A 114,117-nucleotide genomic window follows, 5' to 3' on the forward strand; every position below is an offset into this window, starting at 1 on the left:
ACCCCCTCACCGGGCTCCCGCCCGGTGCAGATCCACCTCAACGCCTTCCCGCTCGTGCGCGGCGAGACCACCTCGGCCGCCGCGCCCGACGAGACCTCCACGAAGGAGCAGTGATGAACACCGCGACCCTCACCACGCCCGCCTCCGGCGTCCTCGCCGGCCTCGCCGTCCGCGGCGGACTCCGCCTCGCCGGCTGGGGCTACCGACGAGCGAGCCGCCTGTCCGACCGCGAGCGGCAGCTCAGCCGCCTGGAGGCCAGACGACTCGCGCTGGCCGCCCTCGCCGAACGCGACGACCTCTACCGCAGCGCCGGCAGCCTGCCGCGCTGACCCGGGCCGCCCCACTTCGGCCGCGAACCCGCGCAAACGACGGATGCCCCGCCCGAACGGATCGGGCGGGGCATCCTGCGCGTGGTCGACTCAGTCGTCGGCACCCTCGGCCGGAGCCTCCGGGTGCTCGCCGGTCGCGCCACGGCCGTTGGTGTCGGCCTCCTCGGCGACCACCGGGGCGAGCGAGAGCTTGCCGCGGTCGTCGATCTTGGTGATCTCGACGAGGATCTTCTGGCCGACGCCGAGGACGTCCTCGACGTTCTCGACGCGCTTGCCGCCCGCGAGCTTGCGCACCTCGGAGATGTGCAGCAGGCCGTCCTTGCCGGGCAGCAGCGAGACGAACGCACCGAACGTCGCGATCTTCACCACGGTGCCGAGGAACTGCTCGCCGACCTCCGGGTTGGTGGGGTTCGCGATCGCGTTGACCTGGGCGCGGGCGGCCTCCGCCGACGGGCCGTCGGTCGCGCCGATGTAGACGGTGCCGTCCTCCTCGATGGAGATCTCGGCGCCGGTCTCGTCCTGGATGGCGTTGATCGTCTTGCCCTTCGGGCCGATCAGCTCGCCGATCTTGTCGACGGGGATCTGCACCGAGATCACGCGCGGAGCGGTCGGGGCCATCTCGTCGGGGCCGTCGATCGCCGCGTTCAGCACGGCGAGGATCGTCGTGCGGGCGTCCTTCGCCTGCGTCAGCGCGCCGGCGAGCACCGAGGCGGGGATGCCGTCGAGCTTCGTGTCGAGCTGGATCGCGGTGACGAACTCGGACGTGCCGGCGACCTTGAAGTCCATGTCGCCGAGCGCGTCCTCGGCGCCCAGGATGTCGGTGAGCGCCGCGTAGCGGGTCTCGCCGTCGACGGTGTCGGAGATGAGGCCCATCGCGATGCCGGCGACCGGGGCGCGCAGCGGCACACCGGCGTTCAGCAGCGACAGGGTCGACGCGCAGACGGAGCCCATCGAGGTCGACCCGTTGGAGCCGAGCGCCTCGGAGACCTGGCGGATCGCGTAGGGGAACTCCTCACGCGTGGGCAGCACCGGCACGAGGGCCCGCTCGGCGAGCGCGCCGTGGCCGATCTCGCGACGCTTCGGCGACCCCACACGACCGGTCTCACCCGTCGAGTACGGCGGGAAGTTGTAGTTGTGCATGTAGCGCTTCTTCGTCTCGGGCGAGAGCGAATCGATCTGCTGCTCCATCTTGAGCATGTTCAGCGTGGTGACGCCGAGGATCTGCGTCTCGCCGCGCTGGAAGATGGCGGAGCCGTGCACGCGGGGCACGACCTGCACCTCGGCGTCGAGCGGACGGATGTCGGCGAGGCCACGGCCGTCGATGCGGACGCCCTCGTTGAGCACCCGGGTGCGCACGACGTGCTTCGTCACCGACTTGTACGCCGCCGAGACCTCGGCGATCGCCGACTCGGGCAGCTCGCCGTTCGCGACCTTCGCCGCGACGCCCTCCTTGACGCGCGCCTTGAGCGCGTCGTCCGCGTCCTGACGCTCGACCTTGCCGGCGATCTGGTAGACGCCCTTCAGCTCCTCGAGTGCGAGCGCCTCGACGACCTCGTAGGTCGAGGGCTGGTACGGCGGGAAGGTCGGGTAGTCGGCCGTCGGCTTCGCGGCGGTCGCGGCGACCTGCTGCTGCGCCTCGACGAGCTGCTTGATGAACGGCTTCGCGGCCTCGAGGCCCTGCGCGACGATCTCCTCGGTCGGCTTGACGGCGCCGGCCTGGATGAGGTCCCACGAGGTCTCGGTCGCCTCCGCCTCGACCATCATGATCGCGACGTCCTGCGAGCCGTCGGCCTCGGTCACGACGCGGCCGGCGACGACCATGTCGAAGACGGCCTGCTCGAGCTGCGAGTGCTTCGGGAACGCGACCCACTGACCGTCGATGAGCGCGACGCGCACGCCGCCGATCGGGCCGGAGAACGGCAGGCCGGACAGCTGCGTCGACATGGACGCGGCGTTGATCGCGAGCACGTCGTAGAGCTCGTCGGGCTCGATGGCGAGGACGGTCACGACGACCTGGACCTCGTTGCGCAGACCCTCGACGAACGACGGCCGCAGCGGACGGTCGATGAGGCGGCAGGTGAGGATGGCGTCCGTCGAGGGACGGCCTTCGCGGCGGAAGAACGAGCCGGGGATGCGGCCCGCGGCGTACATGCGCTCTTCGACGTCGATGGTGAGCGGGAAGAAGTCGAAGTGCTCCTTCGGCTGCTTCGACACGGACGTCGCGGAGAGCAGCATGGTCTCTTCGTCGATGTACGCGACGGCCGAGCCCTGCGCCTGCTGGGCGAGACGGCCGGTCTCGAAGCGGATGGTGCGGGTGCCGAATCGACCGTTGTCGATGATCGTCTCGGCGAACGTGATCTCAGGACCTTCCAAGAGGTCTTACTCCTTTGTTGAACGTCGCACCCCGTCTGGGCGCGACTCGGTCACAAGGAGCAGGGAAACAGGCAGATATGAGCGGCACAGGATGTTCCGCTTGCGCTGGCCACCAGTAGAAGTCCACCATTCGCGGGCCGCGATTGGTGATCCACCACAGGGGACCAGCTTCCTGCCGGCCTGCTCCGTTGGTGCTCGATATGGGATTCTTCCCTCTTGACGAGGGCGGCAGCCCGAGGGACCGCCGGGACCAGCCTAGCAGTCGCGCCGGATTCCGGCTCGGATCGGTGCCGGCCCGCGCGTCGTCAACCCCTCGCGGCCCGGGTCGGGGGCGAGCAGGATGGGCCGCGTCAACACCACCGGCGCCGGTGCTGCCGGCGCCCGAGACGAGGAGGACCCCATGGGTTCGGTCGCCAGAGTCACCACCATCACCTCCCGGTCGGAGCAGAGCTTCGAGGACGCGATCTCCGCGGGCATCGCCCGGGCCACCGAGACGCTGCGGCACGTCAGCGGCGCGTGGGTGAAGGAGCAGAAGGTCGAGATCACGGAGGGTGCGATCACCGCCTGGGCGGTCACGCTCGAGGTGACGTTCGTGCTGGAGGGCTGATCCGGCCCGGTCACACCAGCGGGCGAGGTCCGTCGCCCGAGACGACGGGCACCAGGGCGGCGTGCTTCGCGTCCAGCCCGTCGCCCGCCGTGCGCCCGCGCAGCCGCCGGAACGCCCATGGCGCGGCGTGCCGGGCCAGCCAGACCGGCGTCGGCACCGAGGTCGGCGCATCGGATGCCTCGTCGGGGGCGTGCAGCGCGACGTCGAGCGCGCCCAGCGCGGTGGCATCCGGCACGCCGAGCACGCGCGCGGCCGCATAGGCGAGGGCGCGGTGGCCGGCGGGGTTCAGGTGGACCCGGTCCTCCGCCCAGTGGCGGCGGGCGACCAGTTCGGGGTCGCCGGCCGCCTCGAGCCACCGGGCGCCAGCCTCCGCGGCGCGTTCGGCGAGTTCCGCGTTGAACCGGTCGAACCTGCCGCGGAGCCGGGCGAGTCGGGGCGCGGGCGGCATGAAGGCCGAGACGACGAGGACGTCGGCACCGGTCGACCGGGTCTCCGCGACCGCCGTGCCGAGGCGTCGCGCGAGCGCGGCCGGATCGGCCCCGGCTCGCACGAGGTCGTTGCCGCCGACCAGCACCGTCACGAGGTCCGCCCCGAGCGCTCGCGCCCTCGGCAGCTGGTCGGCCACGACGTGCTCCACCCGGCGGCTGCGTACCGCCAGGTTCGCGTAGCCGAGCCGCGACGGCCCGGTCGGGTCGGCGAGCGCGACGAGCAGGGCGAGCCGGTCGGCCCAGCCCCGGTACACCCCGGGGGTGCGCGAGTCGTCGCAGAGCCCTTCGGTGATCGAGTCGCCGACGGCCACGAGCCGCCTCCACGGGCGGTGCACGTCGCCCGTCACCGCTGGCTCCACCGGGTGCCGGGATGTCTCGCGCAGCGGAGCCTCGGCACGGGGTCGCGTGCGACCGGGCTGAACCGTCGACGGCGCCGCCGGCCGTGCGACCGCCGACGGCCGTGCGCCCGCCCGGGCCCCGAGGAGGGGCACGGGCGTGCGAGCGATCGCCTGCTCGTAATACCCGACGAGCTCGTCGCCGAGCCGGCGCCAGCTGCGGCCCTCCACCGAAGCGTGGGCCGCTGCGGCGAACGCCCGGCGCTTGGCCTCGTCGCCGACGAGGTCCTGCACCCGCGCACGCAGCTCGGCGAGGTCGCCCGGGCGGTAGAGCCAGCCGGTCCGGCTCGACTGCACGAGATCGAGCGGTCCCCCGCGGCCGGTGGCGACGACCGGGACGCCGCTCGCGAGCGCCTCCTGAATCGTCTGGCAGAACGTCTCGTGCTCCCCCGGGTGCACGAACACGTCGAAGCCGGCGACGGCGCGGGCGAGGTCGGCTCCGCCGAGGAACCCGGTGAAGTGCGCGCCCGGAAGGCGGCGCTCGAGCGACGTGCGTTCGGGCCCGTCGCCGACGACGACGAGCCGGGTGCCCGGCATCCCGGCGAGCGCGGCGAGGTCGCCGACCTGCTTCTCGTGCGCGAGGCGGCCGACGTAGCCGATCACCGCCTCGCCCGACGGGGCGATCCGGCGCCGCCAGGACTCGTCGCGCCGATCGGGGTGGAACCGCTCGGTGTCGACTCCGCGAGCCCACCGGTGCACGCGCTCGACGCCGAGTTCGGCGAGGCGGGCCTCCGCGGCCGAGCTCGGCGCCAGGGTCAACGCCGCCCGGTTGTGCAGCCGCACGAGGTGGCGTTCGAGTGCCGGTGCGGCGATCGGCACGCCGTAGCGCTCGGCGTAGGCCGGGACATCCGTCTGGTAGACCGCCACCGCCGGGACACGAGCCGCTCGCGCCGCCGTGACGCCCTGCCAGCCGAGCACGAACGGGGAGGCGAGGTGGACGACGTCGGCGCCGAACCCGCGGTAGAGCCCGGCGAGCGCCGGCGTCGATGCGAGGGCGACGCGCACCTCGGGGTATCCGGGAAGGGGCACCGACCGCACGAAGCGCGCACTCGCGCCCTGCAGCGCCTCGTGCTCGGGCTCCGCCCGGCCGGTGCGCGGAGCGACGACCAGGACGTCGTCGCCGCGGCTGCGCAGGTGCTCGAGCACCCGGAGCAGCGAGTTGGTGACTCCGTTCATGTGCGGCAGGAACGATTCCGCGAGCAGCACGACCTTCACGCCTCCAGGGTGGGGCCGCGGCCGCCTCGATCGGGCCCGGATCGGGCCGCCGCGGCGAACGTTCACCGAGCATTCCGCCGGCGTTCGCGGGCCGCGGGCCGCGTCACGGCGGCGACGCCCGTCGTTCACCTGCGGCGGGTACCCCTGAGGGCATGGATGACGCCGCGATCGCCGCGCTCGCCGGGTCGCCCTGGCTCGCGCCCGCCCTGTTCGCGCTCGTCGTCGGCGACGCGTTCCTCGTGGTGCTGCCGAGCGAGACCGCGGTGGTCGCGCTCGGCGCGCTGTGGGCGTCGACCGGGGCGCCGGCCGTCTGGCTGATCGTGGCGGTCGCCGCGGCCGGCGCCGTCTGCGGCGACGGCCTGTGCTACCTCATCGGCCGGCGGGTCGGACTCGAACGCTGGCGCTGGCAGCGCGAAGGACGGGCCGGTGCGGCCATCGCACGCGCCCGTGACGCCGTGCACCGGCGCACCGCGGTGCTCGTCTTCACGGCCAGGTACGTACCGTTCGCGCGCATCGCGGTGAACCTCGCCGCGGGCGCCGGGGGCGTGCCCCTCGCCCGCTATCTGCCGCTCTCGCTCGGCGCCGGCATCGCCTGGGCGGGCTTCAACACGGCGGTGGGCGCGATCGTCGGGCGGGCGCTCGGCGACCAGCCCCTCGCCGCCGTCGCCGTGTCGATCCCGGTCGCGATCGGCCTCGGTCTCGCGGTCGACCGGCTCGTCGGCGCGCTCGATGCGCGCCGCCGGACCGGGTGACGGCCGAGTGACGGGCACCGGGCGAGGTGGCGGGCACCGGCCAGGTGGCGGCACCGGGCCGGGTGGCGGGCACCGGCGGAGACGGCCGCCGCAGGACGACGGTGGGCCGGGACATCCGCCCCGACCCGCCGTCGCTCGATTGCTCGCGTGCGCGCGCTCGGCTACTCCCCCGCGAGCCCGCCGACGAGGTGTCCCATCGGCCGGTCGAGCGCGAAGGGGTCGTTCACGAGCTCCGAGCGGTCGGTCCGCTCGACGAGCTCGGCGAACTCCTTCGCCCCGCGGAAGATGCGCTCGGGGAGGGAGCGCACGCCGTCGCCGCCGCCGCCCCAGTCACCCGTCGCCGCGTAGACGCCGGTGGTCACCGGGATCGCATGCAGGTAGGTGAACAGCGGTCGGATCGCGTAGTCGATCGCGAGCGAGTGCCGCGGCGTTCCGCCCGTCGCGCCGATCAGCACCGGCAGGTCGGTGAGCGCCTGCGGGTCGATCACGTCGATGAAGCTCTTGAAGAGCCCCGCGTAACTGGTGGTGAAGATGGGCGTCACGGCGATGAGCCCGTCGGCCGACGCGAGCGCGTCGAGCACGGCCTGCAGCTTCGGCGGGGCGAAGCCCATCAGCAGGTGGTTCGTGACGTCGTGCGCGAGGTCGCGCAGCTCGAACGTCTGCACCTCGACCTCGGCGCCGCGCTCGTGCAGCTGGGCCACCGCGTCGGCGGCGAGCCGGTCGGCGAGCTGGCGCGTCGAGCTCGGGGTCGAGAGCCCGGCCGAGATGACGACGATGTGCTTGGTCATCGTGATGCTCCTATCGGGTCGCGGCGGGGCCGAAGGCGGCGCCGGTCTTGGCGGCGGGCGCCGCGGTGTCCTGGTACGGCGAGCCGAGCGTGAGGTTGTCGCCGCGGTTCGGGTTCGGGGTGGCCTGACGGGGCGCCTCGCCGCCGTAGGCCGCCTCGACGAGGTTCGCGTGCGTGGGCGCGTCGGGCACGTCGGCCGGACGGTCCTTCGCGAACTCGCGGCGGAGCACCGGCACGACCTCCTCGCCGAGCAGGTCGAGCTGCTCGAGCACGGTCTTCAACGGCAGTCCGGCGTGGTCCATGAGGAACAGCTGGCGCTGGTAGTCGCCGACGTAGTCGCGGAACCCGAGCGTCTTGTCGATGACCTCCTGCGGGCTGCCGACCGTGAGGGGCGTCTGCGAGCTGAACTCCTCGAGGCTCGGGCCGTGGCCGTACACGGGGGCGTTGTCGAAGTAGGGCCGGAACTCGTTCACGGCGTCCTGCGAGTTCTTTCGCATGAACACCTGGCCGCCGAGGCCGACGATCGCCTGCGCCGCGGTGCCGTGCCCGTGGTGCTCGTACCGCTGGCGGTAGAGGGCGATCATGCGCTGCGTGTGCGAGGCGGGCCAGAAGATGTGGTTCGCGAAGAACCCGTCGCCGTAGAAGGCGGCCTGCTCGGCGATCTCGGGGCTTCGGATGGAGCCGTGCCACACGAACGGGGGCACGCCGTCGAGGGGCCGCGGGGTCGCGGTGAACCCCTGCAGCGGGGTGCGGAACTTGCCCTCCCAGTCGACGACGTCCTCACGCCAGAGCCGGTGCAGCAGCTCGTAGTTCTCGAGCGTCAGCGGCAGGCCCTGCCGGATGTCCTTGCCGAACCAGGGGTAGACCGGACCGGTGTTGCCGCGGCCGAGCATGAGGTCGATGCGGCCGCCGGAGACGTGCTGCAGCATCGCGTAGTCCTCGGCGATCTTCACCGGGTCGTTGGTGGTGATGAGGGTCGTCGCGGTCGACAGCTGCAGCGTGGAGGTCTGGCCGGCGATGTACGCGAGCGTCGTCGTCGGCGAGCTCGACCAGAACGGCGGGTTGTGGTGCTCTCCGAGGGCGAAGACGTCGAGTCCGACCTCCTCGGCGTGCTTGGCGATCGTGATGGTCGCCTGGATGCGCTCGGCCTCGGTCGGGGTTCGTCCCGTCGTCGGGTCCTGCGTGATGTCGCTGACGGTGAAGATTCCGAACTGCATCTCGCCCTCCTGGGCTCCTCTGTGCTTCTCCATGCGTTTGCATGCAATCGTATCGAACGGATGTCCCGCCCCGACTATTCCCGAGTCGATCGGGCCAGCTGCAGGACCGCCTCCGCCGCCGCCGCGAGCGCCGAGCCGTAGGCGCGGCCGTGGCCGGCGGCATGGACCGCGAGCGGGTGCAGCTGGTGCAGCGGCACCCGCTCCCGCCATCCCGGCCGCAGCGGCGCCGCCTCGTCGTAGGCGGCGAGGATCGCGTCGAGATGCGGCGCGCCGAACAGCGCGAGCATCGCCAGATCGGTCTCCCGATGCCCGCCGTGGGCCGCCGGGTCGATGAGCACGACGCCCTCCGGCGAGAACAGCACGTTGCCGTTCCAGAGATCGCCGTGCAGGCGCGCCGGCGGTTCGTCGTCGTCGAACCGGCCCGCGGCGACGGGCTCCAGTGCCGCGCGGACGAGCGCCGCTTCGCGTTCGTCCACTCCGCCGACCTCCTCGGCGACGGCGAGGTAGGGCAGCACGCGATCCCCCGCGTAGAACGCGCCCCACGTGGCCGAACGGGCAGCGGGCAACGGCCGCCGACCGATGAACAGCGGCCCGTCCCATCCCTCCGGCGGGGCGCCGAACGCCGCCGCCCCCGCGGCGTGCGTGCGAGCCAGGGCCCGGCCGAAGTCCGCGGCGGCGGCCGGCGTCGGCGCGGCGTGGGCGACCTCCTCGAGCTCGATCCGGCCAGGGCCCACCTCGAGCACCCGCACGGTGCGCACGCCGCCTGCGGCGCGCGCGGCGCCCAGCCAGCCGAGCCCGGCCGCCTCCGCCTCGAAGAACCCCGCCGGGGCGCCGGGATCGTGCTTGACGTGTCGTGCCACGGGTCCAGTCTCCACGAGATGGTTAGACTCCGGGGTGATGGGCACCATCTCCGTCATCATCCCCTGCCTCGACGACGCGCAGGTCCTCGCTGCGTGCCTCAGGGCGGTCGCGGCGCAGACCCGGCCGGCCGACGAGGTCATCGTCGTCGACAACGGGTCGACCGACGACTCGGCCGACGTCGCCCGCGCCGCGGGCGCGACCGTCGTCTCGGAGCCCCGGCGGGGAATCTGGCCCGCGACGGCGGCGGGGTTCGACGCCGCGACCGGAGACCTCCTCGCCCGGCTCGACGCGGACTCGGTGCCGCCCGCCGACTGGCTCGAACGCCTCGAGCGCCGCATGGAGGCCGCCGACCGACCGACCGTCGTCACCGGGCCCGGCATGTTCTACGGCGGGAACGCCGCGACCCGCTGGATCGCCCGCAACCTCTACATCGGCGGCTACTTCTGGGCGGTCGGCATCCTCCTCGGCCACCCGCCGATCTTCGGCTCCAACTACGCGCTGCGCCGCCGCGCCTGGCTCGAGCTCCGCGACATCGTGCACCGCGATCGCGCCGACCTGCACGACGACCTCGACCTGGCCTGGTGGATGCAGCCCGGCATGAGCGTGGCGTACGAGCGCACCCTCGTCGTCGGCGTCTCCGCGCGCCCGTTCGAGAGCTGGCGGAGCCTCGGCCGCCGGCTGCGCATGGCGTTCCACACGCTCGCCGTCGAGTGGCGCGCGTGGCCGCCGCTCGACCGGATGGCCGATCGGCGCCGCAGCGCGGCCTCGCCCTGGGCCGCCGAGCCCGACGCCGCGGATCGGCACGCCGAGGTGCGCGCCGAGCCCGACGGGGAGACCCCGGCCCCCGCCTGAGCTCAGGCGGCGGCGAACACCTCGAGCAGGTCCCGCACGAGCTGGTGCGGCGCCGTCTCGCACGGGCTGTGTCCGGTCTCGTACACCGCGAACCTCGCACCGATCTCCTGCGCCGACCGCTGGTGCAGCTCGATGGGCCAGAGGTCGTGGGCGCCCACCGCGACGAGCTTGGGGATCGGCGTCGCGGCGACCTCGGCGCGCAGGTCGGGTGTGGCCATCATGCACGCGATGATGTCGTCGACGCTGTCGCGCCGGGTGAGGGCGAACCGCTCGCGGACGAACGCGAGTCGTCCGGGCGGCACGCGGTTCAGATTGTTGCGGATGCCCCAGAGCATCAGCGCCGCGCCCTGGTGCGGGGTCGTGAACGCCGACAACGGCCCGATGCGCTTGACGCCGCGGAAGGCCTGGCCCGGCTCCGGCGGGCTCGACAGCAGCGTGAGGCTCGCGAACGCCTCGGGGCGTGCGACGAGCGCGCGCTGAGCGAGGGTGCCCGCGAAGCTGTAGCCGAGGACGTGTGCCGGGGTGCGGCCGGAGTCGAGCACCGCGAGGAGATCGTCGAGGAAGAGGTCGGCGTCGTAGTGCTCGCGCGGCGGGTCGAGCCGCCACGGCCCGGCCCGGTACGACTCGTACTGACCCGCGAGGTCGAAGGACTCCACCCGGTACCCGGCTGCCGCGAGGAGCGGCAGCATGAGGACGAAGTCCTCTTTCGATCCGGTCGCACCCGGCACCAGCACGACGCGCTCGCCGTCGGCCGGCCCGAAGGAGATCCGGGCCAGCGGGCCGCTCGGCGCGTCGAAGAGGTCTTGGTCGGTGCCGTCGGGCAGCGCTCGCCAGTCGAGGTCGGGGATCGCCCGGTCGAGCGCGGCCGCCTCGGCCTCCCATCCGGCCGGCGGCGGTGCGAGCACGCCGGCGGGCGTCGACCGGATCGTGGCATCCGTCGCGGGCCGATGCGGGTCGGCGCCTGTCCCCTCCGTCACGTCCCTCACGATAGCGCGCGCCGACGACGGCGCCGGCGCACGGCCCGCTGCCAGCGAACACCGGGCGCGCGCACAGCGGCGCGCCGTATCGTGGAGGCATGCCTACCGTCGACCTGACCCTGGAGACCTTCGAGCAGACGATCCTCGAGGGCGGTACCGTCTTCGTCGACTTCTGGGCCGGCTGGTGCGGTCCGTGCCTCGCTTTCGCCCCGCACTATCAGGCCGCCGCGGAGGACAACCCCGACCTGGTCTTCGCGAAGGTCGACACCGAGGCCCAGCAGCAGCTCGCGGCCGCGATGAACATCACGTCGATCCCGACGATCATGGCGTTCAAGGACGGCATCGGCGTGTTCGCCCAGGCCGGGGCGCTGCCCCGCCCCGTGCTCGACGACCTCGTCTCGCAGGTCCGCGCCCTCGACATGGACCAGGTGCGCGCGCAGCTGGCCGCCGCCGACTCGGACGAGCTCGCCGAGGCGTAAGGCCCGCGGTCAGCGAGCGGATGCCTCGATCCCGTCGACGCCGCTGAGGTCGAGCTCCACCCCGAACGGGCGCTCCGCGCCCGTGATGAACGCCGGGACCCGGACGTACCGGCCCCGCGTGCGCAGCGCGTCGAGCCGGCCGCCCCAGCGCTCCTGCGCGTCGGCCGTCAGGAACCCGGCGTGGCGTGGCCGGCCGCCGGAGTCGGCGGCCCCGACGAGCTGCACGCCGACGCGGTAGCGGGGCGAGAGCCAGCGACTCGCGCGCGGGACGAGTACGGCGGTCTGCGCGACGCCGCCGTGCAGCCGGGCGAGCTCGATGGCGCCCTGATGGCGCTGCGCGTCCTCGACGGGCACCACCGTGCGCACCTGCTGCACCGCGCCCGGGGCATCCACGAGCTCCAGCCCGTCGAGCGTCGAGAGGTCGCCCCACCGGTCGGGGTTCGCCGGACGCCGCTCCGCCGCGAAGCGCACGACGACGAACCCGATGGCCGCGACGAGCAGCACCAGGAACGGCCACAGCAGCCACGCCGGCGCGTCCGGGCGGATGAATCCGGTCGCGAGCAGCAGAACGAGCACGACGAGGTAGGGGAAGGGCTCCCAGAGCAGGAGCGGCTTGAAGCGGGGCACGCTGTCAGGCTACGCGGGCTCCGACCACGCGGCGAATCGCGCGGCCACCTCCTCGAGGACCGCTTCGTCGCCCGCGTAGATGCCGTCGCGTCGCGGCCAGTGCGCCACGACGTCGGTGAACCCGAGGTCGCGCGCCCGGCCGGCGGCGTCCTCGAACGCGCCGACGCTCGCGAGCGAATACCGGCCCTCGGCGTCGAGCGAAAGCGTGCGTGCGAGCCCGGCGGGGTCCCGCCCCTCGGCCGCGCAGGCGTCGTCGAGCCGTCGGGCGAGCTCGCCCACCGCCGCCCACCAGCGCTCCGCGTCGTCCTCCGCGGGGCCGGTGGTAATCCAGCCGTCGGCGACCCGGGCGGTGAACGCGAGTCCCTTCGGTCCGTTCGCCGCCAGGTGGAGGGGCATCCGCGGGCGCTGCGCCGGCTGGCCGACCATGCGGGCGCCGTCGGCCGTGTACCAGGTCCCCTCGAACGAGACGCCGCCGGATCCCGGCTCCTCGAAGCGCAGGAGCGAGTCGAGCGCCTCGGTGAACTCGACGAACCGCTCGTGCCGCTGCCGGGGCGTCAGCTCGGGCTGGCCGAGGACGAACGCGTCGAAGCCCGTGCCACCCGATCCGAGACCGAGGAGCACGCGGCCGCCCGCGATGTCGTCGACGGTCGCGATGTCCTTCGCGAAGGGCACGGGATGCCGGAAGTTCGGCGACGCCACGAACGTGCCGAGCCCGATGCGGGTGGTGACGGTCGCAGCCGCGGTGAGGGTCGGCACGGTCCCGTGCCAGCGCTCGCCTGCGAGGCTCCGCCAGGAGAGGTGGTCGTAGGTCCAGGCGTGGTCGAACCCGAGCCGCTCGGCGTCGCGCCAGTAGCGCGCCGCCTCCGGCCAGTCGTGCTGCGGGAGGATGACGATGCCGAAGCGCATGGCTCGACCCTACGCCGGTCGGCGCGCGGCGGGCACGGGTTCGGCGCCGAGCTCGACGACCGCCTCCGGCTCACGGCGCTCGAGCTTCACGCAGACGATGCCCGCGAGGATCAGCACGCCGCCGAGGATCTGGAGGAGGCCGAGGGACTCGCCGAGCAGCACCCACCCCGCGATCGCGGCGAAGACGACCTCCGAGAGGCCGAGGAACGCCGCGAGGCGAGAGCCCAGCCGGCCGATGGCGGCGATGCCGGCGACGTAGGCGAACGCCGTCGAGACCACGCCGACCGCGAGCAGCGGCACGTACCAGGGCACTTCGGCGCCGAGGAAGCCCACGTCTTCGAACGCGAGCTCCATGGGCAGCAGACCCGTGGCGCCGGCGATTCCGAGGCCGACGGCCCCGACCACGAAGCCCGCGGCGATGAGCGCGATGGGCGGCAGCTGCCTCGCGGCGGACTCGCCGATGGCGTAGTAGACGCACACGCCGATCATGGCGAGCGCGGCGAACGTGAGCCCGAGCACGTCGAGGTCTCCCCCGCCCGGCCCGATGACCAGCACGAGCCCGACGACCGCGAGCACGGAGCCCGCGAGGACGACGCGCTGCGGGAGTCGCCGGGTGCGCACCCACGCGAGCAGCACCAGCGCGATGGGAGCGAGGTACTCGATGAGCAGCGTCATCGAGACGGGGATGCGCTCGAGCGAGGCGTAGAAGAAGAACTGGACGCCCGCGACGGCGACGAGCCCGTAGAGCAGGATGGTCCACTTGGCCCGCCAGAGCGGACGGAGGTCGCCCCTGAGCGCGAGCAGCCCCGGCACCGCCAGCAGCACCGCCGCGATCGAGATGCGCGCGAGCACGGCCGCGCCGGGCGACCACCCGCTCTCGAGGAGCGGCTTCACGAACACGCCGCCCACGCCGAACGCGAGCCCGGCGCCGAGGCCGAGCAGGATGCCGAGGGTGCCGCCCGATCTGTGCATACTGCTCCCGATGTCATGGGTGAAGTCGGTTATGCTTGTGACAGTAGCGGACCGCGATGTCAGGAGTCAAATGATTTTCACCGATGACACGATCGCCTCGCTCGGGTTCGTGGCCGCCCTCGCCGACACCGTGCCCGAGGCATCCGAATCCGAGCTCGACGAACTCGCCTCACCCGAGCAGCTCGCGGGCCTCCTCACCGCGTGGGCGTACTCAGGCCGACGCGACGGCGACGACGCCGAGCTCGCCGAGGTGCGCGCCGCGCGCGACCGGCTCCGCGCGATCTGGGGGCTCTCCCGCAACGACCTCGTCGCCGAGGTGAACCGCATCCTCGCCGAGGCCGGGGCAGTCCCCAGACTCGTGCGACACGACGCCGAGGACTGGCACATCCATGCCACCTCGCCCGACGCCCCGCTCGCCGAGCGCATCCTCGTCGAGGCCGCGCTCGCGTTCGCCGACGTCGTGCGCGCCGACGCCGTCGAGCGGCTGCGGCTCTGCGCCGCCGACGACTGCGAAGGCGCGTTCGTCGACCTCTCCAAGAACGGCTCGCGTCGCTTCTGCACCACCCGCTGCGGCAACCGCATGGCGGTGCGCGCCTACCGGTCGCGCAGCGCGGACGCCTGAGGCCCGACGCGCGGCGCCCGAGCCGTCAGGCCGTCTGGCCCGCGTGCTCCCCTTCGGCGATCTCCTCGATCGTCTTCGCGATGAACGCGGGAAGGTCGTCGGGCCGCCGGCTCGTGACGAGCCCCTGATCGACCACGACCTCCTCGTCCGACCAGTCGGCGCCCGCGTTCCGCAGATCGGTCGCGAGGCTCGGATAGCTGGTCAGGCTCCGGCCCCGAGCGACGCCCGCGTCGATCAGGATCCACGGGGCGTGGCAGATCGCCGCCACCGGCTTGTGGCCCTCGAAGAACTCGCGCACGAAGCGCACCGCGTGCTCGTCCATGCGGAGGTGATCGGCGTTCACGACGCCGCCGGGAAGCACGAGCGCGTCATAGTCGGTCGCGGACGCGTCGGCGACGTCGCGATCGACGTCGAAGGTGTCGGCCTTGTCGACGCCGTGGAAGCCCAGCACCGTGCCCTCGGTCGGCGACACGAGCTCGAGCGCCGCGCCTGCGCGTTCGAGGGCCTCCCACGGCTCGGTGAACTCCACCTGCTCGACGCCGTCCATCAGCAGGAAGGCGATGCGCTTCCCGTCCAGTCGCTCGGCCATGCCCGTCCTCCGTTCCCCCGGCGTCCGCCGGGCTCGATCGATGACCCGGCCACGGTACGGAACCCTCGCAGAGGACGGCAACAGGGTTGACAGACCCGGACGCCCGACCCGTCCGGATATGCGGAACGGGCCGCCACCCGAAGGTGACGGCCCGTCCGAAGAAGTTCGCGGTGTCGTCGAAGACGCTACGACGCGATGCGGAGCGCGATGCTCAGCGGCGCAGACCGAGACGCTCGATGAGCGACCGGTAGCGTGCGATGTCGACGTCGGCGAGGTAGCCGAGCAGACGACGACGCTGACCGACGAGGAGCAGCAGACCACGACGCGAGTGGTGGTCGTGCTTGTGCTCCTTCAGGTGCTCGGTGAGGTCCTTGATGCGCTTGGTGAGGATCGCGATCTGGACCTCGGGGGATCCAGTGTCACCGGGGTGCGTCGCGTACTCTTCGATGATCGCCTTCTTGGTGTCTGCATCCAGAGCCATAGATGGGATCCCCTTCCTTCTCGTTGCGCGCTGCCCGGGGCGGGATTGCCTGGGCTCTCTTCATGCGCGGCCGATTCACGGCAACCTCAAGAGTCTAGCAGAGCGTTGCCCTCCGTCTCCCGCACGGCGAGACTGGCCGCATGGCCTTCGCGATCGCCCGTGTCTACGACCCGCCCGCGCCGTCGGACGGCTACCGGGTGCTCGTCGATCGGTTGTGGCCGCGCGGCCTCGCGAAGGCGCGCGCCGCCGTCGACGAATGGGCGAAGGAGGTCGCGCCGTCCCCCGGGCTCCGGACCGAGTGGCACCATGCGGCCGACCGAGCCGGAACCTTCGACGCGTTCGCCGCGCGGTACACCGCCGAGCTCGACGCGAACCCCGCCGCGCGCGCACTGCTCGAGCTCGGCCGCGAGCACGACCGCGTCACCCTGCTGTACGGCGCGAAGGACGAGCACCTGAACCATGCGCGGGTCCTGCTCGAGTGGCTCGCCGCGCACGGGGCATCCGTCACGCGCTGACGCGCGACTCCGCCAGCGTCAGCCCGGGCTGCGGCTGCTTCCACACCTGCCGCGTCACGATGAGCGCGAGCGAGACGATGGCGAGGATGATCCAGCCCGGCCAGCCGAGCAGGCTCCCCCACACGCCGTCGCCGTCGGCGAGCGAGTCCGCGTCCGCGAAGAGCAGGAACTGCGAGGTCGCGGTGTTGATCGCCGCGTGCGCCACCACCGCGGGCCACACCGACGCCGAGCGCAGGCGCAGCCAGCCCATCACGAACCCGCCGAGCACGCAGAAGACGACCATGCACGCGACGCCCACCAGGTCGGTGCGCTGGTAGTTGTAGCCGAGCAGGATGATCGGCGCGTGCCAGAGTCCCCACACCACTCCGCTGAGGATCAGCGCGGGGATCGTGCCGAGGGGCCGGAGGGCGGGCAGCAGCCAGCCGCGCCAGCCGACCTCCTCGCCGAACGCCGCGATGCTGTTGACGATGGTGAGGAACGGCAGCGACACCAGGGTGAGCAGCACGACGGTGGATGCCTCGAGCGGCACGCCCGTCGCTCCCGGCGTCGCGGCGACGGCGTCGAGCATCGCCTGCACCCCGCTCAGGCCGTCGAAGTCGAGGCGGATGAGGCCCATCGCGTCGCCGAGGAGCATCGCGGCGAACGGCAGGGCGGTGAAGCCGACGAACCCGATCGCGATGAACAGCCACGTGCGTCCCGCCGGCCGCATGGGCGCGAGCCCCAGGAACCGCGGAATGCTCGCCGGGCGGCGCACCCACAGCACCACGACGAGCGTCGCGAGGGCCGGCGTGAACATCATGACCCCGGCGAGGATGCCGAAGAGCGGATGGGCGAGCCCCTCCCCCGACGTCCACAGCGGCAGCGCGACGAGCCAGGCGCCCGCGAAGGCGATCGCCATGAACACCGCGACGGCGACCCAGGGCACGCGTTCCTCGAAGAGCGGCCCGCGTGCCGAGTTCTTCGCCCGCTGCCGATCCGCCGCGCTGGGCGCGCCGAAGACCGCGTGCGCGCGGCCCGGCACGGGCGCAGCGGCATCCGTGGTCGTCGGTTCGTTCGTCATGCCTCCATCCCAGCAGCGCGGCGCATCGGATGCCTCCCCCGCACGACGGATTCCGAGCCGCCGCCCGCGCGGCGCGGACCGGCGCCCTCGTCGGCGCGGACTACGGCGCGAGGAGGAAGATCGCCGGCCAGCCGGTGTGCGCGTACACGATGATGGCGAACACCACCGCGTCGAACAGGAGGTGCACGACGAGCACGTACGTGAGCGACTTCGTCAGTTTGAACGTGTAGCCCTGGATCAGGGCGAACGGGATCGTCAGCAGCGGCCCCCACGACTGGTAGCCGAGCTCCCAGAGGAAGGAGACGAACACGATCGCCTGCAGCAGGTTCGCCTGCCAGGTCGGGAAATGGCGCCGCAGCAGTGCGAACACCGTGCAGACGAAGAACAGCTCGTCCCAGGTGCCCACCGCGTTGACCCCGACGAAGAGCCGGGCGATCTCGTCGGGCTCGGTCACCGTCGGCCAGTTCTGGTAGACGCCCGAGGTGATGAAGTAGAAGGGCAGGATCAGCCAGCCCGCGAGCGTCACGAAGATGAGATAGAGCCACTGCGTGCGGTTCCAGCGACGGCCGGTCCGCCACGGGAACCGGATGACCCGCTCGCGGTAGACCCAGCGCGAGATCGCGTACGGCACGAGCACCGCGAGCCCGAGGACGACGGTGAACCGCACCATCGCCGGGTAGCTGATATCCGCCTCGAGCGACATCGTGGAGATGATCGCCTGACCGATCGCGATCAGGGCGAGGTCGGGCAGGAGCCGGCTCGTGCGGTCGGAGCGGTCGGTGAGCCACGCTGCGGCGAGGCCCGCGACGAGCAGGGCATACCCCGCGAGCGGCACCATGAAGCCGAACAGCAGCACCGCCGCGCCGCACACCAGCAGCGCCGGCACGAGCCCGATGGGATGCGTGCGCACGGCGGGCGGGTCGTCGGCGAGGGCGGTGGCGGGCACCGCACCAGCATCGCACGCGTGGCGGCACGTCGGAGGCGCGGCTGTCGCCGGGTGATGGCACCATCGACGCATGAGCCGACAGCCGCACGCGATCGTCCCGCCCTACCTGCTCGCGCGCCTCGCCGCCGCCGGCGACGAGCGGTACCCCATCGCCGCCGACGCCGCCCGCCGCTCGCTCGTCCGCGACGTGCCCGTCCGCGAGTGGCGGCTCCTCGGCGAGCCTCCCGCGTTCGCCGCCGACCGCCAGCCGGCCGCCCTGCCCGACGCGCCGTCGACCCCCGACCGGCGGATCTCAGACGCCGAGCGCTCGGAGACGCTCCCCGGCCGGCTCGTCCGCCGCGAGGGCCAGGCGGCGACCGGCGACGACGCGGTCGACGACGCCTACGACGGGCTCGGCGACACGCACCGGCTCTTCGACCGCGTGTTCGGGCGCGACTCCATCGACGGCCGCGGCCTGCCGCTGGAGGCGACCGTGCACTACGGCGACCGGTACGACAACGCCTTCTGGGACGGCGAGCGCATGGTCTTCGGCGACGGCGACGGCGAGGTCTTCACCGGGTTCACCGGCTCGCTGAGCGTCATCGGCCACGAGCTCGCGCACGGCGTCACCGAGCGGACCGCTGCACTGAGGTACCAGGGGCAGTCCGGCGCCCTCAACGAGCACGTCTCCGACGTCTTCGGCGCGCTCGTCGAGCAGTACGCCCTCGGCCAGGACGCGGAGGCCGCGACGTGGCTCATCGGCGAGGGCATCTTCACCGACGCGGTGCAGGGCCGGGCGCTCCGGTCGATGCTGGAGCCGGGCACGGCGTACGACGACGACGTCCTCGGTCGCGACCCGCAGCCGGCCCACTACGACGACTACGTGCAGACCACCGACGACAACGGGGGCGTGCACCTGAACTCCGGCATCCCGAACCGCGCCTTCGCGCTCGCGGCCACCGAGCTCGGCGGCTTCGCCTGGGAGCACGTGGGCCGGCTCTGGTACGACACGCTCGTCTCCGGCCGCCTCGCCGCCGACACCGGATTCCATCGCTTCGCGGGCGAGACGGTGCGCGCGGCCGGCGAGCGCTTCGGCGCCGACTCGCGCGAAGCGCAGGCCGTGCGGCGCGGCTGGCAGACGGTCGGCATCGAGCCCGAGGACGTCGGCTGAGCCGCACGGAGTAGCATCGGCCGCATGGACGTCACCGTCGCGCGGTCGGGCGGCCTCGCCGGGCTGCTGCTGGTGTGGGAGGTCGACCTCGACCGCCAGCCCGACCGCGACGCCTGGAAGGGCCTCATCGACGGCCTTCCCTGGGACGAGGTGCGGGCGGTTCCCCCCGAGCCCGACCGGTTCGTCTACCGCATCCGGTGCGAGCCGCACGAGGCGACCCTCGCTGAGCGGCAGCTCACGGGGCCGTGGCGGGAGTTGGTCGACCGGGTGCGGGAGGTATCGGAGCCTCGGCGCGCAGCGCCCGGACGACCCCGAGCGCGATGAGGCCCTGCGCCGCGAGGTAGGTCGTCATCACCACCAGGTCGTGCGCGGCGAACTCGTACCCGGGCAGGAACCGGCCGAGGGCGAGCACCGAGTCGGACACGACGAAGAGCGCGCCGCCGACCGCGACGAGGGCGCCGCGCGTGGACGCGAACGCCGCCATGGTTCCGAGCACGAGTCCGTAGAGGGCCACGGGCGCCAACAGGGCGCCGAGATGTGGGGCGAGGAGGAGCAGGAACCCCGTGTACCAAGCGGCGAAGACCGCGATGACGAGCGGGCGCGGCCACGGCTCTCGCCGCTTCGTCGCACCGATTCCGGCGGCTGCCTCGGTCGGGGTACCCTCGCCGGGCGCGCGACGCGCCAGCCGCACGAAGAGCACGAGATACGCCACGTGCGCCCCGAGGAATCCGAGGAGCCCCGCCACGAACCAGAGTTCGCCCGGGAAGGTCAGCAGGATGTCTCCGGCCCACGACCCCGCGAGGGCGAGGAGGAGGAGCAGCACCGGCGCATCTCGGCGCGGTTGCACGGCGAGCAGCACGGCGACGGCGAGCAGCGGCATCAGGAGCGCCTTCGTCGCGGTGACCGCCCAGGCCGGCCCGGTGACGAGCAGGGCCAGGTGTACGAGCGAAACCAGCACGTACGGCAGGAACAGGCGGAGGAGGCGGTCGGTCACGTCGTCGTGGCCCTTCTGCGAAGGTCGAGGGATGCCCCGCCATGCTAGCCGTCCGTGACCCGGGGCCGGCGGGACGACGAAGGGCCGCCGGTCGCCCGGCGGCCCCTCGCGTGGTTCGACTCGGCTGCGGCTCAGCCGACGCCGAGCAGGTCGATGACGAAGATGAGCGTCTGGCCGCTCAGGCGGTGCCCGCCGCCGGCCGGGCCGTAGGCCTTCTGCGGCGGGACGATGAGCTTGCGCCGGCCGCCGACCTTCATGCCGGGGATGCCCTCCTGCCACCCGGCGATGAGCGCCTGCAGCGGGAAGTTGATGGACTGGCCGCGGCTCCAGGAGGAGTCGAACTCCTCGCCGGAGTCGTACTCGACGCCGAGGTAGTGCACCTCGACCGTCGAGCCCGGCGTCGCCTCGGGGCCGTCGCCGACCACGATGTCCTCGATGACGAGGTCGGCGGGAGCGGGCCCGTCGGGGGCGTCGATCTCGGGCTTGCTGTTGGTGTCGGTCATGCGTTCCATCCAATCGGATGCCCCGCCCGGTGTCCATCCGGTCCGCTGACGGCGGACGGATGTCCACCCGGGCCTTGCGCGCGCCCGGGCGGGCGTTGCACCCTGGAATCCGAGAACCCGTCGCTCCCCGGCGAGATGTCGGCAGTGCCACATCCCCGGGGGCGGCGGGTTTCCTCGTCCGGTCCGCGCACGGGCTTCGGAGGCGGAACGTCGATTCAGCGGGTCATCAGTGCCGCGCGGTCGGCGGTGATCCGCGCCAGCAGCGCCCGCTCGTCGCTCGGCCGACGCACATCGGCACGACCGCTGACGACGACCTGGCGGTCGAACGCGAGGTGCGTGGCATCCGCGATGAGACGTCGCATGGTCGCGGTACGCGGCGGCCTCGCGGCCTTCGCCCATCGGATCGCGCTGCGGCGGCCGGCGGGGGTGGCGAGCATCTCCACCTCGGCGGGGCTGAACCAGCCCGCGACGGCGTACTCCCGGAGCCGGGCCCGGGTGATCGCGATCTCGCGCCGGCGGAGCAGCACCGCGAGCACCACCGCCCCGGCGAACAGGGGCACCTGCACGGTGAGGTAGAGGCCGATCGCGTCGCTCGAGAACGCCAGAGACCCGTTCCAGAGGGCGTGCAGCAGGATCGCTCCCACGAGGCCGAGGAGGAACCATCCGACGATCCCCGCCCCGGCGCCGCGGCGCGCACCCCAGCCGATCGCGAGGCCCGTGCAGGCGGTGAAGAGCACATGCGCGAACGGCGAGAAGATGCCGCGCACGACGAACGTCGCGCCGAGCTCGTCGGCGCCGCCCTCGGCGAGCGCGACGCCGAAGTACAGCACGTTCTCGGTGAAGGCGAAGCCTGCGGCGACCGTGGCGGCGTAGACGAGTCCGTCGACCGGGCCGTCGAAGTGCGACCTGGAGAACGCGTAGACGAGCAGCACGCCGACGCCCTTCGCGAGCTCCTCCACGATCGGGGCCTGGACGACGGCCTGCACCGCCTCGTGCGGCGCGCCGCCCGGCGACGCGTACGCCGCGGCGACCTGCACGCCGAGGTCGACGACGAGGGCGATCGCGACCGAGACGGCCGCACCCCACAGGAACGCGAACCACAGCGCCCAGCGCGGCTCGGGCTCCCACCGGTCGACCCAGCGGATCGCGAGCAGCACAACGGCGAGGGGCAGCAGAGCGAGCAGGGCCCCCACCAGGAACGTCGGTGCGCCGAGGCTGAGCACCAGGTACGCGGCGACGAGCAGGCCGACGACGCCCGCCAGCACGATGCCGACGACGGCGAAGACGAGTCCCCCCGCGCGCGGCTTCGGCGGCGCCGCCCACGGCGCGACGGGACCGGCGGGCTGGGAGGGCGCGGACGGGTGGCTCACACGGCAGACCCTATCGAGGCCCACCCACGGCGGGCGAGACCTCCGGCTCGAAGACGACGCCCGGGTTGAGGATGCCCGCCGGGTCGAAGACGGCCTTGATGGCGCGCTGGAGCTCCCACTGGTCGTCGCCGAGCTCGTCGCGCAGCCATCGGCGCTTGAGGACGCCGACGCCGTGCTCGCCCGTGAGCGTGCCCCCGAGCTCGACGGCTCGCCGGAACAGGTCGTCCGCCGCGGCCCAGACGGCGGCCGGCACCTCCGCCTCGGGCGACGCCGCGCCGTCGGAGTCGACGGGAGCGTCGAACACGAAGTTCGGGTGCAGGTTGCCGTCACCGGCGTGCGCGAGCGTCGGAATCTCCAGCCCGTGACGCCGTCCGATCTCCTCGATCGCGCGGAACATCTCGGGCAGCGCCGATCGGGGCACCGCGATGTCCTCGATGAGCACGCGCCCGTGCGCGGCGAGGGCCGGGTGCATCGAGCGGCGGATGGCGAGCAGGCGCTCCCCGCTCGAGGCATCCGTCGACACGGTCACCCGGCCGCCTGCGCCGCGGAGCACGCCCGCGATCCCGGCCGCCTCGTCGGCCGCGGCGGGGCCGTCGGCCTGCGCGAGCAGGAACGCCTCACCCGGGGCGAGGGACTCGAGGGGCGTCCCGGCGAGCGCGGCGGGTCCCAGGAACTCGGCGACCCGGGCGATGCCCGCCCCGTCGACCAGCTCGAGGATCGCCGGACGCAGCCGCGCGGCCGTGATGCGAGCGGATGCCTCGGCCGCGGCGGTCACATCGGGGAAGGCCGCCGCGACGGTGACGGGCTCGCCGCCGGGGACCGGCCGCAGCCGCACGGTCGCCTCGACGATGACGCCGAGGGTGCCCTCGCTGCCCGTGAGCAGGGCGGTGAGGTCGTAGCCGGTGACGCCCTTGACCGTGCGGTGACCGGTGCGCAGCAGCCGGCCGTCGGCGAGGACCACCGCGAGTCCGAGCACGGCCTCGCGGGTGACCCCGTACTTGGCGCACAGCAGTCCGCCCGCGTTCGTCGCGATGTTGCCCCCGATGGAGGAGATCGCGCGGCTCGCTGGGTCGGGCGCGAACCAGAGACCGAGGGGCGCCACGGCGTCGTTGAGGTCGCCGTTCAGCACCCCCGGCTCGACGACGGCGAGCTCGTCGGCCTCGTCGATCTCGAGGATCCGGTTCATCCGGGACAGGTCGAGCACGATGGCGCCCTCGCTCGCGACGCCGCCGCCGGCGAGCCCCGTGCCCGCACCGCGCGGGACGACCGGCGTGCCGGTGCGGCTGGCGACCCGCATGACCGTCTGCACCTCCCCGACGGAGGTGGCGTGGACGATCGCGAGGGCGGTCGCCGGACTGACCAGGCCCGACCGGTCCTCGCGGACGGCGCGGAGGGCGGCGGGGTCGGTCGATACGGCGGGCCCCAGCTCGTCGATGAGGCGGCTGAGGGTCTCGGTGGGCATACGGCCAGCCTACGGTGCGGCCCATGTCCGATTCCCGCCGGTCGATGTCGGCCGCACATGCGAGGGTTGACGCATGACACCGACCGCAGCGCCCGTGGCCTCCCGCCTCGACGACCCCGTGTTCGCCGAGCGTTACCGGGCGATGCAGGCGCGCGACGCCCGCTTCGACGGGCAGTTCATCACCGGCGTGCACTCCACCGGCATCTACTGCCGGCCGAGCTGCCCGGCGGTGACGCCGAAGCCCGCCAACGTCACGTTCTACCTCACTGCCGCGGCCGCGCACGAGGCGGGGCTCCGCGCGTGCAAGCGCTGCCTGCCCGACGCCGTGCCCGGCTCGCCCGAATGGGACCTCCGCGACGATCTCGCCGCCCGCGCCATGCGGCTCATCGCCGACGGCGTCGTCGAGCGCGAGGGCGTGCCCGGCCTCGCGGCACGGCTCGGGTACACCCCGCGCCACCTCACCCGGGTGCTGTCCGCCGAGCTCGGCGCCGGGCCCCTCGCGCTCGCCCGAGCGCACCGCGCCCAGGTGGCGCGAACGCTCCTGGTCTCGACCGACCTTCCGGCCGCCGACATCGCGTTCGCCTCCGGCTTCGGCAGCATCCGGCAGTTCAACGACACCATCCGCAGCGTCTACGAGCGGAGCCCGCTCGAGCTGCGGGCGACCGCCCGTCGCGCTGGTCGCCCCCGTCAGCGGCCGGTGGTCGCCGCCGCGAGCGCCGCCCGTGCGGCGACGGCCGTCGGGCCGGCCGACCTCGTCTCGGTCGGTGCCGGCCGCAGGGCCGCCGATCCGACGACCACCGGGGCGGCCGGCGCCACGGCATCGGAGGGCGCGGCATCCGAGGCGGCCGCGACCGCCCGCGAGGCGGGCGTCGTGCACCTCCGGCTGCCCGCACGCGAACCCTTCGACGCGGCGGGCGTCTTCGCCTGGCTCTCGGCTCGGGCGCTCGACGGCGTCGAGGTCGCGGGGACGTCCTCGTACGAGCGCACGCTCCGACTGCCCGGCGGACCGGCGCTCGTGACGATCTCGGCCGACGCGGGCGACCCGGCGATCGACGTGTCCGCCCGCCTCGCGACCCTCGCCGACCTCCCGCCCCTCGTCGCGCGCGTGCGACGGTTGTTCGACCTCGACGCCGACGCGGTCGCGATCGACGCCGCCCTCGCGGCCGACCCGCGGCTCGCGCCGTCGGTCGCGGCCGTGCCGGGCCTCCGCCTGCCCGGTTCGCTCGACCCGCACGAGCTCGTGCTGCGCGCCCTCATCGGCCAGCAGATCTCCGTCGCCGCCGCCCGCACCGCGCTCGCGAGACTCGCCGCCGAACTCGGCGATCGGGTCGAGTTCGGCGGTGCCGAGCGCATCCTCTTCCCGACGCCGGGAGCCATCGCGGCCCACGGCGAGCGTGTACTGCGCGGCCCGGCCGCCCGCATCCGCACCATCCTCGACGTCGCCGGCCGCCTCGACGCCGGCGAGCTCGTGGTCTCCCCCGAACGCGGGCGCGCGCAGCTCACCGCCGACCTCCTCGAGATCCCCGGCATCGGTCCGTGGACGGCCGGGTACGTGGCCATGCGGGTCACCCGGGCGCCCGACGTCCTGCTCGTGAGCGACCTCGCGCTCCGGAACGGCGCCGCGGCGCTCGGCCTGCCGTCGAACGCGCGCGAGCTCGCGACGGAGGGCCTGCGGTGGGCGCCGTGGCGCAGCTACGCCTCGATGCATCTCTGGCGTGCGGCTGCGACGGCCGAGCAGGCCGCCCGCGCCACGCCGTCGCGCTCCCGAAAGGTCTGATGTCTCAGCCCCAGCCCGGTACGATGCGACCATGGCCGTCACCGACGAGGCGATCCTCAAGATCAAAGAGATGATCATCACGGGCGAGCTCGCTCCCGGCGACCGGCTCCCGCCCGAAAAGGAACTCAGCGACCGCCTCGGGCTCTCCCGTTCCTCGCTCCGCGAGGCCGTCAAGGCGCTCGAGGTGATCCGCGTGCTCGACGTGCGCCGCGGCGACGGCACGTACGTCACGAGCCTCGAGCCGCGCCTCCTGCTCGAGGCGATGAGCTTCGTGGTCGACCTGCACGACGACCAGTCGGTGCTCGAGATCTTCGCGGTCCGGCGCATCCTCGAGCCCGCGGCATCCGCGCTCGCCGCCAGGCACGTCGACAACGACGCGGTCGCGCGCCTCAGGGACGTCGTCGAGAGCGTGGATCACGCCGCCGACGTCGAGCGTCTCGTCGACCACGACCTCGAGTTCCACCGCGGCATCGCCGAGGCGGCGGGCAACGCCTACCTCGCGAGCCTCATCGACTCCCTCTCGAGCCACACCGTGCGCGCCCGCATCTGGCGGGGCATCACCCAGGAGAACGCGGTCGACCGCACCCTCCAGGAGCACCACGCCATCCTCGACGCGATCGCCTCCGGCGACGCCGACCTCGCGCAGGCGCTCACCGTGGTGCACGTCAGCGGGGTCGAGCAGTGGCTCCGGAGGGCGCTGTAGGCCAGCGGTTCGCGTCTCCGCGGGCGGCGCCGGAGCACGCACCTCGGCGGTCGGCCGGGCGTGCCGCCGGCCTGGCACCGGATGCCGGGCCGCACGTCGTCCGCCGTCACCCAGCGGCCTCGCCTCGCGAGTATGGGGCGACGACCCCCTTCCGGAGCAGCAGGTTGCCGTACGGGCGGAACTCCCCGGTGCGGATGACGAGCCGGGCGCGGGCGGCGCGCTCGTAGAAGGCGAAGCGTTCGAGCGCCGTCACCCGATCCTCGGGCGCCTCGGCCGCGGTGAGCAGCTCCTGCTGCACCGGTGGACGGTCGCCGTCCTCGGCGGCCATGAACAGGACGGAGTGCACCTCGTACGTGTCGAGCGGGAGCACGGTCCGCACTGCTTCCACGACCGAGGGTGACGAGAGGCCGGGGAGGTCGACGACGGCCACGGGCGAGGCGGAGGCGGCGACTCGGTGCGAGGGGAAGTTCGCGTCGGCGACGACGAGCTCGTCGCCGTGACCCAGGCGGTCGAGCTCGGCGAGCAGGTCGCCGGTGAGGATCGGGTGGATGCCGCTGAGCATGGGATCTCTCTTTCGTGATCTCGGGGACGAGGATCTCACCCCGTGGGGCAGCGCTCGATCCGCGTCGTCGGCGCATGCTCCGTGCGCGAGCCGCGGACGGACCGGATCCCGGTCAGCCCGTAGACCCGTTCGGCGCTCCCGGCGAGGATCGCCGCACGCTCGGCGGCGGTGAGTTCGTCGATGAGCCCTCGCATGAGCGCCCAGGTCGGACCGTAACCGCCGTGCGGCAGCGACATCGGCCAGTCGCCGCCGTACATGAGCCGGTCGGCGCCGAACGCCTCCAGTGCCGCGTGCAGCAGCGGACGCAGGGTCGCCGCATCGAACGGCGCGCCGGGCCGGTGCAGCCCGGAGAACTTCGCGACCGTGTTCGGCAGCGCGGCCACGGCGCGGAGCTCGGACTCCCACGCGCCCAGTGCGTCGATTCCGGCCGGCGGCTTGCCGAGATGATCGATCACGACCGTGAGCGCCGGCAACGCCTCCGCCACCCGTCGGGCGCCGGCGAGGTGGCGCGGCCAGGCGTCGGGCACGTCGAACGCGAGGCCGGCGTCGGCCACGGCTCCGAGCGAGGCGCGGACGGCCGGCAGCTCCAGGAAGTCGTCGCGGGGGTCGTCGTGGACGAGGTGGCGGATGCCGCGGAGCAGGGGCTCCTCGGCGAGCTCATCGAGTGCCGCGCGCGCAGCGCCTTCGTCGTCGAGCGGCACCCAGCCGACGACGCCGGCGACCCAGTCGTGCGCGCGGGCGACCTCGAGCAGGTATCGGGTGTCGTCCATGGAGTCGTCGGCCTGGACGAGCACGGCCGCGTCGACGCCCGCGTCGGCGAGCGCGCGTCGGGCCTCGTCGGGCAGGATGTCCCGGTCGAGCTCGCCGAGGTCGGGCGTGATCCACTGGTAGGCGCTGCGGGAGCGGTCCCACACGTGCTGGTGCGCGTCGACGACGCGGCTCACGGGATGAGCCCCTGGTCGGCGAGGCGCTCCCAGAACCCCGACGGCAGCTCCTGATCGAGCCGGGCGAGGTTCTCGCGCACGGCCTCGGCTCGTGCGGTGCCGACCGCGACGGCGCGGACGGCGGGGTGCCGGAGCGGGTACCGGATCGCGGCGACCGGCAGCGGGACACCTTCAGCCCGGCAGGCGGCGGCGAGCGCCCTGGCGTGCTCCAGTACGTCCGACGGGACACGGCCGTAGTTGTACGTCGCCTCCGGGTCGGGCTCGTCGGTCGCGAGCAGGCCCGAGTTGTACGGGGCGGCGGCGACCACGGCGACCTCCCGGCGTTCGCAGAGGGGCAGCAGGTCGACGGCCGCGGGCTGTTCGAGCAGCGTGTACCGCCCCGCCAGCATGACCACGTCGACGTCACCCTCGCGCACCGCCCGGGCCGCGGCATCCTGATCGTTGGTGCCGATGCCGACCGCGGAGACGAGCCCCTCGTCGCGAAGCCGCGCGAGGGCCGGCAGCCCCTCCGCGATGCCGCGGTCGAGGTCGTAGACGTCGGGGTCGTGCAGGTACAGGACGTCGACACGATCGAGTCCCAGCCGTTCGAGCGATTCCTCGAGGCTGCGCCGGACGCCGGCCTCGCTGGGGTCGTAGCGGCGGACGAGCTCGTCGGGCACGGCGAACCCGTCGGCGAGGTCGTCGCCGCCGGTGAACTCCGGATTCGGCTCGAGCAGACGGCCGACCTTCGTGGAGACGATGTACTCGTCGCGCGGCTTGGTCCGCAGGAAGCGTCCCAGGCGACGTTCGGAGAGCCCGAGCCCGTAGTGCGGAGCGGTGTCGAAGGACCGGATGCCTCCCTCCCACGCCGCCTCGAGCGCCGCCCAGGCCTCCTCGTCGGAGACGGGGCGGTACAGGTTGCCGATGGGTGCGCCGCCGAAGGCGAGCGGGCCGAGCCGTTCGGCGACTGCGGCGGCGCCTGCGGATGCTGCCGCCCTGGTCATGCGGAGGCTCCGGCGTGCGCACCCGTCCAGGTGTACGCCTCGATGGAGTCGGGGAGCATCTCGGTGCCGGCGCCGGGCGCCGCGGGGGCGAGGTAGCGGCCGCGCTCGACGACGACGGGCGTGGCGAAGTGCTCGTGGAGGTGGTCGACGTATTCGATCATGCGCCCGTCCATCGTGCCGGACACCGCCACGTAGTCGAACATCGAGAGATGCTGCACGGCCTCGCAGAGGCCGACGCCGCCCGCGTGCGGGCAGACGGGCACGCCGAACTTCGCCGCCAGCAGGAGGTTCGCGATGTTCTCGTTGACGCCGCCGACGCGCGTCGCGTCGATCTGCATGACGTCCATGCCGCCCGCCTGGAGGAGCTGCTTGAAGACGATGCGGTTCTGCACGTGCTCGCCGGTCGCGACGCGGACAGGCGCGACGCCGCGTGCGATCGCCGCGTGGCCGAGGATGTCGTCGGGGCTCGTCGGCTCCTCGATCCACGCGGGGTCGAACTCGGCGAGGGCGCTCACCCAGGCGACGGCGTCCGCGACATCCCACCGCTGGTTCGCGTCGATGGCGATCGGGAAGTCCGGTCCGACCGCGGCCCTGGCGATGGCGAGCCGGCGTCGGTCGTCGTCGAGGTCGGCGCCGACCTTGAGCTTGATCTGCGGGAAGCCCTCGGCGACCGCTTCGCGGCAGAGCCGGTCGAGCTTCTCGTCGGAGTAGCCGAGCCACCCAGGGCTCGTGGTGTACGCGGGGTATCCGATCTCCTCGAGGCGGGCGGCGCGCTCGGCGCGGCCGGGCTCGGCGGCGCGGAAGATCGCGAGGGCCTCGTCGGGGGTGATCGCGTCACTGAGGTACCGGAAGTCGACGAGGGAGACGAGCTCCTCCGGGCTGAGCGAGGCGAGGTGTCGCCAGAGCGGCTGGCCGGCGCGCTTCGCCCTGAGGTCCCAGAGGGCGTTCACGGCCGCGCCGATGGCCATGTGCATGACGCCCTTCTCCGGGCCGAGCCAGCGCAGCTGCGAGTCGTGGGTGAGCAGCCTCGACGCCGCCCCCATGTCGGCGAGCAGTGTGTCGACGTCGCGGCCCAGGAGGTGCCCGCGGAGGGTCTCGAGGGCCGCGACCTGCACGTCGTTGCCGCGGCCGATGGTGAAGACGAAGGCGTGGCCCTCGAGCCCGTCGGGCGCATCGGTGCGGATGACGAGATAGGCCGCGGAGTAGTCGGGGTCGGTGTTCATCGCATCCGAGCCGTCGAGGGCGAGGGAGGTGGGGAAACGGATGTCCCTGGTGTCAACGCTGACGATCGTGCTCATGGCGTCCTCTCATGTCGGCCGAGCCTAGACATCTGATGTCTCACGTGTCAACCGACGGTGAATGTGCAAGAATCACGCAGGATGCCTCGTTAACGGGGCATATCGCTCGGATGTTCGGCCCGGCCTCGGCCGGTCGACCCCCGCTCCTCCGTCGAAAGGACCCTTGATGAGATTCGCCCGCCTCGGCCCAGTCGGCCGGGAAGTCCCCGTGCTCGTGGACGGCGAGCGCGTGTTCGATCTGCGCGGCCTCACGGCCGACCTCGACGGCGCCTTCCTCGCCGGCGGCGGCGTCGAGCGCGCCCGCGCGGCCCTCGCCGCGGGCGACCTGCCCGTGCGGTCGCCCGAGGAGGTCCGCGGCCTCCGGGTGGGCGCCCCGATCGCGAGGCCGTCGGCCGTGTACTGCATCGGGATGAACTACGCCGCCCACGCCGCCGAATCCGGTTCGGCGCCGCCCGACCGGCTCGTGATGTTCATGAAGTCCCCGAACACCGTCGTCGGTCCCGACGACGACGTCGAGATCCCGCCCGGGAGCACGAAGACCGACTGGGAGGTGGAGCTCGGCATCGTCATCGGCCGACGGACCTCCTACCTCGGCTCCCCCGCCGAGGCACGTGCCTGCATCGCGGGCTTCGTGGCGGCGAACGACCTCTCCGAGCGCGAATGGCAGATCGAGCTGTCGGGCGGCCAGTGGTCGAAGGGCAAATCGGCTCCCGGGTTCTGCCCCACGGGTCCGTGGCTCGTGACGCCAGACGAGGTCGACGCCGACGACGTGCGACTCACGAGCTTCGTGAACGGCGAACCCCGGCAGGACTCGCGGACGAGCGACCTGATCTTCGGCATCGACGAGATCGTCTTCCAGCTGAGCCGCTTCCTCGTCCTCGAGCCGGGCGACCTCATCCTCACCGGCACGCCAGAGGGGGTCGGCCTGTCCGGCCGGTTCCCGTACCTCGCACCGGGCGACGTGGTCGAGCTCGAGATCGAGGGCCTCGGCCGGCAGCGCCAGCGAGTCGTGGCCTCCCCCGCCGCGGAGGTCAGCGCATGAGCGGCGAGTTCGACGGGCTCGTCGCGGTCGTCACGGGCGGGGCATCCGGCATCGGCGCGGCCATCACGCGCCGGCTGCGGGCCGACGGTGCCGTCGTCGCGGTCTTCGATCTCCGGCCCGAGGGCGCGGACGCCGATCTCGCGGTGGCGGTCGACGTCGCCGACGACGCCAGTGTGCGGGAGGGCGTCGAGCGCGTGATCGCCGAGTTCGGCCGCCTCGACATCCTCGTGAACAATGCGGGCATCGGCGCCCAGGGCGACATCGCCGCGAACGACGACGCGGAATGGGCGCGCGTGCTCGACGTCAACGTCGTCGGCCTCGCCCGGGTGAGCCGTGCGGCGCTGCCGCATCTCCGGCGCTCCCCCGCGGCGGCGATCGTGAACACCTCGTCGATCGCCGCGACGGCCGGCCTGCCCCAGCGGGCGCTCTACAGTGCGAGCAAGGGCGCGGTCCTCGCGCTGACCCGTGCGATGGCCGCCGACCACCTCGCCGAGGGCATCCGGGTGAACGCGGTGAACCCGGGCACCGCCGACACGCCCTGGGTCGGCCGGCTCCTCGACGCGGCGGACGACCCCGCCGCCGAGCGCGCGGCGCTCGAAGCCCGCCAGCCGCACGGCCGGCTGGTGTCGGCCGACGAGGTCGCGGGCGCCGTCGCGTACCTCGCGAGCCCCGCGGCCGGATCGACGACCGGCATCGGACTCGCCGTCGACGGCGGGATGCACGAGCTCCGCCTCCGCCCGCGATCCTGAGCCGACCGGCGCGGACGCAGGGTCGGGGCTCCGCGGCCCTGCGTCCGCGCCGTTTGTCGACGTCGTGTCGTGCGGAGCACCGTTCGCTGTACACGACGTCAGCGATTCCCGACCCGAGTCGGGATAGCGTAGACCGAGTGAGATTCGCGCACCTCAGAGCTGAAGGCCAGTCCGTCCCGAGGCTCGCGGTGGTCGTCGGCGAGTCGGCGCTCTTCCTCGACGACGTGATGCCCGAGCCGCCGCGAGATCTGCAAGACCTCATCGAACGCGGGGAACCCGGTCTCGACGCCGTCCGCACCGCCGTCGACGTCACCCTGGCCGCCGGCGGCGAGCTCACCCCGGTCGCCGCACTCCGGCACTCCTCGGCCGTGCTCCGCCCGCCGCAGGTGCTCGCCATCGGCGCGAACTACGCCGCACACGCCAGCGAGCTGAAGCTCCGCTCCGAGTCGGCCATGACCATCTTCTCGCTCTGGCCGAACTCGCTCACCGGGCACGGCCAGACCACCACCTGGCCCGAAGACCTCTCCACCCAGGTCGACTACGAGGCCGAGCTCGGCGTCATCATCGGCCGCCCCGCCAGGGCCGTGCACACGCGCGACGCCCTCGACTACGTCTGGGGCTACACGGTCGTCAACGACATCACGGCTCGCGACATCCAGTTCAGCGAGGCCCAGTGGTCGCGCTGCAAGTCGTTCGACGGCTTCACGCCGACCGGCCCGGTCGTGGTCACCGCCGACGAGATCGCCGACCCCCAAGACCTCTGGCTGACGACCAACCTCGACGGCCGCATCCTGCAGGACGCCTCGACGAACGAGATGGTCCGCGGCGTCGCCGAGATCATCTCCTACCTGTCTCGCTCGGCGACCATCCCGCCGGGCACGCTCATCTCGACGGGCAGCCCCGGCGGCGCGGGCTACTCCCGGAACCCGCAGGTGTTCCTCCGCGACGGGGCCACCGTCACGGTCACGATCGAGGGCATCGGCTCGCTCACCACGCACTGCCGCGTCATCTGACGAGCGGATGCCTCGACCCGGGGCATCCGCTCATCGCATCGCGACACCGCGGGTGGCGCGCCGCGCGCGGCCCCCGGCTACTCGTGCGGCTCGGACTGCAGGTCGATCACGGGGATCGTCTGCGTGACCGGGTGCACGCCCGACAGCCGCGACGGCGAGAGCTGCTTCTCGACATCGGCGCGGGTCATCAGCCCCGCCTCGACGACGAGGTCGGCGACCGGCCGCCCCGTCTTCAGCGCCTGCTTGGCGAGCGTCGCCGCCTCGGTGTAGCCGATGAACGGGATGAGCGCCGTGATGACGCCGACGCTCGAGCCGACCATGAGGTCGAGCCGCTCGGTGTTCGCCGTGATGCCCTCGATGCAGTTGACCCGGAGGGTCCAGCACGCCTGGCGCATCCAGGTGATCGACTGCAGCAGCGAGTGCGCGATGACCGGTTCGAAGGCGTTCAGCTGGAGCTGACCCGACTCGGCCGCCATCATCACGGTCACGTCGGCGCCGGCGACCGCGTACGCCACCTGGCTCACCGCCTCGGGGATGACGGGGTTCACCTTGCCCGGCATGATGCTCGAGCCCGCCTGCCGCGGCGGCAGGTTGATCTCGCCGAACCCGGCCTGCGGACCGGACGAGAGCAGTCGCAGATCGTTGCAGATCTTCGACAGCTTGATCGCGCTGCGCTTCAGCGCGCTCGAGAACGTCATGAACACGCCGGTGTCGCTCGTCGCCTCGATGAGGTCGGGCGCGGACTCGAGCCGCAGGCCCGTGATCTCGCTGAGATGGCGCACGGCGGCGGCCGCGTAGCCGGGGTCCGCGGTGATCCCGGTGCCGATGGCGGTCGCACCGAGGTTCACCTCGGAGAGCAGCTTGATGGTCTCCCTGAGTCGCGCGAGATCCTCCCCGAGGGTCGTCGCGAACCCGTGGAACTCCTGGCCGAGGGTCATCGGCACCGCGTCCTGCAGCTGGGTGCGGCCGACCTTCAGCACGTCGTGGAACTCGCGGCCCTTCCGGGCGAAGGAGATCCGCAGCAGGTCGAGCTCGCCGAGCATCGTCGTGAGCGAGGAGGTCATCGCGAGCTTCAACGCCGTCGGGTACGTGTCGTTCGTCGACTGGCTGCGGTTCACGTCGTCGATCGGATGCAGGACGTCGTAGCGGCCCTTGGGATAGCCCGCGATCTCGAGCGCGAGGTTCGTGATGACCTCGTTCGCGTTCATGTTCGTCGACGTGCCGGCGCCGCCCTGGATCACGCCGACCACGAACTGCTCGTGCAGCTCGCCGTCGATGATCCGCTGGCACGCCTCGTCGATCCACGCCTGCTTCTTCGCATCCAGCACGCCGACCTCGCGATTGGCGCGCGACGCCGCCTGCTTCACCTGCGCCAGGGCGACGATGAGGTCGGGGTAGACCGAGATGGGGCGCTTGGAGATCGGGAAGTTCTCGAGCGCGCGCATCGTGTGCACGCCCCAGTACGCGGCGGCCGGCACCTCGACGCTGCCGAGCGAATCGGTCTCGGTCCGGGTGGGGACGTCGGGTTCGGGGTGATGCACGCTCGCCTCCAGGCGCCGCTCGAATGACGGGTGGACGGTCGGGATCGACACGATGGGCTCCATTGCCTCGGGCCGCGCGGGGTCGCCGCACGGGTTCGGAACGACGGGCGCGGGGTCGCCGCACCTCATCACGAGCCTACCCGGCACGCCGCCGCCGGGTCGAAGCACGGCGACGGCCCGCCCCGGTCGGGGCGGGCCGTCGTGGTGGAGGCGCCGGATCCGCGGCGCCCGGGCGATCAGATGAAGGCGAACGGCAGCAGCGCGAGGCCGAACACCAGCGCGCCGATCGTGAACAGCGCGGCGCCGGCGAGCAGCACGCCGTTCAGCACCACGCCCCAGATCGCCATGGTGCGCGACGCCGGCTCGCGCTTCAGCGCGAGGATGCCGAGCACGAGGCCGGCGATCGGGACGAAGAAGGTGAACCCGGCGACGATCGACACGATGCCGAGCACGAGGCTCGCGATGCTGAAGCCCTTCGTCTCCTCGGGGACGACGGCGCCCACGGGCGTGCCCGAGCCGTACGCGGGGTGCGCGGTGCCCGGCTGCGTGAACGGCGCCTGCGTCGAGGTGTCGGTTGCGGTGGTCATGATGGGGCGTCCTCTCGTGGATGTGCTTCCACGCTAGGAGCAGCCCGGCGGCCGCGACATGGGGCTAGCCCCCGGATCGTCGGGGCGGCGGGCCGCCGAACCGATAGCATCGGCTCGATCCCCGCCCCTCCTCCTGAACGGAGTCCTATGACCCTGCCCTGGACCGTCCACGGCGACGGCAAGCACGTCGCCCCCGATGCCGTGGTGGCGCCCGGCGAACGGCTGTCGTGGCCGCGCACCATCGGTCTCGGTGCGCAGCACGTGGTCGCCATGTTCGGCGCGACCTTCCTGGTGCCGCTGCTCACCGGCTTCCCGCCGGCCACGACCCTGTTCTTCTCGGGCATCGGCACGCTGCTCTTCCTCGTCATCACCCGGAACCGAGTGCCGAGCTACCTCGGCTCCTCGTTCGCGTTCATCGCGCCGATCACGGCGGCGACCGCGTCCGAGGCGGCCGACGACCCCATGGGCGCCGCGCTCTTCGGCATCGTCTCCGTCGGTGTCCTGCTCGCGCTCGTGGGTCTGCTCGTCGTGTGGGTCGGCACACGCTGGATCGACGCGCTGATGCCGCCCGTCGTCGCCGGCGCCATCGTCGCGCTCATCGGGTTCAACCTCGCGCCCGCGGCGAAGAACAACTTCGTGCAGGCCCCGCTCACCGCCCTGATCACGCTCGCGGCCGTCATCGTCGCGTCCGTCGCGTTCCGCGGGATCCTCGCGCGCATGTCGATCCTGCTCGGCGTCGCGGTCGGGTACATCGCCGCCGTGATTCAGCAGGAGGTCGACTTCACGAAGATCGAGGAGGCGGCCTGGGTGGGCCTGCCCACCTTCCATCTGCCGGCGAACCCCTTCGCGGATGCCGCCGTGTGGGGGCTGCTGCCCGCCTTCCTGCCGGTCGTGCTCGTGCTGATCGCGGAGAACGTCGGTCACATCCGCGGTGTCGCGCAGATGACGGACCCGTCGGTGAACGCCTCGACCGGTCGGGCGCTGTTCTCCGACGGCCTCGCCACGACTGTCGCGGGCTTCTTCGGCGGCTCCGGCACCACGACGTACGGCGAGAACATCGGCGTCATGGCCGCAACGCGCGTGTACTCGACCGCCGCGTACTGGGTGGCGGGCATCGTCGCAGTGCTGCTCGGGCTCTCGCCGAAGTTCGGGGCCGTCATCAACACGATCCCGCCGGGCGTGCTGGGCGGCGTCACGACGGCGCTGTACGGACTCATCGGCATCATCGGCGTGAAGATCTGGCTCGACAACAAGGTCGACTTCGCCAAGCCGGTGAACCAGTTCACCGCGGCGACCGCCCTCATCATCGGCATCGCCGACTTCACGTTCGCCTTCGGCGACGGCATCTCGTTCAACGGCATCGCGCTCGGCACGATCGCCGCGATCGTGATCTACCACGTGATGAACGGCATCGCGAGGCTCCGCGGCACGGCCTGAACGACGCGACCGCGTCGCACCGAGAATGACGGATGCCCCGGGCGAATCGCCCGGGGCATCCGTCGTTCCAGCTCGCGATCAGGCGAAGAGCGCCTCGATCGGGCCGCGCGCGAAGTAGATCAGGAAGCCCGCCGCGACGACCCACAGCAGCGGGTGGATCTCCTTGGCCTTGCCCGAGAGCGCCCGCACGACGACCCAGCCGATGAAGCCCGCACCGATGCCGTTCGCGATCGAGTACGTCAGCGGCATCACCGTGACCGTGAGGAACACCGGCAGCAGCACCGAGAAGTCGCGGAAGTCGATCGAGGAGATCTGGCTCATCATCAGCGCACCGACGATGACGAGGGCCGCGGCGGCGACCTCGCTCGGCACGATCGACACGAGCGGGGTGAAGAACATCGCCGCGAGGAACAGCGCACCCGTGACGATGTTCGCGAGGCCGGTCCGAGCGCCCTCGCCGATGCCGGCGCCGGACTCGATGAACACGGTGTTGGACGACGCGGACGTCAGACCGCCGGCGACCGCACCGACGCCCTCGACCACGAGCGCCGACTTCAGGCGCGGGAAGTCGCCCTTCGCGTCGGCGAGTCCCGCCTCCTTCGACAGGCCGGTCATCGTTCCCATGGCGTCGAAGAAGTTCGTGAACACGAGCGTGAAGACGAGCATGAGTGCGGCGAGCACGCCGATCCGCTCGAACGAGCCGAACGACACCTGGCCGACGAGCGACAGGTCGGGCAGGCTCACCCACTGCGCGGGCAGGTCGGGCACGGACAGGCCCCAGCCGTTCGGGTTGACCTCGTCGCCCGACACCTTCGGGCCGAGGTTCCAGATGGCCTCGATGATGATCGCGAGCACCGTGCCGGAGGCCAGGCCGATGAGGATGCCGCCCTTCACCTTCCGCGCGACGAGGATGCCGGTGAGCAGCAGCGTGAAGACGAAGACGAGCGTCGGCACGGTGCCGACCGAGCCGTTCACGCCGAGGCCGACGGGCGGCGAGCCGAGGCCGGTGGAGGTGACGAACCCGGCGTCGACGAAGCCGATGAACGCGATGAACAGGCCGATGCCGACCGTGATCGCGAGCTTCAGCTGGATGGGCACCGCGTTGAAGATCAGGCGCCGGAGCCCGGTGGCCGCGAGCAGCACGATGATGAGGCCGTTGATGACGACGAGGCCCATGGCCTCGGGCCAGGTCACCTGACCGACGACCGAGACGGCGAGGAACGAGTTGATGCCGAGACCGGCCGCGAAGCCGAAGGGCAGCCGGGCGACGAGGCCGAAGAGGATCGTCATGACGCCCGCGGTGAGACCCGTGACGGCCGAGACCTGCGCGAAGCCGAGCTGGTCGCCCGAGACATCCGTGCCCGACGACAGGATGATCGGGTTGAGGATGACGATGTAGGCCATCGTGACGAACGTGACGAGACCGCCGCGGATCTCGGCCCCGAAGGAGGAGCCGCGGGCGGAGATCTCGAAGAACCGGTCGAGCCTGGACCGGAATCCGCCGCCCGAGGGCGGCGTGTCTGCGGTGTCGGTCGTGGTGGGGGTGGCGTCGGTCATGCGCGGGATGTGCTCCTTATCCGGTGGCGTGCAGCGCGGGGACGATGAGATAGATTCCCACGAGCACCGCCAGTCCGGAAAGGGTGAAGCAGGCGATCGCGCCGATGAACGCGGCTCGCTTCTGTCCGGCGGTGAGCGGGCTCTTCTTCGCCGCCTTCGCCGCGCGCTTCGCAGCGGCCTTGGCCTCGGCGGGGGTCACCACGGTGATCGCGTCGGTGAACTCCGCCGGTGTGACGATGGGCGTGCGCCCCGAGATCGTGAGCAGGCGGATGCCGAGCGAGTAGGCGCTCACCACGACGGCGGCGCCGATGAGGGCGGCGAGGAGGACGACGACGAACGCCAGCCAGTCGATCACTGCTTGACCTTCTTCTTGGGCTTGGGGTTGCGCTTGATCTTCACGGCGCGACCGGAGGCGGCGACCTCGCTCACGACGTTCTTGTGCGAGACCTCGCTGCGGCGGGAGATGAGGAAGATCGCCACGATGACCACCACGCCCACGACGGCGTCGACGATCACGCCCACGACCCCGAGGTGCGCGACGAGCGCGGCGATGGCGCCCACGGCGCCCGCGGCGGGCAGGGTGAGCAGCCAGCCGACGCCGATGCGGCCGGCCGTCCGCCAGCGCACCTTCGACCCGCGCCGGCCGAGGCCGGAGCCGATGACCGAGCCCGATGCGACCTGCGTGGTGGACAGCGCGAAGCCGAGGTGGCTCGAGGCGAGGATCGTGGCGGCCGTCGAGGTCTCCGCCGCGAAGCCCTGCGCAGGCTTGACGTCGGTGAGGCCGGTGCCGAGCGTCTTGATGATGCGCCAGCCGCCCATGTAGGTGCCGAGCGCGATCGCGAGCGCACACACCACGACGACCCAGAACTCGGGGCCGGAGCCTGCGGGCTGGAGGTTCACGGAGATGAGGGTGAGCGTGATCACGCCCATCGTCTTCTGCGCGTCGTTGGTGCCGTGGGCGAGCGCGACGAGCGAGCTCGAGAAGATCTGCGCGTGCCGGAACCCGTCGCGGCCGTCGGGCTTGCCGTCGTAGCGCCGGGTGATGGCATAGGCCAGCTTCGTGGCCGTGTACGCGACGAGTCCCGCGGTGAGCGGCGCGAGCAGCGCGGGCAGTACGACCTTGGACATCACCACCGAGAAGTCGATGGCCTGGAGCCCGAAGCCGACGAGCGCCGATCCGATGAGTCCGCCGAAGAGGGCGTGGCTCGACGAGGACGGCAGGCCGAACAGCCAGGTGACCATGTTCCACACGATCGCGCCGATGAGCCCCGCGAAGATCAGCTCGGGGGTGATCAGCACCCCGTCGTCGCCCTCCCGGATGATGCCGCCGGAGATGGTCTTCGCCACCTCGGTCGACAGGAACGCGCCGACGAGGTTCAGCACGGCGGCGAGGGCCACCGCGACCTTCGGCTTCAGCGCTCCCGTCGCGATCGGCGTCGCCATCGCGTTCGCGGTGTCGTGGAAGCCGTTCGTGAAATCGAAGAAGAGGGCCAGTGCGATGACCAGCACGACGATGAGGGTGAGTTCCACCGGCGTCTTTCTCGTGGGTGAAGTGGTTCACCGACTGTTCATGCGGTGAGGATTGCGGAAACGCGTCGGCGCGGTGCCCCGACGATCCTACGCGACCTCAGCGGCCGTCCTCCACCACGGACGAGAGGTCCTCGCCGAACACGAACGTGCGGTCCACGGTGCCGCCCCCGAGCACGCCCGGCAGCCACCGGCTGGCGTCATCCCACATCTCGGCCAACGGCACCTCGGCGACCGGGAACCACTCGGGGTCGAGCTCGTCGCTCGGCACCGGCTCGCCCCGCCAGGCGCGGCAGACGAAGACGTGCGAGACCTGACTCCACGCCTCCCGGTGCGGGAACAGGTACGTCAGTCGGCCGCGCGGTTCGAGATGGGATGCCTCGACGACGAGCCCCGACTCCTCCAGCACCTCGCGCACGGCGGCCTCCACCGCGCTCTCCCCCGGCTCGAGCTTGCCGCCCGGCGCGACGTAGCGGCCCTCGCCGAGCCCGTGCTTCTTGCGCCCGAGGAGCACCTCGACGCGCCCGTCGCGCTCGCGGAGCAGGTAGCAGACGCAGACCTCGGGCAGGGGCATCCGACTCATCCCTCCGCCGTCGGCGTCAGCCGAAGAGGATCTTCGCCTCGTCGTAGCGCGACTCGGGAACCCGGTTCAGGCTGCCGACGGCCTCGGCGATCGTGACGGTCTCGATGTCGGTGCCGCGGAGGGTGACCATCGACCCCCACGCCCCGTCGTACACCGCGTCGACGGCGGCCATGCCGAGCCGCGTCGCGAGCACGCGGTCGTACGCGCTCGGCGCGCCGCCGCGCTGGATGTGGCCGAGCACCGTCGCACGGGACTCGATGCCGGTGCGCTCCTCGATCATGGGCGCCAGCAGGTCGGCGATGCCGCCGAGGCGGGGCCGGTTGAACGCGTCGAGGCCCTTGTGCGAGTGCGCCTCGTCCATCGAGTCGAGGTGGAAGCCCTCGGCGACGACCACGAGCGGCGCACGGCCGCGGTCGCGGACCGACTCGACCCACTCGCAGATCTGCTCGATCGACTGCGGCTGCTCGGGGATGAGGATCGCGTGCGCACCGCCGGCCATGCCCGAGTGCAGGGCGATCCAGCCGACGTGGCGGCCCATGACCTCGAGCACCATGCAGCGGCCGTGCGAGTCCGCGGTGGTACGCAGGCGGTCGATCGCCTCCGTCGCGATCTCGACCGCGGTGTCGAAGCCGAAGGAGTAGTCGGTGGCGGCGAGGTCGTTGTCGATGGTCTTCGGCACGCCGACGACGTTGATGCCGCCCTCGTCGTGCAGCCGGCGTGCGGCCGTCAGCGTGCCCTCGCCGCCGATGGCGATGATCGCGTCGATGCCCTGCTCGTCGAGCATGCGCTGGATGTTCTCGGGCCCTCCGCCCTCACCCTCGAACGGGTTCGTCCGGCTGGAGCCGAGGATGGTGCCGCCCTGTCGCGCGAGGCCGCGCACGTCGTGGCGCGTGATCGGGACGATGTCCTGCTCGACGACGCCGCGCCAGCCCCAGCGGAAGCCGACGAACTCGGTGTCGTGCGAGATGACGCCCTTCAGCACGGCTCCGCGGATGACCGCGTTCAGCCCCGGGCAGTCGCCGCCGCTGGTGAGAATGCCGATCTTCATGCCTGGTGTTGCTCCTCGGGTCTGGGGGAAGGATCGCCGGAGCCGCATCCTCGAGGCACGGACGAGCGGCAGTCTAGCGCGCGCGACGAGGGCGCCGTGACGGCGCCCCCGGGCGCGCGGCCCGGCGCACGGCCCGCGGCTGCGGCTCGACTACAGCGCTCCGTCGAGGGCGGCGCGGAGCAGGTGCTGGAGCGCGTCGAGCTGCACGGAGTCGGCCGAGCCGGGCTCGACGTCGCTGCCGTCGAGCGCCCGCGCGGCGAGCCCCTGCTTCGCGTCGATGAGCTCGGCGATGCGGGCGTCGACCGTGTGCGCGGCGATGATCCGCCACGCGGTCACGGGCTCCTCCTGGCCGATGCGGTGCACGCGGTCGATGGCCTGCGTCTGCTCGGCGCTCGTCCAGCTGAGCTCCGCGAGCACCACGTTCGAGGCCGCCTGCAGGTTCACGCCGACGCCGGCCGCGGTCAGCGAGCAGACGGCGACGTGGACCTCGGGGTCCTTGTTGAACGCGTCGATCGCAGCCTGGCGCGCGAGCGCCGTCTGGTCGCCGCGGAGCGAGACGGTCTTCAGCTCCCGCGAGGCGAACACGGCCTCGGCCTGGTCCATGACGTCGATGTGCTTGGCGAAGAAGACGACCTTGCCCGCCGAGCGTGCGAGCTGCGCGGCGTAGTCGGCCGCGAGGCCCGCCTTCGCCTGGCCGATGCGCCGCACCATCGTGAACACGTTCTCGCCCGACTTCGCCGACTTCGACTCCTCGAGCTCGGCGTGCGCGACCGCACGGATGAGCTGGTCGCGCTGGTCTTCGTCGAGGTCGCCCACGCGGAGCCCTCGCGCGTCGACGAGCGCGCGGAACCGGTTCGCGAGCCGCGCGCCGAGCTCCCGCTCGGCGGCCCGCACCGAACGGCCGAGCTCGTCGTCGAGCTCCACGGGGAGATCGGCGATGCGCTTGGCCGGCAGGTCGGCGGCCACATCGACCTTCCGCCGACGCACGATGCCGAGGTCGATGACCGCCTGACGCGCCTCGGCATAGAAGCCGTGGTCGGCCGGGGTGAGCCCGGTGGCCTCGAGCCGGCCCAGCAGCTCCGCCGAGGGGCGGTCGCCGTCGATCCAGCCGAGGAACTGCCAGATCGCCCGGAAGTCGTCGACGTCGTTGATGAGCGGCGTTCCGGTGAGGGCGAGCAGGAGCGGGTCGCCGCCCGGGGCGTGCTCGCGGATGCGTTCGGCCAGCGCCAGGACGTTGCGCGACCGCTGCGACGAGAGGTTCTTGATGAAGTGGGCTTCGTCGACGACCATGCCGCGGAAGCCCATCGTCGACAGCCACGCCATATGCCGATCGAGCACGTCGTAGTTGACCACCACGACGTCGGCGAAGGCATCGAGCGTGTCGCCGTCGCCGTGGATGACCGTGGCCCGGCGATGCGGCGTCCAGCGCTCGACCTCGCGCGCCCAGTTCATCTTCACGACATTCGGCACGACGGCGAGCAGCGGGTAGGCGCCGGCGACGGATGCCGCGAGCACCGACTGCGCCGTCTTGCCGAGGCCGGGCTCGTCGGCGAGCAGGAACGTGCGGTGGCCGAGCCGGGCGGCCTCGATGAAACGGGCCTGGTGCTTCATGAGCTCGAGCCCGCGCGGCGCGAGCCGGTCGACGGCGGGCGCCTCGGGCAGCTCCATGCTGGCCGCCTGGCCGCCCGATCCCTGCTCGAACGACTTGAACAGCGGCCCGAGCAGCTCCCAGTTGGCGAGTCGTCGCACCGGCACCGCGGGCGTCTGCGCCTTCGGGAAATCGGGCGCGAGGAACGGGTTCGCGAGCTGGAACGAGCGCACGGAGGCGGGGATGACCTGGTTCTCGGCGAGCTGGGCGACCGGTTCGGGCTCGCGCGTGATGATGAGCTCGTCGGGGCTGAGCTCGGCACCCGACTCGATCAGCCAATCGCGGCGGAACCGCTGGGCGACCTGGCCCACCGAGGCATCCGGCTCGAGCAGCGCGATGAGGCTGGTGTCGCGTGCCGCGGTCTTCGCGAGGATCTGCGCGATGCCGTCGAGACGCTTCAGCAGCTCGGCGCGAGCGGCGTCGGTCACCTCGGAGTCGGCCTTCACCCGCGCGCGCTCCTCGCGCATGAGCAGCGCGATGACCTGGAACTTCGTGCGGTTCGTGGGGCCGAGCTTGTTCTTCTGCGCCTTCTGCTCGACCTCGCGCACCTTGCGCGCGAGGATCGGGATGATCGGCGCGTCATCGTCGCGCGAGCGCGTGCGCTGCCGCTGCCTGGTCTGGGCCAAGGGTCCTCCTGCTCTCAGGGGTGCATCCGTCCGCGCCTGAGCCGTCGAACCATGATCGAGTCCGCTCCCCGACGCGTCGTGCGACGCGTCCATCGGTGCGCGGATCCGGGCTGCCAGAGCTGGCCAGCCGAGCAGGGCGCGGGCGGAACCCGCGCCGTCGGGCCGAGAACGGATCCGTCGGGCGCTCGTTCCAGTCTAGCGGGCCGCGGCGACCCGTGCGCGAGCGGCGCGCAGGACCTACCATGGGGCGCATGGACGATCTCGCGAGGGCGGGCGCAGGCGTCTCGCCGGATGACGACGACGACTTCACGGTCGCGCAGGACACCGAGTTCGACGAGGTGGAGCCGGCGCCGACCGACGACGAGCGGCCCGTCGACGACGCGCTCGCCGACGAGGTGCCGGGCATCGACGCCGAACGACGGGTCGACCTCGGCGATGAGCGGCCGGGCGCCGCCGCACTCGACGAGGGCTGACCGAGCCGGCCGAGCACTGTCGGCGCCCGGCGCCCGCTCACGCGCGCCGCAGGCGCAGGCTGTTCAGTACCACGAACACGCTCGAGAACGCCATGGCGGCACCCGCGATCATCGGGTTGAGCAGGCCGGCGGCGGCGAGCGGGATCGCTGCGACGTTGTAGGCGAAGGCCCAGAACAGGTTGCCGCGGATCGTGCCGAGCGTCGCACGCGCGAGCCGCACCGCGTCGGGCACGGCGCCCGGCTCGTCGCGGAGCAGCGCGAGGTCGCTCGCGGCGGCCGCGGCATCCGTTCCCCCGCCCATCGCGATGCCGAGGTCGGCCGCGGCGAGCGCGGCGGCGTCGTTCACCCCGTCGCCGACCATCGCGACTCGGCGGCCCTCGCCCTGCAGGCGTCGCACGAGGTCGAGCTTGCCCTCGGGTGCGACCTCCGCGTGCACCTCGTCGATGCCGACCGCCGCGGCGATGCGGTGCGCGGGGCGCGTCGCGTCGCCCGTGACGAGCGCCGGGCGCAGGCCCAGCGTGCGCAGCCGCTCGACGGCGTCCTTCGCGCCGACGCGGAGGTCGTCGCCGACCTCGAGGACGGCGCGGACCTCGCCGTCCCAGCCCACGGCGACCGCCGTCCGGTCGGATGCGGCGATCGACTCCGCGAGCGCGGGCGGCATCCGGTGGCCCCGATCGACGAGGAAGGCCGGTCGCCCGACGGTCGCCTCGACGCCGTCGACTCGACCGGTGACGCCGAGGCCCGCGTGGGCGCGGAAGCCGGCGACCTCGAGTGGGGCCGCGCCGTCGCGCTCGGCTCCCTGGACGACGGCACGGGCGATCGGATGCTCCGACCCGCGTTCGAGCGCGGCGGCGATGGCGAGCGCACGCGGCGCCGACTCGCCTTCGGCGGCCACGATCTCGGCGAGGCGCATCCGGCCGGTTGTCAGGGTGCCGGTCTTGTCGAGCAGGACCGTGTCGATCCCCGCGGTCCGGTCGAGGGCCTCCGGCCCGGTGATGAGGATGCCGCGCGAGGCGCCCCGGCCCGTGCCAACGAGGATCGCCATGGGCGTCGCGAGGCCGAGCGCGCAGGGGCAGGCGATGACGAGCACGGCGACGGCCGCGGTGACGGCGGCCTCGAGCGGGCTCCCGGTCGCGAGCCAGACCGCCGCGGTGCCCACGGCGATGAGGATGACGATCGGCACGAACACCGCCGAGATGCGGTCCGCGAGCCGCTGGGCGCGGCTCTTGCCGAGCTGAGCGTCCTCGACGAGCCGGGCGATCTGCGCGAGCCTCGTGTCGGCGCCGACACGGGTCGCCGCGACGACCAGGCGCCCGCCGTGGGCGATGGTCGCGCCCGTCACGGCGGCGCCTTCCTCGACGTCGACGGGGGCGGGCTCTCCGGTGAGCATGCTCTCGTCGACCGATGCCGACCCCTCGACGACGATGCCGTCCGCGGCGATCCGCTCCCCCGGTCGCACGACGAACCGGTCGCCCGGGCGCAGCTCGGCGAGCGGCGCGCGGGCCTCCGACGCATCCGGACGGAGCACCGTGACCTCGCTCGGCGCGAGCGCGGCGAGGGAGGTGAGCGCCTCGCCGGCGCGCCGCTTCGACCGGGACTCGAGGACCCGGCCGAGCAGGATCACCGTGACCACGCCCGCCGCGACCTCGAGGTAGATGTCGCCGCCCGGCGTGCCGCGCACGCCGAACGACCATTCGTGGGTCATCCCGGTCATGCCGGCCGAGCCGAAGAACAGTGCCCACAGCGACCAGCCGAACGCGGTGAGGGTGCCGAGCGAGACGAGCGTGTCCATGGTGAGCGCGCCGTGGCGGAGGTTCGTCCAGGCGGCCCGGTGGAAGGGCCAGCCGCCCCAGACCACGACGGGTGCGGCGAGCACCAGCGAGAGCCACTGCCAGTTCGGGAACTGCAGGGCCGGGATCATCGCGAGCACGACGACCGGGACGGTGAGCACCGCGGAGACGAGCAGGCGCGAGCGCAGCGGGTCGGCCGCCTCGTGTGCGGCGGCCCGGCGGGTGGCTGCGGTGACGGATGCCTCGGCGCCTGAGGTCGTCTGATCGCCCGTCGTCTCTGCGCCTGCCGTTTCGACGACGGGGTCGGCCGCAGGCGGAGCTGCCGCTGCCGGTGCCGCTACCGGGACGCTCGCCCGGTAGCCGGCCTCGCGCACCGCGTCGAGCAGGCGCGCCACGTCGAGCCCGACGGGATAGGTCACGCGTGCGCGCTCGGTCGCGAGGTTGACCTGGGCGTCGACGCCGTCGAGGCGGCCGAGCCGTCGTTCGACCCGCGCGACGCAGCTCGCGCAGGTCATGCCGTCGATGTCGAGGTCGATGATCCGGGTGTCCACGATGGTCGAGAATACCCATGGGGGGTATGCCGCGCAACCGGAGTATCCTAGGAGTGTGATCGAGGACATCAAGAAGCGAGCGCTGCACCGCACGAAGATCATCGAGGGCCAGCTCCGGGGCATCGAGAAGATGATCGAGAACGAGGACTACTGCGTCGACATCATCACCCTGTCGCTGGCGGTGCAGAAGTCGCTCGCCTCCCTGAACAAGCTCCTCGTCGAGAACCACCTGCGCACCCACGTGAGCCATCAGTACGAAGCCGGCGGCGAAGAGCGCGACGCCGCCGTCGCCGAGCTCGTGCGCATCTTCGAGCTCTCCAACAACCGCAGCTAGCCACATGCCGCGCATCGACCTGGTCACGGGCGACCTCACCCGCGAACGGGTCGACGCCATCGTCAACGCCGCGAACTCCACGCTGCTCGGCGGCGGCGGCGTCGACGGCGCGATCCACCGGGCGGGCGGTCCCTCGATCCTCGCCGCCTGCCGGGAGCTTCGCCGCACCGCACTGCCCGACGGGCTGCCCGTCGGCGAAGCGGTCGCGACCACCGCGGGCCGGCTCTCCGCCCGCTGGGTGATCCACACTGCAGGCCCCGTCTGGCCGGGTCCCGGCGAGGAAGCCGACGCCCGCCGCGTGCGCCTCGCGAACGCCTTCCGCAACTCCTTCGCCCTCGCCGCCTCGCTCGGCGCGGCATCCGTGGCGGCCCCGGCCGTCTCGGCCGGCGTCTACGGCTGGCCGGCCGACGACGTCGCCCGCGTCGCCCTGCGCGTCGCCGCTGAAGCGGGCGACGACGGCGCGCCGCCGCTCGTCCGGTTCGTGCTCTCCTCCCCCGCGATGCACGAGCGGTTCGCCCGGGCCGCGGCCGAGCTCGGGCTCACCGTCGACTGAGCGCCCCCTCAGGTGCCGGGCGCCGTGACCGCGAGCCACGCGTCGAGCTCGCTCGGCTGATCGGTGATGATGCCGTCGACGCCGAGCGCGGAGACCGCGGCCCAGTCGTCGTCGGTGTTCAGCGTGTAGCAGAGCACCGCGATGCCAGCATCGTGCAGCAGCTCGAGGGCGCCCGGGGCATCCCGGACCGCCTGGGCCGTCGTGCCGAAGCCGATCACGCCCAGCCGGTCGGCGAGCCACCGCGGGTCGGCCGGCAGTTCGCGGGTGAGCAGGATGCGCGGGGTCGACGGGGAGACCGCCCGCACCGCGAGCAGCGTCTCGATGCTGAAGCTCTGCAGCACGATGCGTCCGCGGAGGTTGTGCCGTTCGACGAAACCGATCACGGCGCGGACCTCGGCAGGCCTCCAGTCGGCCTTCAGCTCGATGAGCGCTCTGGCCGCGTCCCGCTCGGCCAATGCCGCGAGGAACTCGTCGAGCGTCGGCACCCGGAGGCCCTCGAAGTCCTCGCCGTACCAGGCACCGACGTCGAGGCGCCGGAGCTCCCCGAACTCGAGCTCCTCGACGGTGCGGTCGACGCCCGCGATGCGCTCGAGCGTCACGTCGTGGAAGAGCACCGGCACCCCGTCGCGGGTGAGCCGGACATCGGTCTCGACGTACGCGAGCTCGTCCATGGCGCGCTCGAGCGCCGGCATCGTGTTCTCGGGCGCGTGGGCTCGATCGCCCCGGTGGCCGATCGTCGCCGGCGGCTCCCCCGGCGCACGCATCGCGCCGAACACGTCACGCGCGATGAGCTTCGGAGGCACCTGGGCGGCGATGAGGCCGCCGGTGAGGGCGGCGGCGAAGAGGACGAGCAGGGTGCGTCGGATGACCGCATGGGGGGCGCGCATCACGGGGGTCGGGCCTTTCCACCTCCGCGCGCCGTTGCGCGGAAGTGGACGTCACGCTAGCACAGGCCGTTATCGTTTCGTGACCTTCGCCCCGCCCTCGTTCGGGGGCCATCTCACCCGAACGACGCGGGTGCGTTATCGCAGGCTCTTCGTGTGCCACACCGTCTTCGTCTCGGTGAACGCCGTGATGCGGTCGAGCGCCGGGGCGGCGGCATCCGGACCCTGCTCGGGTCGCAGCACCCGCTTCAGCGTGTCCGCCGCGGCGATCTCGAGGTCGACCCAGTCGAGCTCGGCCGCGCCGACGAGATCCAGTGCGTTGACGTCGGCGTGCGACGCGAGCCACGGCGCCACCTCGGCCGGCGACCCCGTGAGGACGTTGACGACGCCCTTCGGCACGTCGCTCGTCGCGAGCACCTCGGCCAGGCTGATCGCCGACAGCGGGAACCGCTCGCTCGCGATCACCACGACCGCGTTGCCCGCGACGAGCGCGGGCGCCGTCGCCGACACCAGCCCGAGCAGGGAGGAATCCTGCGGTGCGACGATCGCGACGACACCGGTCGGCTCGGGCACCGAGATGTTGAAGTACGGGCCGGCGACCGGGTTGGCGTTCCCCGTGACCTGCGCGAACTTGTCGGCCCAGCCCGCGTACCAGACCCACCGGTCGATCGCCTCGTCGACCTGTGCCGTCGCCTGGGCGCGGGTGACACCCTCGGCCTGCTCGATCTCGGCGACGAACTGCGCCCGCCGCCCCTCGAGCAGCTCCGCGATGCGATAGAGCACCTGGCCGCGGTTGTACGCGGTCGCCCCCGCCCAGCCCGAGACGGCCCCGCGCGCGGCGACCACGGCGTCCCTGGCGTCCTTCCGCGACGCCTTCGCGGCGTTGGCGAGGAACGAGCCGTCGGCGGCGAGCACCTCGTAGGTGCGGCCCGACTCGCTCCGCGGGAACGCCCCGCCGATGAACAGCTTGTAGGTCTTCGGCACGGCGAGGCGGGTCACTTCGCGGCTCCCTTCTTCGCGGGACGGGCGGTTCGGCGGGTGCGCGGCTTGGAGCTGTTGGCGGCGGCCCCGGCGGTTTCGGCGGCTCCGGCGATCTCGGCGGCTCCGGCGGCCTCCGTGACCGCAGCTGCGGCGCCGCTGCGGGCCGACAGCGCGGCGCGCGAAGAGTTCGACGGCGCGAGATAGGCACCGAGCCCGTGCCGGCCGCCCTCCCGGCCGTAGCCCGACTCCTTGTACCCGCCGAACGGGCTCGCCGGGTCGAACCGGTTGAACGTGTTGGCCCACACCACGCCCGCGCGCAGCTGGTCGGCGACCGCGAGGATCCGGCTGCCCTTATCGCTCCAGATGCCGGCGGACAGCCCGTACGGCGTGTTGTTGGCCTTCGCGACGGCCTCCTGCGGGGTCCGGAACGAGAGCACCGACAGCACCGGCCCGAAGATCTCCTCGCGGGCGATGCGGTGGCTGGTCTGCACGCCGGTGAAGATCGTCGGGGCGAACCAGAACCCGTTCTCGGGCAGGTCGCACGGGGCGCTCCACCGCTCGGCGCCCTCGGCGACGCCGACCTCGGAGAGCTCCCGGATCCGCTCGAGCTGCTCGCGCGAGTTGATCGCCCCGATGTCGGTGTTCTTGTCGAGCGGGTCGCCGAGGCGCAGGGTCGACAGCCGCTGCTTCAGACGATCGACGACCTCGTCGTGGATGGACTCCTGGACGAGCAGCCTGGAGCCGGCGCAGCACACGTGGCCCTGGTTGAAGAAGATGCCGTTCACGATGCCCTCGATCGCCTGATCGATGGGGGCGTCGTCGAAGACGATGTTCGCGGCCTTGCCGCCGAGCTCGAGCGTGAGCCGCTTCGACGTGCCGGCCACCGTCTTGGCGATCTGGCGTCCGACCGCCGTCGAGCCGGTGAAGGCCACCTTGTCGACGCCGGGATGCGCCACGAGGGCGGCCCCCGTGTCGCCGGCGCCCGTGATGATGTTCACCACGCCGGGCGGCAGATCGGCCTGCTGCACGATCTCGGCGAACAGCAGCGCGGTGAGCGGGGTCGTCTCCGCGGGCTTCAGCACGACGGTGTTGCCTGCCGCGAGCGCCGGGGCGATCTTCCACGCCAGCATCAGCAGCGGGAAGTTCCACGGGATGACCTGGGCGGCGACGCCGAGCGCGCGCGGGTTCGCGCCGAGGCCCGCGTGGTCGAGCTTGTCGGCCCAGCCGGCGTAGTAGAAGAACCAGGCGGCCACGAGCGGCACGTCCACGTCCCGCGACTCCTTGATCGGCTTGCCGTTGTCGAGCGACTCGGCGACGGCCAGCTCGCGGGCGCGCTCCTGCACGAGCCGCGCGATGCGGAAGAGGTACTTGCCGCGGTCGCGGCCCGACATCCGCCCCCACGCGCCGTCGTAGGCGCGCCGCGCGGCCGTGACGGCGGCGTCGACGTCGGCAGCGTCCGCGTTCGAGATGGTCGCGATGCGCTGCTCGTCGGCCGGCGAGACGGTCTGGAACGGCGTGCCGCGGCCGGCGACGAACTCGCCGTCGATGAAGAGGCCGTACTCGTCGCGCAGCGACAGGATCGCCCGTGATTCGGGGGCGGGTGCGTACTCGAGGAAACTCATCTGTCTGTCTGCCCGTCTCAGTCGATCGTCACGTAGTCGGCGCCGGAGTAGTGGCCCGAGCGGAGCTTCTGCCGCTGCAGCAGCACGTCGTTCAGGAGGCTCGATGCGCCGAACCGGAACAGGTGCGGCTGCAGCCACTCCTCGCCGACGGTCTCGGCGACCGTCACCACGTACTTGATCGCGTCCTTCGAGGCGCGGATGCCGCCGGCCGGCTTCACGCCGATGCGCTGGCCGGTGAGCCGGTGCCAGTCGCGCACGACCTCGAGCATGAGCAGCGTGACGGGCAGCGTCGCCGCGGGCTGCACCTTGCCGGTCGAGGTCTTGATGAAGTCGCCGCCGGCGAGGATCGACAGCCACGACGCGCGACGCACGTTGTCGTACGTGACGAGCTCGCCCGTCTCGAGGATGACCTTGAGGCTCGCGCTGGTGCCGTCGGGACGCCGGCAGGCCTCCTTCACCGCGGCGATCTGGTCGAACACCTGGCCGTATCGGCCGGCGAGGAACGCCCCGCGGTCGATGACCATGTCGATCTCGTCGGCGCCCGCGGCGACGGCCTCGGCGGTATCGGCGAGCTTGATGTCGAGCGAGGCGCGCCCGCTCGGAAACGCCGTCGCGACCGCGGCCACGGCGATGCCGCCGTCGTCGGGGTCGCCGTGCGCCGCTCCGAGGGCGTCGACGGCGAACGGGACCATGTCGCCGTAGACGCAGACCGCGGCGACGCGGGGCGTGGTGGGCTCGGCGGGGTCGGGGTTCATCGCCTTGCCGACGAGGGAACGGACCTTGCCCGGCGTGTCGGCGCCCTCGAGGGTGGTGAGATCCACGAGCGAGATGATGCGGTCGAGGGCCCACGCCTTCGAGCTCGTCTTGATCGACCGCGTGCCGAGCCCGGCCGCGCGCTGTTCGAGTCCGACGGCGTCCACGCCGGCGATGCCGTGCAGATAGCGCCGGAGCGTCGCGTCGTCGGGTTCGCCGCCGAGCACCGCGAGCGCACGCTCGCGGGCGGTGGCGAGGGAGGTGCCTGCCATGGGAAGACCTGCCGATTCCTGGTTGGGGTGGTTCGGGACGGCGTCAGCCGTCGAGGAGGTGGAGCGCCGTGGCCTCGTCGGTGACGAGGACGGTGCAGAGGCCGCTGCGCACGACGGCGTCGGCGACGGGATGCTTCGCCGGCCCCGAGATCACCGCGATCGACAGCGGTGCCGAGCGGAGCTCGTCGAGGGTGAGCCCGACGGTGCGGGCGTCGAGCGCGGGGTCGACGATGTTGCCGTCGGAGTCGATGTAGCGGCCGACGACATCGCCGACGGCGCCCTTCTCGACGAGGAGATCGACGTCGCCTGCGGAGAGGTAGCCGCTCTCGACGTGCACGGACGCATGGTCGGCGGCTCCCGCGCTGAACAGGTAGGCGTCGGCCGAGCGGGCGAGCTCGATGACGCCGGCGACGACGCGGTCGGACTCGATGGCCTGCTTGGTCGCGAGGCGCTCGAGGATGGCGGGGCTCGGCAGCAGCGTGGCGCTGCCGCCGCCCTTCTGGGCGATGCCGACGGCCGTGGCCGCGGCGGTGCCGGGGCGGCGGTTGAGGCTCACGCCGCCGTTGATCTGGACGACGTTGACGCCCGTGGCCCAGCCGTTCCTCAGGTGCTGGGAGAGGTCGAAGAGCGTACGACCCCAGCTGACGCCGAGGGTGCGCGGCACCGGCCGGAGGGCGGTGAGGTAGTCGGCCGCCGCCTGCGCGGTGCGGGCCTGCAGCTCCTCCGAGCTGGTGACGCCGGCTGAGGAGACGACGATCGCGTCGGTGAGGCCGCGTTCCTCGCGGAGCCGCCGCTCGATGGGCAGTCGCCTGGCACGCGGGTGGAGGATCTCGATGCGGATGAATCCGCGCTGCTTCGCCTGGGCGAGCAGCCGGCCCACCTTCCAGCGCGTGAGCCGGAGGGCCTGGCCGATCTCGTCCTGCGTCTTGTTCTCCTCGTAGTAGAGCTCTGCCGCTCGGATCGAGAGGAGTTCGTCGACCTCGTCCATGCGCCTCCTTCCGACGTCGCCTTCCAGCGTAGGCACGTCCTGCGCGCGCAGCAACACTCGCAGCGCTTCGTGCTCAGATGAGCAGACTGTGCTGACCGGATGCCGCCTATGCTGATGCCATGCCACGCCCCGTCGCCCTCGCCCTGGACTTCGGCGGGACCAAGGTCGAAGCCGCGCTCGTCGACGACCGGGGCGCTCTGCTCCCCGGCTCCCGGCACCGCCGCCCCACCGGCGCCGCCGCGACGTCCGACGAGCTCGAACGCGCAGTCGCCGACGTGCTCCTGGCCGCCCGCGACGCCGCCCCGACCGATGCCGAGCTCCTCGGCATCGGAGTGGGCGCCGCCGGCCCCATCGACCTCCGCCACGGCACGGTGTCACCGCTCAACGTGCCGGCCTGGCGCGACCACCCGCTCGCCGAACGGATCGCGGAGCTCCTACCCGGCCTGCCCGTGACCCTGCGCATCGACGGCCTGTGCATCGCCCTGGCCGAAGGCTGGGTCGGCGCAGGGCGCGGGGCATCCAACCTGCTCGGCATGATCGTCTCCACCGGCGTCGGCGGCGGCCTGCTGCTCGGCGGCCGGCCTGCGCCGAGCCCCAGCGGCAACGGCGGCCACATCGGCCACGTGGAGGTCGGCGGGTTCGACGACCGGTGCGCGTGCGGCGGACGCGGATGCCTCGAGGCCGTCGCCTCCGGCCCGCGCACCGTCGCGTGGGCCCGCGAGCAGGGCTTTCCCGGGAAGACCGGCGAAGACCTCGCCGCAGCCCACGCCGCCGGGGATCCCATCGCCCTGGCCGCGGTCGAACGCGCCGGAACCGCGCTCGGCCGGGCGATCGCCTCGGCGACGAACCTCGTCGACCTCGACGTCGTCGCCATCGGCGGCGGATTCTCCCGCGTGTCCCCCGCGCTCTTCGATCACGCCCGCGCGGCGCTCGCCGAGCGGACCGCCTTCGAGTTCGTCCGCCGCGTCCGCATCGTGCCGTCGGGGCTCTCGGACGAAGGGCCGCTCATCGGCGCCGCCGCGCTCGTCTTCGAACCGGAGCTCGGCTGACCCTCGGGAGCACCGACCGCGTCCCTCGACCGATCAGGCTCGGCGCTCGTCCTCGAGGTAGCCGGGACGAGCCACCACGAAGCCCGCGATCGCCGCGGGCACGGCCGTGGCGAGCAGCAGGATCAGCGGCCACGTCCAGCCGCCCGTGCCCTCGTGCAGCAGCCCGATGCCGAGCGGCGCGAGCGCGGCAACCAGGTAACCCGCCGACTGCACCACGCCGCTCAAGGCGATCGATCCGGCGTGCGTGCGCGATCGCAGGTTGATGAGCACGAGCGCGAGCGGGAACAGCAGCGGCCCGGTGCCGATCAGCGCCACCCAGAGCCAGGTCGCCGTGGCGGGAGCGAGGAGCAGGCCGCCGTAGCCCAGCACGAACGACACCACCGCAATGCCGACGAGCAGACGCACCTTGCCGTACCGCGACGCGAGGACGGGCACCACGAGCCCCGCCGGCAAGCCCATCGCGGCGAACAGCGACAGGAGGGCGCCGCTCGCGAGGTGCGACGTGCCCGCGACATCCGTCAGGATCGCCGGCAGCCACGCGAACATCACGTACGCGTTCACCGCGGACACGGCGAAGACCGTCGCAAGCGCCCAGGCGAGCGGCGAGCGCAGCGCGCGACGCACCTGCCCGGGCTCCGCCTCCTCGGGCAGCGCCTCGTCGGCACGCGCCCGCGGCTGGAGCAGCAGCGCGATCCACGGCACCAGCGCGACGAGCGCGAGCAGCGCCCACTCGCCGAGCGACGTCCGCCACCCCGCGGCATCGGCGACCGGCACCGCCACGAGCGGCGGCACGAACGTGCTCGCCGACATCACCGTCACGTACACGGTCGTCACGAGCCCGATCCGGTCGGGGAAGTACCGCTTGACCAGCGGCGGCAGGAGCACGTTGCCCACCCCACCCGCCGCGAACGTCACGGCGCTCGCGACGACCATCCACGCGGCGTCGGGGGCGAGTCCCCGGCCGGCGAGCCCGGCCACCAGCGCCACCAGGGACGCGACGAGCGTGGCCTCGATGCCGAACCGCTTCGCGAGGATCGGCGTGAGGATGCCGAACACCGCGAAGCACAGGGGCGGAAGCATCCCGAGCAGCCCGATCAGACCGGGCGGCAACGGGATGTCGGCGCGCACCTCCGCAACGATCGGCGAGAGCGACGCGACGCCGGTGCGTAGATTGAACGCCACCAGCACGATGCCGAGGAGCGCGAGCGAGCGCCCGGCCCAGAGCGGCGCCGGCGAGCCGCCCGCCGCGGCGGGCGCGCCGTCGCGGCTCACCCGAGCAGCTCTCGGGCGACCTCGACGTCGTGGTGCATCCGCTCGATCAGCGCCTCGACGCTCTCGAACGCGACCATGCCGCGAATCCGGTCGACGAACTCCACGTCGACGAGGTGGTCGTAGAGGTCGAGGTCGCGGTCGAGCACGTAGGCCTCGACCTGCTTTCTCGGCACGCCCTCGAACGTGGGATTGTTGCCCACCGAGATCGCCGCCGGATACCGGACGCCCGAATCGGTGAGCCACCCCGCATAGACGCCGTCAGCGGGGATGAGTCCCTCGGACTCCGGCGACAGATTCGCCGTGGGGAAGCCGAGCTCGCGTCCGCGGGCGGCGCCGTGCACCACGATGCCCGATACCGTCGGCGTGTGCCCGAGGAGCTCGCCCGCACGACGGACGTCGCCCTCGGCCAAGAGCTCGCGCACCCAGGTCGACGACACCCGGCGATCGCCGCCCGGCGCGACGTCATCGACGACCTCGACCGAGAAGCCGAACCGGGCGCCGAGCTCGCGGAGCAGCGCGACGTCGCCTGCGCCGCGCGCGCCGTACCGGAAGTCGGCACCGACCAGCACGGCCCTCGCGTGCAGCGCCTCGACGAGCACGCGTTCGACGAACTCCTCCGCAGGCAGCGACGCGAGTGCGCGATCGAACGGCAGCAGCACGGTCGCGTCGATGCCCGTCGCCGCGAGCAGTCCGAGCTTCTGCCGCACGCTCATCAGCGAGTCGGGGCACCTGTCGGGGGCGAGCAGCGCCAGCGGGTTCCGGTCGAACGTGACCACCGCGGCCTGCAGCCCGTCGGCCGCGGCGATGTCGCGAAGCCGGGCGATCACGGCGCGATGGCCCTGGTGCACGCCGTCGAATTTGCCGATCGTCACCGCGGACGGGCCGAAGCCCGCCGGCACCGCGTCGACGCCCTTGAACGTCCTCATGCGCGGCCGACCTCGGGCTGCGCATCCGCGCCGTCCGCGGCGGGGCCGCCGGGTCGGCCGGGCCGGTGCTTCGCGAGCCACCACATGCCGAGCACGGGCAGCACGAGCGGGATGAACAGGTACCCGCGGCCGTACCACGACCACACCGTGTCGTGCGGGAACCACTGCGGCATCACGATGCTGAGCGTGCCGATCACGAGCACCCCGGTGAACTCGAACACGATCGTCGCCCAGGCCACGCGGTACCAGGCCCGGCCGGGTGCGATGAGCGCGATGGTCGCCACCACGTACACCACCGCGGCAAGCGCGGACAGGGCGTAGGCGACGGGCGCCTCGTCGAACTTCTCGACGATCTGCACGAGCGAGCGGCCGACCGCGGCGAGCGCGAGCACGCCGTAGACCGCGATGAGGACGCGACCGATGCCGCTCACCCTCCGGCGGGAGGCGGCGGCGGGCGGGGTCTCGGAGGTGGAGGGCGCAGCAGACATGACGTTCGATTCTCTCAGACGCGCGGACGCGCGCGGGGCGTCACGCGAGCTGCACGGTCCAGATCTGGTGCATCCGGTAGACCATCACCGCGACGGCGAGCGCCGCGACGCCGAGCACGACCGTCGACCACCGGTTGCGTTCGAGCAGCGCCCAGAAAGCCGCTGCCGGCGGCAGCAGCAGCGCCCCGACGAGGTAGACCCCGAACTCGAGGGCGCTGCCCGTCGGCTCGTTGCCGAACGCGGGCGCGGCGAGGGCGACGACGACCTGCGCCACGAGGAGCACCTCGACCAGCGCGAGCGCCCCGATCGTGAGGTCGCTCGGCACCCGGCCGGCGAGGCCGAGGACCACGCAGAGGAGTCCGGCCGCGACCGCGACGCCGACCTGCACCCAGGTGAACCACTCGATCACGGCTGCTGCTCCTCCTGCGGGAATCCGGTGACGACCTTCAGCTGCCCGGCCCGGCGTTCCACGATCGCCACGAGCCGCCCGGCGGGGCCCACGGCGGCGATCGCGGTCTCCTTCGAGGTGCCGTCGGGCGCCGGGATGCGTTTGCCGTGCCCGAGGTCGATCGCCTCCTGCGCCCCCAGCTCGAGCACGGGCATCGCGCGGCGGGCCGCCTCCGCCGGCCGCACGAGGGCGGATGCCACGTCGAGGTCGTCGAGCGAAGGGGCATCCGCCACCGCGAAGCGGCCGATCCTGGTGCGACGGAGCGCGGTGAGATGCCCGCCGAGTCCGAGCCCGGCACCGAGGTCGCGGGCGAGCGCGCGGACGTACGTGCCCGAGGAGCAGGCGACGCGGACGTCGAGGTCGACGGCGTCCGCCTCCCGCCGGAGCGCGAGGAGCTCGAACTCGGCGACGGTGACCCGGCGTGCGGCGATCTCCACCTGCTCGCCGTCGCGGACGCGCTGGTACGCGCGCTTGCCGTCGATCTTCACGGCGCTGACCGCGCTCGGCACCTGGTCGATCTCGCCCGTGAGCCGGGTCATCCCGTCGCGGATCGCGGACTCGGCGACGGCGGCGAGCCGCGCCGGGTCGGCCCGCTCCCCCGGCTCGCCCTCGGCGTCGTCGGTGGTCGTCGCCCAGCCGAGCCGGATCGTCGCGAGGTACTCCTTGTCGAGGCCGACGAGATGGTGCAGCAGCCGGGTCGCGTGATCGACGCCGATCAGCAGCAGACCGGTCGCCATCGGATCGAGGGTGCCCGCGTGGCCGACCTTCCTGGTACCGGCGAGCCGGCGGACCCTGGCGACCACGTCGTGACTGGTCATCCCCTGCGGCTTGTCGACGAGAAGGATGCCGCTGTTCACGCCGTCCAGGCTACCCTGCGTCCCGCCTACGCTGAGGGGGTGCAGATCGGGATCATCGGTGCGGGCGCGCTCGGCGGCACCTTCGCGGCGCTCCTCGCCCGCGCCGGACACGACGTCGAGGTGACCGCTCGTGGAGCGGGGCTCCGCGCGATCCTCGGGAACGGCATCCGGCTCACCGGCGGGTACGGGCAGACGCGGGCCCGCGTCCGTGCGGGCGAGCGCCTGTCGCGTCGGCCCGACCTTGTGCTGCTGTGCACGAAAGCGCAGGATGCCGCGGCCGCGCTCGAAGACCACCGCGAGCTCATCGACGGCGTCGACGTCGTCGTCGTGCAGAACGGCCTCGACGGCGTGGAGACCGCGGCACACCTGCTGCCGCACTCCACCTGCGTCGGCCTGCTGTCGATGATCGCCGCGAACTACACGGAGCCCGGTGTCGTCAGGGTCACCGCGACGGCGGCGAGCTACCTCGGGCGCGGCGACGGCCCGGCCGATGCCACGTCGCGGCGGCTCGCCGCGCTCCTGTCGGAGGCGGTGCCGGTCGTGGCGATCGCGTCGTTCCGCGGCGCGCAGTGGACGAAGCTCGTCGTGAACATGCTGAACGCCGTGCCCGCCATCGTCGGGCGGAGCGTGCAGGAGGTGATCGCCGACCGGGAGCTCCGCCGGGTGGTCACCGCCTCGATGCGCGAGTGCGCGCGAACCGGCATCGCTCGCGGCGCCCGCTTCGGCGCCCTCAACGGACTCGGCGATCGGCGGCTGCGTCTGTTCGCACGGCTCCCGCTCGCACTCGGCCAAGTGCTGCCGTGGATGATGGCCCGCCGCATGGGCGAGGTCCCCAATCTCGGGTCGACGCAGCAGAGCGTTCGGCGCGGCCAGGAGACCGAGGTGGATTTCTTGAACGGTGCCGTGGTGCGGGAGGCCGCCGCAGCCGGCCTCGAGGCTCCCGTGAATCGCGCGCTCACCGCGCTCGTGCACGAGGTGGAGCGAGGCGGCTTCCTCGACCGTGAACGCGTGCTTCGCGCCGTCGACGTCTGAGGACGCCGAAAGGGGGCCCGGCGAACCGGACCCCCTTCGGGCTGATCAGGCCGACGCGGGTCAGGCCTTCGTGTTGCGGCGGAGGCGTGCGATCACGAGGAACGCGACACCCGCGACCACGATGATGCCCGCGACGATCGCGATGGTCGCCCCGGCGAAGCCGGTGCTCGCGAGGCCCTTCCCCTGCCCCGTGACGGCCAAGGCGCTGCCGTCACCGGAGCCGGAGCCGCCGGGGCCGGAGAGGCAGTTCGGCGTGGCCGGCGGATAGGCGAGGCCGACCCCGAGCTCGGGGTTCACCTGCAGCGTGGCCGAGGTGAGCGAGCGGGTCCAGGCGTAGTTGCCGTCGGTCTCGACCCAGAAGCCGTCGGCCGTCTGCTCCCACCCGGGCCAGCCGGTCGGGTTGCCCTGCTCGTCGACGCTGGCGCCGGGCCAGAGGATGCGGCCGGAGAGCTTGCCGTTCTCGTCGAGCTCGCCGAGCTCGAGGGTCTCGCTGTTCGTGCCGTCGCTCAGCACGAGCTTCACGAGACGACTCGTCGACTGGGCGTCGGGGTCGGTCAGCACGACGTCGAAGACGATCCACGGGGCGTTCGCGAGGCAGGTGCCGGCCGCGATCGACCCGGCGAGGCTCGGCTCGGCACACGGCTCGTCGGAGAACTCGTACGCGAACTGCTTGGTGGTGCTGCCGTCCTCGAACTCGAAGCCCGCCGTGGTCGTGGCGACGGCGATCGCCGCCCCCTCGGTCTCGTCGCCCTCGATGGTCCAGGTCACCTGGTCGGTGTCGGCGGGCAGGACGATGCGGTCATCGTCGACGCCGCAGACGTCTTCAGACGCCGCCGCGGCGGGCACGGGCACCTCGACGGGGCAGGGCTCGTCGGTGAAGGTGTATGCGAACTTGCGCTCCGTGGTGCCGTCCGCGAACTGGAACCCGGGCTTGGCGGTGGCGACCGCCGTGGCGGCCCCGGTCGTCACGTCGCCGTCGAGCCGCCAGACGAGCTGCTCACTCTCGCCCGGGAGCAGCACCTGGTCGCCGGCCACGCCGCAGACGTCGACCGCGGCCGGCTTCGCCGGCACTTCGATCACGACCGGGCAGGGCACGTCGGTGAACGTGAAGTCGAACCGCTTCACCGTCGCCCCGCCGGGGAAGGCATAGCCGGGCTGAGCGGTCGCGACCGCGGTCGCCGCACCGCTCGCGGGCGTGCCCTCGATCGTCCACACGATCTGCGCGGTCGACGGCGGCAGGATGATCTCATCACCGGCGCCGCACACGTCGCGGTGCTGCGGCGCGGTCGGCCACTCGAGCTCGGTCACGCACGGCACGTTCGTGAACGCGAACGGGAACCGTGCCGTGGCTGCGCCACCCGGGAACACGAAGCCGTCCTTCGCGGTCGCGACCGCAGTGGCGGAGCCGGTCTTGGGGTCTCCCTCGACGGTCCAGGCGATCTCGGCGGTGTCGGCGGGCAGCACGATGGCGTCGTTCAGCACGCCGCACTCGTCGATCTTGCCGGGGCGGTCGGGGGCGGGAATGACGGTATCACCGCAGGTGACCTCGCCCTCCCAGTGGTAGTTCGTGCCGTCGACCTGCACCCACTCGATCGTCCAGGTGGAGGGAGCCGGCTTCGGCCAGTTCGCGTGCGAGGCGTAGACGAACGTCTGCGTGCCCGACCAGCGGCCGTCGTTGTTGTGGAAGTTCAGCGTGGTCCGCTGGCCGTCGAGCACGACGCGGATGTTGACGTCGTTGCCGGTCACGCCCTTCGGATAGATCACCGTCAGCGCCTCGCAGGTCGGCGCGGCGTAGCTCCAGTTGTGGTCGTCGACGTAGCGCACGGAGTAGTGCGAGATGTCCTTCTTGCTGGAGTGGGAGATCGTGACGGTCTTCGACGGCGGGTCGATCGTCGTGTACTCGGGGCCCTGGCCCTGCTTGATCGAGCCCGCCTTCACGCACACCTCGGCGATGAGCTTGCCCTCGGGCGCGGTGATCGTGTGCGTGGCACCCGTCGCGTCCGTCAGGTGACCGGTGTCGAGCGGGTCGCAGACCTTGTCGTTGCCGCTGCCGCCGCCGCAGTCGCCCTTCACGGTGATCGTCTTCGAGTCGGAATCGGGTCGTGCCCCGTCCCAATCGAGCTCCACCTCGAGCGAATACGTGCCGGCCGCGACTCCGCGCTGCACGAAGCTCTTCGTCTCGGCCTTCCCGAGCTTGGTCCCGACCGCGACGACCTTCTTGTTCGACGACGCAGTCACCTCCGCGGTCTTGTTCCGCTCGGAGTTGTTGACCGTCCAGGTGATGTCGAAGGCGCCGGTCTCCGGGTTGCACTCGTAGGAGGCGCCGACCGTGGCGTGGTGCGCCGATGCGGGCGCCGCGGCCCCGACGACGGAGAGGCCGGCGCCCAGCAGGACGGCGGCGACGGTCGCCGCGAGGCGGCGAAGCGGGTGCCGCTTCCGTGCGCGGGCGCGCGACGGATCGGCACCGGTGGCGGATTGCGCCCTGCGGGCGCGCGAGATGCTCATGAGGTGTCTTCTCCAGGGGTCCATCGGCACGCCGAACCTCGGTGAGGACACGATCGTCTGCAGGAGCAGCTGGGCACGGCGCGATGGGGTCGCGCGGCCGCGGTCGGGTCATTCGGGTGGAGCGGGGGGCGGGGCTCGGAATGCCAGGGGGATGGCAGTGGACTCAGTATGGCGAAGAATCGGGAGTTCCACCCCGTTTTCGTGAGGTGGTTGTGGAAATGTCCCCCTTTTTGGGGACCGGCCACAAAGCAGGCGAGGAGGCTTCAGGTTTCGTCCGGGCGCCGTTCCCCGGAGCGCCGAGGATGCGCCGGATCCCCGAGATCGACCACCACGTCGGCGACGGTGCGCGGGTCGCGCGTCGCGTAGGCCAGCAGGTCTGCGGCATCCGTGGGGTCGCCGTCGATCGCGATCCGGAAGTCCCAGAGGCCGGTCAGCCGCTCGCGGAGCAGGAACCGGCCGTCGATGACGAGGATCGCGTCTTCCGGCCCGGTGATCCACTTCGGTTCGACCCAGGCGTCGCGCGACGGATCGAAGACCCGGGTGACGAACGCCGCCGAACCGGCCAGCCGGAAGGGCTCGACGAGTGCGCGGCGCAGGGCCGACTCGTCGTACCCGTAGCCGAAGTACCGCTCCGGCGTGTCGGGGCCGTAGGCGGCCTGCGCCTCGCGCGAGCGGTGGAAGTCCTCCATGCGTGCGCGGAACACCGTGTGCTCCCGCTCCATGAGGACGTCGCGGAGGTCGTCGGCGAACGCGGACTTCCCGCTCCGCAGCGGCCCGTCGACGGCCACGATCATCCGGCCGCGACCGTACCGGTCGAGGATCTCCCCGGCGAGCTCGCGCAGGAACGCCACCCGAGGATTCGTCACCAGCCGCATGCTCCGAGCGTAGCGGCGCGGCCGCCGCGCGCGCCTACGCTGGTGGGATGCCCCGCCCCGCCGATCGCCGCGACGAGCTCGCGCGCCGGGTCGTCGCCTGGTTCGCGGATGCCGCGCGGCCGCTGCCCTGGCGGGCCGCCGATGTGTCCCCGTGGGCGGTGCTGGTGAGCGAGTTCATGCTGCAGCAGACCCAGGTCGCACGGGTCGTGCCCCGCTGGGAGGCGTGGATCGCGCGCTGGCCGACGCCCGCCGCGCTCGCGGCGGAGCCGCCGGCGGAGGCGGTCCGAGCGTGGGATCGGCTGGGCTATCCGCGGCGTGCGCTCTGGCTGCATCAGGCTGCCGTCGAGCTCGTCGAGCGGCATGGAGGCGAGGTGCCGCGAGATGTCGAGGCACTGCTGGCCCTCCAGGGCATCGGGCCCTACACGGCCCGCGCCGTCGCCGCATTCGCATTCGGCGAGCGGCATCCCGTCGTCGACACCAACACGCGCCGGGTGATCGCCCGATCCGTCGAGGGACGCGCGATCGCGGGAGCGCCGTCCGCGGCGCGCGACCTCGCCGCGATGGCGGAGCTGCTGCCGACGGATCCGGTGGCCGCGCGCGCCTTCAACGCCGGGGCGATGGAGCTCGGTGCCACGGTGTGCACGGCTCGGGCGCCGCGGTGCGACGTCTGTCCGATCGCCGACCTCTGCGCGTGGCGCGCCGCCGGCTTCCCCGCGCCCGAGGGAGTGAGTCCGCGCCGCCAGGCCCGCTTCGAGGGCAGCGATCGTCAGGTGCGCGGTCTCGTGCTGCGCGAGCTGCGCGCTGGCCACCATCCGGTCTCCCGCGACGCGCTCGCGGAGGTGTGGCCCGATGCCGGTCAGCTCGATCGGGCGATCGCCTCGCTCGTCGCCGACGGACTGGCGGTCGTCGACCCCGACGGCTACGCACTCCCGCACACCTGAGGCATCTCGTCGCCGCGCGATGTGCGATCATGCAGAGCGTGATCACGGCACCGCGGCCGACGCCCAACCCCGACGACCTGCTCGTCCTGCTCGCCGTCGCCCGAGCCGGCCGCTACACCGCTGCGGCCGCGCAACTGGGCCTCAACCACACCACCGTCGCGCGACGCATCGAGGCGCTCGAAGGCTCGCTCGGCGGTCGGGTGCTGGCGCGCGGCGCGTCCGGCTGGGTGCTGACCGCCCTCGGCGAGCACGCGGTCTCCGCCGCCGAAGGCGTCGAACGCGCGATGCGCACCCTCGACCCGGGGGCGGCCACCCTCGCCGGAACCGTGCGCCTCTCGGCCACCGACGGCTTCAGCGGGTTCATCGCTGCGCCGGCCCTCGTCGCCGTGCGACGCGAGCACCCAGACGTGGCGCTCGAGATCGTCGCGGCGACCCGGCGGGCCGCACAGCAGCGCGTCGGGGTCGACCTCGAGGTCGTCGTCGGGCGCCCCCACGTGCACCGCGCGGAGGCGACGCACCTGGCCGACTACGTTCTCGGCACGTACGCCAGCCGCGCGTACCTCGAGCGCCACGGCACCCCGGCCACGCCCGCCGACCTGGCGCGGCATCCGCTCGTGTACTTCATCGAATCGATGCTGCAGGTCGACGCGCTCGACGACGCCCGCGGCGCGATCCCCGACCTGCGCGACTCCGTGTCGAGCACGAACGTCTACGTGCACGTCGACGCCACCCGCGCGGGCGCGGGCATCGGGCTGCTGCCGGCCTTCCTCGCCGACCGGCACGACGATCTCGTGCGCCTCTTCCCCGGCGAGATCGAGGCGCGACTCCCCTACTGGCTGGTGAGCCGGCCAGAGGCGCTCCGGCAGCCCGTCGTCCTCGCGTTCATCGCCGCCATGCGCCGGCGCATCGAAGACGTACGGCCCGCACTGCTCGGCCTCCCGAACCGAGTCGCCGCCCCCGAATGAGACGAGGGATGCCCCGGGCGGGGCATCCCTCGTCTCATTCCGTCCACAGACGGCGGGTCAGCGTGCGCCGCCCGCCTCCGCGTCGTCCGCGAGGTCGGATGCCTCGTCGTCGAGCTCGTCGTCGAAGTCGTCGAGGTCGCGCGGCTTGACGTACGGGTCGGCTTCGCCGGCGTACTCGGCCGAGCTCGCGAGGCTCGCGGTCTCGGCGTCACGGGTGCGCGCCTCGCGCAGCAGCGACTCGATGTGCTCGGCGTTCTCGGGGATCGCGTCGAGGATGAACTCCAGCGTCGGAGTGAGGCGTGCCGTGATGTTCCGGCCCACCTCGCTGCGGAGCATCCCCGTCGCCGCCTTCAGCGCCGCGGCGGAGTCGTTGCGCTCCTCCTCCGTGCCGTAGACGGTGTAGAAGATCGTGGCGTGCTGGAGGTCGCCGGTCACCCGCACATCCGTGATCGTCACGAACCCGAGGCGGGGATCGCGCAGGCCCTTGTCGAGCCGGCGGGCGACGATCTCCTTGATGCGGTCGGCCATCTTCCTGGCCCGCTGCGGGTCAGCCATGGGTGCCTGCCTTTCCGGGAGGTCGAAACGGGGGCGGCGGATGGACCGCCGCCCCCGTTCGGGACTACGCGCGAGGCTTCTCGCGCATCTCGATCGTCTCGATCTCGTCGCCGACCTGGATGTCGTTGTACTTGCCGAGGCCGATGCCCGCCTCGAAGTCCGTACGGACCTCGGTGACGTCGTCCTTGAACCGGCGGAGCGACTCGATCGCGAGGTTGTCGCCGACGACGACGCCATCGCGGATGACGCGCGCCTTGGCGTTGCGCGTGATCGTTCCCGACCGCACGATGACACCGGCGATGTTGCCGAACTTCGAGGAGCGGAACACCTCGCGGATTTCGGCGACACCCGACTGCACCTCTTCGAACTCGGGCTTGAGCATGCCCTTCAGCGAGTTCTCGATGTCGTCGATCGCGTTGTAGATGACCGAGTAGAACCGCACGTCCACGCCCTCGCGAGCGGCGCGCTCGCGCGCCTTCACGTCGGGGCGGACGTTGAACCCGATCACGATCGCGTTGTCGATCGTCGCCAGGTCGATGTCGGACTCGGTGATCGCACCCACACCGCGGTGCAGGATGCGCAGCTGCACCGAGTCGTCGACCTCGATCTTCATCAGGGACTCCTCGAGCGCCTCGACGGCACCCGACACGTCGCCCTTGATGATGAGGTTGAGCGCCTCGACCTTGCCCTCTTCCAGCGCACGCGTGAAGTCCTCGAGCGAGATCCGCTTGCGGGCCTTGGCCAGCTGGGCGTTGCGCTCGGCGGCTTCGCGCTTCTCGGCGATCTGGCGGGCGGTGCGGTCCTCCTCGGTGACGAGGAAGGTGTCGCCGGCGCGCGGGACGCTCGAGAGGCCCTGCACCTGCACCGGGCGCGACGGGGTCGCGGCCAGCACCGGGTCGCCGTTCTCGTCGGCCATGGCACGCACGCGGCCGTAGGCCGTGCCGGCCACGATCGCGTCGCCGACCTTCAGCGTGCCCGACTGGATCAGCACGGTCGCGACCGCACCACGACCCTTGTCGAGCTTCGCCTCGATCGCGACACCGCGGGCGTCCTTGTTGGGGTTCGCGCGGAGGTCGAGCCCGGCGTCGGCGGTCAGGAGCACCGCGTCGAGCAGCTCCTGGATGCCGATGCCCTCGCGGGCCGACACGTCGACGAACATGACGTCGCCGCCGTACTCCTCGGCCACGAGGCCGAACTCGGTCAGCTGCTGGCGCACCTTCGCGGGGTTCGCGTCGGGCTTGTCGATCTTGTTCACCGCGACCACGATCGGCACGTTGGCCGACTGGGCGTGGTTCAGCGCCTCGATCGTCTGCGGCATGATGCCGTCGTCGGCCGCGACCACGAGGATCGCGATGTCGGTCACCTGCGCACCACGGGCACGCATGGCGGTGAACGCCTCGTGACCCGGGGTGTCGATGAAGGTGATCGCGCGCTCGACGCCCTCGTGCTCGGTGTGCACCTGGTACGCACCGATGTGCTGGGTGATGCCGCCGGCCTCGCCCGCCACGACGTTCGCGTTGCGGATCGCGTCGAGCAGTCGCGTCTTACCGTGGTCGACGTGGCCCATGACGGTGACCACCGGAGGACGCTGCTCGAGGTCCTCGTCGGTCTCATCCTCGAGCTCCTGGTCGAGGTCGATGTCGAAGCCCTCGAGGAGCTCGCGGTCTTCGTCCTCGGGCGAGACGATCTGGATCTTGTACCCGAGCTCCTCGCCGAGCACCTGGAAGGTGGCCTCGTCGAGGGACTCCGTGGCAGTCGCCATCTCACCGAGGTGGAAGAGCACCGTCACGAGCGAACCGGGGTTCGCGTCGATCTTGTCGGCGAAGTCCGAGATGGAGGCGCCGCGACGCAGTCGGATGACCGTGCCGCCGTCGCCGCGGGGAACGCTCACGCCGCCGAGCGACGGAGCCTCCCGCATCTCGAACTCCTGCCGCTTCGTCCGCTTCGACTTGCGAGCCTTCGACTTGCCGCCGCCGCGGCCGAACGCGCCGGCCGTACCGCCGCCGGGGCCACGACCGCGACCGCCGCCGCCTGCGGGGCGGGGACCGCCGAAGCCGCCGGGACCGCCGGGACGGAAGCCGCCCGCGCCGGCACCGGCACCGGCACCGCCCGGACGCCCGGGACCGCCGGGACGGCCTGCGCCGCCCGGACGACCCGCGCCGCCCGGCGCACCGGGACGGAAGCCGCCGGGACGCGGGGCGCCCGGACGCGGAGCGCCCGGTCGCGGCGCCTGCGGGCGCGGGATGTTGCCCGGCGACGGGCGCTGGCCCATGCCCTGCGAGCTGGAGAAGGGGTTGTTGCCCGGGCGCGGCTGAGCGGGGCGCTGGCCCATGCCCTGCGAGCTCGAGAACGGGTTGTTGCCCGGGCGCGGAGCGCCGGGCTTCGGGCCGGGCCGCGGGACGGCACCGGGCTTCGGCCCGGCGGCCGGCTTCGCGGCATCCGACTTCGCGGGCTCGGCCGACGTGGCGGCGGCAGCGGCCTGCTCGGCCGCGGCCTTCTCGGCGAGCGCCTTCTCGGCCTGCGCCTGCCGCTCGGCCACCGTCATCGGGGCCTCGCCGGCGGGTGCGGCCGGGGCGGCCTCGGGCGCCTTCGCGGGCGCCTTCGGGCCGGGCTTGGGCGCGGCGGGGCGCGCCGCAGTCGGGGCGGGCGTCGCGGCCGGTGCCGCCTTGCCCGCCGAACCGTCGGCCTCGAGCGCGGCCTTCAGCCGGCGGGCGACGGGGGGTTCGATCGAGGACGACGGGCCCTTGACGTATTCGCCCATCTCCTTGAGCTTCTCGAGGGCGACCTTGGTGTCGACCCCGATCTCGCTCGCGATCTCGTGTACGCGTGGTTTCGCAGCCACATCTCTCCTGTTCCGGGCCTGCACCCGGACAGGGGCAGACCGTGATTAACGGACGGGTCTCATTTCGAGCCGCTCATGAGTGGTCCATCAGCCGTTCAGCCTGTTCTCTACTTCACTGGTGTCCAGCTCTCCGCGGGTGCGGAGCGCACGCCCGAAAGCGCGTCGCCGCTCGGCGAGCCGGAAGCACTCCAGCGTCGGATGCAGCCACGCACCCCGACCGGGAAGCACGGCCGCCGTATCGACGACGACCAGGGAATCTCGGAGGACGACCCTCAGAAGCGAGGACCGCGGAGCGCGCGAACGGCAGCCTATGCACGTTCTGACGGGTTCCATCCTACACCTCCGGCGCGCCCCGCCCGGGACCGCGCCTCGCCCCTCAGGCCTGGTCGAGCACCGAGTCGGGCTGGATGTCGATCTTCGCGCCCGTGAGCTTCGCCGCGAGGCGGGCGTTCTGGCCCTCCTTGCCGATCGCGAGCGACAGCTGGTAATCGGGCACGAGCGCGCGCACCGCGCGGATCGACTCGTCGATGACGAACGCGCTCGTCACCTTCGCCGGCGACAGCGCCGAGGCGACGAACGTGGCCAAGTCGTCGGACCAGTCGACGATGTCGATCTTCTCGTTGCCGAGCTCCGCCGTGACCGCGCGCACGCGCTGTCCGAGCTCGCCGATGCACGCGCCCTTCGCGTTCACTCCGGGCTGGGTCGCGCGTACGGCGATCTTCGTCCGGTGGCCGGCCTCGCGGGCGAGGGAGACGATCTCGACGACGCCGGAGGCGATCTCGGGCACCTCGAGTGCGAAGAGCTTGCGCACGAGGGCGGGATGCGTCCGCGAGACCGTGATCGAGGGACCCTTGGCGCCCTTGGCCACGCTCGTCACGTAGACGCGGATGCGCTGGCCGTGCGGATACTCCTCGCCCGGCACCTGCTCCTCGGGCGGCAGGATCGCCTCGACGGTGCCGAGGTCGATGTGCACCATGCGCGGGTTCGGGCCCTGCTGGATGACGCCCGCGACGATGTCGCCCTCGCGGCCGCGGAACTCGCCGAGCACCGCATCGTCCGCGAGATCGCGCAGGCGCTGGTTGATGACCTGCTTCGCGGCGAACGCTGCGATACGACCGAAGTCGCTGGGGCTGTCCTCGACCTCGCCGATGACGTTGCCCTCGTCGTCGAGCTCGGGCACGTACACCGAGACGTGACCGGTCTTGCGGTCGAGGTGGGCGCGCGCGCCGTTCGGGTTCTGGTGGCCGTGCTGGCCCGGGTTCGTGTGCTTCACGTAGGCCATCAGGATGGCCTGCTCGATGATCTGCACCAACTCGTCGAACGGGATCTCCTTCTCGCGCTCCATCATGCGGAGCACGCTGAGGTCGATATCCATCGCCGGCCTCCTCTATTAAGCTCTTCGCCGCATCCCCTCACGCAGCACCGTGACTACGGTAGCGGATGTCTCGCTCGCCCGGGACCGCCCGGACCGGACGGGAGGCCCCGGAACCGGTCCGACGGATGCCGCGCGGCCCCCACCGCGCGACATCCGTCGACCGTCGCGGCATCCGTCGCCGCGTGGCGCGCCCGCCCCCCCGAGGGCGCGCGCTCCGGTCAGCCGCGCCAGACCTGCACGACCGACGGCCTCGGCGCCCGCGCGGCGCCGGGCGCCGTGGAGCCGAAATCGGGGAACAGGGAGGTGGGCGCCGCGAGGCTGCCGTCCTCGCCCGGGTGCTGCACGGCGACGAAGACCATGCCCTCCTCCGACCGGATCACGGGGCCGCAGGTCTCGGCCTGGCGCGGCACGGACAGGAACTGCTGCACGCGGCCGCGCTCCGGGCCCTCCAGCGGCACCTTGAACAGTCCGTCGTTCTTCTGGATGGTCGACGGCGCCCCGTCGGTGGAGATCCAGAGGTTGCCCTCGGCGTCGAACGCGACGTTGTCGGGGCAGGAGATCGGCGAGACCTGCTCCTTCGGGAACCCGGCGAAGTAGGTCGGCGTCGAGCTCGCCGGGTCACCGCAGAGCAGCAGCACCTTCCAGCCGAACTCCTCACCCGACTGTCCGCGGAGCTCCGTCAGCTCGATGACGTGTCCGTCGCGGTTCGTCGCACGAGGGTTCGCCTCGTCGACCGGCTGAGCGGATGACCCGCGGTTGGTGTTGTTGGTGCAGGCGACGTACACGCGCCCGGTCGTGGGGTGCGGCTCGACGTCCTCGCAGCGGTCCATCTTCGTGACACCGATCACGCGGTCCGCCGCGAGGCGGGTGTTCACGAGCACCTCTTCGATCGTCATGCCGGGAATGGCGCTCTCGCCCTTGCGGGTGAGCGCGACCCACTCCCCCGTGCCGTCGAAGGCGCCGTCGCTCGGCAGCCGCCCCGAGCCGTCGATCTCGGCCGCGGGCGAGTTGCCGGAGAAGCGGGCGACGAAGAGGTCGCCCTCGGCGAGCAGGCGCCGGTTCTGCTTGCGGGCGCCCGGGTTGTCCTTCGGGTTGAACTTGTGCTTCGAGACGAACTTGTAGAGGTAGTCGCCGCGCTCGTCGTCGCCCATGTACGCGACGGCCCGGCCGTCCTCGGCGATGCGGACGTTCGCGCCCTCGTGCTTGAACCGGCCCATCGCGGTGTGCTTCACGGGCGTCGAGGTCGGATCCTGCGGATCGATCTCGACGATGTAGCCGAACCGGTTCGACTCGTTCTCGTACCCCGCGGCGTTGCCGTCGAACCGAGGGTCGTACGCCTCCCACCCCGTCGACGTGGCGCGGTCGGCGAAGCCGTAGCGCTGTCTCGCCGGCGTGTTCGGGGCGGCCTTGAAGTAGCCGTTGAAGTTCTCCTCGCCGGAGAGCACGGTGCCCCACGGCGTCGTGCCGCCGGCGCAGTTGCCCAGCGTGCCGAGCACGACCCGGCCGGTCGGGTCCTCGACGGTCTTGAGCGAGGCGCCGCCCGCCGCGGGTCCGGTGAGCTCGAACGGGGTCTCCACGGTGATGCGGCGGTTTCTCCGACCGCCGACGACGATCTCCCAGGGCTGCCCGACGGCTGGTCGGCGCACCTCGACGACCGACATCCCCTGCGCGGCCTTGTAGATCTCGCCGCGACGCTGCAGCTCTGCGGGATCGGTGGTCGGCTCGAACATGATGTTCGGGTTCACGTACTCGTGGTTCGCGACGAGCACGCCGGTGAGCCCGCCGGCGTCGGCGATCACGTCGAGGTAGTCGTTGTTGTAGCCGAACTGCCGCGCCTGCGCCTCGGGCGACTGGGCAGCCAGGTCGAACCCGGGAGCGTCGGGGAAGATCGGGTCGCCCCAGCGGATCAGGGCCTGCCACCGGTACCCCGCGGGCACCGTGAACTCGTCCACCGACGAGGAGACGGGTGCGATGGCATCGAACGGGAGTCCGGATGCCGCCGCCCCGGCGCCGCCCCGGCCGAGGGTCGCCCCCGTCGCGGCCGTCGCCGACGTGCCGCGGAACGCGTCGGCCGCGGCGATCGTGAGCGCTCCGGCCGCGCCCAGCCCGAGCAGCGCCCGACGGCTCAACGCCGCCGACGCGAGCGACCGGAACTCGGGGTTCGCCGACGTGTTGCACTCGGGTCCGAGGCACGCGTCGGCGCACTTCAGCCGGCACGTCACCGGCGAGCGCTTGCCCCTCGCGTGGTCGACGATCGGCAGGTTCCGTCGGGTGGTGGGCTCGGTCAATGCCACGGCGCATCCTCACTCTCGCGGTCGGGTTCGCGTCTCGCGATCGAGCGTCGTCGCGCCGGGCGTCGAACCGTCGTCGTCCGGGTGAACGACGGGTGTCCCGCGCGGAAACGTTCGGAGTGAGGGATGCCGCGACGCCGATGCCGCGGCCGGCGTCAGGCGCGGAGCGCCTCGACCACCCCGTCGACCGGCACCTGGGTGCGCTCTCCGGAGCGGCGATCCCAGAGCTCGACGACGCCGTCGGCCACCCCACGGCCGGCGATGACGATCTTCGGGATGCCGATGAGCTCCGCGTCGGCGAACTTCACTCCAGGCGACAGCTTGGGCCGGTCGTCGTAGAGCACCTCGAGGCCGGCGGCCTCGAGGTCGGCCACGACCCGCTCGGCCGCATCGAACGCCGCCTGATCCTTGCCCGTCGCGAGCACGTGCACGTCGAACGGCGCCACCGGCGCGGGCCAGATGAGCCCCTTGTCGTCGTTGTTCAGCTCGGCGATGATCGCGAGGATCCGGGTGACGCCGATGCCGTACGAGCCCATCGTGACGGTGACGAGCTTGCCGTTCTCATCGAGCACCTTCAGCCCGAGGGTCTCCGCGAAGAAGCGACCCAGCTGGAACACGTGGCCGATCTCCATGCCGCGGGCGAGCTCGACCGGCCCCGAGCCGTCGGGAGCCGGGTCACCGGCGCGCACGTTCGCCGCCTCGACGGTGCCGTCGGCGGTGAAGTCGCGGCCCGCGACGAGGCCGAACACGTGCTTCTCGTCGAGGTTCGCCCCGGTGATCCACTCGGTACCCGAGACGACCCGCGGATCGACGAGGTAGCGGATGCCGGTCGAGGACTCCTCGCCGAGCACCGGCCCTTCGGCCGACCACGGGCCGATGTACCCTTTCACGAGGCCGGGATGGCGTGCGAAGTCCTCGTCGGTGGCCGGCTCGACCTCGGCGGGCGCGAAGGCGACCTCCACGCGCTTCTGCTCGACCTCGCGATCGCCCGGAATGCCGACCACGACGACTTCGCGGTCGCCGTTCGGGTAGGTGAGCGCGAGCACGACGTTCTTCAGCGTGTCGGCCGCCGTCCACGCCCGCCCGTCGGGGCGCGGGTAGCGCTCGTTCGCGAGGTCGACGAGGGTCTGGATGGTCGGCGTGTTCGGCGAATCGAGCACCACCGCCTCGGGCAGCCCGTCGAACGGGATCGGTTCGGGCGGCACCGTCGTGAACGCTTCGACGTTCGCCGCATACCCGCCCGCCGAGCGCACGAAGGTGTCCTCGCCGACGGGGGTCGGGTGCAGGAACTCCTCGCTGCGGGCGCCCCCCATCAGCCCGTTGTCCGCGGCGACGATGACGTACTCGAGGCCCAGTCGCTGGAAGATGCGCTCGTACGCGTCGCGCTGCGCCATGTACGAGGCATCCTGCCCCTCGTCGGTGATGTCGAACGAGTAGGCATCCTTCATCGTGAACTCGCGGCCGCGCAGCAGGCCCGCGCGAGGCCGAGCCTCGTCTCGGTACTTGTCCTGGATCTGGTAGATCGTGAGCGGCAGGTCTTTGTAGGAGGAGTAGAGGTCCTTCACGAGCAGCGTGAACATCTCCTCGTGCGTCGGAGCGAGGAGGTAGTCGGCCTCCTTGCGGTCCTGCAGCCGGAAGATGCCGTCGCCGTACGAGGTCCAACGGCCGGACGCCTCGTACGGCTCGCGCGGGAGCAGTGCCGGGAAGTGCACCTCATGTGCGCCGGCCGCGGTCATCTCCTCGCGGATGACGCGTTCGATCTTCGCCTTGACCCGGAGCCCGAGCGGCAGCCAGGTGAAGATGCCCGGCGCGGCACGGCGGATGTAGCCGGCGCGCACGAGCAGCTTGTGGCTCGCGACCTCGGCGTCGGCGGGGTCTTCGCGGAGCGTGCGGAGGAAGAAGTTCGTCAGGCGAGTGGGCACCCGACGATTCTAGTGAGCGACGGGACGCCGCCCCGTCAGAGGCCCTCGGCGTCTTCCTCGTCGCTCATGGCGAACTCGTCGAGCTCCACCTCGGCGGTGTCGGCCTCCGCGGCCTGCGCCTTCTCGGCATCGCTCGGACGGGCGGTCCCCTCGTCGAGCGTGCCCGCCCCGTGGGGATATCCGGCCTCGTCGGGATACTCGTAGCCGCTCGCGTCGCTGGTCATGGCTCCCCCTTCCGCGGATGCCCCCGCCGGGGCATCCCGTGCGGTCACCCTACTCGTGGCACGCGCGCACGTCAGCACTCGACGGTCAGGAGGTGACGACCTGCGGGCTGCCGACCGGCGCGTCGGCGCCCATCTCGTCGGCGATCCGGTTCGCCTCGGCGATGAGGGTCTGCACGATCTCGGCCTCCGGCACGGTCTTGATGACCTCGCCCTTGACGAAGATCTGGCCCTTGCCGTTGCCCGAGGCCACGCCGAGATCGGCCTCGCGCGCCTCGCCGGGCCCGTTCACCACGCAGCCCATGACCGCGACGCGGAGCGGCACGCTCATCCCCTCGAGGCCGGCAGTGACATCGTTCGCGAGCTTGTAGACGTCGACCTGCGCGCGTCCGCACGACGGGCACGAGACGATCTCGAGCTTGCGCTCGCGCAGGTTCAGGGACTGCAGGATCTGCAGGCCGACCTTCACCTCTTCGACGGGCGGGGCGCTGAGGGACACCCGGATGGTGTCGCCGATGCCCTCGCCGAGCAGGATGCCGAACGCCGTGGCGCTCTTGATCGTGCCCTGGAAGGCGGGGCCGGCCTCGGTGACGCCGAGGTGCAGCGGCCAGTCGCCCCGCTCGGCGAGCATGCGGTAGGCCTTCACCATGACGATGGGGTCGTTGTGCTTCACCGAGATCTTGAAGTCGTGGAAGTCGTGCTCCTCGAAGAGGCTCGCCTCCCAGACGGCCGACTCGACCAGAGCCTCGGGGGTCGCCTTGCCGTACTTCTCCAGCAGGCGCGGATCGAGCGAGCCGGCGTTCACGCCGATGCGGAGGGACACACCGGCCGCCTTCGCGCGTGCGGCGATCTCGCCGACGCGGTCGTCGAACTTGCGGATGTTTCCGGGGTTCACCCGGACCGCGGCGCAACCGGCGTCGATCGCCGCGAACACGTAGTTGGGCTGGAAGTGGATGTCGGCGATGACCGGGATCTGGCTCTTCTTCGCGATGATCGGCAACGCCTCGGCGTCGTCGCGGCTCGGCACCGCCACGCGCACGATGTCGCAGCCCGACGCGGTGAGCTCGGCGATCTGCTGCAGCGTCGCGTTGATGTTCGTCGTCGGCGTGGTCGTCATCGACTGCACGCTCACGGGGGCGTCGCCGCCCACGAGCACCTTGCCCACCTTGATCTGGCGGGACTTGCGTCGCGGGGCCAGGGTTTCGGGGACCTTCGGCATTCCGAGATTCACAGCAGGCACGGCTCGAGTCTACTTCCGCGTGGCTGGGCGGCGGCCGCGTGTGCGGATCTCCCTCGACGGCGGGTTCCGCCCGTGCCGGCCGGTTCGCACGGGCGGATCGTGACGTCATCGGCCCGGGTCATCCGGTCGCTCGTCATCGGCGTGCGCTTCGCGGATGCGGCGCCCGAGCTCGACGTCCTTCTCCTCCTGCTCCTGCGCCTTGTCGATCTTCCTCGTGTCGCGCGGCGGCAGCTGGACGCGTTCCTCCGCCTCGATGCCGGCCTGCAACTGGCGCCCGCGCTCGAGTTCGGCATCGAACTCGGCGCCGAAGAGGAGCGCGAGGTTCGCGATCCAGAGCCAGAGCAGGAAGACGATCGGCCCCGCGAACGACCCGTACGTGCGGTCGTAGTTCGAGAAATTGGCGACGTACAGCGCGAAGCCGGCGGAGGCGATGACCAGCACGATGATCGCGACGACCGCGCCGAGGCTGATCCACCGGAACTTCGGCTGCTTCGCATTGGGCGTGACGTAGTAGAGGATCGCGATGATCAGCACGACCACTGCGGCGAGCACCGGCCACTTCGCGATCTCCCACACGATCTTCACCGCCTCGCCGAGCCCGAGCGCCTCGCCGATCGCGTCGGTCACTGGCCCGGATACGACGAGGATGATCGCGACGACGACCAGCAGGATGAGCGCCACGACCGTGACGAGCAGCTGCACCGGCCGCAGCTTCCAGAACGGGCGGCCCTCCTCGATCTCGTACACCCGGTTCATCGCGTTGCCGAAGGCGCTGACGTATCCCGTCGCCGACCAGATCGCGACGACGAGCCCGGTGACGAAGCCCAGACCCGCCGCGGGAGACGACGCGAATTCCTCGAGCGGCCCGCGGATCGTCTCGAGGGCCTGCGACGGGAGGACCCCCTCGAGGACCGCCAGCAGCGAGTCGACGGCGCGCTCCCCCTGGCCCACGAGCACGAGCAGGGACGCGAACGCCAACAGGCCTGGGAAGAGCGCGAGCACGCCGTAGTAGGTGAGCGCCGCCGCGAGATCGGTGCACCGGTCCGACATGAACTCCCGCGCGGTCTTCCGCAGCACGTACCCCCACGAGCGCTTCGTCAGCTCCGGCGGGGTGTCCGGCTTCCGGGAATCCTCGGGCGACGGGGCGGTCTTGTCGTCCTCGCGCTGCCGGTTCGCTCGTGTCTCGGCCATGATGATCGCCTCCGTCTGTGACTGGACGGCCATGGTCGGTCGATCGCGCGCGAGCCGGCAGGGTCTGGTGCGCGGCGGCGTCGCGACGTAAGGTTCGCGATGCGCCGCGCGTCCGGGCCGCCGGCAGTGACCGTCGGTCAGACCCCGCTCGTGTCGAGCGGCGGCTCGGTCGCGGCCACGACCTCGTCGACGCTCACCCCGGGTGCGAGTTCGACGAGCCGAAGCCCGTCGGGCGTCACGTCGATCACGGCGAGATCGGTGATGATGCGATCGACGACGCCCTTACCGGTGAGCGGGAGCGAGCACTCATGGACGATCTTCGGCGAGCCGTCCTTCGCGACGTGCTCCATCAGGACGATGCGCCGGCGCGCCCCGTGCACCAGGTCCATCGCGCCGCCCGGGCCCTTCACCATCTTCCCCGGGATCATCCAGTTCGCGAGGTCGCCGGCGGCGGAGACCTGCATGGCGCCGAGGATCGCAGCGTCGACCTTGCCGCCGCGGATCATCCCGAAGCTCGTGGCCGAGTCGAAGAACGCCGCTCCGGGAAGCACCGTCACGGTCTCCTTGCCGGCGTTGATGAGGTCGGGGTCCACCTGGTCCTCGGTGGGGTACGGCCCGACGCCGAGGATGCCGTTCTCGGACTGCAGTACCACCGTCACTCCGTCGGGCACGTAGTTCGGCACGAGGGTCGGCAGACCGATGCCGAGGTTCACGTAGGCGCCGTCGGGAAGCTCCCGGGCCGCGCGCGCCGCCATCTCGTATCGGGTGAGCGCCATGGTCAGATCCCCTCTCCGGTCGAACGCACGGTTCGGCGCTCGATGCGCTTCTCCACGTCGGGGCCGACCTCGACGACGCGGTCGACGAAGATCCCGGCGAGATGCACCGCGTCGGGATCGATCTCCCCCGGCTCGACGAGCTCTTCGACCTCGGCGATGCAGACCCGACCCGCCATCGCCGCGAGCGGCGAGAAGTTCCTGGCCGACTTGTCGAACACGAGGTTGCCGTGCCGGTCGCCGCGGAGCGCGTGCACCAGCGCGAAGTCGGTCGTGATGGCCTCCTCGAGCACGAACTCGCGCTCCTCACCGCGGACGGTGAAGGTCTGCACGGGCTTCGGCTCGCTCGCGACCGCGATGGTGCCGTCCGCGCCGTACCGGCGGGGCAGGCCACCCTCGGCGACCTGCGTCCCGACGCCGGTCTGCGTGTAGAACGCCGCGATCCCGGAGCCGCCGGCCCGGAGCTTCTCCGCGAGCGTGCCCTGCGGCGTCAGCTCGAGCTCGAGCTCACCCGAGAGGTACTGCCGCTCGAACTCCTTGTTCTCCCCCACGTACGACGACGTCATCTTGCGGATGAGGCCGGCGCCGAGCAGCACCCCGAGGCCCCAGTCGTCGACGCCGCAGTTGTTCGAGACGACCGAGAGATCGCCCACGCGCCGCTCGAGCAGCGCTTGGATGAGGACCATCGGGATGCCGCAGAGCCCGAAGCCGCCGACCGCGAGGGATGCGCCCTCGGGGATGTCGGCGACCGCTTCGGCGGCTGATGGCACGGTCTTGTCGAGTGTCACGGTGCGACCTCCTTGTCGACGTGGGCGGGGACCGCGGCGGTGGCCGCGGCGGGTTGGGACTCGAGCACGGGGATGCTGCGCCCGAGACCGTCCGCAGTCACGATCATGCAGCAGTCCTCGGCGCGGCGCATCCCATCGGTTCGGAGCGTCGCCGCCGCTCGTCCGCGGCGGGTCATCTCGCGCTCCATCCGCCGTCCATCGTGTAGCTCGCGCCGGTCACCATGCGCGCGTCCTCGCTCGCGAGCCAGAGGGCGAGGCTTGCAACTTCCTCTGGCTCCACGAGCCGCTTGATCGCCGCTTCGGTGAGCATGACCTTCGGCACCACCTCCTCCTCGGGCAGGCCGTGCAGCCGAGCCTGGTCGGCGATCTGCCGCTCGACGAGGGGGGTGCGCACATAGCCGGGGTTGAGGCAGTTGGACGTCACGCCGTGCTGGCCGCCTTCGAGTGCGGCGACCTTCGACAGGCCCTCGAGCCCGTGCTTGGCCGCGACGTACGCCGCCTTGTACGGGGAGGCGCGGAGCCCGTGGACGCTCGAGACGTTGATGATGCGGCCGAATCCGCGCCGGTACATCGCCGGCACGGCAGCCCGGATGAGCAGGAACGGCGCCTCGAGCATGACCCGCACCAGGAGGCCGAACCGCTCGGGCTCGAACTCCTCGATCGGGCGGACGTGCTGCAGCCCGGCGTTGTTGACCAGCACGTCGACGTCGAGCTCCACCTCGGCGAGGGCCGCGGTGTCCGCGAGGTCGACGGCCCAGGCGGTGCCGCCGATGCGGTCGGCCGCGTCCGCGGCGGCATCCGCGTCGACGTCGGCCACCGTGACGTGCGCCCCCGCACCGGCGAAGGCGGCCGCGATGGCGAATCCGATGCCGCCGGCGCCGCCCGTGACGAGCGCGCGACGGCCGGTGAGGTCGGTCATGTCGGTCCTTCCGAGATGTTGGGGTGGGACGCGGCCCCGAGTCCGCTCGTGCGGATCAGCGGGCCGAGGTCACGGCGACCGGCCGCTCCTGCGATCGATCAGCGGCGTCGACGTCGCGCAGGTCGATGCCGCGGGTCTCGCGGGAGACCGCGACCGCCACGAGGGTGATCGCGCAGGCGATCGCCACGTAGATCGCGATCGGCACGCTCGAGCCGTACTGGCCGAGCAGGCCCGTGGCGATGATCGGCGCGAGCGAGCCGGCGAAGATCGAGGTCACCTGGTAGCCGAGCGAGACGCCGGAGTAGCGCATCCGGGTCGGGAACATCTCCGCCATGATCGCGGGCTGTGCGGCGTACATCGCCGCGTGGAACACCAGGCCGACGGCGATCGCCGCCCAGATCACGAACGGGTTGCCCGTGTCCATCAGGGGGAAGGCGAAGAACGCCCACGTCGCTCCGGCGACCGCGCCGGCCGCGTACACCGGCTTCCGGCCGAACTGGTCGGAGAGCCGGCCCGCGATGGGGATCGCGACGAAGTGCACGGCGTGCGCGCCCACCAGCAGCAGCAGCGTGTTCGCCGTGCCCTCCTTCACCACCTGGGTGAGGTAGACGATCGAGAAGGTGACGACGACGTAGTAGAGGATGTTCTCCGCCACTCGCAGCCCCATGGCCGTGAGCACGCCGCGCGGGTACCGGCGGATGACCTCGAGGACGCCGTACCCGGTCGCCTTCGCCTGCTCGCGCTCGGCCTGCATCTCGAGGAAGATCGGCGCATCGGTGACCTTCGTGCGGATGTACCAGCCGATCAGCACGATGACGGCCGACAGCCAGAACGCCACCCGCCAGCCCCAGCCGAGGAAGGCGTCCTCGGAGAGCGTCGACGACAGGACGTAGAGCACCAGGGTCGCGAGGAGGTTGCCGACCGGGACGGCCGCCTGCGGCCAGCTGGCCCAGAAGCCGCGCGTGCGCGCGGGGCTGTGCTCGGCCACGAGCAGCACCGCACCGCCCCATTCCCCGCCGAGGGCGAAGCCCTGCAGGAAGCGCAGGAGCACCAGGAGTCCGGGAGCGAGCAGACCCACCTGCGCGTAGGTCGGCAGGCAGCCGATGAGGAAGGTCGCGACGCCGATCAGGATGATGCTGAACTGGAGCAGCTTCTTCCGTCCGTACTTGTCGCCGAGATGACCGAAGACGATGCCGCCGAGCGGCCGGGCGATGAACCCGACGGCGTAGGTGAGGAAGGCCGCGATGATGCCCGCGAACGGGTCGTCCGACGGCGGGAAGAACGCCGTGCCGAACACGAGCGTGGCCGCCGAGGCGTAGAGGAAGAACTCGTACCACTCGACGACGGTGCCCGCCATGGATGCGGTCACCACCCGGCGGAGGCCGGTGGTCGGCGTGGCCTGGGAGGAAGCCGGGGTCTGGGTCATCCGATGCTCCTTTGCATTGAATCGACGTGACGGCGGGGGTGGCCGCCTCGTCGATTCTGGGTGCGCGTGTCCGCACCGCCAATACGAAGATTCGCACGTCAGACGTGCGAAAACGCACAGAGCCGAAGCGGTCACCGGCGGGCGAGCAGTGCCGCCCGCGGACGTAGACTGCCTGCGGACGAACCACCGTTGACGAAGGAGTCACCCCGATGCCCACCACCGACGTCGTCATCATCGCCGGCGCACGCACCCCGTTCGCCCGCATCAGCGGCAACCTCGCCGCACGCTCCGCCGTCGAGCTCGGCACCGCCGCGATCCGGGGTGCGCTCGAGCGGGCCGGCGTCTCCCCCGAGGACGTCGACCAAGTGATCATGGGCCAGGTGCTGCAGGCCGGTGCCGGCCAGAACCCGGCGAAGCAGTCCGCCGTCGCCGCCGGAATCCCATGGCGCGTGCCCGCGACCACGGTCAACAAGGTCTGCCTCTCGGGCCTGGTCGCCATCACCGATGCGGCACGGCTCATCCGCGCCGGCGAAGCCGACGTCGTGGTCGCCGGCGGCCAGGAGTCGATGACCAACGCGCCGCACCTGCTCCCCGGGTCGCGCGCGGGCAAGGCGTACGGCGACTGGGCGATGCTCGACCACGCCGCCCACGACGGGCTCACCGACGCGTTCGACCACGAATCGATGGGCGCCTCCACCGAACGGTTCAACGCCCGCTACGGCATCGAGCGCGCCGAGCAGGACGAGATCGCCGCCGCGTCGCACGTGCGGGCCGGCGCCGCGCAGTCGGGCGGCGTCTTCGCCGACGAGATCGTGCCCGTCGAGATCCCCCAGCGGAAGGGCGACCCGGTCGTCGTGGACGCCGACCAGGGTGTCCGGCCCGACTCGAGCGTCGAGGTGCTCGGCAAGCTCCGCCCCGCATTCGCGGCCGAGGGCACGATCACGGCGGGCAACTCGTCGCCGCTGTCCGACGGCGCCGCTGCCGTCGTCGTGGCGAGCCGCGCCTGGGCCGAGGAGCGCGGGCTGCCGTGGCTCGCGCTCGTCGGGGCATCCGGCCAGGTCGCCGGGCCCGACAACTCGCTGCACTCCCAGCCCTCGAACGCGATCGCGGCCGCGCTCGACCGCGCCGGCTGGACCGCGGGCGAGCTCGACCTCGTCGAGATCAACGAGGCCTTCGCGGCGGTGTCGCTGCAGTCGGCCCGCGACCTCGACCTGGATCTCGAGCGCGTGAACATCCATGGCGGCGCGATCGCGCTGGGGCATCCCATCGGCGCGTCCGGGGCGCGGCTCGCACTGCACGCCGCACTCGAGCTCTCGCGCCGCGGAGGCGGCCGGGCCGCCGTCGCACTCTGCGGCGGCGGCGGACAGGGGGAAGCGCTGCTGCTCTCCCGCTGAGGCGGCGCAGGCAGGCACCGGCAGGCGCGCGTCGGCGCCGACCGACGGCAGCCGGCTACGCGAGAGCCCGGCCCCCGTGGCACGATATCGCCCATGACGATGCCGGCGCGCCCGCCCCTCGACCACCGTCTCCGCCGCATGACCGGTCGCGACACCGACGAATCGCACCGCACGGCCACGCCGCTCGAGCTCCTCTTCGACCTGACGTTCGTCGTGGCATTCAGCCAGGCCGGCGCCCAGATGGCGCACCTGCTCGAGCTCGGGCACTGGACGCCCGCGATCGGCGCGTTCGCGTTCTCCGTCTTCGCGATCTGCCTCGCGTGGATCAACTACTCCTGGCTCGCGTCCGCGTTCGACAACGACGACGTGTTCTTCCGCGTCGCCACGATGGTGCAGATGCTCGGCGTCATCGTGCTGGCCCTCGGGCTGCCGCCGCTCTTCCACAGCCTCGACGCCGGCACCCATGTCGACAACGGCATCGTCGTCGCCGGCTACGTGATCATGCGCCTGTCCTCGATCGCGCTGTGGCTGCGGATCGCGCGCGACGACCCGGCCCACCGCCGCACGGCGCTCGCCTACGCCGGCCTCACCGCCGTCGCGCAGGTCGGATGGGTCATCCAGATCTTCACGGATGCCCCGCTCGGGCTCGCCCTCGTGATCACGACGGCCCTGCAGGCGTTCGAACTGCTCATCCCGATCATCGCCGAGCGGCGCGTCGGGCCCACGCCGTGGCACGCCCACCACATCGCCGAACGGTACGGGCTGCTCGTGATCATCACCCTCGGCGAGGTCGTGCTCGGCACCATCCTCGCGATCTCCGCGGTCGTGGAGGAGCAGAGCTGGACGCTCGAGGCCGGGCTCGTCGCGTTCGGCGGCACCGCGCTCGCCTTCGGGCTGTGGTGGGTGTACTTCATGATGCCGTCGGGCAAGGTGCTGCACCGCTACCGCGAGCGCGGGTTCGTGTGGGGGTACGGGCATCTGGTGATCTTCGGCTCGCTCGCCGCGGCAGGCGCGGGTCTGCACGTCGCCGCGTACGTCATCGAGGGGAAAGCCCATATCGGCGAGACGGCAGCGCTGCTCACCGTCGTCGTGCCGGTGGCGATCTTCACGGTCGCGCTCTTCACGCTGTACTCGCTGCTGCTGCGCTCGTTCGACCCGTTCCACGTCGGGCTCTTCATCGGCTCGATGGTGACCCTCGGGCTCGCGGTGGTCGCCGTCGCGGCGGGCGCGACGATGGGCACGGGGATCGTCATCGCCGCATGCTCGCCCTTCGTCGTGGTGGTGGGATACGAGACGGTCGGGCACCGCCATCAGGCGGCGGCCCTCGACCGCGCGCTCGGCTGAGCTCGCCGTGCGGCCGGCCGCCGGCCGCACGGCGGGCCCCGTCAGCCGGCGTTCGGGCGGTTCGCCCGCAGCACCTCGAGCCGCGCGCGATACTCCACCTCGTCGATATCGCCCTTCGCGAACCGCTCCGCGAGGGTCTGCTCCGCGCCGCCCGACCTCGCCCACGGCGGGCCGTACGGGTGGTCGCCGCTCCACGCGGCCCGGCGCCAGCGGCGGCCGAGGAACGTGAAGAGCAGGACGAAGACGAGGATCCAGAACAGCGGGATGAGGAAGAACAGCCAGCCGTAGCCGGCGGCCCACGGGCCCGCGTGGGCGGCGATCGTGCTCGCCGTGAGGGTGGTGATCATGTCGGCATCCCTTCGATTCGTGCGGCCCGGACGGGGCCGTCGGATCGAGTCTCGACGCTGGTCTCCGGCCGCGAATCCGCCGACGGGAGACACCTCGGATGCTCCATCCGGAGCATCCCTCTCGCCGTCACTGCCAGCCGGGGGCGACCAGCCCGCTCTCGTAGCCGACCACGACGAGGTGCACGCGGTCGCGGGCGCCGAGCTTGGTCATGATGCGCGACACATGCGTCTTCGCCGTCAGCGGGCTGAGGACGAGACGGTCGGCGATCTCGTCGTTCGTGAGGCCGAGGGCGACGAGGCGGAGCACCTCCCGCTCGCGCTCCGTGAGCACGTCGAGCGCCCGGGTGTCCGGTGCCTCACGCAGTCCGGTGGCCATGCGGTCGAGCAGGCGCCTGGTCACGCCCGGTGAGAGGAGCGCGTCACCGCCCGCGACGACCCGCACGGCGCGGATGAGATCCTCGGGCTCGGTGTCCTTCACGAGGAACCCGCTCGCGCCGGCGCGGACGGCCCGCGCGACGTACTCGTCGAGCTCGAAGGTGGTGACGACGACGACGCGCACGCCCGCGAGGCGGGGGTCGGCGGCGATCTGCTCGGTCGCCCAGAGCCCGTCGCCGTCGGGCATCCGGATGTCCATGAGCACGACGTCGACGGGGGTCGCTCGGAGGCGGTCGAGGAGGTCCGCGCCGCCGGACGCCTCCACCACCACCTCGACGTCGGGCTCCGCGTCGAGCAGCGCGCGGAACCCCGCCCGCACCAGGTGCTGGTCGTCGGCGAGACCGACCCGGATCATGCGTGGCTCCACGGCAGCCGAGCCGTGACCCGAGTGCCGGATGGGGCGTCCTCCCGCGACGCGATCTCGACCGTGCCGCCGAGCAGCGCGGCGCGTTCGCGCATGCCGAGCAGGCCCGTCCCGCCTGCGGTCTCGTCGGCGAGGCGCTCCCCCGGACCGCGGCCGTCGTCCTCCACGACGAGCACGAGGTCGTCGTCCTGACGTTCGACGCGGACGAGGGCGGCGCTCGCGCCTGCGTGGCGGACCACGTTCGTGAGCGCCTCCTGCGCGATGCGGTACGCGGCGAACTGCACTGCGCGCCCCGGGCGAGCGCCGGGCTCGTCACCGAGCCGGTCGTCGAGCTCGACGCTCAGCTCGGGCGAGCGCACCCCGGCCACGAGTCTCGGCAGCTGATCGAGTTCGGCTTGCGGAGCGAGCGGCGCGTCGCCGTCGCGGATGACGCCGAGGACGCTCCGGACCTCCTCCAGCGCCGTCTTGGAGGTCTCCTTGATCGTCGACAGCGCCGACCTGGCCTGCTCGGCGTCCCGGTCCATGAGGTGCAGGCCGACGCTCGCCTGCACGTGGATCTGCGACAGGGCGTGACCGATGACGTCGTGCAGCTCGCGGGCGATGCGCACTCGCTCCCGCTCCTCGGCGCTCTGGCGCCGGCGGCGCGCCTCTTCCCGGAAGGCCGCGGCGCGGGCTCGACGGACGCGGATGAACCAGCCGGCACCGACGCACACGGCGAGCGCGGCGGTCGTAACGGCGATACGGAACGGATGCCAGTCGAGTCCGACGAGGGAACCGAGCACCACGGCCGCGAGCCAGGCCGTCCCGACGGAAACGGCGGTCCAGATCACGGCGCCACGCGCCACACCCAGGATGATCGCAAAGGCCACGGCGACGTACGGCGGCCCCGCGTCGGGCGTGAGCAGCAGGTCGGCGAGCGCCAGCCCCGCGGTGACGGCCACCGTCGGCCCCGGCCAGCGGCGGGCCGCGAGGAGCGCGAGCGGACCGGCCGCGGCGAGCCCGATCGACAGCGCCGCGGCCGCCGGCGGTTGGCCGACCCACACCGCGATCGCGATCGCGGGCGGCACCTGCACGAGCAGGCTCACGATCACGGGGACGAGGAGCACGGCGCGCGCCGGCGGACGGAAGCCGCCGCGGCGGCCGTCCTCCCAGGCGGGCACGGGCATGCCCCGATGGTAGCGGCGCGCCTCGCGAGAGGCGTCGCCTCGCGGGAGTCTCCCCCGATACTCCCGGCGGAGTACACGGCGGGGGCGTGTGCGTGCAGGCATGGGGGCGAGGGGCATCCGTTCAGCCCACCCGTCCACGTGCACGACGCATCAGAACAGGGCCACCGGCTTCACGATGTCGGCGTAGATCAGCAGCGCGCTCATGCCGCCGAGGAGCACGACGACGCCGAGGGTGATGGGCATCATCTTCGCGAGGTCGACGGGGCCGGGGTCGGGGCGTCGGAAGAGCTTGGCGAATCCGCGACGGATGGCCTCCCACAGGGCGCCCGCGATGTGTCCGCCGTCGAGCGGCAGCAGCGGGATGAGGTTGAAGACGAACAGCGCGATGTTCAGCGACGCCAGGATGCCGACGAGTCCGGCGGCCTTCTCGACGACGGGGAGCTGATCGGTGGCCGCGACCTCGCCGGCGGCGCGGCCCACGCCGACCACGCTCATGGGGCCGTTCGGGTCGCGCTCGCCGGGCCCGAAGGCGGCGTTGGCGATGTCGATCATGCGCTGCGGCAGATTCACGATGACGCCGGCGACGCCGGCGATCTGCTGGCCCACGGCGGGCAGTACTTCGGTGACGGGCTGGGGCACCCTCGCGACGGTCGGCCCGATGCCGACGAACCCGGCCTCGGTCGTCACGGGATCGCCGTCGGCGTCGGTCACGGGCTGCCCATCGGCGTCGAGGGCGTAGCGCTCGCTCAGCATCGGCGTCACCTCGAGGGAGCGCTCCGCGCCGTCGCGCTCGACCACCACGACGATCTCGTCGCCGGGGTGCTCGCGAATGATCGCGGTGGACTCCTCCCACGAGCCGATCGGCTCGCCGTCGATCGACACGATACGATCGCCCGGTTCGAGGCCGGCCGCGGCGCCCGGGGCCGCCGGGTCGCCCGGCTCGCACGTCTGCCGCTCGCTCGTCGCGGGCAGCGCGCACTCGGACACCGACCCCACGGTGGTCGTCGTCTGCGGCAGACCGAAGCCCATGACCACCACCCCGAAGAGCACGACGCCGAGCACGAGGTTCATGAACGGCCCGCCGAACATGACGACGATCCGCTTCCACACCGGCAGCAGGTAGAACGCGCGGTGTTCGTCGCCCGGAGCGATCGACTCGGCGCTCGAGTCGCGCGCGTCCTGCACGAGCCCGCGGAAGAACCCGGTCGAGTCGGCTCTGGCCTGCTCGCCCTTCGCGGGCGGGAACATGCCGATCATCGAGATGTACCCGCCGAACGGGATGGCCTTCACGCCGTACACGGTCTCCCCGCGGCGCCGGGACCAGATCGTCGGTCCGAACCCGATCATGTATTGCGTCACCTTGACGCCGAAGAGCTTCGCGGGCACGAGGTGCCCGATCTCGTGCAGGCCGATCGAGACGGCGAGGCCGATCGCGACGATGACGACGCCGATCACGAAGGCGAGCACGGAATCCACCCGACGAGCGTACTGCCGCCGCCCTTTGAATCCGCTGACGGGAGGCTGGACGTCCCGCGAGACGTCAGGCCGCGGCGATCCGCGCCTGCGCCGCCCGGCGGGCGGCCCGTTCGGCGTCGGCGAGCGAGTCGACGGTCAGCTCGCCGTCGGCCGTCGCGTGCGCTTCCACCACGGCGCGCACGAGGTCGACGATGTCGGTGAAGCGGATGCGTCCGGCGTGGAACGCCGCCACCGCCTCCTCGTTCGCCGCGTTGAAGACCGCCGGATACTCGCCGCCGGCTCGTCCGACCTGCTTCGCGAGTTCGACGGCCGGGAAGGCGACGGCATCGAGCGGCTCGAACGTCCACGTCTGCGCGGTGGTCCAGTCGATCGGCCGCCCGACGCCGCCGACCCGGTGCGGCCAGTCGAGGCCGAGCGAGATCGGCAGCCGCATGTCCGGCGGCGACGCCTGAGCGATGGTCGACCCGTCGATGAACTCGACCATCGAGTGGACGATCGACTGCGGGTGCACGACGACGTCGATGCGGTCGTAGTCGACATCGAAGAGCAGGTGCGCCTCGATGACCTCGAGGCCCTTGTTCACGAGCGTCGCCGAGTTCGTCGTGACGACGAGCCCCATGTCCCACGTCGGGTGGGCGAGGGCCTCGGCCGGGGTGACCTCCACGAGCTCGTCGCGACGCCGCCCTCGGAACGGGCCGCCCGACGCGGTGAGCACGAGCCGGCGCACCTCGGCGTGCGTGCCCGCGGTGAGCGCCTGTGCGAGGGCCGAGTGCTCGGAGTCGACGGGCACGATCTGGCCGGGCCGGGCGATCCTCGTCACGAGGTCGCCGCCGACGATCAGCGACTCCTTGTTGGCGAGCGCCAGCGTGGTGCCGCGCTCGAGCACCGCGAGTGTGGGGCCGAGGCCGACCGATCCGGTGATGCCGTTCAGCACCACGTCGGCGTCGATGTCGCGGACCAGCTGCACCGCCTCGTCGATGCCGACGGCGGTGTGCTCGACGCCGAACTCGGCGGCCTGCGCGGCGAGCCGCTCGCGGTTGGAGCCGACCGCGAGGCCGACGACCTCGAACCGGCGCGGATTCGCCCGGACCACGTCGAGGGCCTGTGTGCCGATGGAGCCGGTCGAGCCGAGGATGATGACGCGCTTCACGCGTCCAACTGTACGGGCGGCTGCTTCAGGGCAGCAGCGCCACGGCCGCCGCGACGCCGTCGCCGTCGCCCGGCAGGTCGATGACGATCACGTCGCGCCAGGATGCCCCGAACTCGGGCACGCCGCGCACGAGGCGGACGGCACCGCCGGCGTCGGGCTCGCCGAGTTCGATGCGGGCCGGCTCGAGGAACGTGCGGTGTCCGAGCGCACGTGACAACGCGGCCTTGCGGGCCCACATCATCGCTCGGAGCGGGCGCCGCTCGGCGGGGTCGACCGCGTCCAGGCGGGCTCGTTCGCCGGGGTGGAACGCGGCCTCGTCGACGGCGGCACCCTCGGGCCCCGGGGCCTGCACGGCCACGCCGAGCCGGTGACGCATGCCGACGGCGGCCACGACGAGTCCGCTCGATGCCGCCGCGTCGCCGCGCCAGCGCGCGCCGGAGGGGGTGGTCGGGTACTCGACGGCCGGCACCCCGTGGCGGGCGCCGCACTCGCCGCACCGGCGTTCGAGCTCGACGTCGCCGACGGGGACGCCGGCGGTGCGGGCGATCAGTCCGGCGAGCACCTGCTCGGCGGCCGGGGGCCGGCGGTCGGCGACCAGCCGGGCGACGGAGAGCTGCGCCCACTCGATGCGCCACGTCCGCCCCCCCGCCGCGAGGGCGCCCGGCGCACCGGCGCCCGGCGCGCCGGTGTCCGCGGCCGCGGCCGCGGGGCGGTCGGGGCTCGTCGCCGGCTCGAGAGACTGCACGCCCCCATCCTCCCCGATATGCCCGCCGCCGCATATCCCGGCCCGTACCGTCGGAGGGTGAGCGAGATCGAAGCTGACGCCGTCCCGGCCGCACCGAAGCGTCCCGGGCCGTTGTACCTGGTGGTTCGCGGCATCCTGCGCCCCCTCGTCCGCCTCGTGTACCGGCCGAAGATCACCGGCGCCGAACTCGTGCCCCGACGCGGACCCGTCATCTTCGCCTCGAACCACCTGTCGTTCGTCGACAGCATCGTCATCCCCCTCGCGGCGCCCCGCCCGGTGCAGTTCCTCGCGAAGTCGCACTACTTCACGGGAACCGGCCTGAAGGGCTGGGTCTCGCGTACGTTCTTCGGCGCGATCGGCGCCGTCTCGGTCGAGCGGGGTGCCGGGTCGCAGGCGCAGGAGGCGCTCGATCAGGGCCGGCGCATCCTCGAGGCGGGCAACGCGTTCGCGCTCTACCCCGAGGGCACCCGCTCGCTCGACGGCCGCCTGTACCGCGGCCGCACGGGCGTCGCCTGGCTCGCCCTGACCACCGGCGCGACGGTCGTGCCCGTCGGCCTGATCGGCACCCAGGAGATCCAGCCGGTCGGCTCGAAGTTGCCGCGGATCGCCCCCGTCACCGTGCGGTTCGGCGAGCCCCTCGACCTCTCCCACCACGGCCCCGCGACCTCCGGCCGGGCTCGGCGGCAGGCGACCGACGAGATCATGGCCGCCATCCACGCGCTCAGCGGGCAGGAGCTCGCGGGCGTCTACAACGAGGCTCCCCCGCAGGGCGCGCTCGCTCGCCTCGCCGACCGCATCGTCCCGCACGAGCGGGTCTGAGCGCGACGCGCGGGGCATCCGATTCCCAGCGCGGTGGCAGCCGATCCGGGTACGGTCGAGTGGATGAGATCCGTCCCGCTCCTCGCCGGCCTGGCGGTCGCCGTCGCGCTCGTCGTGAGCGGCTGCGCTCCGCTCGCCGGCGCCGGGGCGAGCACGACGGCCGGGGCCGCGACGACCGCCGCATCCGCGACGCCCGCTCCCGAGCCGCCCGCGACCGAGTTCGACCCGGGCTACATCGTGAGCGACGACAGCTTCTACCACGCCGAGACGATGAGCGAGGCCGAGATCCAGGCGTTCTTCGAGTCGGTCTCCTGCCGACCCGACGAGGGCGTGCGCTGCCTGGCCGACTTCCGCGAGAGCACGATCGACCAGCCCGACGCCGGTCCCGGGCACTGCGCGCCGTACCAGGGCGGTATCCGCGAGCGCGCGAGCCGCATCGTCGCGAAGGTCGCCGAGGCCTGCGGCATCAGCCCGAAGACGCTGATCGTGCTCCTCCAGAAGGAGCAGTCGCTGCTCACCCGGCCGAGCGAGCACGGCTACACGCGGGCCACCGGCTACGGATGCCCCGACACGGCCGACTGCGAGCAGAAGTACTTCGGCTTCTTCAACCAGGTCTACAACGCGGCGTGGCAGTTCCGGCAGTACACCGAGGAGCCCGATCGCGCGTACCGCATCGGCACGGTCGACGTCGGCTTCAACCCCGACGCCGCGTGCGGCGCGGCGCCCGTGGTCATCCGCAACCAGGCGACGGCGAATCTCTACAACTACACGCCGTACCAGCCGAACGCGGCGACCCTCGCCGACCCCGACGCCGGCGACGGCTGCTCGGCGTGGGGCAACCTGAACTTCTGGCGCATCTGGCACCGCTGGTTCGGCGACCCCACCGCGGAGCGGTTCCCGGGTTTCCTGCCGCCGTGCACGAGGCTCATCGGCGGCGACCCGTGCCCCGAGCCGATGGCCACGGTGCCGTCGGTGCCGGCGAACTGACGCCGCGCGCGACCGGCTCCCGCCGGCCGATCAGCCGTCCGCGACCAGGATCGTCGGCTCGTGGCGGACGGGGAACGCCACCGACGAGGCGATGAAACAGAGGGCGGATGCCTCGGCGTGCAGCGCCAGCGCCGCTTCGACCATGCCGTCTTCGGCGACGACGACCCTGGGGCGCAGCACCGCCTCGACGATCGACCCGCCGCCCCGGCCGTCCTGGCGCAGGGTCGCGGTCGCGGCATCCGAGTAGTCGCGCACGACGACGCCGTCGCGAGCAGCGACGTAGAGGTACGACAGCAGGTGGCAGTCCGCGAGCGCGGCGAGGAGGAGCTCCTCGGGGTTCCAGCGTGCCGGGTCGCCGTGGAACGGCCGCGCGGCGGAGCCCTCGATGGCGTGCAGCTTGCCGTCCGCACGCACGACGTGCGCGCGTCGCTCGGGCGACCGCGCGGCCGCGGCGAGCCCGCGCGGACCGGCCTGCGAATCAGGGTCGCCGGCGTCCGCGCCCGTCCAGTCGAGCCGCACCTGGAACCGGTGTTCTCCGAGCCGCATGCAGCCTCCCGTCTGTCGCTTCCCCACTTCGATTCTGCCGTCCCGGCCCGGGGCCGGGGCCGACCGCGGCGATAAGCTGGGACGACCATGACTGACACCATCGACGCCCAGGAAGCCGCTCCGGTCTTCACCGTCCCGCAGGAGCGCAAGATCGTCACCGCCGTCCCCGGCCCGAAGTCGCAGGAGCTGCACGAGCGACGCCGCGCGGTCGTCTCCGACGGGGTGTCCAGCGCCCTGCCCGTCTACATCGAGCGGGCGAACGGCGCGATCCTCGTCGACGTCGACGGCAACCGTTTCGTCGACTTCGGCGCCGGCATCGGCGTGACCACGATCGGGCACACCGAGGCGAGCGTCGTCGCCGCCGCGGCCGGTCAGCTGCAGGACGTCATCCACACGCTCTTCACGATCACGCCCTACGAGGAGTACGTGCGTGTCGCGGAGCTGCTCGCCGAGCGCACCCCCGGCGACTGGGCGAAGAAGAGCGTGCTCGTCAACTCCGGCGCCGAGGCCGTCGAGAACGGCGTGAAGATCGCCCGCAAGTTCACGGGCCGCCGCGCGGTCGCCGTGCTCGACCACGCCTACCACGGCCGCACCAACCTCACGATGGCGATGAACTACAAGGCTCACCCGTACGCGACCGGCTACGGGCCGTTCGCGGGCGACGTCTACCACGCGCCGAACTCGTACCCCTACCGCGACGGCCTGTCCGGCGAAGACGCCGCGGCCCGCACGATCGCCTACCTCGAGAAGGTCGTCGGCGCGACCGACCTCGCCTGCCTCGTCGTCGAGCCGATCCAGGGCGAGGGCGGCTTCGTGGTGCCTGCTGACGGGTTCCTGCCCACCCTGCAGGCCTGGTGCACCGAGCACGGCGTCGTCATGATCGCCGACGAGATCCAGTCGGGCATGGCTCGCACCGGGCGCTGGTACGCGAGCGAGCACTTCGGCTGGGAGCCCGACCTCGTCCTCTCCGCGAAGGGCATCGCGGGCGGCCTGCCGCTCGCCGCGGTCACCGGTCGTGCCGAGATCATGGATGCCTCGCAGCCCGGCGGCCTCGGCGGCACGTTCGGCGGCAACCCGGTCGCATGCGCGGCCGCCGTCGCCGTCTTCGAGTCGATCGAGGCGAACGGCCTGCTCGCCGAGGCGGAACGCATCGAACGCACCCTGACGACCGGCCTCGAACGCCTGCGCGAACGGTACGACGTCATCGGCGACATCCGGGGCAAGGGCGCGATGGTCGCCATCGAGCTCGTGCAGCCCGGCACCCGCGACACGACGAAGCAGCCGAACCCCGAGGCGGTGAGCTCGCTCATCGCGTACGCCGCGCAGCACGGCGTGCTCTTCCTGAACGCCGGCACCTGGGGCAACGTCCTGCGCTTCCTGCCGAGCCTCGCGGTGGGCGACGAGCTCATCGACGACGCCCTGCGCGTGCTCGACGACGGCTTCGCGGCCCTCGGCTGAGCCGTGGCCGGCACCTTCTCCGTCTCAGACGCCGTCGAACTCGCCGTGGTCGAGCGCAGTGGTTTCGTTGAGTCCCGACACGCCGGCTCCGCCGTCGTGCTCGGGCCCGATGGTGAGGTGGCGCGCTCGCTCGGCGACGTGCGCTCCCCCGTCTTCCCCCGCAGCACGCTGAAGCCGTTCCAGGCGGTCGCGTCGATGACCTCGGGGGTCACCCTCCGCGGCGAAGACGCCGCGATCGCCACCGCGAGCCATTCCGGAACGGCGGCCCACGTCGCCCTCGTGCGCGGGCTCCTCGCCCGTGAGCGCATTCCGGCGACCGCGCTCGGCTGCCCGCTGGCGCTCCCGATCGACACGGCGGCGCGCGACCAGGTCATCCGGTCGGGTGGCGCGAAGGAGCGGGTCTACATGGAGTGCTCCGGCAAGCACGCCGCCATGCTGCTCGCCTGCGCCGCGAACGACTGGCCGCTCGAGGGATACCTCGCCCCCGAGCATCCGATGCAGCGCAAAGTGCTCGACGTGCTCGAACGGTTCACCGGCGAACGGCCGGCCGCGAGCGGCGTCGACGGCTGCGGCGCGCCCGTGCACGCGGTCAGCCTCACCGGGCTCGCGCGCGGCATCCAGAAGATCACCACCGCGCAGACGAGCTCGCCGTTCGCGCTGTTCCGCGAGGCCGCCGTCCTCACCGAGGCGGCCACGGAGCATCCGTGGGCGGTCGGCGGACCGGGGCGCCCCGACACCATCGCGATGGAGCGTCTCGGTGTGTTCGCGAAGATCGGCGCCGAGGGGCTCATGGTCATGACCGCGCCGAACGGCACCTCCACCGCCGTGAAGGTGCTCGACGGCAGCGCCCGCGCGACCACCATCGTCGCCCTGCGCCTGCTCGCCGATGCCGGTGCACTCGAGCACGACGCGGTCGACGCCGTGCAGGCAGAGCTCGACCTCTGGATCATGGGCGGCGACCGCCCGGTCGGGGAGATCCGCGCCACGGTCTGACGCGCTCGAGCGGCCGGGTCGGCGGACGACCCGGCCGCTCGAGGTTCAGCCGAGCTTCGCGAGTCGTTTCGCGCGCGCGGCGCGCGAGACCTGGGCGGCGATGACGAGCACGATCGCGAACAGGAAGACCGCGGAGGCGATGACGTTCGCCTCGGCCGGGATGCCGCGCGACGCCGAGATGTACACGTACTTCGGGAACGTCGTCACCGAGCCCGAGTTGAAGTTCGTGATGATGAAGTCGTCGAAGCTCAACGCGAACGACAGCAGCGCGGCGGCGAGGATGCCGGGCATCAGCAGCGGGAAGGTGACCCGCCAGAACACCTGCGCGGGCGACCCGTAGAGGTCGCGGCCCGCCTCTTCGAGCGCGGGGTCGAGGCTCGCGACCCGCGCCTTCACGGTGACGACCACGAAGCTGATGCAGAACATCGTGTGCGCCAGGATGATCGTCAGCATGTCCTTCGGCACGCCGACCGCGAGGAACTGCGCCGCGAGCCCGGCACCGAGCACGACCTCCGGCGTCGCCATCGGCAGGAACAGCAGCAGGCTGATCGCCGAGCGCGCCTTGAAGCGGTAACGGACGAGCGCGATCGCGATCGTCGTGCCGAGCACCGTGGCGATGAGCGTCGACACCACACCGATGACGACGCTGTTGCCGAACGCCTGGCACACCGCGCCACCCTCGACGTTGCACACGTTCACCCACTTGTCGAAGGTGAACCCGCGCCACGAGATGTTCGACTTGATCGAGTCGTTGAACGAGAAGACGAACGTGTAGGCGATCGGAATCAAGAGGAACACGAACGCGATGACCGCATACGCGGGCAGGAGCCAGTCGCCGAGGCCGATGCGCCGAGGACGCGGGCGCCCGCCCGCCTGGCCGCGGGTCGCGTCGAGCTGCTCGTTCTCGCTCAGCCCGCCGAGGACGGCGGCTGCCTGGACTTCTCCGCTCACAGCAGGTCCTCCGTTCCCGAGCGCTTCACGTAGACGCCGACGAGCACGAGGATCGCGGCCATGAGGATGATCGACAGCGCGGCCGCCGCCGGATAGTTCAGCAACACGAGGAAGTTCGCCTCGATGACGTTGCCCATCATCTGGGTGTCGGGCCCGCCGAGGAAGTCACGGCTGGCGTTGACGTAGTCGCCCGCGGCGGGGATGAAGGTGAGGAGCGTTCCCGCGACGATGCCGGGCATCGAGAGGGGGATGGTCACCTTGCGGAACACCTGGAACGGGCTCGCGTAGAGATCTGCGCCGGCTTCGAGGTACCGGAGATCGAGCCGCTCGAGGGTCGTGTAGAGCGGCAGCGTCATGAACGGGATGAAGTTGTACGTCAGACCGAAGATGACGGCGAACGGGGTGCCGGTGAAGTGGGCGTCGGGCGCCATGAGCGACAACGCCTTCAGCGAGGTGATGATGAACGACTCGTCCGACAGGATCTGCTTCCAGGCGAGCGTTCGGAGCAGGAAGCTGATGAAGAACGGGGCGATCACCAGCACGAGCATCAGACTCTGCAGCAGCGGCCATCGCCTCGCCTTCACGCCGATGAAGTACGCCAGCGGGTAGCTGAACGCGAGCGCCAGCACGGTGGCCGCGAGCGCGTAGCCGAAGGAGCGCAGGATGTGCTCCCAATAGCCCGAGATGACGTCGGCGTAGTTCTGCCAGTTGAATGCGTAGTCGTACTGTCCGATGTCCCCGAACTCCCGCGGCGCCTGCAGCGAGGTGAGCAGCAGGGACACCAACGGGGTCAGGAAGAACAGGACGAGGTAGGCGATGCCGGGCAGCAGGAGCAGCAGCGCGACGCGACTGCGCTTCTTCGGCGCCTGCGGTTTCGCCTCCGCCGTCGCGAATGCAGCGAACGCCATCGTCAGTGCTCCTCGAGCTCCGCGACGAGGTCCTCGCGGCGCTGAGCCGCGATCGCGCTGGTCGAGTCGTCGGCCACGAAGCGGGCGGTGTCGGCCGGCCCGTCGGCCAGGCCGAAGCCGTGCTCGACGTGCCAGCTCACCCAGACCTCGCTGCCGAGCCCGGCGACCGGGCCGTGCCCGACGTTCTGCGCGAACACGAGGAGCGTGCCGAGCCCGGGTACGTCGACCAGGTACTGCGTGCTCACGCCGGAGAAGGAGACGTCGACCACGCGGCCCGGGCCCACGAGGTTGCGTTCCGAGGACTCGACCGGTTCGTCGACGTGCAGGACGACCTTCTCGGGCCGCACTCCGACGGTGACGGTGCCGCCGTGCACCTGGGCGCGAGCGGTCGGGACGGTGACGCGTCGGCCGCCCGCCTCGATCGTGATCGCCTGCGACGTGCTCTCCACGACCTCGCCGGTGAACAGGTTCGATTGGCCGAGGAAGTTCGCCACGAACACGGTGCGGGGAAGGTCGTAGAGCTCCTCGGGTGCGCCCATCTGCTCGATGGCGCCCTTGTTCATCACAGCCACGGTGTCGGCCATGGTCATGGCCTCCTCCTGGTCGTGCGTGACGTGGAGGAACGTCAGGCCGACCTCCTCCTGGATGCCCTTCAGTTCGAGCTGCATCTGCCGGCGGAGCTTCAGGTCGAGCGCGCCGAGCGGCTCGTCGAGCAGGAGCAGCGCGGGCCGGTTCACGATGGCGCGGGCGAGGGCGACGCGCTGCTGCTGGCCGCCCGAGAGCTGCTGGGGCTTGCGCTGGGCGAGGTGGTCGAGCTGGACGAGCCGGAGCGCTTCGTGGGCCTTCGCGACGGGGTCGCCGATGCGGCGCCGTTTCAGGCCGAACGCGACGTTCTCGAGGATGCTCATGTGCGGGAAGAGCGCGTAGCTCTGGAACACGGTGTTGACGGGACGTTCGTGGGCCTTCGTCGCCGTGACGTCCTTCCCGCCGATGAGGATGCGCCCCCGCGTCGGCTCCTCCAGACCCGCGACCAGCCGCAGAGTCGTCGTCTTGCCGCAGCCCGACGGGCCGAGCAAAGCGAAGAACGAGCCCGCGGGGATGGTGAGGTCGAGCTCCTCGATGGCCGTGAAGCCCGGGAAGCGCTTCTGGATGCCGACGAGCTCGAGGTCTGCGCCGCGCTCGGCGAATTCGCGTACTGCCATGCTGCTGCTCCGGATCACGAACCGAGCAGGATGCTCTGGAACTCGGCCTGGTACTTCTGCTCCTCGGCGCCCGACAGCGTGCGGAAGATGTGCGCCTGCTCGAGGAAGGCCTCGTCGGGGAAGATGAGCGGGTTCTCGGCGAGCGCGGGATCGATCGCCATGGCCGCCTCCTTCGCGCCGACGACGGGAGTGATGTAGTTCACCCACGCCGCGACCTCGGCGGCGACCTCCGGCTCGTAGTAGTAATCGATGAGCTTCTCCGCGTTCGTCTTCCGGCTGGAGCCGATGGGCACGAGGAAGTTGTCGTTCCAGAGCGTGCCGCCGGCGCTCGGGATCGCGAACTCCCACTTGTCGCCCGCCTCGGCGTTGATGACGGTGATGTCGCCCGACCAGCAGATCGCCGCGAGCGTGTCCTCGCTCTTCAGGTCTTCCAGGTACGAGTTGCCCTTGATGTTGCGGACCTGGCCGTCTTCGACCTGCTTGCGGAGCACATCGATGGCCGCGCTGTACTCGTCGTCGCCCCAGTCACCGGCGATGTCGACGCCGTTCTGCAGCATGAGCAGTCCCATGGTGTCGCGCATCTCGGAGAGCACGCCGACGCGACCCTTGAGGTCGGGGTTCCACAGATCCTCGACGGACTCGAGCCCGCCGGGGATCGCCTCCTTGTTCCAGCAGATGCCGGCGAAGCCGCCCTGCCAGGGCACCGAATACGCGCGCCCGGGATCGAAATCAGGGTCGCGGAGCGCCGGGGTGAGGTTCGCGAGGTTCGGGATGTTGGCGTGATCGAGCTCCTGCGTATAGCCGAAGCGGATCCACCGGCCGACCATCCAGTCCGTGAGACAGACGGTGTCGGCGCCGATGTCCTGACCGAGCGCGAGCTGGTCCTTCACCTTGCCGTAATAGGTGTTGTTGTCATCGACGGCCACTTCGTAGTTGACCTCGATGCCGGTGCGCTCGGTGAACGCCTCGAGCGTGGGGTAGTTGCCGTCGTCGTCCTCGTCGATGTACGCGGCCCAGTTCGCCCAGTTCAGCGTCTTGTCGCTGTCGGACTTGTCGGCGGCGGGGGTCGGCTTGGCCTGTCCGCCTCCGCTCGAGCACGCGGCGAGCGCGAGCGCCGAGGCGCCCGCCCCGGCCCCGGCGAGGAGAGCCCGCCGGTTCAGCTGCGCCCGTCGGGCCTGGGCGATCAGGGATCGGATGATCGGGTCCTGGGGAAGGGGCCGTGCGCTCACGTGTGCTCCATTCGGTGTCGCCTCACTGCGGGGGTGGGAAGATACTGCCACACTGCGGGATCACATTCACGGTTCGATATCCGAATCGTTAATTTCTGGGAACATTCGATTCGGATTCCGTGCGTTGTGTCCGGGTTCACTGCTGTTTTCCGCCGTCGTGGCCGATCAGGCGGTGCCGGGCCAGAGCCGCCGTGCGGGCTCCGCGCCGGGCAGCAGCACCCAGCATTGACCACGTCCCGGGTCGAGCAGCGGGGGTGGACGACGATCGCGGACGACCGTGCGGTACTCCCCTGTGCCGCCGTGCACGACGAGCGTGCCGTGATCGCGCATCGAGGCGAGCAGCATCCAGTTCGCCGCCCAGGCCTCGGCATCGCCGACCACGATGGGCGCGTCCGCGCCACCGACGCGGGAGGCGGCCCGATGCGCGGCATCCGTCGAGGCGGACAGCGGGAGGATCTCGAGCGTCGTCGTCCGCCGGAGCGCCGCGACATCCGTCGCGACCGAATCCGACACCACGGCCGCCCCGGGCAGCGGCTGCCACGCCTCGATCGCCGGGGCCGGTCGCGCGGGCGGTGCGGGGGCGTCCACGATCTGGATCCTGCGCCCCCGCCACTGACCGGCGCCCTGCGGCTCCTCCGCGCGCCACAGCGCCCCGATGCCGCCCGCCGCGACCAGGTCGCCGCGCGTCGCGTGCCTGAGATGCAGCGACGTCGTGAACCCTTCGCGGATCCCCGCCGGAAGCCCTTGGGCGCCGACCGCTGCGGCGGAGACCCGGAGACCGCCGGCGCGTCCCTCGCGGACGAGCGCTTCGATCGTGCCGACCACGCTGAAGCGGTGGTCCTCCGGCCAGGCGCGATACCGGGCGTCGAGGTCGTCGATGACGAGCAGTCGGGCCTCGACGGTCATCCCGGCGCGCAGCCGCCGGAGCTCGGCATCGAGCAGATCCCATTCGGCGCTCCGTGGCCCGCCGGCGACCATCACGGCCTCCGCACCGTAGCGATCGGCGAACGAGCCGGCGACGGCGTTGAGCGCCCCCGTCCGTCCGCTGCCGGGCGCCCCCAGGACGAGGAGGTGGCCGTCCGGGCCGGGCCGCCAGCACGCGAGACCCCAGCGCTGCAGGTCGGGTTCGTCGACCAGGCCGAACACGAGGCCCGGCTCGGGCGGGGCGGCACCGCCGGACGACTTCCCGTCGACGGCTCCCGAGCCGGTCAGGCGCGCGAGCTCCGTCGGGTCGATGCGCGCCGGCAGCGGGTCCAGCCACGGCCGTCGCGCGGGTGCGCCCGTTGCGCCGTCGCGAATCCGCTCGAGCACCTCGAGGGAGCAGAAGGCGCTCTGCAGCTCGACCGGACGGCGGTCCGGCCGGGCGAGGACGGCTCGTCCGGGCACCTCCGCGTCGAGCAGGGCGGCGTCCTCCGCGCCCACGACGGCGATGCTGTCGCCTCGCTCGAGCACCCGCAGCGAGATCCGCAGGCCGCAGTTCGCGGTCACCTGCTCTCGCACCACTCCGTTCGGACGCTGGGAGGCGAGGACGAGGTGCACGCCGAGCGATCGGCCCCGCGCGGCGATATCGCCGATCACGGGCGCCAGATCGGGGAAGCGCTCGACCATCGCCTGGAACTCGTCCACGACGATCACCAGTCGCGGCAGCACCGTGCCCTCGCCGAGCCTCGCGATGTCGCGCGCGCCCGCCGCCTTGAGCACGTGCTCCCGGTGCCTGAGCTCCGCGCGGAGACTCTCGACCGCGCGCTGCGCCTCGGTCTCGTCGAGATCGGTGACGATGCCGGTGACGTGCGGCAGCCCTCGCAGGGGTTCGAACGCCGCACCGCCTTTGAAGTCCACGAGGAGGAAGGCCACGAGCTCCGGCGGGTGCACCATGGCGAGCGCGGCGAGCCAGGCCAGCAGGAACTCGCTCTTGCCGCTGCCGCTGGTGCCGGCGACGAGGGCGTGCGGCCCTTCGCCGACCAGGTCGATCTCGACCGCGCCGTCGGCCGTCGCTCCGACCACCACCGACAGCGAAGTCCGGTCGGCGGGCCTGCGCACCGGCTGCGGCAGCGACTCGAACGGCACGAGGCGAGGGAGGGAGGCCGCACTCCGGTCGAGCCCCGCGCGGCGCGCCGCTTCAGCCAGCCGCGCGGCGGCGTCGCGTGCTTCCTCGACCGAGAGCAGCTCGGGCTCGACCACGGCGGCGGCGGGCAGGCCGGCCCTCCGGATGAGCACCGCTCGTTGCGGACCCTCCAACCGGAGGACGGTGCGAAGTCCCGGAGGCAGTTCGGCCTCCGTCGGGGCGATGGCGAGCCGCCATGCGGCGGACGACGGGTCGCCGGCGCGGGCCGCGGTCGCGCCGGCGTCGGTCACCTGCAGTCCCGCGGCGCGCCCGTGATGGGGCAGGACTGCGGCCCACGACCATTCGGGCGTAGCGGGCACGTCGAACGAGATCGCGCCGGGTGCCGCGCGCTCCGCCGCTTGCAGCAGCATCGACCGCGCTGCTGCCCGGACGAGCACGCCCGGACCGCAGAGCCCGATGCCGCCGGCCGGGTCGACGACGATGGGGGCCTGCTCCAGCCGGGCGGCGCGACGAAGCAGCTCGCGGTCGGCGTCGTCGCCCGGCGCCCCGCTCACGCGCACCGCGCTCGGCACCGCGCCGGCGCCGACGACCAGCGAGGACGGGGGCTCGGCCCGCCAGACCGCGCCGGGGGCTCCGGCCGCGAGCTCCCGCGCGGCGGGCGCGGTCGCGCGGGCACGGCCGAGCTCCGCGGCGTGTCTCCGGGCCAGCTCCGCCTCGAGGGCGTCGAGCGCCGCCCTCCGTTCGGCGAGCGCCCGCCGGTGACGCCTGCGCTGCTGGCGCCGGGCGTCGAGCATCGACGCGATCGCCACGATGGGGCCGAACGCCGCGAACACGAGCGAGAGCGCGGATCCGGTGATGGCCCACAGGGCGAGCGCGCCGGCCATCGGCGCCGTGGATGCGAGCACGGGGAACCCGGGGACCGGTTCCGGCTGGGGCGTGGGCGGCAGCGTCAGCGGCTCCGGTGCGAGCTCGTCCACGGGGTCGACGGCCCCGACGGCCTCCGCCGCGGACTCGGTCGGTGAGAGTGGCACCACTCCATCGGAGCGGCATGCGAGGCCACCGTCAGCCGCGCGTGCTCCCCCGGTGCGGGCCTCCGCCGCCAGACGGCCTGTGCAGGAGGAGTCCTACTCCACGTCGAACGACTGCTCCGCGAGCTCCACACGGCTGCCTCGCGGCACCAGGTACCTCCGGCCCGGCTCGCAGCGCAGCGCGCCGTCGTCGGGCCGGCGCACGATGGTGCCGTTGCCCGAGAAGCGATCCGAGATCCACAGCATGCCGTCGTGCTCGCCGAACTCGAGATGGGTCTTCGAGACCGAGAGGGTGCGGTCGGAGATCTGCACGAGATGGTCGAAGCTCTCGCCGGGCTGCGCGAGCGGCTTGCGCCCGACGAGTCCGGTGCCGTAGACCGTGCGGGTCTCGCCGGTGCTGAACCGCAGCGTGAAGGTGGTCGGCGTAGCGGGCGCCGGCGCCGCGAGCGGTTGGAACCCGTCGACGGGCACGCTCACCACGCCCGTCGAGAGCCGTTCGCGATCGAGGATGGTGGTGTCGCCCGGGCGCGGGTCGGGTCGACGACGCGACTCGGGCGTCGCACTGGTCGAACTGCCGCATTCACCGCAGAACATCGCCCCCTCGGGCAGCTCCGCCCCGCAGATCCGGCATCTCACGCGCGCGCTCCTCTCCGAGAGACAGCGTAGCCGCCGAGCGAGCCGAGCGAGATCGCGGCGGCGAGGCTCCGCCGAGGACCGGCGTCGCTCGCGAACCGTCGGCGCAGCTCGTCGACCGACGCCCAGGCCCGGTCGTCGTCGCCCTCGCGGGGCCCGCCGGGACCGAACACGGCGTGGTCGACGACCCCCGCGAGCACGACGGCGTCGAGCCCGCCCACGCTCGCGGCCTGCTCGGCACGGGTTCCCGGAGGCACCCGAATCCCGTAGTCGGCCGCGGTGTCGGCGAGCTCCTCCCAGGCACCTTCGATGCGGGCCTTCGGCGTCGCCGCGCGTCGTCGGATCCGACGACGTCGTGCCTTCGCCGCGATCACCGCCAGGAACGGGCTCGCGAGCACGAGGGCGGCGAGGAGCAGGACCCCGAGCACGAGCGCGATCGTTCCGAGCACGACGAGCCACGGGTCATCCGCACCGTCATCGTCGTCGGGAGCCGGCGCGGGGTCCGCGCCCAGATCGTCGACCGGGGTGCGCTCCTCTGGCGGCGGCAGTGCGGACTGCGGGCGTGACACCACGTTCGGCTCGTCGGGCTGGCGTTCGGGGATCTCGCGCACCTCGGGATTCGGGTCGATCTGCACCCACGCGCCGCCGGCCTCCTGGACCTCGATCCACGCCTGCAGCGCACCGCCCCGGAACACGAGCGGCTCCCGCGCCGTCTGAACGTCCGCGTCCGCGTCGGTATCGGGGAGGTAGCCCACCACGACCCGTGCCGGGAAGCCGATCTCCCGGGCCATGAGGGCCGCTGCGACGGCGTACTGCTCGCCGTCGCCGATCATCGGCCGATCGGCGGCGAGCTCCGCGAGCCGGTCGAGACCGTGCCCCGACCGGCTCGGCTCCTCACCCGGCCGCCCGTGGCTGACGTAGCCCTCGTCGTGCAGGGCCGCGACGACCGCGGCGAGCCGCTCGCCCGGCGTACCTCCCCGCGGAGCCCATTCGTCGAGTCGGCGTACCAACTCCTCGGGGGCGTCGGCGCCCGGCGGCAGGACGCTCGTGCCCGGCTCGAGCGCCGAGACGTCATCCACCGGTTCGGGAACGACCGACCATGCCGTGTAGGAATCGCCCGGTTCCAGCCCGCCGCGCACGGCAGCCGCACCCGTCACGTCGTTCACGACGAACCCGTCGGCGAGCGCCGCCTGCCTGGGGCCGTGGAACTCGATGCGCTCGAGCAGACCGGCGCCCGGCACCCACACGCCGTCGTAGCCGAGCACGGTCACGTCGAGCTTCGCCGCCTCGCCGACCGCGTCGCTCTGATCGAGTCGGTACGGCAGCCGCGTGAAGCGGCCGGACAGCGCGCTGCCGTCGTCGCCGCCCACCGAGTACACGACGCCGTCGTAGGTGTCGAGGGTTGCGATGCGCAAGCCCGCGCCCGCCGGAAGGCCGGTCACCTCGAGCATGGGCCGGTCCTCGACCTCCGGCGCGAACGCCGTGCGGAAGCCCGCGAGCGGGCTGCGGAGGTCGCGCGGCTCGAACGGGGGCTGCAGCTCGGACCGGATCACCGTGCGCTGCGGCATGGGGACGGCTACGGCGACCGCGGCGGCGCCGACGAGCGCGACCGCGAGGATCGCCGAGGCGCCGATGACCCGGCGTGCGTCGGCGAGAGCAGCCTCGACGCGACGAGCGCCTCCCAGGGCGCGCCGCTTGGCGATGGCGTCGCGGACCAGCCACGCGACCGACGCGGCGAGGAACGCGAGTCCGGCGGGGGCCGCGAACTGCTCGTGCACCACACCGAGCGACACGCCCGCGACGAGCAGCACCGCGGGCGGCAGCACGGCGGCGATCGGATGCCGCGTCCGCAACGCGATGGTGGCCGCGACGGCTGCGCCGGTGAGGGTGAGCAGGAAGACCGGCACGAGCAGCGTCTGGTACGAGCCCACGGGCGCGGCGACCGTGACGAGCTGTTTCCAGGACAGCGCGGTCCCCGTGAGCAGGTCCACCAGGCCGGCGGGCGTCGGCAGCACGCCGGCGACGGTGCGGGACGGGACCGCGGCCGGCACGCCCAGCACCACGTAGGCGCTCGCCACGGCCACGGCCACGGCCCACGCCGGCCAGGCACGCCATGCGCCGACCACCCCGATCCCGAGACCGGCGACCACTGCGAGGGCCGCGCAGAGCACGAAGGCACCGCTCTCGTAGATCGGCCACCACGGGATCAGCGCCGCGCCGAACAGCAGCGCGAGGAGGACGAGGGAGACCGCCGTGCCGACGAGATCCCGGGCGGGCGCCGGCCGGCTCATGCGACCGCCGCCGCCCGCGCCAGCATCGCCTGCAGGTCTTCGAGGTACCCGATGCCGAACACGGCGAGGCCGCCCACGTGCCGCACGGTCGCCTCCCCCTCGGGCGCGCAGCGCACGCCGACCGTCTCGACCCCGGCCGGCAGGCGCGCAGCCGCGGCCCTGAGCGGCGTCACCGGCTTCGCCGATCCCGTCACGACGAACGCGAGCGACACCGCCGACAGCGACTCCGATGCGGCGCGGGCCACGTCGGGCAGGGCGGCCGCGCGCGGTCGGCGTTCGACGAGGCAGAGCGCGTCGAGCAGCCGGTCGCGGGACACCGACGCGAGCTCGCGCACCGGCGCGCGATCGCCGGCCTCGCCCGAGGTCACGAACGCCAGCGACCGGGCGTCTCGGATGGCCCGCGCCCCGAGCGACGCGGCCGTGCTCACCGCGAGCTCGAACTCGTCGTCGTCGACGTAGGCGGACTCGTCGAGATCGAGTAGGACCAGCAGCCGGCTGCGGCGGGTCTCCTCGTACTGGCGGACCATGAACGTCCCCGTCTTCGCCGAGCTGCGCCAGTGGATGTGCCGGCGGTCGTCGCCCGGAACGTACTCGCGCAGCGCGTGGAAGGCGATGTCGCTCGAGGTCAGATCACGCGTCGGCGTGCCCTCGAGGTCGCGCACGAAGCCGGTGCTGAGCGCGGCGATGGGCACCGTGCGAGGGTGCACGTGCAGCAGCGCGGTATCGGACCACACGATCTCGCGCCGCACGATCCCGAGTGGATCGGCCCGGACCGTGCGCGCCGGCCCGACGGGGATCACGCCGCGACGCTCGGTGGGGATCCGCAGCCGCTCGTCGACGACGCCGCCGCGCGGAAACGCGGGCAGCACGCGCTCGACGACACGGTCGCCGACCGGCAGCTCCAGCTGCACGCCGCCGAAGCGCCGATGCCCCGGGTTCTCGGCGACGAGCCGGGCTTCCGCCGGTTCTCCGACCGCGACGCGCGGCGTCGGGACGCTCAGCGTCACCTTCGACGCGCCCGTGCCGATGAGCCACAACGCGGCCGCACCGGCGGCGATGCCGAGCCCCCAGCCGATGACCACCAGCTCCGCCCAACCGAACGCGTACCCGACGCAGAGCGCCACCGCGGCGGCCGCGACGATCCCCCATCCCGCCGGGGTCACGACCTGGCGCGCCGCCGCCGTCGCGTCGCGGACGACGCCGGCGGCATGGCGGACGACCCCGACGAGACGCGCGATGAGCGCCGCCAGCAAGCCCTGCCGTGCCGCCTCCTCGGGGATCGTCGTGCGGGTCTGGAAGTTCACACTGCCTGCCTCGCGGACGGCGGCGGCGTCTCGATCAGCACCTGCGCGACGAGGTTCGACGCGGTCACCCCGTCGAACTCCGCCTCGGCATCGAGGATCAGGCGGTGCGCGAGCACGGGTTCGGCGAGCGCCTTCACGTCGTCGGGCACCACGTAGTGGCGACCGCGTCCCGCCGCGTGCGTCTTCGCCGCGCGGATGAGCGCCAGCGCGCCTCGGACGCTCACCCCGAGCCGCACCTCGCGGGCCGTGCGCGTGGCCTCCACGAGCCGCGAGACGTAGTCGTGGATGGTCGGATCCACGTATACCGTCCGCGCGAGCGCCGCCATGGCGACGACCTCGTCGGGGCCGAGCTGGGGTTCGACGACGTGCTCGTGGGCGCGGTGGTCAGCACCCTCGAGGATGCGGATCGTGGAGGCGTGATCGGGATATCCGATGGAGCTGCGCATGAGGAACCGGTCGAGCTGCGCCTCCGGCAGCCGGTACGTGCCCGCCTGCTCGATCGGGTTCTGCGTCGCGATGACCATGAACGGATGCCCCACCGGGTGGGTCTGCCCGTCGACGGTGACCTGTCCCTCCTCCATCACCTCGAGCAGCGCGGACTGCGTCTTGGGGCTCGCGCGGTTGATCTCATCGGCCAGCACGAGGTTCGCGAAGACGGGGCCGGGGTGGAAGTCGAAGCGTCCGGACCGCTGGTCGTACACGGTGACTCCGGTGATGTCGCCGGGCAGGAGGTCGGGGGTGAACTGCACCCGGTTGCTCGTGCCCGACACCGACTGCGCCATGGCGCGGGCGAGCGAGGTCTTCCCGGTGCCCGGCACGTCTTCGAGCAGCAGGTGCCCCTCGCTGAGCAGCGCGGTGAACGCGAGCCGCACGATGCGGTTCTTGCCGAGCAGGACCTCCTCGACGGCTCCGACGAGCCGGTCGAGGTTCGCCGCGAATCCGGTCGCCTGCTCGGCGGTCATGGTCATGGGAGCTCCTTCGCTGCGCTCAACGGTTCCAGAAGGTCGCCGTCACGCCGGCCACCTCGACATCCAACCAGACCCGGTCGCCGGGTCTCGCACCCGGCACCTGGCACGATCCGGAACCTTGCGCGTGCCGGCCCCACTCGTCGCCCTCGACCCCGCACCGGAACGAGGCGGGCAGCCCGCCGTTCGCGGGCGGCCCCGCCCAGCTCCACGACCCGGTCTGCTCGTTCCACGTGCGGCCCGGCACCGCGAAGGTGAGGGACGGGCTTTCGCCGCCCGGGATCGTCTCCGACCATGGGCCGCAGGAACCCCACACGGCGCAGCTGCGGACCTGGAAGTAGGCGGTCTCGCCGAAGGGGCGCCCGAGCAGTTCGCGGAGCCACCCGGTCCCGGAGAAGGTCCGGGGCTCGCCGAGGTGGACGCCCCGGCGGTCGGTTGCGACGATCTGGACGGTCGACGCCGAGCCCTGCACACCGGAGACGTAGCGGTCGAAGGTCGTTTCGCTCTGCCAGGCCATGTCGCTCGCGACGCCGCCCACGGGTCCGGGCGCCGGTCGGACGACGACGGCGGCGACCTCGGTGTGACTGCACCCGGCCCGGTTGTAGCCCCACACGACGAACGAATACTGCGCCGACTCGACCGAGGTGCCGCTGAACTGCACGCTCGAGGCATCCGGACCGGTGGCGACCGAGCGCTCGACACTGCCGCCGTTGGTGGGCGGCACGACCTGGCCGGGCGCGGGCGAGGTGACCCGGCACGCCTGCGGGCCGCTCGGCACAGCCGTCTCCCCGGCGACGAGCTGCTGCACGAAGTACCCGCCGACGCCGTCGCCGTTGCCCTCGAACGGCGACCACAGCACGGTCACCGTGCCCGATGCCGCGTCGCCGATCACCTGGATCCCAGCCGGCAGGGGCGCACCGAACGGGGTGCCGACGGTGCCCGCCTCGGTCCACGAGGCGAGGGCCGGGTAGGCCTGGTTGCGGGCGCTCACCGAGACCGGCACCTGACTGCCGTTCGCGAGCGGCTGGGTCTCGAACGCGCAGAGGCTCGCCGTGCAGACGGTGCCCGCGTCCACCTCGGTGGCCGCACCCGCCACGGTCACGACGTACGAGCCGACCGCGCTGCCGCCGCCTGCGTCGACGGGCCGCCATTCCACGCGCAGCCGGCCGTCGAGGGGCCTTGCCTCGAGCCCCGACGGCGGACCGGGCACCACGTCCGACCAGACCGCGCCCGGCACGTCGACCGGGCTGGACAGCCCGATCGCGTTGCGCGCCTGCACGCGCACGATCACCGCGTGATCGCGGCCATTGCCCGGGGTGTCGAGCGTGCACGTCGTGCCGGTGCACTCGCCCCCGCCGACCGTCGAGCCGTCGGCGGCGTCCAGCAGGGTGAGGTCGTACCCGCGGATCGGCGAGTTGTTCGCCGCCCCGGCGCCGAATGCGACATCGAGCCTGCCGTCGCCGAAGCCGGTGACCCTGGCGTTCGTCACCGGGTCCGGCCGGTCCTGCACCGAGATCGTCACCGTGCCCCACGCGAACCGGCTGGGGTCCCCGGTCGCATCCGCAACCTGGTACTGGAGCGTGGTGTTGGCGGGCTCGGCGGACGGGGAGACCGTCACCGTCAGCTTCGACCGGTCACCGCTCGGCGACACCCGGACGCCGGCGGGCAGGCTTCGGGCGTCGGCGCCGGCCACGCCGATCACCTCGAGTGGAGTCCCGGGGAACGGGTTGCCCGCCTGGTCGTTCGCGAGCACGTCGATCTGCGTCGTACGGCCGCGCTCGGCGACCGCGGTGTCCGGAACGGGCTCGGCGAGGGGCCGCGTCGACGGCACCACGCGAAGCTGGATGGTTCCCGGGGTCCCCGCACCCTCCGCGTCGGACACCGACACCGGCAGGGCTGCCGTCAGGCCGTAGCGGGCGCCGCCGTCGGCCCGCACAGTCAGCATGGTCCCGTCGAGAGACGCCGAGAACCCGTCGGGCAGGTCGCCGATCGAGAACTCGAGCCCCGAGGCGGCCTTCGCATCGGCGCGGTTGGTGAGCTTCGCGAGCGCGATGCGCTTGCTCTGGTCGGGCTGGAGGTCGACGACCGCGCCCATGAAGGCGGGCGGCACACCCTCGGCCGGCCGCACCTCGATGGGGATGACGATCGTGCCCGTCCTCGCCCGCGGGTCGTCGGGCGACTCGCCGTCGGTCGCGGCGAACGAGATCGAGGCCGGGCCGAAGTAGCCCGCCTCCGAACGGAACCGCAGAGTGTCGGCATCGATCACGAGGGAGCCCCCGTCGCTGTGCGAGGCCCGCACCGACGCGGCATCCGTCAGCCTCACGGGGCGGCCCGACGCGGCGATGACGAAGTCGGCGAGATCGAGCTCCACCGTCTCACCGCTGTCCACCCGCACACGCGGTGCATCGGCGCGAAGCTGCGGCACCGCGTCGTCCCGACCCGGCACCTGGATGAACGCCGTCGCCACGAGCGAGGGGTCGTCGGGATGGCTGATCGTGAACGGGATGATCCGCCGCCGATCCTGCACCTCGACGCGCACCCGCCCGTCGCCGCGCACCGAGGCTGCGTCGTCGTACCCGTCGACGAGGCCGACGTCGGCGCGTGAGACCGACGCGTCGGCGATGAACGCGGCGTCGAGCACGTCCACGTCGACGACGTCGCGGTCGAGGATGTCGCTGAGCCCGAGCACGACATCGGTCGCCTCCGGGCGCGTGAGGGCAGCGTCGGCGACCGCGTCGATCCGGAGGTAGCTCGAGGCGGTCGCCAGCTGTTCGTTCTCGATCGTGTACTGGAACGAGAACGTGCCCTCCGCGTCGGGCACGTCGACGAGGATCACGCCGTCGCCGATCTCGGCCGTCGCGTCACCGCCGGTCGCCTCGACCGCGGTGATCGTCAGCGCGCCGCCATCGGGATCGGAGTCGTTCTCCAGCACCCGGACGGCGACCGTGCGACCGGGGCGGACGGTGAGCGCGTCGCTCGCCGCCACGGGAGCGCGGGCGCCGTCGGGTCTCGGCGCGATCCCCACCCGGACACTCCCGGTCGCCCGCCCGCCGAGGGCGTCCATCACCTCGTACCGGAAGTCGTCGGTGCCCGGCGAATACTCGCCGGCGCGGTACTCGAGCCAGTCCGCACCGCGCGCCAGCACCGTGCCGCGCTCGGGCGCGGAGTACTCGCCCAGCAGCTGGACCGAGTCCCCGTCGGGGTCGACGCCGGCGAGCGGGATCGGAATGCGCACGGTCTCGCCGGCGAGCGCGCGCGCGGTGACGGCCACCGGCGCCGGCGCGGTGTTCGTCACCGGGTCCGCCTCGCGCACGGAGATCTCCACGACGGCCGTCGCGTACTGGTGGTCGGGCCCGTCGACGCGGTACTCGGCGCGGTACTCCCCCGGCTCGTCGGGCGCGAGGTAGCGCACACGATCGCCGGAGGTGAAGGCGAACCCGCGGTCGGGCTGCTGCACGAGTTCGGGCGCGAGGGCGAGCGGGTCGCCGTCGGGGTGCTCGTCGTTCGCCAGCACCGGGATGTCGACCACGTCGCCCGTCCGGGCGGACACGCGGTCGGGCACGGCGACGGGCGGCTGCGGCTGCGCGGGCGGCGGAACCTCGACGACAGTCACGCGCCCGTCGGCCTCGGCGAGACCGTTGCTCACCCGATAGCCGATCTCGACGGAGCCCTGTTCGAGCGGTCCGAGGAGCGCGATGCGGATGACGCGGTGCTCGATGAGCTCGGCGCGCACCTGCGACGTGCCCTCGGCGTCGACCCCGGTGAGCAGGAGCACCCCGCCGATCGGGTCGATGTCGGTGGCCAGCACGTCGACCTCGACGTCCTGGCCGACGCGCACGAACGCCGTGTGGGGCACCGTGATCGGGGTCGGGTCCCGGTCGGGCGGAGTCTCCACCTCGACCCGGACCTGGCCCACGGCGGTCTGCACCCCGTCGGTGACCGTGTATTCGACGAGGTGGGTGCGGGCCACCTCGCTCGAGAACCGGAAGACGCCGCGGTCGAAGTCGGCGACGAGCGTCGCATCGGGCTTGCCCGGCACGCCGATGAGCCGGACGGTGCCGCTCCCGCCTCGGACGTGGCGCAGCGGCTCGATGGCCACCTCCTCGCCCGCCGTCGCGAGGGCGATGAACGGCTCGGCGACGAGCGGCACCGGACCTGCAGCCGGCACGTCGACGTCGAGCACGCCGGCGCCCGCACTGCGCCCGTCGTCGACGACGAGCGCGACCGAGCGTGTCCCGCCCGCGCCGGTCCGCTCGTCGAACACGACGACTCCATCGGCGGTGGAGGTCACCCGGTCGGGCTCCGCCGTGCGCGCTTCGCGGAGGAAGAAGGGGTCTCCGTCCGGATCCACCCACTCGCCGAGCACCGGCACGGTCACCCGGCCGCCGGCGGACACGGCCGCCGTGGTGCTCCGGCGCTGTTCGGGCGGGCCGTTCTCGTCGGGTCCGCGCACCTCGACCACGACCGTCGCCGCATCGGTGCCGCCGCGGCCGTCGGTGACCGTGTAGCCGAACGTCAGCGTCCCTGAGGCGCGCTCGTCGAGGGTGAGCTGCAACTGCTGCCGCTCGGACACCACGTCGAGCCGCACGCCCGGCGGGAGGACGGCGTCCACCCCTTCGATCGCGAGCACGTCGCCGTTGGCGTCGTAGTCGTTCAGGAGCACCGGAAGCAGGCTCGCCCGTCCCGGGCGCGCGCCGAGCGCATCGTCCTCCGCGACCGGCGGCACCTGGGCCGTCTCGACCGTCGGCGGGGTCGTGGGGTCGTTGCGCTCGACCGTCTGCTCGTCACGGTCGTCGGCGAGGAGCCGGTCCCAGTCGTCGATGAGCGCGTGGTCCTCCGCCGCGGCCCAGCTGCGTCCCGTGCGCGCGTCGTTCAGCACGAGGGCGTCCTCGTTGGCGCGGAACGTCAGGGAGGCAGCACCCGCCCCGCGTTCGAGCTGGACCTGGATCGGCTCCGCCCCGGGGCAGTCGCGCCAGGCCGTGCCATCCGCCCACGCCGCGTGGAGGCAGCCCCGATGGCGGACCGGCTGCGCCGGCAGTCCGCCGCGGTCGTCGACGACCTCGCGCGGGACGCCGCCGTCGAGCGGGACGACGACGAGGCCGCGCCGAGTCGCGAGCGCCACGACCGATCCGTCGATCGAAGGGGCCTGCAGCACCGGCGCGTCCCCGGCCCGGATCACGTCGTCGAGCTCGACCGTGCGTCCGTCGAGCAGCAGCGCGGAGCGCTGCGGGTCGAACACCGCCCAGCGCCCGCCGACCGAGGTGATCTGCGGAGGCGTGCCGGCTTCGGCCGCGTCGTCCGCCGCATCGACCTGCCACCGCCGCGCGACCGAGGTGGACGCGGCCGCGTCGACCTCGGCGATGTCGCCGGTCGACGGGCGGTAGGCGAAGATGCGCCCGTCGGCATCGACCGAGACGACGGCGCCCGGACCGAACGAGAGCGACGGATCGGCGGCGGCGTCGAACTCCGCGAAGTCCGCCGCCGGGATCGTCCGGATGTCGCCGCCGTCGGCGACGACGACCTGGCCCCCGCCGATCGCGACCACCGGGTCGTCCGGCGGGACGGCGACCGTGTCCACGACCGTCGCCGTCGCAGGGTCCACGATCGAGACGTTCGCGTGATCGGCGTCGACCGCGAGCACCGTCGGCCCGCGCTGCACGAGGTCGACCCGGTTCGCTCCCGTCTCGACGGCGGCGTTCAGCTCGCGCACCATCGTGCTCGCCCGGCCGATCGCCTGGCGTGCGTCGTTCACGACCCAGACCGCACCGTCGCCGAGCTCGACCTGCTCCGCCCGGTACCCGTCGGACGCGACCGCGACCCCGCCGACGACGCCCACGAGCGCGGTCACCGCGAGCGCGGTGATGACGGCCGAGCGGCGGTGTTCGAGGCGCGGCATCCGCATCAGCCGGCCGCCTGTCCGACGTCGACGCACTGCTGCGGACTCGGCTGACCCGACCGGCCGTCGCGGCTGACGCGCACGCTCGCGCAGACCCTCCCGCGATCACCGGCCTCGACCACCAGCACCGGATCCCTGCGGGCCGGCTCGACGACCTCGTCGACGGTCACGAGGTAGGTGTCGCCGGTGGCGAGGCCGGGGTCGTCCCAGCTGAACCGGACGGTGGTGCCCTCGACGGTCGCGCGCACCTCGGAGACGACCGGGATGCCGCTGCCGGCCTGCACCAGGAAGGCGGTGCCGGCCGCGACGACCGCGACGAGCAGCGCGGCCGCGACGGCTGCGCCCCACACGAGACGGCGGGCCGACGGCGGGGTGCGACCCCGACGGGTGCCGGAGTCGGCGGTGCGGGGCTCCGATGCGGTGCGCGGCTGCCTGGCCGCCTGGCGGCGGCGACGGCGCCCGGCGTTCGCGGAACCGGCGATGGCGTGCCCGCCGCCGACCCTCGTCCGCTCGTCGAGGTCGACGGCGGTGGCGAGCGCCCAGTCGTCCATCGCCACCTCGACCGCCGTCTGGGGCAGCCCGAGCTCCTCTTCGACGGCTTGCAGGTCGCGTGCGAACTCCAGCGCGCCCGCCTGGCGGTCGGCCGGGCGACGGCTCATCGCCCGCGCCAGCACCTGTTCGAGCGAGGGCGGCACGTCGGCCCGGCCGATCGGCGGCACCTTGGCACGTTCGACGCGGGAGACGAGGGCGGACGAGCCGTTGTCGCCGCCGACGACTTCGAACGGGCTCCGTCCCGCGAGGAGGGAGTACACCGTCGCGCCGAGCGACCAGACCTCGCTCGCGACCGTGCCGGGCACCTCGTCGCGGACCACTTCGGGGGCGGACCACGGGATGGACAGGCCGACCGAGTCGGCTCGTCCGGTCTCGCCGAGCGTCGCGGCGATGCCGAAGTCGGAGAGCACCGGGTGCCCGTAGGCGGTCGTGAGGATGTTCGAGGGTTTGATGTCGCGGTGCAGCACGCCCTGCCGGTGCGCGGTCTCGACGGCGCTCGCGATGCGGACGCCCGTCGAGAGCACTTCGCTGAGGGGCAGCTGCACCGCGCGGTAGCGCTGCGCGAGCGACGAGGAGCAGTACTCCATGACGAGGTACGGGCGACCGTCGGCCGCGACGCTCGCCTGGAACACGGTGAGGATCGACGGATGGCTCGACAGCTGCGCCATGAGGTTCGCCTCGGCCTGGAACATCTGCCGCACCTCGTCGTTCACGACCTCGGCGAGCAGCACCTTCACGGCGACGAGCCGGCGCGGCATGTTCTGCTCGTAGAGGAACACGTCGGCGAAGCCGCCGGAGCCGAGCACGCGGACGAAGGCGAAGCCCGGCAGGTTGGGCGGCGTGGACGGCAGTCGCCTCGACACGTTCCTCCATCGGGTCGGCCGGGTGCGCGAGCGACCCGACGCCGGTCGCGGCCCGGTGCCCCCATTCTACGGACGACGGCGAGCGCGGCGAACGGGCTGCGCCGGTCGTCCGGCCCGCCGTCGGCGGGCGAACCCGGTCAGGCCCCGGATGCCTCGGCCTCGGGCCTCGCGACGGCGAGGACGTCGACCACCACGACGGTGACGTTGTCGCGCCCGCCGTTGCCGAGGGCGGCATCGACGAGGGCGCGGGCGGCGGGCTCGGCCTTCGGGTTGGCGAGCAGGAAGTGCCGGATGCCGTACGAGGTGAGCTCCTTCGTCAGTCCGTCGGAGCAGACCAGCAGCCGCATGCCCGGCTCGACGGCGACGGCCCGGTAATCGGGCAGCGGGGCCTCGTGGAACCCGACCGCCCGGGTGATCACGTTCGAGTGGGGGTGGGTGTCGGCTTCCTCGCGGGTGATCTGCCCGGCATCGACGAGCTCCTGCACGACCGAATGGTCGACCGTCAGCTGCTCGAGCACCCCGCCCACGAGCCGGTACACGCGCGAGTCGCCGATGTTGAACACGAGCCAGGCCGGCTCCCCCGAGATCTCGCCGAGTGCGACCCCCGTGACGGTGGTTCCGCTGCCCTCGTCGGTGACGCCGGAGCCCCGGCCCATGTCCTGCACGGCGAGGCGGAGCGACTGGTCGATCTCCGGTGTGCCGACCAGCTGGCGGCCGCCGTGCTCGGCGAGCCGGGTGACCACCGCGGCGCTCGCGAAGTCGCCCGCGGCGTGGCCGCCCATGCCGTCGGCGACCGCGAAGACGGGCGGCTGCGCCAGGTAGCTGTCTTCGTTGACCTCGCGCCGGAGCCCGGTGTGGGTGATCGCCGACCAGGCGAGTCGGATCTCGCTCCCGCCGGGCAGCGTCACCCGGAATCGGGGGTTGCCGTTGCCGATCTGCGTCACGCGGTGGCCTGCCTGTCGGGGTGCGCCTGATCCACCGGGGGCGGGAGGATCTCGACGATCGTATCGCCTCCGAGGTCGAGCTCGACCCCCGGGGAGACGACGATCGACTCGCCGGAGCGCATCCGCCGCGTGCCGGTCGCGGTTCTCACGACGGTGCCGTTGGTCGAGCGGAGGTCGGTCGCCACGATCCGGCTGCCCTCGAGCCGGAGCTCGAGATGGGTGGCGGACACCGCGGATGCACCGGCCGGAACCTGCACGAGTTCCACCGGGGCCGTCGGGATCCGGGGCGGCGCGGGCCTGCGGCCGATGAGCACGGCCCCGCTCGCGACGCGGGCTTCCCCGCCGGCGATGCGGTAGCCGAACACGGGATCGGGCGGGGGCGGTCCGGCGGGGGTCGGTGCCGCGGCGGAAGCGGACTCGGTCGCGGCGTGAGCGGACTCGGTGGCGGCGAACGCGGGTGCGAGGGACTCGGTCGCCGCGGATTCCGTCGTGGCGGATGCGGGGGCACCCGACCCCGTCCCCGCCGGCTCCGGCACCTCCGCCGTGTCGCGGTCCGCGCCGGCGGCCCGCTGCGGTGCGTCGTCCGGATGCCACTCCACCGACGCGGCTCGGAGACGGGCCACCGGTCCCTCGACGGCGGTCGTGGCCTCCCCCAAGGCGTCGAGGGATGCCCCGGCCGCCCCGATCCGCAGCGCTTGCACGTCACGGAACTCGGCGAGGTGCCAGGGCCGGATGCCTCGCGAGTCCAGCCGCCGACGACCGCCGGGTGAGGCGAGGTCGACCGCGGCATCCCCGCGCACGACCGC

The 114,117-nt window shown here is 72.5% G+C and carries 104 protein-coding genes (2 of these 104 cut by a window edge); 29 read left to right on the plus strand and 75 right to left on the minus strand.

Annotated elements, in window-relative coordinates:
* Positions 1-114 carry the final stretch of a helix-turn-helix domain-containing protein gene (locus tag ABIQ69_RS10300; RefSeq protein WP_350347029.1) on the plus strand. Its footprint begins 561 nt before the window's first position, so only the last 114 of its 675 coding nucleotides appear in the window; its start codon lies off the left edge, out of view; its stop codon occupies positions 112-114.
* Positions 114-329, plus strand: coding sequence for a hypothetical protein (locus tag ABIQ69_RS10305; protein WP_350347030.1), 216 nt, complete (start codon positions 114-116; stop codon positions 327-329). Before ABIQ69_RS10300 ends, ABIQ69_RS10305 begins: the two co-directional genes overlap by 1 nt.
* A 90-nt stretch (positions 330-419) precedes the next feature.
* Here ABIQ69_RS10305 and ABIQ69_RS10310 read toward each other — a convergent pair whose 3' ends face one another.
* Positions 420-2,702, minus strand: a complete 2,283-nt coding sequence (locus tag ABIQ69_RS10310) for a polyribonucleotide nucleotidyltransferase (RefSeq protein ID WP_350347031.1) — start codon at positions 2,700-2,702, stop codon at positions 420-422.
* A gap of 400 nt (positions 2,703-3,102) precedes the next feature.
* Here ABIQ69_RS10310 and ABIQ69_RS10315 point away from each other — a divergent pair, with 400 nt between their 5' ends.
* Complete coding sequence (locus tag ABIQ69_RS10315; protein WP_350347032.1) at positions 3,103-3,309, plus strand: dodecin family protein; 207 nt, start codon at positions 3,103-3,105, stop codon at positions 3,307-3,309.
* Positions 3,310-3,319: 10 nt separating this feature from the next.
* Here the strand turns inward: ABIQ69_RS10315 and ABIQ69_RS10320 are convergent, their stop codons facing one another.
* Positions 3,320-5,407 (minus strand): glycosyltransferase, encoded by a 2,088-nt coding sequence (locus ABIQ69_RS10320; RefSeq protein ID WP_350347033.1) that lies wholly within the window; start codon positions 5,405-5,407, stop codon positions 3,320-3,322.
* Between the two features lie 152 nt (positions 5,408-5,559).
* Between ABIQ69_RS10320 and ABIQ69_RS10325 the strand changes: the two genes are divergently transcribed.
* Positions 5,560-6,159 (plus strand): VTT domain-containing protein, encoded by a 600-nt coding sequence (locus ABIQ69_RS10325; RefSeq protein ID WP_350347034.1) that lies wholly within the window; start codon positions 5,560-5,562, stop codon positions 6,157-6,159.
* A 161-nt stretch (positions 6,160-6,320) separates the two neighbouring features.
* Here ABIQ69_RS10325 and ABIQ69_RS10330 read toward each other — a convergent pair whose 3' ends face one another.
* From ABIQ69_RS10330 to ABIQ69_RS10340, 3 genes are read right to left on the minus strand one after another with little or no spacing between them, the layout of a single operon-like run.
* On the minus strand, positions 6,321-6,947 hold the full coding sequence (locus tag ABIQ69_RS10330) for an FMN reductase (protein WP_350347035.1): 627 nt from the start codon (positions 6,945-6,947) through the stop codon (positions 6,321-6,323).
* Positions 6,948-6,957: 10 nt separating this feature from the next.
* Positions 6,958-8,196 carry an LLM class flavin-dependent oxidoreductase gene (locus ABIQ69_RS10335; protein WP_350347036.1) on the minus strand — a complete coding sequence of 413 codons (1,239 nt, stop codon included), beginning with the start codon at positions 8,194-8,196 and terminating at the stop codon, positions 6,958-6,960.
* A 41-nt stretch (positions 8,197-8,237) separates the two neighbouring features.
* Positions 8,238-9,023, minus strand: coding sequence for a fructosamine kinase family protein (locus ABIQ69_RS10340; RefSeq protein WP_350347037.1), 786 nt, complete (start codon positions 9,021-9,023; stop codon positions 8,238-8,240).
* Between the two features lie 37 nt (positions 9,024-9,060).
* Here ABIQ69_RS10340 and ABIQ69_RS10345 point away from each other — a divergent pair, with 37 nt between their 5' ends.
* Complete coding sequence (locus ABIQ69_RS10345) at positions 9,061-9,876, plus strand: glycosyltransferase family 2 protein (protein WP_350347038.1); 816 nt, start codon at positions 9,061-9,063, stop codon at positions 9,874-9,876.
* A 2-nt stretch (positions 9,877-9,878) separates the two neighbouring features.
* Here the strand turns inward: ABIQ69_RS10345 and ABIQ69_RS10350 are convergent, their stop codons facing one another.
* Positions 9,879-10,853 (minus strand): alpha/beta fold hydrolase, encoded by a 975-nt coding sequence (locus ABIQ69_RS10350; protein ID WP_350347039.1) that lies wholly within the window; start codon positions 10,851-10,853, stop codon positions 9,879-9,881.
* 98 nt (positions 10,854-10,951) lie between these two features.
* Here ABIQ69_RS10350 and ABIQ69_RS10355 point away from each other — a divergent pair, with 98 nt between their 5' ends.
* Entirely contained in the window at positions 10,952-11,332 is a 381-nt protein-coding gene (locus ABIQ69_RS10355; protein ID WP_350347040.1) for a thioredoxin family protein, read from the plus strand.
* A gap of 9 nt (positions 11,333-11,341) precedes the next feature.
* Here ABIQ69_RS10355 and ABIQ69_RS10360 read toward each other — a convergent pair whose 3' ends face one another.
* From ABIQ69_RS10360 to ABIQ69_RS10370, 3 genes are read right to left on the minus strand one after another with little or no spacing between them, the layout of a single operon-like run.
* Positions 11,342-11,959 (minus strand): hypothetical protein, encoded by a 618-nt coding sequence (locus ABIQ69_RS10360; protein ID WP_350347041.1) that lies wholly within the window; start codon positions 11,957-11,959, stop codon positions 11,342-11,344.
* Between the two features lie 9 nt (positions 11,960-11,968).
* A complete protein-coding gene (locus ABIQ69_RS10365; protein WP_350347042.1) occupies positions 11,969-12,865 on the minus strand; it encodes an LLM class flavin-dependent oxidoreductase in 897 nt (298 codons plus the stop codon).
* Positions 12,866-12,874: 9 nt separating this feature from the next.
* Positions 12,875-13,837 (minus strand): EamA family transporter, encoded by a 963-nt coding sequence (locus ABIQ69_RS10370; RefSeq protein WP_350347043.1) that lies wholly within the window; start codon positions 13,835-13,837, stop codon positions 12,875-12,877.
* 70 nt (positions 13,838-13,907) lie between these two features.
* Here ABIQ69_RS10370 and ABIQ69_RS10375 point away from each other — a divergent pair, with 70 nt between their 5' ends.
* A complete protein-coding gene (locus tag ABIQ69_RS10375; RefSeq protein ID WP_350347044.1) occupies positions 13,908-14,459 on the plus strand; it encodes a CGNR zinc finger domain-containing protein in 552 nt (183 codons plus the stop codon).
* A gap of 25 nt (positions 14,460-14,484) precedes the next feature.
* Here ABIQ69_RS10375 and ABIQ69_RS10380 read toward each other — a convergent pair whose 3' ends face one another.
* Both ABIQ69_RS10380 and rpsO read right to left on the minus strand, forming a co-directional pair.
* A complete protein-coding gene (locus ABIQ69_RS10380; RefSeq protein WP_350347045.1) occupies positions 14,485-15,048 on the minus strand; it encodes a type 1 glutamine amidotransferase domain-containing protein in 564 nt (187 codons plus the stop codon).
* Between the two features lie 211 nt (positions 15,049-15,259).
* Complete coding sequence (gene rpsO / locus ABIQ69_RS10385) at positions 15,260-15,529, minus strand: 30S ribosomal protein S15 (RefSeq protein WP_129191911.1); 270 nt, start codon at positions 15,527-15,529, stop codon at positions 15,260-15,262.
* Positions 15,530-15,669: 140 nt separating this feature from the next.
* Here rpsO and ABIQ69_RS10390 point away from each other — a divergent pair, with 140 nt between their 5' ends.
* A complete protein-coding gene (locus ABIQ69_RS10390; protein WP_350347046.1) occupies positions 15,670-16,044 on the plus strand; it encodes a DUF488 family protein in 375 nt (124 codons plus the stop codon).
* Here ABIQ69_RS10390 and ABIQ69_RS10395 read toward each other — a convergent pair.
* Both ABIQ69_RS10395 and ABIQ69_RS10400 read right to left on the minus strand, forming a co-directional pair.
* Positions 16,034-17,104 carry a type II CAAX endopeptidase family protein gene (locus tag ABIQ69_RS10395; protein WP_350347047.1) on the minus strand — a complete coding sequence of 357 codons (1,071 nt, stop codon included), beginning with the start codon at positions 17,102-17,104 and terminating at the stop codon, positions 16,034-16,036. The two genes, ABIQ69_RS10390 and ABIQ69_RS10395, sit on opposite strands and share 11 nt — an antisense overlap.
* 100 nt (positions 17,105-17,204) lie before the next feature.
* The gene (locus tag ABIQ69_RS10400; RefSeq protein ID WP_350347048.1) at positions 17,205-18,050 is read right to left on the minus strand and encodes a CPBP family intramembrane glutamic endopeptidase; all 846 of its coding nucleotides are present in this window, start codon (positions 18,048-18,050) and stop codon (positions 17,205-17,207) included.
* Between the two features lie 70 nt (positions 18,051-18,120).
* Between ABIQ69_RS10400 and ABIQ69_RS10405 the strand changes: the two genes are divergently transcribed.
* Positions 18,121-19,200: a M4 family metallopeptidase gene (locus ABIQ69_RS10405; RefSeq protein ID WP_350347049.1), complete on the plus strand. Its 1,080-nt coding sequence runs from the start codon at positions 18,121-18,123 to the stop codon at positions 19,198-19,200.
* A 24-nt stretch (positions 19,201-19,224) separates the two neighbouring features.
* A complete protein-coding gene (locus tag ABIQ69_RS10410) occupies positions 19,225-19,524 on the plus strand; it encodes a protealysin inhibitor emfourin (RefSeq protein WP_350347050.1) in 300 nt (99 codons plus the stop codon).
* On the opposite strand, the gene ABIQ69_RS10415 is transcribed toward ABIQ69_RS10410, so the two are convergent.
* The 4 genes from ABIQ69_RS10415 to ABIQ69_RS10430 form a co-directional block, all read right to left on the minus strand.
* A complete protein-coding gene (locus ABIQ69_RS10415) occupies positions 19,436-20,194 on the minus strand; it encodes a lysoplasmalogenase (RefSeq protein ID WP_350347051.1) in 759 nt (252 codons plus the stop codon). The genes ABIQ69_RS10410 and ABIQ69_RS10415 overlap by 89 nt on opposite strands.
* Before the next feature lie 131 nt (positions 20,195-20,325).
* On the minus strand, positions 20,326-20,697 hold the full coding sequence (locus ABIQ69_RS10420) for an FKBP-type peptidyl-prolyl cis-trans isomerase (protein ID WP_350347052.1): 372 nt from the start codon (positions 20,695-20,697) through the stop codon (positions 20,326-20,328).
* Between the two features lie 215 nt (positions 20,698-20,912).
* On the minus strand, positions 20,913-22,067 hold the full coding sequence (locus ABIQ69_RS10425; protein ID WP_350347053.1) for a PrsW family intramembrane metalloprotease: 1,155 nt from the start codon (positions 22,065-22,067) through the stop codon (positions 20,913-20,915).
* Positions 22,068-22,077: 10 nt separating this feature from the next.
* On the minus strand, positions 22,078-23,529 hold the full coding sequence (locus ABIQ69_RS10430) for an FAD-linked oxidase C-terminal domain-containing protein (protein WP_350347054.1): 1,452 nt from the start codon (positions 23,527-23,529) through the stop codon (positions 22,078-22,080).
* Positions 23,530-23,602: 73 nt separating this feature from the next.
* On the opposite strand from ABIQ69_RS10430, the gene ABIQ69_RS10435 reads away from it, so the two are divergent.
* Complete coding sequence (locus tag ABIQ69_RS10435) at positions 23,603-25,306, plus strand: AlkA N-terminal domain-containing protein (protein WP_350347055.1); 1,704 nt, start codon at positions 23,603-23,605, stop codon at positions 25,304-25,306.
* Between the two features lie 31 nt (positions 25,307-25,337).
* Positions 25,338-26,009: a FadR/GntR family transcriptional regulator gene (locus ABIQ69_RS10440; RefSeq protein WP_350347056.1), complete on the plus strand. Its 672-nt coding sequence runs from the start codon at positions 25,338-25,340 to the stop codon at positions 26,007-26,009.
* Positions 26,010-26,115: 106 nt separating this feature from the next.
* On the opposite strand, the gene ABIQ69_RS10445 is transcribed toward ABIQ69_RS10440, so the two are convergent.
* The 4 genes from ABIQ69_RS10445 to ABIQ69_RS10460 are packed head-to-tail and all read right to left on the minus strand — an operon-like array spanning position 26,116 to position 29,796.
* On the minus strand, positions 26,116-26,571 hold the full coding sequence (locus ABIQ69_RS10445) for an RbsD/FucU domain-containing protein (RefSeq protein ID WP_350347057.1): 456 nt from the start codon (positions 26,569-26,571) through the stop codon (positions 26,116-26,118).
* A 35-nt stretch (positions 26,572-26,606) separates the two neighbouring features.
* Positions 26,607-27,515, minus strand: coding sequence for an amidohydrolase family protein (locus ABIQ69_RS10450; RefSeq protein ID WP_350347058.1), 909 nt, complete (start codon positions 27,513-27,515; stop codon positions 26,607-26,609).
* Positions 27,512-28,498 (minus strand): aldo/keto reductase, encoded by a 987-nt coding sequence (locus ABIQ69_RS10455; RefSeq protein ID WP_350347059.1) that lies wholly within the window; start codon positions 28,496-28,498, stop codon positions 27,512-27,514. The genes ABIQ69_RS10450 and ABIQ69_RS10455 overlap by 4 nt, the downstream gene beginning before the upstream one ends.
* Positions 28,495-29,796 carry an enolase C-terminal domain-like protein gene (locus ABIQ69_RS10460; protein WP_350347060.1) on the minus strand — a complete coding sequence of 434 codons (1,302 nt, stop codon included), beginning with the start codon at positions 29,794-29,796 and terminating at the stop codon, positions 28,495-28,497. Before ABIQ69_RS10460 ends, ABIQ69_RS10455 begins: the two co-directional genes overlap by 4 nt.
* Before the next feature lie 166 nt (positions 29,797-29,962).
* On the opposite strand from ABIQ69_RS10460, the gene ABIQ69_RS10465 reads away from it, so the two are divergent.
* The 3 genes from ABIQ69_RS10465 to ABIQ69_RS10475 all read left to right on the plus strand — a co-directional run bounded on the left by ABIQ69_RS10465 (position 29,963) and on the right by ABIQ69_RS10475 (position 32,600).
* Positions 29,963-30,838, plus strand: a complete 876-nt coding sequence (locus ABIQ69_RS10465; protein ID WP_350347061.1) for a fumarylacetoacetate hydrolase family protein — start codon at positions 29,963-29,965, stop codon at positions 30,836-30,838.
* Entirely contained in the window at positions 30,835-31,587 is a 753-nt protein-coding gene (locus tag ABIQ69_RS10470) for an SDR family oxidoreductase (protein WP_350347062.1), read from the plus strand. Before ABIQ69_RS10465 ends, ABIQ69_RS10470 begins: the two co-directional genes overlap by 4 nt.
* Positions 31,588-31,724: 137 nt before the next feature.
* Complete coding sequence (locus ABIQ69_RS10475; RefSeq protein WP_350347063.1) at positions 31,725-32,600, plus strand: fumarylacetoacetate hydrolase family protein; 876 nt, start codon at positions 31,725-31,727, stop codon at positions 32,598-32,600.
* A 77-nt stretch (positions 32,601-32,677) separates the two neighbouring features.
* Here the strand turns inward: ABIQ69_RS10475 and ABIQ69_RS10480 are convergent, their stop codons facing one another.
* Both ABIQ69_RS10480 and ABIQ69_RS10485 read right to left on the minus strand, forming a co-directional pair.
* A complete protein-coding gene (locus tag ABIQ69_RS10480) occupies positions 32,678-34,270 on the minus strand; it encodes an aspartate ammonia-lyase (protein WP_350347064.1) in 1,593 nt (530 codons plus the stop codon).
* A 107-nt stretch (positions 34,271-34,377) separates the two neighbouring features.
* The gene (locus ABIQ69_RS10485) at positions 34,378-34,728 is read right to left on the minus strand and encodes a DUF4190 domain-containing protein (protein ID WP_350347065.1); all 351 of its coding nucleotides are present in this window, start codon (positions 34,726-34,728) and stop codon (positions 34,378-34,380) included.
* 147 nt (positions 34,729-34,875) lie between these two features.
* Between ABIQ69_RS10485 and ABIQ69_RS10490 the strand changes: the two genes are divergently transcribed.
* Complete coding sequence (locus ABIQ69_RS10490; protein ID WP_350347066.1) at positions 34,876-36,165, plus strand: solute carrier family 23 protein; 1,290 nt, start codon at positions 34,876-34,878, stop codon at positions 36,163-36,165.
* A gap of 78 nt (positions 36,166-36,243) precedes the next feature.
* On the opposite strand, the gene ABIQ69_RS10495 is transcribed toward ABIQ69_RS10490, so the two are convergent.
* From ABIQ69_RS10495 to ABIQ69_RS10520, 6 genes are all read right to left on the minus strand, one after another.
* Positions 36,244-37,722: an NCS2 family permease gene (locus ABIQ69_RS10495; RefSeq protein WP_350347067.1), complete on the minus strand. Its 1,479-nt coding sequence runs from the start codon at positions 37,720-37,722 to the stop codon at positions 36,244-36,246.
* A 16-nt stretch (positions 37,723-37,738) separates the two neighbouring features.
* The gene (locus tag ABIQ69_RS10500) at positions 37,739-38,077 is read right to left on the minus strand and encodes a peptidase (RefSeq protein ID WP_350347068.1); all 339 of its coding nucleotides are present in this window, start codon (positions 38,075-38,077) and stop codon (positions 37,739-37,741) included.
* Entirely contained in the window at positions 38,074-39,252 is a 1,179-nt protein-coding gene (locus ABIQ69_RS10505; protein ID WP_350347069.1) for an inorganic phosphate transporter, read from the minus strand. The genes ABIQ69_RS10500 and ABIQ69_RS10505 overlap by 4 nt, the downstream gene beginning before the upstream one ends.
* Positions 39,253-39,349: 97 nt before the next feature.
* Entirely contained in the window at positions 39,350-39,823 is a 474-nt protein-coding gene (locus ABIQ69_RS10510; RefSeq protein WP_350347070.1) for an 8-oxo-dGTP diphosphatase, read from the minus strand.
* A 25-nt stretch (positions 39,824-39,848) separates the two neighbouring features.
* The gene (locus tag ABIQ69_RS10515) at positions 39,849-40,880 is read right to left on the minus strand and encodes a 6-phosphofructokinase (protein ID WP_350347071.1); all 1,032 of its coding nucleotides are present in this window, start codon (positions 40,878-40,880) and stop codon (positions 39,849-39,851) included.
* Between the two features lie 150 nt (positions 40,881-41,030).
* Positions 41,031-43,154, minus strand: a complete 2,124-nt coding sequence (locus ABIQ69_RS10520; protein ID WP_350347072.1) for a DEAD/DEAH box helicase — start codon at positions 43,152-43,154, stop codon at positions 41,031-41,033.
* A gap of 251 nt (positions 43,155-43,405) precedes the next feature.
* Here ABIQ69_RS10520 and ABIQ69_RS10525 point away from each other — a divergent pair, with 251 nt between their 5' ends.
* On the plus strand, positions 43,406-43,627 hold the full coding sequence (locus ABIQ69_RS10525; protein WP_350347073.1) for a hypothetical protein: 222 nt from the start codon (positions 43,406-43,408) through the stop codon (positions 43,625-43,627).
* Positions 43,628-43,664: 37 nt separating this feature from the next.
* Here ABIQ69_RS10525 and ABIQ69_RS10530 read toward each other — a convergent pair whose 3' ends face one another.
* Entirely contained in the window at positions 43,665-46,037 is a 2,373-nt protein-coding gene (locus tag ABIQ69_RS10530) for a heavy metal translocating P-type ATPase (RefSeq protein WP_350347074.1), read from the minus strand.
* Between ABIQ69_RS10530 and ABIQ69_RS10535 the strand changes: the two genes are divergently transcribed.
* Both ABIQ69_RS10535 and ABIQ69_RS10540 read left to right on the plus strand, forming a co-directional pair.
* Entirely contained in the window at positions 46,024-46,302 is a 279-nt protein-coding gene (locus tag ABIQ69_RS10535; RefSeq protein ID WP_312855272.1) for a metal-sensitive transcriptional regulator, read from the plus strand. The genes ABIQ69_RS10530 and ABIQ69_RS10535 overlap by 14 nt on opposite strands.
* A 4-nt stretch (positions 46,303-46,306) precedes the next feature.
* Positions 46,307-46,855 (plus strand): O-acetyl-ADP-ribose deacetylase, encoded by a 549-nt coding sequence (locus tag ABIQ69_RS10540; protein ID WP_350347075.1) that lies wholly within the window; start codon positions 46,307-46,309, stop codon positions 46,853-46,855.
* 8 nt (positions 46,856-46,863) lie between these two features.
* On the opposite strand, the gene ABIQ69_RS10545 is transcribed toward ABIQ69_RS10540, so the two are convergent.
* The 5 genes from ABIQ69_RS10545 to ABIQ69_RS10565 form a co-directional block, all read right to left on the minus strand.
* The gene (locus ABIQ69_RS10545; RefSeq protein ID WP_350347076.1) at positions 46,864-47,742 is read right to left on the minus strand and encodes a glycerophosphodiester phosphodiesterase family protein; all 879 of its coding nucleotides are present in this window, start codon (positions 47,740-47,742) and stop codon (positions 46,864-46,866) included.
* A 135-nt stretch (positions 47,743-47,877) separates the two neighbouring features.
* Entirely contained in the window at positions 47,878-48,738 is an 861-nt protein-coding gene (locus tag ABIQ69_RS10550; protein ID WP_350347077.1) for an aldehyde dehydrogenase family protein, read from the minus strand.
* Complete coding sequence (locus ABIQ69_RS10555; RefSeq protein WP_350347078.1) at positions 48,735-50,342, minus strand: aldehyde dehydrogenase family protein; 1,608 nt, start codon at positions 50,340-50,342, stop codon at positions 48,735-48,737. Before ABIQ69_RS10555 ends, ABIQ69_RS10550 begins: the two co-directional genes overlap by 4 nt.
* Before the next feature lie 17 nt (positions 50,343-50,359).
* Complete coding sequence (gene deoC / locus ABIQ69_RS10560; RefSeq protein WP_350347079.1) at positions 50,360-51,367, minus strand: deoxyribose-phosphate aldolase; 1,008 nt, start codon at positions 51,365-51,367, stop codon at positions 50,360-50,362.
* Positions 51,368-51,410: 43 nt separating this feature from the next.
* Positions 51,411-52,355 (minus strand): sugar-binding domain-containing protein, encoded by a 945-nt coding sequence (locus tag ABIQ69_RS10565; RefSeq protein WP_350347080.1) that lies wholly within the window; start codon positions 52,353-52,355, stop codon positions 51,411-51,413.
* Between the two features lie 119 nt (positions 52,356-52,474).
* On the opposite strand from ABIQ69_RS10565, the gene ABIQ69_RS10570 reads away from it, so the two are divergent.
* Positions 52,475-53,404, plus strand: coding sequence for an ROK family protein (locus ABIQ69_RS10570; RefSeq protein ID WP_350347081.1), 930 nt, complete (start codon positions 52,475-52,477; stop codon positions 53,402-53,404).
* Between the two features lie 33 nt (positions 53,405-53,437).
* Here the strand turns inward: ABIQ69_RS10570 and ABIQ69_RS10575 are convergent, their stop codons facing one another.
* From ABIQ69_RS10575 to truB, 5 genes are read right to left on the minus strand one after another with little or no spacing between them, the layout of a single operon-like run.
* Positions 53,438-54,676, minus strand: coding sequence for an MFS transporter (locus ABIQ69_RS10575; RefSeq protein ID WP_350347082.1), 1,239 nt, complete (start codon positions 54,674-54,676; stop codon positions 53,438-53,440).
* Positions 54,673-55,602, minus strand: a complete 930-nt coding sequence (locus tag ABIQ69_RS10580) for a bifunctional riboflavin kinase/FAD synthetase (RefSeq protein WP_350347083.1) — start codon at positions 55,600-55,602, stop codon at positions 54,673-54,675. The genes ABIQ69_RS10575 and ABIQ69_RS10580 overlap by 4 nt, the downstream gene beginning before the upstream one ends.
* Complete coding sequence (locus tag ABIQ69_RS10585) at positions 55,599-56,090, minus strand: hypothetical protein (protein ID WP_350347084.1); 492 nt, start codon at positions 56,088-56,090, stop codon at positions 55,599-55,601. The genes ABIQ69_RS10580 and ABIQ69_RS10585 overlap by 4 nt, the downstream gene beginning before the upstream one ends.
* A gap of 40 nt (positions 56,091-56,130) precedes the next feature.
* Complete coding sequence (locus tag ABIQ69_RS10590) at positions 56,131-56,499, minus strand: hypothetical protein (RefSeq protein ID WP_350347085.1); 369 nt, start codon at positions 56,497-56,499, stop codon at positions 56,131-56,133.
* The gene (gene truB, locus ABIQ69_RS10595; protein WP_350350005.1) at positions 56,496-57,404 is read right to left on the minus strand and encodes a tRNA pseudouridine(55) synthase TruB; all 909 of its coding nucleotides are present in this window, start codon (positions 57,402-57,404) and stop codon (positions 56,496-56,498) included. Before truB ends, ABIQ69_RS10590 begins: the two co-directional genes overlap by 4 nt.
* Positions 57,405-57,434: 30 nt before the next feature.
* Between truB and ABIQ69_RS10600 the strand changes: the two genes are divergently transcribed.
* Complete coding sequence (locus tag ABIQ69_RS10600) at positions 57,435-58,427, plus strand: 2-dehydropantoate 2-reductase (protein ID WP_350347086.1); 993 nt, start codon at positions 57,435-57,437, stop codon at positions 58,425-58,427.
* A 60-nt stretch (positions 58,428-58,487) separates the two neighbouring features.
* Here the strand turns inward: ABIQ69_RS10600 and ABIQ69_RS10605 are convergent, their stop codons facing one another.
* Complete coding sequence (locus tag ABIQ69_RS10605) at positions 58,488-60,932, minus strand: hypothetical protein (RefSeq protein WP_350347087.1); 2,445 nt, start codon at positions 60,930-60,932, stop codon at positions 58,488-58,490.
* Between the two features lie 263 nt (positions 60,933-61,195).
* Positions 61,196-61,798, minus strand: a complete 603-nt coding sequence (locus tag ABIQ69_RS10610; protein WP_350347088.1) for a hypothetical protein — start codon at positions 61,796-61,798, stop codon at positions 61,196-61,198.
* 56 nt (positions 61,799-61,854) lie between these two features.
* Between ABIQ69_RS10610 and ABIQ69_RS10615 the strand changes: the two genes are divergently transcribed.
* Positions 61,855-62,748: an A/G-specific adenine glycosylase gene (locus ABIQ69_RS10615; RefSeq protein ID WP_350347089.1), complete on the plus strand. Its 894-nt coding sequence runs from the start codon at positions 61,855-61,857 to the stop codon at positions 62,746-62,748.
* A 38-nt stretch (positions 62,749-62,786) separates the two neighbouring features.
* Positions 62,787-63,713 (plus strand): LysR family transcriptional regulator, encoded by a 927-nt coding sequence (locus tag ABIQ69_RS10620; RefSeq protein WP_350347090.1) that lies wholly within the window; start codon positions 62,787-62,789, stop codon positions 63,711-63,713.
* Between the two features lie 57 nt (positions 63,714-63,770).
* On the opposite strand, the gene rbfA is transcribed toward ABIQ69_RS10620, so the two are convergent.
* The 13 genes from rbfA to ABIQ69_RS10685 form a co-directional block, all read right to left on the minus strand.
* Complete coding sequence (gene rbfA, locus ABIQ69_RS10625) at positions 63,771-64,268, minus strand: 30S ribosome-binding factor RbfA (protein WP_350347091.1); 498 nt, start codon at positions 64,266-64,268, stop codon at positions 63,771-63,773.
* Positions 64,269-64,332: 64 nt separating this feature from the next.
* Positions 64,333-67,110 carry a translation initiation factor IF-2 gene (gene infB, locus ABIQ69_RS10630; RefSeq protein ID WP_350347092.1) on the minus strand — a complete coding sequence of 926 codons (2,778 nt, stop codon included), beginning with the start codon at positions 67,108-67,110 and terminating at the stop codon, positions 64,333-64,335.
* Between the two features lie 87 nt (positions 67,111-67,197).
* Complete coding sequence (locus ABIQ69_RS10635) at positions 67,198-67,443, minus strand: YlxR family protein (RefSeq protein ID WP_350347093.1); 246 nt, start codon at positions 67,441-67,443, stop codon at positions 67,198-67,200.
* A 43-nt stretch (positions 67,444-67,486) separates the two neighbouring features.
* On the minus strand, positions 67,487-68,485 hold the full coding sequence (gene nusA, locus ABIQ69_RS10640) for a transcription termination factor NusA (RefSeq protein WP_350347094.1): 999 nt from the start codon (positions 68,483-68,485) through the stop codon (positions 67,487-67,489).
* A gap of 218 nt (positions 68,486-68,703) precedes the next feature.
* On the minus strand, positions 68,704-70,779 hold the full coding sequence (locus ABIQ69_RS10645; RefSeq protein ID WP_350347095.1) for a PhoX family phosphatase: 2,076 nt from the start codon (positions 70,777-70,779) through the stop codon (positions 68,704-68,706).
* A 152-nt stretch (positions 70,780-70,931) separates the two neighbouring features.
* Positions 70,932-72,698 carry a proline--tRNA ligase gene (locus ABIQ69_RS10650; protein WP_350347096.1) on the minus strand — a complete coding sequence of 589 codons (1,767 nt, stop codon included), beginning with the start codon at positions 72,696-72,698 and terminating at the stop codon, positions 70,932-70,934.
* A 35-nt stretch (positions 72,699-72,733) separates the two neighbouring features.
* Positions 72,734-72,922 (minus strand): hypothetical protein, encoded by a 189-nt coding sequence (locus ABIQ69_RS10655; RefSeq protein WP_350347097.1) that lies wholly within the window; start codon positions 72,920-72,922, stop codon positions 72,734-72,736.
* Between the two features lie 85 nt (positions 72,923-73,007).
* Positions 73,008-74,138, minus strand: coding sequence for a flavodoxin-dependent (E)-4-hydroxy-3-methylbut-2-enyl-diphosphate synthase (gene ispG / locus ABIQ69_RS10660; RefSeq protein ID WP_350350006.1), 1,131 nt, complete (start codon positions 74,136-74,138; stop codon positions 73,008-73,010).
* A 126-nt stretch (positions 74,139-74,264) separates the two neighbouring features.
* Positions 74,265-75,350: a YihY/virulence factor BrkB family protein gene (locus ABIQ69_RS10665; RefSeq protein WP_350347098.1), complete on the minus strand. Its 1,086-nt coding sequence runs from the start codon at positions 75,348-75,350 to the stop codon at positions 74,265-74,267.
* 137 nt (positions 75,351-75,487) lie between these two features.
* On the minus strand, positions 75,488-76,126 hold the full coding sequence (locus ABIQ69_RS10670) for a CoA transferase subunit B (protein ID WP_350347099.1): 639 nt from the start codon (positions 76,124-76,126) through the stop codon (positions 75,488-75,490).
* 2 nt (positions 76,127-76,128) lie between these two features.
* Positions 76,129-76,911: a CoA transferase subunit A gene (locus ABIQ69_RS10675; RefSeq protein WP_350347100.1), complete on the minus strand. Its 783-nt coding sequence runs from the start codon at positions 76,909-76,911 to the stop codon at positions 76,129-76,131.
* Between the two features lie 172 nt (positions 76,912-77,083).
* Positions 77,084-77,830, minus strand: coding sequence for a 3-hydroxybutyrate dehydrogenase (locus ABIQ69_RS10680; protein WP_350347101.1), 747 nt, complete (start codon positions 77,828-77,830; stop codon positions 77,084-77,086).
* 55 nt (positions 77,831-77,885) lie between these two features.
* Positions 77,886-79,256 (minus strand): MFS transporter, encoded by a 1,371-nt coding sequence (locus ABIQ69_RS10685; RefSeq protein ID WP_350347102.1) that lies wholly within the window; start codon positions 79,254-79,256, stop codon positions 77,886-77,888.
* A 209-nt stretch (positions 79,257-79,465) separates the two neighbouring features.
* Here ABIQ69_RS10685 and ABIQ69_RS10690 point away from each other — a divergent pair, with 209 nt between their 5' ends.
* Positions 79,466-80,650 carry an acetyl-CoA C-acetyltransferase gene (locus ABIQ69_RS10690; RefSeq protein WP_350347103.1) on the plus strand — a complete coding sequence of 395 codons (1,185 nt, stop codon included), beginning with the start codon at positions 79,466-79,468 and terminating at the stop codon, positions 80,648-80,650.
* Positions 80,651-80,743: 93 nt separating this feature from the next.
* Entirely contained in the window at positions 80,744-81,994 is a 1,251-nt protein-coding gene (locus tag ABIQ69_RS10695) for a low temperature requirement protein A (protein ID WP_350347104.1), read from the plus strand.
* A 41-nt stretch (positions 81,995-82,035) separates the two neighbouring features.
* On the opposite strand, the gene ABIQ69_RS10700 is transcribed toward ABIQ69_RS10695, so the two are convergent.
* From ABIQ69_RS10700 to ABIQ69_RS10725, 6 genes are all read right to left on the minus strand, one after another.
* Complete coding sequence (locus ABIQ69_RS10700) at positions 82,036-82,341, minus strand: hypothetical protein (protein WP_350347105.1); 306 nt, start codon at positions 82,339-82,341, stop codon at positions 82,036-82,038.
* 127 nt (positions 82,342-82,468) lie between these two features.
* Positions 82,469-83,131, minus strand: coding sequence for a response regulator transcription factor (locus tag ABIQ69_RS10705; protein WP_350347106.1), 663 nt, complete (start codon positions 83,129-83,131; stop codon positions 82,469-82,471).
* Complete coding sequence (locus ABIQ69_RS10710) at positions 83,128-84,306, minus strand: sensor histidine kinase (RefSeq protein ID WP_350347107.1); 1,179 nt, start codon at positions 84,304-84,306, stop codon at positions 83,128-83,130. The genes ABIQ69_RS10705 and ABIQ69_RS10710 overlap by 4 nt, the downstream gene beginning before the upstream one ends.
* Positions 84,307-84,456: 150 nt before the next feature.
* Positions 84,457-85,782: a site-2 protease family protein gene (locus ABIQ69_RS10715; protein ID WP_350347108.1), complete on the minus strand. Its 1,326-nt coding sequence runs from the start codon at positions 85,780-85,782 to the stop codon at positions 84,457-84,459.
* Between the two features lie 64 nt (positions 85,783-85,846).
* Entirely contained in the window at positions 85,847-86,932 is a 1,086-nt protein-coding gene (locus tag ABIQ69_RS10720) for a 1-deoxy-D-xylulose-5-phosphate reductoisomerase (protein WP_350347109.1), read from the minus strand.
* 25 nt (positions 86,933-86,957) lie between these two features.
* Positions 86,958-87,677 (minus strand): hypothetical protein, encoded by a 720-nt coding sequence (locus ABIQ69_RS10725; protein ID WP_350347110.1) that lies wholly within the window; start codon positions 87,675-87,677, stop codon positions 86,958-86,960.
* A gap of 66 nt (positions 87,678-87,743) precedes the next feature.
* Here ABIQ69_RS10725 and ABIQ69_RS10730 point away from each other — a divergent pair, with 66 nt between their 5' ends.
* Both ABIQ69_RS10730 and ABIQ69_RS10735 read left to right on the plus strand, forming a co-directional pair.
* On the plus strand, positions 87,744-88,496 hold the full coding sequence (locus tag ABIQ69_RS10730) for a lysophospholipid acyltransferase family protein (RefSeq protein WP_350350007.1): 753 nt from the start codon (positions 87,744-87,746) through the stop codon (positions 88,494-88,496).
* A gap of 63 nt (positions 88,497-88,559) precedes the next feature.
* Positions 88,560-89,483, plus strand: coding sequence for a hypothetical protein (locus tag ABIQ69_RS10735; protein WP_350347111.1), 924 nt, complete (start codon positions 88,560-88,562; stop codon positions 89,481-89,483).
* Positions 89,484-89,513: 30 nt separating this feature from the next.
* On the opposite strand, the gene ABIQ69_RS10740 is transcribed toward ABIQ69_RS10735, so the two are convergent.
* On the minus strand, positions 89,514-90,029 hold the full coding sequence (locus ABIQ69_RS10740; protein WP_350347112.1) for an OsmC family protein: 516 nt from the start codon (positions 90,027-90,029) through the stop codon (positions 89,514-89,516).
* 87 nt (positions 90,030-90,116) lie between these two features.
* On the opposite strand from ABIQ69_RS10740, the gene gabT reads away from it, so the two are divergent.
* Both gabT and ABIQ69_RS10750 read left to right on the plus strand, forming a co-directional pair.
* On the plus strand, positions 90,117-91,487 hold the full coding sequence (gene gabT / locus ABIQ69_RS10745; RefSeq protein WP_350347113.1) for a 4-aminobutyrate--2-oxoglutarate transaminase: 1,371 nt from the start codon (positions 90,117-90,119) through the stop codon (positions 91,485-91,487).
* Positions 91,488-91,490: 3 nt separating this feature from the next.
* Complete coding sequence (locus tag ABIQ69_RS10750; RefSeq protein ID WP_350347114.1) at positions 91,491-92,480, plus strand: asparaginase; 990 nt, start codon at positions 91,491-91,493, stop codon at positions 92,478-92,480.
* 45 nt (positions 92,481-92,525) lie between these two features.
* On the opposite strand, the gene ABIQ69_RS10755 is transcribed toward ABIQ69_RS10750, so the two are convergent.
* From ABIQ69_RS10755 to ABIQ69_RS10815, 13 genes are all read right to left on the minus strand, one after another.
* Positions 92,526-93,326 carry an ABC transporter permease gene (locus ABIQ69_RS10755; protein WP_350350008.1) on the minus strand — a complete coding sequence of 267 codons (801 nt, stop codon included), beginning with the start codon at positions 93,324-93,326 and terminating at the stop codon, positions 92,526-92,528.
* A 101-nt stretch (positions 93,327-93,427) separates the two neighbouring features.
* Positions 93,428-94,339 carry an ABC transporter permease gene (locus ABIQ69_RS10760; protein ID WP_350347115.1) on the minus strand — a complete coding sequence of 304 codons (912 nt, stop codon included), beginning with the start codon at positions 94,337-94,339 and terminating at the stop codon, positions 93,428-93,430.
* A 2-nt stretch (positions 94,340-94,341) separates the two neighbouring features.
* Positions 94,342-95,541: an ABC transporter ATP-binding protein gene (locus tag ABIQ69_RS10765; protein ID WP_350347116.1), complete on the minus strand. Its 1,200-nt coding sequence runs from the start codon at positions 95,539-95,541 to the stop codon at positions 94,342-94,344.
* Between the two features lie 14 nt (positions 95,542-95,555).
* Positions 95,556-96,770, minus strand: a complete 1,215-nt coding sequence (locus tag ABIQ69_RS10770; RefSeq protein ID WP_350347117.1) for a spermidine/putrescine ABC transporter substrate-binding protein — start codon at positions 96,768-96,770, stop codon at positions 95,556-95,558.
* A 165-nt stretch (positions 96,771-96,935) separates the two neighbouring features.
* A complete protein-coding gene (locus ABIQ69_RS10775) occupies positions 96,936-99,866 on the minus strand; it encodes an FtsK/SpoIIIE domain-containing protein (protein WP_350347118.1) in 2,931 nt (976 codons plus the stop codon).
* A gap of 93 nt (positions 99,867-99,959) precedes the next feature.
* Positions 99,960-100,499 (minus strand): zinc-ribbon domain-containing protein, encoded by a 540-nt coding sequence (locus ABIQ69_RS10780; protein WP_350347119.1) that lies wholly within the window; start codon positions 100,497-100,499, stop codon positions 99,960-99,962.
* Positions 100,496-102,787, minus strand: coding sequence for a transglutaminase-like domain-containing protein (locus ABIQ69_RS10785; protein WP_350347120.1), 2,292 nt, complete (start codon positions 102,785-102,787; stop codon positions 100,496-100,498). Before ABIQ69_RS10785 ends, ABIQ69_RS10780 begins: the two co-directional genes overlap by 4 nt.
* Positions 102,784-104,091 (minus strand): DUF58 domain-containing protein, encoded by a 1,308-nt coding sequence (locus ABIQ69_RS10790; RefSeq protein WP_350347121.1) that lies wholly within the window; start codon positions 104,089-104,091, stop codon positions 102,784-102,786. Before ABIQ69_RS10790 ends, ABIQ69_RS10785 begins: the two co-directional genes overlap by 4 nt.
* The gene (locus ABIQ69_RS10795) at positions 104,088-105,059 is read right to left on the minus strand and encodes a MoxR family ATPase (protein ID WP_350347122.1); all 972 of its coding nucleotides are present in this window, start codon (positions 105,057-105,059) and stop codon (positions 104,088-104,090) included. Before ABIQ69_RS10795 ends, ABIQ69_RS10790 begins: the two co-directional genes overlap by 4 nt.
* A gap of 19 nt (positions 105,060-105,078) precedes the next feature.
* Positions 105,079-110,952 carry an Ig-like domain-containing protein gene (locus ABIQ69_RS10800; RefSeq protein WP_350347123.1) on the minus strand — a complete coding sequence of 1,958 codons (5,874 nt, stop codon included), beginning with the start codon at positions 110,950-110,952 and terminating at the stop codon, positions 105,079-105,081.
* 5 nt (positions 110,953-110,957) lie between these two features.
* On the minus strand, positions 110,958-112,367 hold the full coding sequence (locus ABIQ69_RS10805) for a serine/threonine-protein kinase (RefSeq protein ID WP_350347124.1): 1,410 nt from the start codon (positions 112,365-112,367) through the stop codon (positions 110,958-110,960).
* Between the two features lie 137 nt (positions 112,368-112,504).
* Complete coding sequence (locus ABIQ69_RS10810; RefSeq protein WP_350347125.1) at positions 112,505-113,311, minus strand: protein phosphatase 2C domain-containing protein; 807 nt, start codon at positions 113,309-113,311, stop codon at positions 112,505-112,507.
* Positions 113,308-114,117: the 3' portion of an FHA domain-containing protein gene (locus tag ABIQ69_RS10815; protein WP_350347126.1), read on the minus strand. 246 nt of this gene lie beyond the right edge of the window; the window shows 810 of its 1,056 coding nt (coding positions 247-1,056); the start codon falls outside the window, past its right edge — the gene reads right to left on this strand; it ends in the stop codon at positions 113,308-113,310. The genes ABIQ69_RS10810 and ABIQ69_RS10815 overlap by 4 nt, the downstream gene beginning before the upstream one ends.

The organism is Agromyces sp. G08B096 (assembly GCF_040267705.1).
Lineage (GTDB): Bacteria > Actinomycetota > Actinomycetes > Actinomycetales > Microbacteriaceae > Agromyces.

Bases quoted from the DNA above. Each gene is read 5' to 3' on its own strand.
- ABIQ69_RS10305 (WP_350347030.1), top strand. From the start codon at position 114: ATGAACACCGCGACCCTCACCACGCCCGCCTCCGGCGTCCTCGCCGGC.
- ABIQ69_RS10315 (WP_350347032.1), top strand. From the start codon at position 3,103: ATGGGTTCGGTCGCCAGAGTCACCACCATCACCTCCCGGTCGGAGCAG.
- ABIQ69_RS10325 (WP_350347034.1), top strand. From the start codon at position 5,560: ATGGATGACGCCGCGATCGCCGCGCTCGCCGGGTCGCCCTGGCTCGCG.
- ABIQ69_RS10330 (WP_350347035.1), bottom strand. From the start codon at position 6,947: ATGACCAAGCACATCGTCGTCATCTCGGCCGGGCTCTCGACCCCGAGC.
- ABIQ69_RS10335 (WP_350347036.1), bottom strand. From the start codon at position 8,196: ATGGAGAAGCACAGAGGAGCCCAGGAGGGCGAGATGCAGTTCGGAATC.
- ABIQ69_RS10345 (WP_350347038.1), top strand. From the start codon at position 9,061: ATGGGCACCATCTCCGTCATCATCCCCTGCCTCGACGACGCGCAGGTC.
- ABIQ69_RS10355 (WP_350347040.1), top strand. From the start codon at position 10,952: ATGCCTACCGTCGACCTGACCCTGGAGACCTTCGAGCAGACGATCCTC.
- ABIQ69_RS10365 (WP_350347042.1), bottom strand. From the start codon at position 12,865: ATGCGCTTCGGCATCGTCATCCTCCCGCAGCACGACTGGCCGGAGGCG.
- ABIQ69_RS10370 (WP_350347043.1), bottom strand. From the start codon at position 13,837: ATGCACAGATCGGGCGGCACCCTCGGCATCCTGCTCGGCCTCGGCGCC.
- ABIQ69_RS10375 (WP_350347044.1), top strand. From the start codon at position 13,908: ATGATTTTCACCGATGACACGATCGCCTCGCTCGGGTTCGTGGCCGCC.
- ABIQ69_RS10380 (WP_350347045.1), bottom strand. From the start codon at position 15,048: ATGGCCGAGCGACTGGACGGGAAGCGCATCGCCTTCCTGCTGATGGAC.
- rpsO (WP_129191911.1), bottom strand. From the start codon at position 15,529: ATGGCTCTGGATGCAGACACCAAGAAGGCGATCATCGAAGAGTACGCG.
- ABIQ69_RS10390 (WP_350347046.1), top strand. From the start codon at position 15,670: ATGGCCTTCGCGATCGCCCGTGTCTACGACCCGCCCGCGCCGTCGGAC.
- ABIQ69_RS10395 (WP_350347047.1), bottom strand. From the start codon at position 17,104: ATGACGAACGAACCGACGACCACGGATGCCGCTGCGCCCGTGCCGGGC.
- ABIQ69_RS10405 (WP_350347049.1), top strand. From the start codon at position 18,121: ATGAGCCGACAGCCGCACGCGATCGTCCCGCCCTACCTGCTCGCGCGC.
- ABIQ69_RS10410 (WP_350347050.1), top strand. From the start codon at position 19,225: ATGGACGTCACCGTCGCGCGGTCGGGCGGCCTCGCCGGGCTGCTGCTG.
- ABIQ69_RS10420 (WP_350347052.1), bottom strand. From the start codon at position 20,697: ATGACCGACACCAACAGCAAGCCCGAGATCGACGCCCCCGACGGGCCC.
- ABIQ69_RS10430 (WP_350347054.1), bottom strand. From the start codon at position 23,529: ATGCCCACCGAGACCCTCAGCCGCCTCATCGACGAGCTGGGGCCCGCC.
- ABIQ69_RS10435 (WP_350347055.1), top strand. From the start codon at position 23,603: ATGACACCGACCGCAGCGCCCGTGGCCTCCCGCCTCGACGACCCCGTG.
- ABIQ69_RS10440 (WP_350347056.1), top strand. From the start codon at position 25,338: ATGGCCGTCACCGACGAGGCGATCCTCAAGATCAAAGAGATGATCATC.
- ABIQ69_RS10445 (WP_350347057.1), bottom strand. From the start codon at position 26,571: ATGCTCAGCGGCATCCACCCGATCCTCACCGGCGACCTGCTCGCCGAG.
- ABIQ69_RS10455 (WP_350347059.1), bottom strand. From the start codon at position 28,498: ATGACCAGGGCGGCAGCATCCGCAGGCGCCGCCGCAGTCGCCGAACGG.
- ABIQ69_RS10460 (WP_350347060.1), bottom strand. From the start codon at position 29,796: ATGAGCACGATCGTCAGCGTTGACACCAGGGACATCCGTTTCCCCACC.
- ABIQ69_RS10465 (WP_350347061.1), top strand. From the start codon at position 29,963: ATGAGATTCGCCCGCCTCGGCCCAGTCGGCCGGGAAGTCCCCGTGCTC.
- ABIQ69_RS10470 (WP_350347062.1), top strand. From the start codon at position 30,835: ATGAGCGGCGAGTTCGACGGGCTCGTCGCGGTCGTCACGGGCGGGGCA.
- ABIQ69_RS10480 (WP_350347064.1), bottom strand. From the start codon at position 34,270: ATGAGGTGCGGCGACCCCGCGCCCGTCGTTCCGAACCCGTGCGGCGAC.
- ABIQ69_RS10485 (WP_350347065.1), bottom strand. From the start codon at position 34,728: ATGACCACCGCAACCGACACCTCGACGCAGGCGCCGTTCACGCAGCCG.
- ABIQ69_RS10490 (WP_350347066.1), top strand. From the start codon at position 34,876: ATGACCCTGCCCTGGACCGTCCACGGCGACGGCAAGCACGTCGCCCCC.
- ABIQ69_RS10495 (WP_350347067.1), bottom strand. From the start codon at position 37,722: ATGACCGACGCCACCCCCACCACGACCGACACCGCAGACACGCCGCCC.
- ABIQ69_RS10510 (WP_350347070.1), bottom strand. From the start codon at position 39,823: ATGCCCCTGCCCGAGGTCTGCGTCTGCTACCTGCTCCGCGAGCGCGAC.
- ABIQ69_RS10515 (WP_350347071.1), bottom strand. From the start codon at position 40,880: ATGAAGATCGGCATTCTCACCAGCGGCGGCGACTGCCCGGGGCTGAAC.
- ABIQ69_RS10525 (WP_350347073.1), top strand. From the start codon at position 43,406: ATGGACGATCTCGCGAGGGCGGGCGCAGGCGTCTCGCCGGATGACGAC.
- ABIQ69_RS10530 (WP_350347074.1), bottom strand. From the start codon at position 46,037: ATGTCCTCGATCACACTCCTAGGATACTCCGGTTGCGCGGCATACCCC.
- ABIQ69_RS10540 (WP_350347075.1), top strand. From the start codon at position 46,307: ATGCCGCGCATCGACCTGGTCACGGGCGACCTCACCCGCGAACGGGTC.
- ABIQ69_RS10545 (WP_350347076.1), bottom strand. From the start codon at position 47,742: ATGCGCGCCCCCCATGCGGTCATCCGACGCACCCTGCTCGTCCTCTTC.
- ABIQ69_RS10555 (WP_350347078.1), bottom strand. From the start codon at position 50,342: ATGAGTTTCCTCGAGTACGCACCCGCCCCCGAATCACGGGCGATCCTG.
- deoC (WP_350347079.1), bottom strand. From the start codon at position 51,367: ATGGCAGGCACCTCCCTCGCCACCGCCCGCGAGCGTGCGCTCGCGGTG.
- ABIQ69_RS10565 (WP_350347080.1), bottom strand. From the start codon at position 52,355: ATGGACGAGGTCGACGAACTCCTCTCGATCCGAGCGGCAGAGCTCTAC.
- ABIQ69_RS10570 (WP_350347081.1), top strand. From the start codon at position 52,475: ATGCCACGCCCCGTCGCCCTCGCCCTGGACTTCGGCGGGACCAAGGTC.
- ABIQ69_RS10580 (WP_350347083.1), bottom strand. From the start codon at position 55,602: ATGAGGACGTTCAAGGGCGTCGACGCGGTGCCGGCGGGCTTCGGCCCG.
- ABIQ69_RS10585 (WP_350347084.1), bottom strand. From the start codon at position 56,090: ATGTCTGCTGCGCCCTCCACCTCCGAGACCCCGCCCGCCGCCGCCTCC.
- ABIQ69_RS10605 (WP_350347087.1), bottom strand. From the start codon at position 60,932: ATGAGCATCTCGCGCGCCCGCAGGGCGCAATCCGCCACCGGTGCCGAT.
- ABIQ69_RS10615 (WP_350347089.1), top strand. From the start codon at position 61,855: ATGCCCCGCCCCGCCGATCGCCGCGACGAGCTCGCGCGCCGGGTCGTC.
- rbfA (WP_350347091.1), bottom strand. From the start codon at position 64,268: ATGGCTGACCCGCAGCGGGCCAGGAAGATGGCCGACCGCATCAAGGAG.
- ABIQ69_RS10635 (WP_350347093.1), bottom strand. From the start codon at position 67,443: ATGGAACCCGTCAGAACGTGCATAGGCTGCCGTTCGCGCGCTCCGCGG.
- nusA (WP_350347094.1), bottom strand. From the start codon at position 68,485: ATGGATATCGACCTCAGCGTGCTCCGCATGATGGAGCGCGAGAAGGAG.
- ABIQ69_RS10655 (WP_350347097.1), bottom strand. From the start codon at position 72,922: ATGACCAGCGACGCGAGCGGCTACGAGTATCCCGACGAGGCCGGATAT.
- ispG (WP_350350006.1), bottom strand. From the start codon at position 74,138: ATGCCGAAGGTCCCCGAAACCCTGGCCCCGCGACGCAAGTCCCGCCAG.
- ABIQ69_RS10665 (WP_350347098.1), bottom strand. From the start codon at position 75,350: ATGGCCGAGACACGAGCGAACCGGCAGCGCGAGGACGACAAGACCGCC.
- ABIQ69_RS10670 (WP_350347099.1), bottom strand. From the start codon at position 76,126: ATGGCGCTCACCCGATACGAGATGGCGGCGCGCGCGGCCCGGGAGCTT.
- ABIQ69_RS10680 (WP_350347101.1), bottom strand. From the start codon at position 77,830: ATGACCGACCTCACCGGCCGTCGCGCGCTCGTCACGGGCGGCGCCGGC.
- ABIQ69_RS10685 (WP_350347102.1), bottom strand. From the start codon at position 79,256: ATGACCCAGACCCCGGCTTCCTCCCAGGCCACGCCGACCACCGGCCTC.
- ABIQ69_RS10690 (WP_350347103.1), top strand. From the start codon at position 79,466: ATGCCCACCACCGACGTCGTCATCATCGCCGGCGCACGCACCCCGTTC.
- ABIQ69_RS10695 (WP_350347104.1), top strand. From the start codon at position 80,744: ATGACGATGCCGGCGCGCCCGCCCCTCGACCACCGTCTCCGCCGCATG.
- ABIQ69_RS10700 (WP_350347105.1), bottom strand. From the start codon at position 82,341: ATGATCACCACCCTCACGGCGAGCACGATCGCCGCCCACGCGGGCCCG.
- ABIQ69_RS10705 (WP_350347106.1), bottom strand. From the start codon at position 83,131: ATGATCCGGGTCGGTCTCGCCGACGACCAGCACCTGGTGCGGGCGGGG.
- ABIQ69_RS10710 (WP_350347107.1), bottom strand. From the start codon at position 84,306: ATGCCCGTGCCCGCCTGGGAGGACGGCCGCCGCGGCGGCTTCCGTCCG.
- ABIQ69_RS10735 (WP_350347111.1), top strand. From the start codon at position 88,560: ATGAGATCCGTCCCGCTCCTCGCCGGCCTGGCGGTCGCCGTCGCGCTC.
- ABIQ69_RS10740 (WP_350347112.1), bottom strand. From the start codon at position 90,029: ATGCGGCTCGGAGAACACCGGTTCCAGGTGCGGCTCGACTGGACGGGC.
- gabT (WP_350347113.1), top strand. From the start codon at position 90,117: ATGACTGACACCATCGACGCCCAGGAAGCCGCTCCGGTCTTCACCGTC.
- ABIQ69_RS10760 (WP_350347115.1), bottom strand. From the start codon at position 94,339: ATGGCGTTCGCTGCATTCGCGACGGCGGAGGCGAAACCGCAGGCGCCG.
- ABIQ69_RS10765 (WP_350347116.1), bottom strand. From the start codon at position 95,541: ATGGCAGTACGCGAATTCGCCGAGCGCGGCGCAGACCTCGAGCTCGTC.
- ABIQ69_RS10785 (WP_350347120.1), bottom strand. From the start codon at position 102,787: ATGAGCCGGCCGGCGCCCGCCCGGGATCTCGTCGGCACGGCGGTCTCC.
- ABIQ69_RS10795 (WP_350347122.1), bottom strand. From the start codon at position 105,059: ATGACCATGACCGCCGAGCAGGCGACCGGATTCGCGGCGAACCTCGAC.
- ABIQ69_RS10800 (WP_350347123.1), bottom strand. From the start codon at position 110,952: ATGCCGCGCCTCGAACACCGCCGCTCGGCCGTCATCACCGCGCTCGCG.